Source organism: Bradyrhizobium dasycarpum, assembly GCF_042019905.1.
Lineage (GTDB): Bacteria > Pseudomonadota > Alphaproteobacteria > Rhizobiales > Xanthobacteraceae > Bradyrhizobium > Bradyrhizobium japonicum_B.
In genome coordinates this window covers 3585583-3698045 of the sequence record NZ_CP169574.1, presented here as the reverse complement: position 1 = coordinate 3698045, position 112463 = coordinate 3585583, and the positions used below count along the sequence as shown (strand labels likewise).

At 65.4% G+C, this 112463-nt stretch carries 96 protein-coding genes, 3 tRNA genes and 11 pseudogenes (1 of these 110 running past the window's edge); 64 read left to right on the top strand and 46 right to left on the bottom strand.

What is annotated here, in order from left to right:
- The 10 genes and pseudogenes from glmM to ACETMP_RS17775 all read left to right on the top strand — a co-directional run.
- A protein-coding gene (glmM, locus tag ACETMP_RS17820) for a phosphoglucosamine mutase (RefSeq protein ID WP_375157208.1) crosses the window boundary here: on the top strand, positions 1-765 show its 3' portion. It extends 579 nt beyond the left edge of the window; the window shows 765 of its 1344 coding nt (coding positions 580-1344); its start codon lies off the left edge, out of view; its stop codon occupies positions 763-765.
- A gap of 158 nt (positions 766-923) precedes the next feature.
- Positions 924-2171 (top strand): MFS transporter, encoded by a 1248-nt coding sequence (locus tag ACETMP_RS17815; RefSeq protein WP_375157207.1) that lies wholly within the window; start codon positions 924-926, stop codon positions 2169-2171.
- Between the two features lie 237 nt (positions 2172-2408).
- Positions 2409-3239: an outer membrane protein gene (locus ACETMP_RS17810; protein ID WP_375157206.1), complete on the top strand. Its 831-nt coding sequence runs from the start codon at positions 2409-2411 to the stop codon at positions 3237-3239.
- A gap of 167 nt (positions 3240-3406) precedes the next feature.
- A complete protein-coding gene (locus tag ACETMP_RS17805; RefSeq protein ID WP_375157205.1) occupies positions 3407-4174 on the top strand; it encodes an outer membrane protein in 768 nt (255 codons plus the stop codon).
- Between the two features lie 75 nt (positions 4175-4249).
- Positions 4250-4840, top strand: a complete 591-nt coding sequence (locus ACETMP_RS17800) for a glutathione S-transferase family protein (RefSeq protein WP_375157204.1) — start codon at positions 4250-4252, stop codon at positions 4838-4840.
- A gap of 16 nt (positions 4841-4856) precedes the next feature.
- A complete protein-coding gene (locus ACETMP_RS17795) occupies positions 4857-5315 on the top strand; it encodes a GNAT family N-acetyltransferase (RefSeq protein WP_375157203.1) in 459 nt (152 codons plus the stop codon).
- Positions 5316-5472: 157 nt separating this feature from the next.
- On the top strand, positions 5473-5679 hold the full coding sequence (locus ACETMP_RS17790; RefSeq protein WP_257182512.1) for a hypothetical protein: 207 nt from the start codon (positions 5473-5475) through the stop codon (positions 5677-5679).
- 79 nt (positions 5680-5758) lie between these two features.
- Positions 5759-6931, top strand: a complete 1173-nt coding sequence (locus ACETMP_RS17785) for a phosphoserine transaminase (protein WP_375157202.1) — start codon at positions 5759-5761, stop codon at positions 6929-6931.
- A 122-nt stretch (positions 6932-7053) separates the two neighbouring features.
- Positions 7054-8643, top strand: coding sequence for a phosphoglycerate dehydrogenase (serA, locus tag ACETMP_RS17780; RefSeq protein WP_375157201.1), 1590 nt, complete (start codon positions 7054-7056; stop codon positions 8641-8643).
- 187 nt (positions 8644-8830) lie between these two features.
- Positions 8831-10004 (top strand): annotated as a pseudogene (locus tag ACETMP_RS17775) (thiolase family protein).
- 65 nt (positions 10005-10069) lie between these two features.
- Here ACETMP_RS17775 and ACETMP_RS17770 read toward each other — a convergent pair.
- Entirely contained in the window at positions 10070-11050 is a 981-nt protein-coding gene (locus ACETMP_RS17770; protein WP_375157200.1) for a LysR family transcriptional regulator, read from the bottom strand.
- Positions 11051-11222: 172 nt separating this feature from the next.
- Between ACETMP_RS17770 and ACETMP_RS17765 the strand changes: the two genes are divergently transcribed.
- Positions 11223-11702, top strand: coding sequence for a YybH family protein (locus ACETMP_RS17765; protein WP_375157199.1), 480 nt, complete (start codon positions 11223-11225; stop codon positions 11700-11702).
- 5 nt (positions 11703-11707) lie between these two features.
- On the opposite strand, the pseudogene ACETMP_RS17760 reads toward ACETMP_RS17765, so the two are convergent.
- A pseudogene (locus ACETMP_RS17760) lies at positions 11708-15183 on the bottom strand (PAS domain-containing protein).
- 643 nt (positions 15184-15826) lie between these two features.
- On the opposite strand from ACETMP_RS17760, the gene ACETMP_RS17755 reads away from it, so the two are divergent.
- Both ACETMP_RS17755 and ACETMP_RS17750 read left to right on the top strand, forming a co-directional pair.
- On the top strand, positions 15827-16261 hold the full coding sequence (locus ACETMP_RS17755; protein ID WP_375157198.1) for a phasin: 435 nt from the start codon (positions 15827-15829) through the stop codon (positions 16259-16261).
- Between the two features lie 333 nt (positions 16262-16594).
- A tRNA-His gene (locus ACETMP_RS17750) sits at positions 16595-16671 on the top strand.
- Between the two features lie 448 nt (positions 16672-17119).
- Here the strand turns inward: ACETMP_RS17750 and ACETMP_RS17745 are convergent.
- Entirely contained in the window at positions 17120-18280 is a 1161-nt protein-coding gene (locus ACETMP_RS17745; RefSeq protein ID WP_375157197.1) for a hypothetical protein, read from the bottom strand.
- Between the two features lie 537 nt (positions 18281-18817).
- Here ACETMP_RS17745 and ACETMP_RS17740 point away from each other — a divergent pair.
- Positions 18818-19315 carry a DinB family protein gene (locus tag ACETMP_RS17740; RefSeq protein ID WP_375157196.1) on the top strand — a complete coding sequence of 166 codons (498 nt, stop codon included), beginning with the start codon at positions 18818-18820 and terminating at the stop codon, positions 19313-19315.
- 32 nt (positions 19316-19347) lie between these two features.
- Here the strand turns inward: ACETMP_RS17740 and ACETMP_RS17735 are convergent, their stop codons facing one another.
- Both ACETMP_RS17735 and ACETMP_RS17730 read right to left on the bottom strand, forming a co-directional pair.
- Positions 19348-19752 carry a nuclear transport factor 2 family protein gene (locus ACETMP_RS17735; protein ID WP_375157195.1) on the bottom strand — a complete coding sequence of 135 codons (405 nt, stop codon included), beginning with the start codon at positions 19750-19752 and terminating at the stop codon, positions 19348-19350.
- A 32-nt stretch (positions 19753-19784) separates the two neighbouring features.
- Positions 19785-20288 carry a hypothetical protein gene (locus ACETMP_RS17730; RefSeq protein WP_375157194.1) on the bottom strand — a complete coding sequence of 168 codons (504 nt, stop codon included), beginning with the start codon at positions 20286-20288 and terminating at the stop codon, positions 19785-19787.
- A 174-nt stretch (positions 20289-20462) separates the two neighbouring features.
- Here ACETMP_RS17730 and tenA point away from each other — a divergent pair, with 174 nt between their 5' ends.
- A complete protein-coding gene (gene tenA / locus ACETMP_RS17725) occupies positions 20463-21137 on the top strand; it encodes a thiaminase II (RefSeq protein ID WP_375157193.1) in 675 nt (224 codons plus the stop codon).
- 24 nt (positions 21138-21161) lie between these two features.
- On the opposite strand, the gene ACETMP_RS17720 is transcribed toward tenA, so the two are convergent.
- From ACETMP_RS17720 to ACETMP_RS17705, 4 genes and pseudogenes are all read right to left on the bottom strand, one after another.
- Positions 21162-22058: an AEC family transporter gene (locus ACETMP_RS17720; protein WP_375157192.1), complete on the bottom strand. Its 897-nt coding sequence runs from the start codon at positions 22056-22058 to the stop codon at positions 21162-21164.
- Positions 22009-22110 (bottom strand): annotated as a pseudogene (locus tag ACETMP_RS17715) (AEC family transporter); the annotation flags it as partial. The gene ACETMP_RS17720 and the pseudogene ACETMP_RS17715, both read right to left, overlap by 50 nt.
- Before the next feature lie 226 nt (positions 22111-22336).
- Entirely contained in the window at positions 22337-23266 is a 930-nt protein-coding gene (locus ACETMP_RS17710; RefSeq protein ID WP_375157191.1) for an HpcH/HpaI aldolase/citrate lyase family protein, read from the bottom strand.
- Positions 23263-24429: a CaiB/BaiF CoA transferase family protein gene (locus ACETMP_RS17705; RefSeq protein WP_375157190.1), complete on the bottom strand. Its 1167-nt coding sequence runs from the start codon at positions 24427-24429 to the stop codon at positions 23263-23265. The genes ACETMP_RS17710 and ACETMP_RS17705 overlap by 4 nt, the downstream gene beginning before the upstream one ends.
- Before the next feature lie 480 nt (positions 24430-24909).
- On the opposite strand from ACETMP_RS17705, the gene ACETMP_RS17700 reads away from it, so the two are divergent.
- Together ACETMP_RS17700 and ACETMP_RS17695 are read left to right on the top strand one after the other, a co-directional pair.
- Positions 24910-25251, top strand: a complete 342-nt coding sequence (locus tag ACETMP_RS17700) for a hypothetical protein (RefSeq protein WP_375157189.1) — start codon at positions 24910-24912, stop codon at positions 25249-25251.
- A gap of 353 nt (positions 25252-25604) precedes the next feature.
- Positions 25605-26282, top strand: coding sequence for a ParA family protein (locus ACETMP_RS17695; RefSeq protein ID WP_025032179.1), 678 nt, complete (start codon positions 25605-25607; stop codon positions 26280-26282).
- Between the two features lie 159 nt (positions 26283-26441).
- On the opposite strand, the gene ACETMP_RS17690 is transcribed toward ACETMP_RS17695, so the two are convergent.
- The 5 genes from ACETMP_RS17690 to trxB all read right to left on the bottom strand — a co-directional run bounded on the left by ACETMP_RS17690 (position 26442) and on the right by trxB (position 30419).
- The gene (locus ACETMP_RS17690) at positions 26442-26588 is read right to left on the bottom strand and encodes a hypothetical protein (protein ID WP_155253294.1); all 147 of its coding nucleotides are present in this window, start codon (positions 26586-26588) and stop codon (positions 26442-26444) included.
- A 151-nt stretch (positions 26589-26739) separates the two neighbouring features.
- Complete coding sequence (locus tag ACETMP_RS17685) at positions 26740-26886, bottom strand: hypothetical protein (protein ID WP_375157188.1); 147 nt, start codon at positions 26884-26886, stop codon at positions 26740-26742.
- Positions 26887-27151: 265 nt separating this feature from the next.
- Positions 27152-28060 (bottom strand): 4-hydroxy-tetrahydrodipicolinate synthase, encoded by a 909-nt coding sequence (gene dapA, locus ACETMP_RS17680; RefSeq protein WP_375157187.1) that lies wholly within the window; start codon positions 28058-28060, stop codon positions 27152-27154.
- A 464-nt stretch (positions 28061-28524) separates the two neighbouring features.
- On the bottom strand, positions 28525-29448 hold the full coding sequence (locus tag ACETMP_RS17675; RefSeq protein WP_028134465.1) for a LysR family transcriptional regulator: 924 nt from the start codon (positions 29446-29448) through the stop codon (positions 28525-28527).
- Between the two features lie 5 nt (positions 29449-29453).
- Positions 29454-30419: a thioredoxin-disulfide reductase gene (gene trxB / locus ACETMP_RS17670; RefSeq protein WP_375157186.1), complete on the bottom strand. Its 966-nt coding sequence runs from the start codon at positions 30417-30419 to the stop codon at positions 29454-29456.
- Positions 30420-30683: 264 nt separating this feature from the next.
- On the opposite strand from trxB, the gene ACETMP_RS17665 reads away from it, so the two are divergent.
- Entirely contained in the window at positions 30684-31163 is a 480-nt protein-coding gene (locus tag ACETMP_RS17665; protein ID WP_028178740.1) for an Lrp/AsnC family transcriptional regulator, read from the top strand.
- A 307-nt stretch (positions 31164-31470) separates the two neighbouring features.
- Here the strand turns inward: ACETMP_RS17665 and greA are convergent, their stop codons facing one another.
- The 4 genes from greA to ACETMP_RS17645 form a co-directional block, all read right to left on the bottom strand.
- A complete protein-coding gene (greA, locus tag ACETMP_RS17660; protein ID WP_018643807.1) occupies positions 31471-31944 on the bottom strand; it encodes a transcription elongation factor GreA in 474 nt (157 codons plus the stop codon).
- A 206-nt stretch (positions 31945-32150) separates the two neighbouring features.
- Positions 32151-35615 carry a carbamoyl-phosphate synthase large subunit gene (gene carB, locus ACETMP_RS17655; RefSeq protein WP_375157185.1) on the bottom strand — a complete coding sequence of 1155 codons (3465 nt, stop codon included), beginning with the start codon at positions 35613-35615 and terminating at the stop codon, positions 32151-32153.
- 269 nt (positions 35616-35884) lie between these two features.
- Positions 35885-35960, bottom strand: a tRNA-OTHER gene (locus ACETMP_RS17650).
- Positions 35961-36014: 54 nt separating this feature from the next.
- Entirely contained in the window at positions 36015-36716 is a 702-nt protein-coding gene (locus ACETMP_RS17645; RefSeq protein WP_375157184.1) for a class I SAM-dependent methyltransferase, read from the bottom strand.
- A gap of 114 nt (positions 36717-36830) precedes the next feature.
- Between ACETMP_RS17645 and ACETMP_RS17640 the strand changes: the two genes are divergently transcribed.
- Positions 36831-37355, top strand: coding sequence for a Dps family protein (locus ACETMP_RS17640; RefSeq protein WP_375157183.1), 525 nt, complete (start codon positions 36831-36833; stop codon positions 37353-37355).
- A 109-nt stretch (positions 37356-37464) separates the two neighbouring features.
- Here the strand turns inward: ACETMP_RS17640 and ACETMP_RS17635 are convergent, their stop codons facing one another.
- Positions 37465-37986 carry a hypothetical protein gene (locus ACETMP_RS17635; RefSeq protein ID WP_375157182.1) on the bottom strand — a complete coding sequence of 174 codons (522 nt, stop codon included), beginning with the start codon at positions 37984-37986 and terminating at the stop codon, positions 37465-37467.
- 145 nt (positions 37987-38131) lie between these two features.
- Between ACETMP_RS17635 and ACETMP_RS17630 the strand changes: the two genes are divergently transcribed.
- Complete coding sequence (locus ACETMP_RS17630; RefSeq protein ID WP_375157181.1) at positions 38132-38347, top strand: hypothetical protein; 216 nt, start codon at positions 38132-38134, stop codon at positions 38345-38347.
- A 46-nt stretch (positions 38348-38393) separates the two neighbouring features.
- On the opposite strand, the gene carA is transcribed toward ACETMP_RS17630, so the two are convergent.
- Entirely contained in the window at positions 38394-39584 is a 1191-nt protein-coding gene (gene carA / locus ACETMP_RS17625; RefSeq protein WP_375157180.1) for a glutamine-hydrolyzing carbamoyl-phosphate synthase small subunit, read from the bottom strand.
- A gap of 146 nt (positions 39585-39730) precedes the next feature.
- Between carA and ACETMP_RS17620 the strand changes: the two genes are divergently transcribed.
- From ACETMP_RS17620 to ACETMP_RS17590, 7 genes are all read left to right on the top strand, one after another.
- The gene (locus tag ACETMP_RS17620; protein ID WP_375157179.1) at positions 39731-40441 is read left to right on the top strand and encodes an alpha/beta fold hydrolase; all 711 of its coding nucleotides are present in this window, start codon (positions 39731-39733) and stop codon (positions 40439-40441) included.
- 50 nt (positions 40442-40491) lie between these two features.
- Positions 40492-40947: a GatB/YqeY domain-containing protein gene (locus ACETMP_RS17615; protein WP_375157178.1), complete on the top strand. Its 456-nt coding sequence runs from the start codon at positions 40492-40494 to the stop codon at positions 40945-40947.
- A 129-nt stretch (positions 40948-41076) separates the two neighbouring features.
- Positions 41077-42213 carry an epoxide hydrolase family protein gene (locus ACETMP_RS17610; RefSeq protein WP_375157177.1) on the top strand — a complete coding sequence of 379 codons (1137 nt, stop codon included), beginning with the start codon at positions 41077-41079 and terminating at the stop codon, positions 42211-42213.
- Positions 42214-42423: 210 nt separating this feature from the next.
- The gene (locus ACETMP_RS17605) at positions 42424-44034 is read left to right on the top strand and encodes an acyl-CoA synthetase (protein ID WP_375157176.1); all 1611 of its coding nucleotides are present in this window, start codon (positions 42424-42426) and stop codon (positions 44032-44034) included.
- An 8-nt stretch (positions 44035-44042) separates the two neighbouring features.
- The gene (locus tag ACETMP_RS17600; RefSeq protein ID WP_257196549.1) at positions 44043-44510 is read left to right on the top strand and encodes a MarR family winged helix-turn-helix transcriptional regulator; all 468 of its coding nucleotides are present in this window, start codon (positions 44043-44045) and stop codon (positions 44508-44510) included.
- Between the two features lie 81 nt (positions 44511-44591).
- Positions 44592-44960, top strand: a complete 369-nt coding sequence (locus ACETMP_RS17595; RefSeq protein ID WP_375157175.1) for a nuclear transport factor 2 family protein — start codon at positions 44592-44594, stop codon at positions 44958-44960.
- 2 nt (positions 44961-44962) lie between these two features.
- Positions 44963-45406, top strand: coding sequence for a hypothetical protein (locus tag ACETMP_RS17590; protein WP_375157174.1), 444 nt, complete (start codon positions 44963-44965; stop codon positions 45404-45406).
- Positions 45407-45506: 100 nt separating this feature from the next.
- Here the strand turns inward: ACETMP_RS17590 and ACETMP_RS17585 are convergent.
- A pseudogene (locus ACETMP_RS17585) lies at positions 45507-47736 on the bottom strand (ATP-binding protein).
- 245 nt (positions 47737-47981) lie between these two features.
- Here ACETMP_RS17585 and ACETMP_RS17580 point away from each other — a divergent pair.
- Positions 47982-48752: a DUF2189 domain-containing protein gene (locus ACETMP_RS17580; protein WP_375157173.1), complete on the top strand. Its 771-nt coding sequence runs from the start codon at positions 47982-47984 to the stop codon at positions 48750-48752.
- 58 nt (positions 48753-48810) lie between these two features.
- Here ACETMP_RS17580 and ACETMP_RS17575 read toward each other — a convergent pair whose 3' ends face one another.
- Both ACETMP_RS17575 and ACETMP_RS17570 read right to left on the bottom strand, forming a co-directional pair.
- Positions 48811-49323, bottom strand: coding sequence for an SRPBCC family protein (locus ACETMP_RS17575; RefSeq protein WP_375157172.1), 513 nt, complete (start codon positions 49321-49323; stop codon positions 48811-48813).
- A gap of 87 nt (positions 49324-49410) precedes the next feature.
- Complete coding sequence (locus tag ACETMP_RS17570) at positions 49411-49725, bottom strand: ArsR/SmtB family transcription factor (RefSeq protein WP_375161931.1); 315 nt, start codon at positions 49723-49725, stop codon at positions 49411-49413.
- A gap of 206 nt (positions 49726-49931) precedes the next feature.
- Between ACETMP_RS17570 and ACETMP_RS17565 the strand changes: the two genes are divergently transcribed.
- From ACETMP_RS17565 to ACETMP_RS17555, 3 genes are all read left to right on the top strand, one after another.
- Positions 49932-50381 (top strand): hypothetical protein, encoded by a 450-nt coding sequence (locus tag ACETMP_RS17565; RefSeq protein ID WP_375157171.1) that lies wholly within the window; start codon positions 49932-49934, stop codon positions 50379-50381.
- Between the two features lie 620 nt (positions 50382-51001).
- On the top strand, positions 51002-51379 hold the full coding sequence (locus ACETMP_RS17560) for a hypothetical protein (RefSeq protein ID WP_375157170.1): 378 nt from the start codon (positions 51002-51004) through the stop codon (positions 51377-51379).
- 166 nt (positions 51380-51545) lie between these two features.
- The gene (locus ACETMP_RS17555; RefSeq protein WP_375157169.1) at positions 51546-52166 is read left to right on the top strand and encodes a LysE family translocator; all 621 of its coding nucleotides are present in this window, start codon (positions 51546-51548) and stop codon (positions 52164-52166) included.
- A gap of 3 nt (positions 52167-52169) precedes the next feature.
- On the opposite strand, the pseudogene ACETMP_RS17550 reads toward ACETMP_RS17555, so the two are convergent.
- Positions 52170-52984 (bottom strand): annotated as a pseudogene (locus tag ACETMP_RS17550) (N-formylglutamate amidohydrolase).
- A 75-nt stretch (positions 52985-53059) separates the two neighbouring features.
- Between ACETMP_RS17550 and ACETMP_RS17545 the strand changes: the two are divergent.
- Positions 53060-53458 (top strand): gamma-glutamylcyclotransferase, encoded by a 399-nt coding sequence (locus ACETMP_RS17545; RefSeq protein ID WP_375157168.1) that lies wholly within the window; start codon positions 53060-53062, stop codon positions 53456-53458.
- On the opposite strand, the gene ACETMP_RS17540 is transcribed toward ACETMP_RS17545, so the two are convergent.
- Entirely contained in the window at positions 53455-54018 is a 564-nt protein-coding gene (locus ACETMP_RS17540) for a chlorite dismutase family protein (protein ID WP_375157167.1), read from the bottom strand. The genes ACETMP_RS17545 and ACETMP_RS17540 overlap by 4 nt on opposite strands.
- A 252-nt stretch (positions 54019-54270) precedes the next feature.
- Between ACETMP_RS17540 and dnaG the strand changes: the two are divergent.
- Positions 54271-56287 (top strand): annotated as a pseudogene (gene dnaG, locus ACETMP_RS17535) (DNA primase).
- 377 nt (positions 56288-56664) lie between these two features.
- Positions 56665-58800, top strand: coding sequence for an RNA polymerase sigma factor RpoD (gene rpoD / locus ACETMP_RS17530; protein ID WP_028134488.1), 2136 nt, complete (start codon positions 56665-56667; stop codon positions 58798-58800).
- Positions 58801-58982: 182 nt separating this feature from the next.
- On the opposite strand, the gene ACETMP_RS17525 is transcribed toward rpoD, so the two are convergent.
- The 3 genes from ACETMP_RS17525 to ACETMP_RS17515 all read right to left on the bottom strand — a co-directional run bounded on the left by ACETMP_RS17525 (position 58983) and on the right by ACETMP_RS17515 (position 60834).
- Entirely contained in the window at positions 58983-59219 is a 237-nt protein-coding gene (locus tag ACETMP_RS17525; RefSeq protein ID WP_028134491.1) for a hypothetical protein, read from the bottom strand.
- 510 nt (positions 59220-59729) lie between these two features.
- Positions 59730-60071: a hypothetical protein gene (locus ACETMP_RS17520; protein ID WP_375157166.1), complete on the bottom strand. Its 342-nt coding sequence runs from the start codon at positions 60069-60071 to the stop codon at positions 59730-59732.
- A 184-nt stretch (positions 60072-60255) separates the two neighbouring features.
- Complete coding sequence (locus tag ACETMP_RS17515; protein WP_375157165.1) at positions 60256-60834, bottom strand: hypothetical protein; 579 nt, start codon at positions 60832-60834, stop codon at positions 60256-60258.
- Positions 60835-61032: 198 nt separating this feature from the next.
- Here ACETMP_RS17515 and ACETMP_RS17510 point away from each other — a divergent pair, with 198 nt between their 5' ends.
- On the top strand, positions 61033-61839 hold the full coding sequence (locus tag ACETMP_RS17510) for a lytic transglycosylase domain-containing protein (RefSeq protein WP_375157164.1): 807 nt from the start codon (positions 61033-61035) through the stop codon (positions 61837-61839).
- A 199-nt stretch (positions 61840-62038) separates the two neighbouring features.
- On the opposite strand, the gene ACETMP_RS17505 is transcribed toward ACETMP_RS17510, so the two are convergent.
- Positions 62039-62869, bottom strand: coding sequence for an SDR family NAD(P)-dependent oxidoreductase (locus ACETMP_RS17505; protein WP_375157163.1), 831 nt, complete (start codon positions 62867-62869; stop codon positions 62039-62041).
- Between the two features lie 121 nt (positions 62870-62990).
- Here ACETMP_RS17505 and ACETMP_RS17500 point away from each other — a divergent pair, with 121 nt between their 5' ends.
- From ACETMP_RS17500 to ACETMP_RS17485, 4 genes are all read left to right on the top strand, one after another.
- Entirely contained in the window at positions 62991-63365 is a 375-nt protein-coding gene (locus ACETMP_RS17500) for a response regulator (protein WP_375157162.1), read from the top strand.
- 259 nt (positions 63366-63624) lie between these two features.
- Positions 63625-64236, top strand: a complete 612-nt coding sequence (locus ACETMP_RS17495; RefSeq protein WP_257178213.1) for a LysE family translocator — start codon at positions 63625-63627, stop codon at positions 64234-64236.
- A gap of 583 nt (positions 64237-64819) precedes the next feature.
- Positions 64820-66031 carry a GGDEF domain-containing protein gene (locus ACETMP_RS17490; RefSeq protein WP_375157161.1) on the top strand — a complete coding sequence of 404 codons (1212 nt, stop codon included), beginning with the start codon at positions 64820-64822 and terminating at the stop codon, positions 66029-66031.
- Positions 66032-66066: 35 nt separating this feature from the next.
- Entirely contained in the window at positions 66067-66693 is a 627-nt protein-coding gene (locus ACETMP_RS17485; RefSeq protein ID WP_375157160.1) for an N-acetylmuramoyl-L-alanine amidase, read from the top strand.
- 116 nt (positions 66694-66809) lie between these two features.
- On the opposite strand, the gene ACETMP_RS17480 is transcribed toward ACETMP_RS17485, so the two are convergent.
- The 3 genes from ACETMP_RS17480 to ACETMP_RS17470 all read right to left on the bottom strand — a co-directional run bounded on the left by ACETMP_RS17480 (position 66810) and on the right by ACETMP_RS17470 (position 69542).
- Positions 66810-67151, bottom strand: a complete 342-nt coding sequence (locus ACETMP_RS17480; protein WP_375157159.1) for a hypothetical protein — start codon at positions 67149-67151, stop codon at positions 66810-66812.
- 267 nt (positions 67152-67418) lie between these two features.
- Positions 67419-68318, bottom strand: coding sequence for an RNA polymerase sigma factor RpoH (rpoH, locus tag ACETMP_RS17475; protein ID WP_375157158.1), 900 nt, complete (start codon positions 68316-68318; stop codon positions 67419-67421).
- A gap of 216 nt (positions 68319-68534) precedes the next feature.
- On the bottom strand, positions 68535-69542 hold the full coding sequence (locus tag ACETMP_RS17470; RefSeq protein ID WP_375161930.1) for an RluA family pseudouridine synthase: 1008 nt from the start codon (positions 69540-69542) through the stop codon (positions 68535-68537).
- On the opposite strand from ACETMP_RS17470, the gene ACETMP_RS17465 reads away from it, so the two are divergent.
- The 3 genes from ACETMP_RS17465 to ACETMP_RS17455 all read left to right on the top strand — a co-directional run bounded on the left by ACETMP_RS17465 (position 69541) and on the right by ACETMP_RS17455 (position 70613).
- Positions 69541-69885 carry a hypothetical protein gene (locus ACETMP_RS17465; RefSeq protein ID WP_028134502.1) on the top strand — a complete coding sequence of 115 codons (345 nt, stop codon included), beginning with the start codon at positions 69541-69543 and terminating at the stop codon, positions 69883-69885. The genes ACETMP_RS17470 and ACETMP_RS17465 overlap by 2 nt on opposite strands.
- 57 nt (positions 69886-69942) lie before the next feature.
- Positions 69943-70017: transfer RNA gene (locus ACETMP_RS17460), tRNA-Glu, on the top strand.
- Between the two features lie 38 nt (positions 70018-70055).
- Positions 70056-70613: a 2'-5' RNA ligase family protein gene (locus ACETMP_RS17455; protein WP_375157157.1), complete on the top strand. Its 558-nt coding sequence runs from the start codon at positions 70056-70058 to the stop codon at positions 70611-70613.
- A 62-nt stretch (positions 70614-70675) separates the two neighbouring features.
- Here ACETMP_RS17455 and ACETMP_RS17450 read toward each other — a convergent pair whose 3' ends face one another.
- The 4 genes and pseudogenes from ACETMP_RS17450 to ACETMP_RS17435 all read right to left on the bottom strand — a co-directional run bounded on the left by ACETMP_RS17450 (position 70676) and on the right by ACETMP_RS17435 (position 72908).
- A complete protein-coding gene (locus ACETMP_RS17450; RefSeq protein ID WP_375161929.1) occupies positions 70676-71611 on the bottom strand; it encodes an alpha/beta hydrolase in 936 nt (311 codons plus the stop codon).
- Between the two features lie 207 nt (positions 71612-71818).
- The gene (locus ACETMP_RS17445) at positions 71819-72253 is read right to left on the bottom strand and encodes a hypothetical protein (RefSeq protein ID WP_375157156.1); all 435 of its coding nucleotides are present in this window, start codon (positions 72251-72253) and stop codon (positions 71819-71821) included.
- Between the two features lie 35 nt (positions 72254-72288).
- Positions 72289-72583 (bottom strand): annotated as a pseudogene (locus ACETMP_RS17440) (HigA family addiction module antitoxin).
- A gap of 40 nt (positions 72584-72623) precedes the next feature.
- Entirely contained in the window at positions 72624-72908 is a 285-nt protein-coding gene (locus ACETMP_RS17435; RefSeq protein ID WP_375161928.1) for a type II toxin-antitoxin system RelE/ParE family toxin, read from the bottom strand.
- Positions 72909-73792: 884 nt separating this feature from the next.
- On the opposite strand from ACETMP_RS17435, the gene ACETMP_RS17430 reads away from it, so the two are divergent.
- The 3 genes from ACETMP_RS17430 (at position 73793) to ACETMP_RS17420 (ending at position 77501) form a co-directional block, all read left to right on the top strand.
- Entirely contained in the window at positions 73793-74911 is a 1119-nt protein-coding gene (locus ACETMP_RS17430; protein WP_375161927.1) for an alpha/beta hydrolase family protein, read from the top strand.
- Positions 74912-75077: 166 nt separating this feature from the next.
- Complete coding sequence (locus ACETMP_RS17425) at positions 75078-76568, top strand: amidohydrolase family protein (protein ID WP_375157155.1); 1491 nt, start codon at positions 75078-75080, stop codon at positions 76566-76568.
- A gap of 3 nt (positions 76569-76571) precedes the next feature.
- The gene (locus ACETMP_RS17420; protein WP_375157154.1) at positions 76572-77501 is read left to right on the top strand and encodes a CobW family GTP-binding protein; all 930 of its coding nucleotides are present in this window, start codon (positions 76572-76574) and stop codon (positions 77499-77501) included.
- 52 nt (positions 77502-77553) lie between these two features.
- On the opposite strand, the gene ACETMP_RS17415 is transcribed toward ACETMP_RS17420, so the two are convergent.
- Genes ACETMP_RS17415 through ACETMP_RS17405 form a run of 3 tightly spaced genes read right to left on the bottom strand, consistent with a single transcriptional unit; the run spans position 77554 to position 79115 of the window.
- Positions 77554-78096: a GFA family protein gene (locus ACETMP_RS17415; protein ID WP_375157153.1), complete on the bottom strand. Its 543-nt coding sequence runs from the start codon at positions 78094-78096 to the stop codon at positions 77554-77556.
- 33 nt (positions 78097-78129) lie between these two features.
- Positions 78130-78603, bottom strand: a complete 474-nt coding sequence (locus ACETMP_RS17410) for a hypothetical protein (RefSeq protein ID WP_028134509.1) — start codon at positions 78601-78603, stop codon at positions 78130-78132.
- An 11-nt stretch (positions 78604-78614) separates the two neighbouring features.
- A complete protein-coding gene (locus tag ACETMP_RS17405) occupies positions 78615-79115 on the bottom strand; it encodes a hypothetical protein (protein ID WP_375157152.1) in 501 nt (166 codons plus the stop codon).
- 282 nt (positions 79116-79397) lie between these two features.
- Here ACETMP_RS17405 and ACETMP_RS17400 point away from each other — a divergent pair, with 282 nt between their 5' ends.
- From ACETMP_RS17400 to ACETMP_RS17355, 10 genes and pseudogenes are all read left to right on the top strand, one after another.
- Positions 79398-81080: a methyl-accepting chemotaxis protein gene (locus ACETMP_RS17400; protein WP_375157151.1), complete on the top strand. Its 1683-nt coding sequence runs from the start codon at positions 79398-79400 to the stop codon at positions 81078-81080.
- A gap of 286 nt (positions 81081-81366) precedes the next feature.
- Positions 81367-84673, top strand: a pseudogene (locus tag ACETMP_RS17395) (carboxyl transferase domain-containing protein).
- Positions 84674-84882: 209 nt separating this feature from the next.
- Entirely contained in the window at positions 84883-86742 is a 1860-nt protein-coding gene (locus tag ACETMP_RS17390) for a sigma-54-dependent Fis family transcriptional regulator (protein WP_375157150.1), read from the top strand.
- Between the two features lie 393 nt (positions 86743-87135).
- On the top strand, positions 87136-90225 hold the full coding sequence (locus ACETMP_RS17385; RefSeq protein WP_375157149.1) for a hypothetical protein: 3090 nt from the start codon (positions 87136-87138) through the stop codon (positions 90223-90225).
- A 167-nt stretch (positions 90226-90392) separates the two neighbouring features.
- Positions 90393-90626, top strand: coding sequence for a hypothetical protein (locus ACETMP_RS17380; protein ID WP_375157148.1), 234 nt, complete (start codon positions 90393-90395; stop codon positions 90624-90626).
- A 36-nt stretch (positions 90627-90662) separates the two neighbouring features.
- Entirely contained in the window at positions 90663-91013 is a 351-nt protein-coding gene (locus tag ACETMP_RS17375; protein ID WP_375157147.1) for a hypothetical protein, read from the top strand.
- Between the two features lie 48 nt (positions 91014-91061).
- Positions 91062-91370 carry a hypothetical protein gene (locus ACETMP_RS17370; protein ID WP_375157146.1) on the top strand — a complete coding sequence of 103 codons (309 nt, stop codon included), beginning with the start codon at positions 91062-91064 and terminating at the stop codon, positions 91368-91370.
- 12 nt (positions 91371-91382) lie between these two features.
- Positions 91383-91799 carry a hypothetical protein gene (locus ACETMP_RS17365; RefSeq protein ID WP_375157145.1) on the top strand — a complete coding sequence of 139 codons (417 nt, stop codon included), beginning with the start codon at positions 91383-91385 and terminating at the stop codon, positions 91797-91799.
- A gap of 222 nt (positions 91800-92021) precedes the next feature.
- Positions 92022-92909, top strand: a complete 888-nt coding sequence (locus ACETMP_RS17360) for a LysR family transcriptional regulator (RefSeq protein WP_375157144.1) — start codon at positions 92022-92024, stop codon at positions 92907-92909.
- Positions 92910-93258: 349 nt separating this feature from the next.
- Entirely contained in the window at positions 93259-94461 is a 1203-nt protein-coding gene (locus tag ACETMP_RS17355) for an FAD-binding protein (protein WP_375157143.1), read from the top strand.
- A 30-nt stretch (positions 94462-94491) separates the two neighbouring features.
- On the opposite strand, the gene ACETMP_RS17350 is transcribed toward ACETMP_RS17355, so the two are convergent.
- Positions 94492-95046 carry a flavin reductase family protein gene (locus ACETMP_RS17350; RefSeq protein ID WP_375157142.1) on the bottom strand — a complete coding sequence of 185 codons (555 nt, stop codon included), beginning with the start codon at positions 95044-95046 and terminating at the stop codon, positions 94492-94494.
- Positions 95047-95103: 57 nt separating this feature from the next.
- A pseudogene (locus tag ACETMP_RS17345) lies at positions 95104-96202 on the bottom strand (LLM class flavin-dependent oxidoreductase).
- A 233-nt stretch (positions 96203-96435) separates the two neighbouring features.
- On the opposite strand from ACETMP_RS17345, the gene ACETMP_RS17340 reads away from it, so the two are divergent.
- From ACETMP_RS17340 to poxB, 3 genes and pseudogenes are all read left to right on the top strand, one after another.
- On the top strand, positions 96436-97350 hold the full coding sequence (locus tag ACETMP_RS17340; protein WP_375157141.1) for a 2-dehydro-3-deoxygalactonokinase: 915 nt from the start codon (positions 96436-96438) through the stop codon (positions 97348-97350).
- A gap of 13 nt (positions 97351-97363) precedes the next feature.
- Positions 97364-97996: a 2-dehydro-3-deoxy-6-phosphogalactonate aldolase gene (locus tag ACETMP_RS17335; RefSeq protein WP_375157140.1), complete on the top strand. Its 633-nt coding sequence runs from the start codon at positions 97364-97366 to the stop codon at positions 97994-97996.
- Positions 97997-98103: 107 nt separating this feature from the next.
- Positions 98104-99836: pseudogene (gene poxB / locus ACETMP_RS17330) on the top strand (ubiquinone-dependent pyruvate dehydrogenase); the annotation flags it as partial.
- 103 nt (positions 99837-99939) lie between these two features.
- Here poxB and ACETMP_RS17325 read toward each other — a convergent pair.
- Both ACETMP_RS17325 and ACETMP_RS17320 read right to left on the bottom strand, forming a co-directional pair.
- On the bottom strand, positions 99940-100305 hold the full coding sequence (locus ACETMP_RS17325; RefSeq protein ID WP_375157139.1) for a hypothetical protein: 366 nt from the start codon (positions 100303-100305) through the stop codon (positions 99940-99942).
- 68 nt (positions 100306-100373) lie between these two features.
- A complete protein-coding gene (locus ACETMP_RS17320) occupies positions 100374-101282 on the bottom strand; it encodes a PaaI family thioesterase (RefSeq protein WP_375157138.1) in 909 nt (302 codons plus the stop codon).
- Positions 101283-101422: 140 nt separating this feature from the next.
- On the opposite strand from ACETMP_RS17320, the gene ACETMP_RS17315 reads away from it, so the two are divergent.
- Positions 101423-101743 carry a hypothetical protein gene (locus ACETMP_RS17315; protein WP_028134520.1) on the top strand — a complete coding sequence of 107 codons (321 nt, stop codon included), beginning with the start codon at positions 101423-101425 and terminating at the stop codon, positions 101741-101743.
- A 39-nt stretch (positions 101744-101782) separates the two neighbouring features.
- Here the strand turns inward: ACETMP_RS17315 and ACETMP_RS17310 are convergent, their stop codons facing one another.
- Positions 101783-103252, bottom strand: coding sequence for an amidase (locus ACETMP_RS17310; RefSeq protein WP_375157137.1), 1470 nt, complete (start codon positions 103250-103252; stop codon positions 101783-101785).
- A 654-nt stretch (positions 103253-103906) separates the two neighbouring features.
- Between ACETMP_RS17310 and ACETMP_RS17305 the strand changes: the two genes are divergently transcribed.
- From ACETMP_RS17305 to ACETMP_RS17285, 5 genes and pseudogenes are all read left to right on the top strand, one after another.
- Complete coding sequence (locus ACETMP_RS17305; RefSeq protein WP_375157136.1) at positions 103907-106243, top strand: Tex family protein; 2337 nt, start codon at positions 103907-103909, stop codon at positions 106241-106243.
- 60 nt (positions 106244-106303) lie between these two features.
- Positions 106304-106438 (top strand): annotated as a pseudogene (locus ACETMP_RS17300) (ATPase); the annotation flags it as partial.
- Positions 106439-106560: 122 nt separating this feature from the next.
- Entirely contained in the window at positions 106561-107742 is a 1182-nt protein-coding gene (locus ACETMP_RS17295) for a hypothetical protein (protein WP_375157135.1), read from the top strand.
- A gap of 12 nt (positions 107743-107754) precedes the next feature.
- Complete coding sequence (locus tag ACETMP_RS17290; protein WP_375157134.1) at positions 107755-110259, top strand: hypothetical protein; 2505 nt, start codon at positions 107755-107757, stop codon at positions 110257-110259.
- Positions 110260-110292: 33 nt separating this feature from the next.
- Entirely contained in the window at positions 110293-111135 is an 843-nt protein-coding gene (locus ACETMP_RS17285; RefSeq protein ID WP_375157133.1) for a DsbA family protein, read from the top strand.
- A gap of 21 nt (positions 111136-111156) precedes the next feature.
- Here ACETMP_RS17285 and ACETMP_RS17280 read toward each other — a convergent pair whose 3' ends face one another.
- Both ACETMP_RS17280 and ACETMP_RS17275 read right to left on the bottom strand, forming a co-directional pair.
- Positions 111157-111528 (bottom strand): response regulator transcription factor, encoded by a 372-nt coding sequence (locus ACETMP_RS17280; RefSeq protein ID WP_375157132.1) that lies wholly within the window; start codon positions 111526-111528, stop codon positions 111157-111159.
- A complete protein-coding gene (locus ACETMP_RS17275; RefSeq protein WP_375157131.1) occupies positions 111525-112391 on the bottom strand; it encodes a S1C family serine protease in 867 nt (288 codons plus the stop codon). Before ACETMP_RS17275 ends, ACETMP_RS17280 begins: the two co-directional genes overlap by 4 nt.
- Positions 112392-112463 lie beyond the last annotated feature (72 nt).

The following is a 112463-nucleotide window of genomic DNA, read 5'->3' as shown; positions in this document are numbered from 1 at the left end:
GCGCTGTGGGAGCTCGGTGCCGACGTCGTGCCGATCGGTGTCGAGCCCGACGGCTTCAACATCAACAAGGATTGCGGCTCGACCTCGCCGGAAGCGCTGTCGAAGAAGGTGCGCGAGATGCGCGCCGACATCGGCATCGCGCTCGACGGCGATGCCGATCGCGTCATCCTGGTCGACGAGCGCGGCCATGTCGTCGACGGCGACCAGCTGCTCGCGGTGATCGCGCAGAGCTGGAAGGAAGACGGCCGGCTGTCGCGGCCGGGCATCGTCGCCACCGTGATGTCCAATCTCGGGCTCGAGCGCTTCCTGAACGGGCAGGGGCTCGATCTCGTCCGCACGCCGGTCGGCGACCGCTACGTGCTCGAGCAGATGCTGAGCGGCGGCTACAATCTCGGCGGCGAGCAGTCCGGGCACATCATCCTGTCCGACTACGCCACCACCGGCGACGGCTTCGTGGCGGCATTGCAGGTGCTGGCGGTGGTGCAGAAGCTGCGCCGTCCCGTGTCCGAGGTCTGCCATCGCTTCGATCCGCTGCCGCAGATTCTCAAGAACGTCCGCCACAAGGGCGGCAAGCCGCTCGACGATTCCGACGTCAAGTCGGCGATCTCCGACGGCGAGAAGCGGCTCAACGGCCACGGCCGCCTCTTGATCCGCTCCTCCGGCACCGAGCCGGTGATCCGCGTCATGGGCGAGGGCGAGGACCGCATCCTGGTCGAGGACGTCGTCGACACCATCGTCTCCGCGCTGGGCCAGGCCGCGGCGTGAGATCGTTCTTATTACCCTCCCCCTCCAGGGGAGGGTAAAGCAGTCCCGGATCGGTCAGAAACCCGCGCATCCCAGCCATTTGCGATTGACGGTGGATCGGCCGCCGCCAGCATCGTACCTAGCAGGTCGCGGCGGTACGCCGCGCCGGGATCGCTGCATTGAACAAGCCTGTCGTCGTCTCAGAGGAAACGCTGACCGAGCCCGTCGTCGTCGCTGACGTGGCACCCGCCGCCAAGGCGGCGGGGCCGGCTTATATCGTGCTCGCCGGCATCAGCTTCTCGCACTTCCTCAACGACACCATGCAGTCGCTGATCGCCTCGGTGTATCCGATCCTGAAGGACACCTACGCGCTCGATTTCGCGCAGATCGGCATGATCACGCTGGCCTTCCAGTTCACGGCCTCGCTGCTGCAGCCCGTGGTCGGGCACTACACCGACAAGAAGGCGCAGCCTTACTCGCTGGCGATCGGCATGGCCTCGACCTTCTTCGGCCTGCTGCTGCTCAGCGCCGCGCAGCAATACCTCGTCATCCTCGTCGCCGCCGCGCTGGTTGGCCTCGGCTCGGCGGTGTTTCACCCGGAGTCCGCGCGCATCGCGCGGCTCGCCTCCGGCGGCCGCTACGGCTTTGCGCAATCGGTGTTCCAGCTCGGCGGCAGCTTCGGCACCTCGATGGGGCCGGTGCTGGCGGCGCTGATCGTGGTGCCGTTCGGGCAGGGCAGCATCGCCTGGTTCTCCTCGATCGCGTTCCTGGCGATCCTCATCCTGTGGCGTATCGGCCGCTGGTACGCGCCGCAGATCAAGGCGAAGAAAACGGCTGCGGTTCAGGCGCATCCCGAGGCGCCGAGCTCGCGCCGCGTCGCCGTCGCGCTGCTCGTGCTGGTGGCGCTGCTGTTCTCGAAGCAGCTCTACGTCTCGAGCCTGTCGAGCTACTACATCTTCTATCTGATGGACCGCTTCGGTGTGTCGACGCAGGCAGCCCAGATCTATCTCTTCATCTTTCTCGCGGCGAACGCGGTCGGCGCGTTTCTCGGTGGCCCGCTCGGCGATCGCTTCGGCCGCAAGATCGTGATCTGGATTTCGATCCTCGGCGCGCTGCCGTTCACGCTGGCGCTGCCCTATGCCGGGCTCGTTGGCAGCGCGGTGCTCAGCATCGTCATCGGCCTGATCATCTCCTCGACGACGTCCTCGATCATCGTGTTCGCGCAGGAGCTGGTGCCGCATCGTTTCGGCATGATCTCCGGCGTGTTCTTCGGCGTCGCCTTCGGCATCGGAGGCCTCGGGGCCGCCGTGCTCGGCAAGCTCGCCGACCACACTTCGATCGAGTTCGTCTACCAGGTCTGCGCCTATCTGCCGGCGATCGGCCTGCTTGCGGTGTTCCTGCCCAAGCTGCCGCGGCACACCCGTTAACGCTTCCTCTCCCGCTGCAGAGCACTTTCACCGATCGTTAGCAATTGCGCTCGAGCCGCCGCACGTGATGCGGCATTCCTGCAACGCTCAGGCGCCGTGCGCGCGAGAGTAGAGAAAAAATCAACCTTAAAAATTAGGGTTAAGTGGCGCTTAAACATTTGCTGGCATCGTCCGCTCCGTGAGTTTCCAGAACGTGAGGCCTGCGTATTTGCCTCACCGGCCAAAAGGACGAAGCCAATGCGTAGCGTTAAGTCTCTCCTTGCCGCGGGTGCGGCAACCCTGATCTCGTCGATGGCTTTCGCCGCCGATATGCCGATCGCGGCGCCCCCTCCCATGTACGCTCCGCCCGCTCCGCCCGCCGATTTCGGCGGCTGGTATCTGCGCGGCGACATCGGCATGACCAACCAGAGCGCCAAGCGCATCGAAAGCGCCCTGCCGGCCGGGTATTCGAAGACGACGGAAGGCCTCGGCTTCGACTCTTCGCCGCTGTTCGGTCTCGGCGCCGGCTATCGCTTCAACAGCTGGTTCCGCGCCGACGTGATCGGCCAGTATCGCGGCAAGGCCAATCTGCACGGCAGCGACAATGTCGTCGGACCCGGCTTCGTCGGCGTCAATAATTACAGCGGCAGCAAGTCCGAGTGGGTCGTCATGGCCAACGCCTATGTCGATCTCGGCACCTGGTGGTGCATCACCCTGTTCATCGGCGCCGGTGTTGGCGGCTCCTACAACAAGATCAGCGGCTTCCGCGACGACGGCGTCTCGTACAGCCCCGGTCTCAACAACAGCGTCGCCTACTTCGCCGACAACGGAAAGTGGAACCTGGCCTGGGCCGCTCACGCCGGTCTGGCCTACAAGGTCAATCCCGGCTTCACGGTCGAACTGGCCTACAGCTACATGAACCTCGGCGACGGCGCGCCCGGCAATTATCGCTTGTTCGACAACAGCGCCTCCGGTGCGACCTCGATCAAGATCAAGGACATCACCTCGCACGACGTCAAGCTCGGCGTGCGCTGGGATCTCAACAGCCCGCCGGCCTACATGCCGCCGCCGCTCGTCACCAAGGGCTGATCGGCAGCTCAATCGCTTAACGTCTCTTAACGGCGCGGGATCATCCCGCGCCGTTTTGCTGTGCGCATTTTTCATGGTCCGACGGCGACGAGCGCGCCTGACGCAACCATTGGTTAAGGTTAACAGGCGATGATCATCGCAACTGTTCGAGTCGGATGGAGCGTTCTATGCGTAGGCTGATGGTGGCGGCAGCGATGTTGGGGACGGTGTCTGCCGCGCACGCGGCCGATATGCCTGACCTGCCGATCCTGCGCGGCAGCTTCACCGACGGCCTGACCAATGTCCGGCCGAACTGGCAGGGCTATTATGTCGGCGGCCAGGGCGAGTACGGCACGGTCACATCAAAGATCGCCTCGAGCATCAACAGCGACCTTCAGGCAACCTGGAGGCCGACCGGGAATTACCCCTGGTTGGGTCTCGCCAGCGCGCAAAGCAGCAGCGCCGGCTGGGGCGTCTTCGCCGGCAACAACGGACAATGGGACGATGTCGTTCTCAGCGTCGAGGCGAACTACATTCATGGCGGCTTCAAGTCGACGTCAAGATCGGTCGGCCAGAGATTCGACTCCACCACGGGCGCGCTGCTTGCCACCACCGATTCATCGGCGGTCGTCGGCATCTCCGATTTCGGCTCGTTGCGCATGCGCGCCGGCTACGCCTGGGGATGCTTCCTGCCCTACGCCTTCTTCGGTGGCGGCCTCGGCAGCCAGACCGTCGAGCGCACCGTCTCGGCTTCGCCGGTACCGACCCTGCCGCCAGCGCCGACGTCGTTCGCAACCAAGACCAAGCTGGTCTACGGTTACTCCGCCGGCGCCGGCGTCGACGTCATGCTGGTCGGCGGACTGTTCGCCCGTGCCGAATATGAATATCAGCGCGTGACGTCCGACATCGAATCGAACATCCACTCCGTCCGCGCCGGCCTCGGCTACAAGTTCTGACGCGAGGTCGCCGCGCCGCGGTTGACAGTTTCGCCCCGTCCTGATGCTCTGTCGCTCCATAACGGGGCGGCGGCGATGAAGGTCTACGGCGACAGCAATTCCGGAAACTGTCTGAAGGTGAAGTGGGTCTGCGATCATCTCGCATTGCCCTACCAATGGGTCGAGATCGACACGCGCAAGGGCGAGACGCGCACGCCGCAATTCCTTGAGATGAACGGCGCCGGCCAGGTGCCCACGGTCGCGTTCGACGACGGCCGCACGCTGGCGCAGTCCAATGCCATCATCCGCTATCTCGCCCGCGACAGCGCGCTCGTTCCGCGCGACGTCTTTACGGCCGCGAAGATGGACGAATGGCTGTTCTGGGAGCAGTACAGCCACGAGCCCTATATCGCGGTGTGCCGCTTCCTGCTCGTCTATCTCGGCAAGGACGCATCCGAGCTCGACCCCGAGAAGGTCAAGCGCGGCTATGCGGCGCTCGACCGCATGCAGCGGCATCTGGCGGCCAGCCGCTTCTTCGCCGGCGAAGCGGTTTCGCTCGCCGACGTCTCGCTGCTCGCCTATACCCGCGTGGCGCACGAAGGCGGCTTCGACCTCGGCAAGTATGCCTCCGTCCGCCGCTGGATCGGCGACGTCGAGGCGTTTCTCGGCCTTCCGCCGGCGCGCTGAGCTTGGAGTTTTCGACATGAGCACCGTCTCCATTCGCGGCGCACGCCGCGACGACGTTCCCGCGATCGTGGCGATGCTGGCCGACGATCATCTCGGCCGCGCGCGAGAGCGCGTCGAGGATCCGCTGCCCGCCGCCTATTACGACGCGTTCGCGCGGGTCGAGCGCGATCCGAATCTCGCGCTGGTGGTGGCCGAGGCCGAGGGCAGGGTGGTCGGCTGCCTGCAACTCGCGATCCTGCCGGGCATCAGCTCGCAAGGCGGCCGTCGCGGCCTGCTCGAAGACGTGCGCGTTGCCACCGATTGTCGCAGCCGCGGCATCGGCGAGCAGTTGGTGCAATGGGCCGTGGCGGAGGCCAAGGCACGCGGCTGCAATCTGGTCGAATTGCTGACGCACGAGACGCGAACCGACGCGCAGCGCTTCTACAAGCGGCTTGGATTCACGGCGAGTCACGTCGGTATGACCGTCCGCTTTTGAGCCAGCAGCGCGCGAGCGTTGCACGATCAGCAAATTCAGAGCGCGCATTCGTTCGTGTTAAGAGGCGGTAAACTACCCGCCGGTCGTTCACGTTGATGAAGGAACGAACGGTGCTACGCAGCGTCAGAAACCGGGCTCGGTCGGTTCGGGGATTTCGATGACAAGCTATTCCATGATCAAGGTCGGCAACGACTATGTCGTGCAGGCCAACGACAAATGCATTTTGAAGGTCGGCAGCCGCCGCCGCGCCGCGCAATTGATCAGCGAGGCCACGGACTTGCTGAATGCGCTCGCGGTCGTGGAATCCCCCGATATCGCACCGGACGCGCCCTCACTCCAGCGTGAGACGCCGGAACTTCCTTGACTGCTCTGCCCGATTCCCGTATCAGCCGCGGCGGGACACCTCCCCCCAACGGGAGGCTTACTATCTGGAAGGGTAGACGATGACTGTAGCGAAGCCCGCTTCGCGGCCGAACGTGCCGCACTTCTCCTCCGGCCCCTGTGCCAAGCGCCCCGGCTGGAACGCCCAAAATCTCAAGGACGCAGCGCTTGGCCGCTCGCATCGCGCGAAGGTCGGCAAGACCAAGCTCAAGCTCGCGATCGATCTGACCCGCGAAGTGCTCGAGGTGCCCGCCGATTACCGCATCGGCATTGTGCCTGCCTCGGATACCGGCGCGGTCGAGATGGCGTTGTGGTCGCTGCTCGGAGCAAGGCCCGTCACCACGCTCGCCTGGGAATCCTTCGGTGAAGGTTGGGTCAGCGACATCGTCAAGGAATTGAAGCTCAAGGACGTCACCAAACTCAACGCAGCCTATGGTGAAATCCCCGATCTCTCCAAGGTCGATCCCAACAGCGACGTCGTCTTCACCTGGAACGGCACCACCTCCGGCGTACGCGTGCCGAATGCCGACTGGATCAGCGCGAGCCGCGAAGGCCTGACCATCTGCGACGCGACGTCCGCAGCCTTTGCCCAGCCGCTCGACTGGGCCAAGCTCGACGTCGTCACCTTCTCCTGGCAGAAGGCGCTCGGCGGCGAAGCCGCACACGGCATGCTGATTCTGTCGCCCCGCGCGGTGCAACGGCTCGAGACCTACAAGCCGGCCTGGCCGCTGCCGAAGATCTTCCGCATGACCAAGGGCGGCAAGATCAACGAGGGCATCTTCGTCGGCGAGACCATCAACACGCCCTCGATGCTCTGCGTCGAGGATTATCTTGATGCGCTGAACTGGGCCAAGTCGATCGGCGGCCTCAAGGCGCTGATCGCGCGTGCCGACGCCAACACCAAGGTGCTGGCCGACTGGAAGGCGAAGACGCCCTGGATCGACTTCCTGGCCAAGGACGCTTCGATCCGCTCCAACACCTCGGTGTGTCTCAAGTTCACCGATCCCGCGATCACCTCGCTGTCCGAGGACGCGCAAGCCGAGTTCTCCAAGAAGCTGGTTGCGCTGGTCGAGAAGGAAGGCGCCGGCTACGACTTCGCCTATTACCGCGATGCGCCTGCGGGCCTGCGCATCTGGTGCGGCGCCACCGTCGAAGCCAGGGACGTTGAGCTCTTGACGCAGTGGATCGACTGGGCCTTCGCCGAGACCAAGGCCGCTCTGCCCAAGGCGGCGTAAGCAAACCCAATCCTCGTCATGGCCGGGCTTGACCCGGCCATCCATCAATCAAGAGAGATGGATCCGCGGGTCGAGCCCGCGGATGACGTGCCGTAAATGCAGCACGCACCACGGATCATCCCATGACCAAACCCAAAGTTCTCATTTCCGACGCGCTCTCGCCCGCCGCCGTACAGATCTTCAAGGATCGCGGCATCGAGGTCGACTTCCAGCCGAACCTCGGCAAGGACAAGGACAAGCTGGCCGAGATCATCGGCAATTACGACGGCCTTGCGATCCGCTCGGCGACCAAGGCAACCGCCAAGATCCTGGAGAAGGCGGCGAAGCTGAAGGTGATCGGCCGCGCCGGCATCGGCGTCGACAACGTCGAGATCCCCGCCGCCACGGCCAAGGGCATCATCGTGATGAACACGCCGTTCGGCAATTCGATCACGACCGCCGAGCACGCCATCACCCTGATGCTGGCGCTCGCCCGCGAGATCCCGCAGGCCGATGCCTCGACCCAGGCCGGCAAGTGGGAGAAGAACCGCTTCATGGGCGTCGAGATCACCGGCAAGGTGCTCGGCGTCGTCGGCTGCGGCAATATCGGCTCGATCGTCGCCGACCGCGCGCTCGGCCTGCGCATGAAGGTGATCGCCTTCGACCCGTTCCTGTCGCCGGAGCGCGCCAGGGACATCGGCGTCGAGAAGGTCGAGCTCGACGACCTGCTCAAGCGGGCCGACTTCATCACGCTGCACACCCCGCTGACCGAGAAGACCAGGAACATCATCGACGCGGCCGCGATCGCCAAGATGAAGAAGGGCGTGCGCCTGATCAATTGCGCCCGCGGCGGTCTCGTCGACGAGCAGGCGGTGGTCGATGCGCTCAACTCCAAGCACATCGCCGGCGCCGCCTTCGACGTCTTCGTCGAGGAGCCCGCGACCAAGAACGTGCTGTTCGGCCATCCCAACGTGATCTGCACGCCGCATCTCGGCGCCTCCACCACCGAAGCGCAGGAGAACGTCGCGCTCCAGGTCGCCGAGCAGATGTCGGATTATCTGCTCACCGGCGCGATCTCGAACGCGGTCAACTTCCCCTCGATCACGGCGGAGGAAGCGCCGAAGCTGAAGCCGTTCATCTCGCTCGCCGAGAAGCTCGGCTCGTTCGCCGGCCAGCTCACCGAGAGCGGCATCCTCAAGGTCGAGATCACCTACGAGGGCCACGTCGCCGAGATGAAGATCAAGGCGATCACCTCGGCCGTGCTGTCCGGCCTGCTGCGCCCGATGCTGGGCGAGGTCAACGTCGTGTCGGCGCCCGTCGTCGCCAAGGAGCGCGGCATGGTCGTGGACGAGATCGTGCGCGCCGCCCAGAGCGACTATGAGAGCCTGATCACCGTCACCGTCACCACCGAGCGGCAGGAGCGGTCGGTCTCGGGCACCGTCTATGCCGACGGCAAGCCCCGCCTCGTCGACATCAAGGGCATCCGGGTCGACGCCGAGTTCGGCAAGTCGATGATCTACGTGACCAACGAGGACAAGCCGGGCTTCATCGGCCGCTTCGCGAGCCTGCTCGGCGACGCCAAGCTCAACATCGCCACCTTCCATCTCGGCCGCGTCGCGCCCGGCAGCGATGCCATCGCCCTGGTCGAGGTCGACGGCGCGGTGCCAGCGGACCTACTCGCCAAGGTGCAGGCGCTGCCGCAGGTCAAGCAGGCCAAGGCGCTGACGTTTTGATCAATCGTCATTTCGGGTTCGGCTCTTCGAGCCGTCCCGGAATGACGAACAGCATATATTCCGACCCGCGGAACAACGCCGCCTCCTTCGCCGGAGGCGGCGTTTTATTTTCCCCGCGATCTCCCGACTTTGTGTACCAATGGGATCAGGACGCTCCGTTCAAAATCGTTCGACAAGGGAGAAACACATGCGTGAAGCCGTCATCGTTTCCTATGCGCGCACGGGCCTCGCAAAATCCGGCCGCGGCGGGTTCAACATCACGCCGCCGATGTCGCTGGCGGCCCACGCCATCAAGCACGCGGTCGAGCGCGCCGGCGTCGACAAGGACTATGTCGAGGATTGCTATCTCGGCAATTGCGCCCATGGCGCGCCGAACATCGGCCGCCAGGCCGCGCTGCTCGCCGGCCTGCCGAAGACCACCGCCGGCGTCTCGGTCAACCGCTTCTGCTCCTCGGGGCTGCAGACCATCGCGATGGCCGCCAACTCGATCCGCTCCGACGGTGCCGACTGCATCGTCGCCGGCGGGGTCGAAAGCATCTCGATTCCCGGCGGCGGCACGCCGAAGGAATCGGTCGATCCGGAACTGCTCAAGGTCGCCCCCGACATCTTCATGGCGATGATCGACACCGCCGACATCGTCGCCGAGCGCTACAAGCTCAGCCGCGAATACCAGGACGAGTTCTCGCTGGAATCGCAGCGCCGCATGGCGGCGGCCCAGCAGGCGAACAAGTTCAAGGACGAGATCGTCCCGATGAAGACCAGGATGAAGGTGGTCGACAAGCAGACCAAGGCCGAGAGCATCGTCGACTATGTCGTCGACCGCGACGAGTGCAACCGGCCCGAGACCACGATGGAAGGTCTCGCCAAGCTCGAGGCCGGTGAAGGGGCCCGGCAAGTTCGTCACCGCCGGCAATGCCAGCCAGCTCTCCGACGGCGCCGCGGCCGTGGTGCTGATGGAAGCCAAGGACGCCGAGAAGCGCGGCCTCAAGCCGCTCGGCCGCTTCGTCGCCTGGGCCACCGCCGGCTGCGAGCCCGACGAGATGGGCATCGGCCCGGTGTTCGCGATTCCGAAGCTCTTGAAGCGCACCGGCCTGAAGATCGACGACATCGATCTGTGGGAGCTCAACGAGGCCTTCGCCAGCCAGTGCCTGTACTGCCGCGACCAGCTCGGCATCGATCCCGCCAAGTACAACGTCAACGGCGGCTCGATCGCGATCGGCCATCCCTTCGGCATGACCGGCGCCCGTCTCACCGGCCACCTCTTGCAGGAAGGCGCCCGCCGCAAGGCCAAGTGGGGCGTGGTGACGATGTGCATCGGCGGCGGCCAGGGCGGCGCCGGCCTGTTCGAGATCTACAGCTGAGACAAGGCGCCTTGATCAACGCAAAGGGGCAGGGCGCAAGCCGTGCCCCTTTTTGTTATCCGGCATCAGGCGAAGGCGCGACGCTTGGGCGCTGCATGCGACACTGCACCTATGCAGCGCGCCACCGTCTCGAACAGCCAGGCGACACCGGCATCCGCGATCGCGGCTTGGGAGGTGACCACACGCACCGGGTCCGGCGTCCACGGAAACGGCACGGGACGCATCACGAGATCGAAGCGCGCGGCATGGCGTTCGACCAGATGACGCGGCAAGGTCGCAATGAAATCGCTCTCGGCGAGTTGCGCCAGCGCCATCATGAAATTGGGCACGGTCAGCGCAACGCGGCGGGAACGGCCGCGCTCGGCAAGCCTGACATCGACGATGCCGAGCGCATCGCCGATCGCTGAGACCAGCATATGCGGTGCCGCCAGATAGGCAGCGAGCGTGACCTTGCGGGCCATGCGGTGGCCCTTGCGCATGGCGACGACGAAGTCCTCCTCGAACAATAGTCGTTCGGCGTAACGCGACGGCAGCGGACCGGTCGGTAGCACGGCGAGGTCGAGCCGGTGCAGATCGAGCTCAGACAGCGTGTCCTGCCAGACCTCACTCGACGACTTGCCCTGACGTTGCGGCATCAATTGCAGCAGCCGGATGTCGATCCCCGGTGCTTCCCGGGCCAGGATCTCGAGGAGTGAGCCGAGAAAGACGGCGGCCAGCGCATCCGGTGCGCCGATCGCGAACGAACGCCTCGCCGTTCTTGCGTCAAAGGGTGCGGCCGACGATACGATCGCGTCGAGGCGCGACAGGAGCTCGGCGACGGGACCGGCAAGCGCGAGCGCACGCTCCGTCGGCTTCACGCCATTCGGCGTCTTCAGGAACAGAGGGTCGTGGAAGATGCGCCGCAGCCGCCGCAGTCCGTGGCTCACTGCCGACGGCGTGAGATTGAGCCTGTCGGCCGCGCGCAGGACCTGGCGCTCCTCCAGCACGGTGCTGAACACCACGAGCAGGCTGACGTCGACACGGGCAAGCTGAGCAGGATTCAGCATAGTGCTGAGATCTTATCACTGGCTTCATCACGATCAAAGCGGCATTCACGCCTCGTGCAACCGCATGAACCGTCAACACCGGAGCCCTCGCATGAAGAACCGTCAAGATCCGCATCGCGCAGCCGCGTCCGCTGCCATGTCCAGGCGTCACACGCTCGCAGGGATGGCGTGCATGCCGCTCGTCGTTGCCGAGGCGGCGACGGCCGACGACGTGATCGCAAAGCTGCTTGCTCATACGCAGCAGTCGAACGCGGCGCTGATGCGCGGCGACGTCGCGGCTTATCGGCAGATGATCTCCATCACCGACGATTTCGTGCTGATGTCGCCGTTCGGCGGGGTGCCGTCAAAGGCCGCTGAGTACACGCCCGAAAGGTGGGAGCGGATGGGCCGGTTCTTCCGCAACGGCACGCACAGGCAGGAGGTCGTCCAGACCTATGGCTCGCAGGACATGGTCGTTCTGGCGCTGATCGAGCGGGACAGCGTCGAGGTCGGAGGGCTGCCCGCGCAGGAATGGGCCTTGCGCGTGACGCTCGTCTACCGGCGCGTGGGAAGCGAGTGGCACCTGGCGCACCGCCACGCCGATCCGCTCGCCAATGGCGTCAGCCTGCAGCAGGCGGCGGTACTGGCGCGCGGTCTGCCCGCAAGCCAGTGAGCGCCTCACGCCTTCGCCGGCACCGGTGCGAACACCACCTCGATCAGCGTGCCGTGGCCGGCGCTCTTGATGTTGAAGCGGGCGCGGTTGGCTTCGACCAGGGCCTTGGTCAGCGACAGGTTCAGCGCCGCGCTGTCCGCGGCGTCGCCCGGCGGCGGGGTGCGGAACGGCTCCATCGCCGCCGCGACCTCGCGCTCGGACAGGCCGTGGCCGGTGTCGCGGATGCGAAGTGCGATCTCGCCGCGGTCGGTCGTGGCGGTGGAGACGATGACCTGGCCGCCGGCGCTGGCGAGCCGGATCGAGTTCGAGATCAGGTTCATGGTGATCTGCCGCATCGCGCGCGCATCGGCCGTCACCTGCGGCAGCGCATGCGCGAGCGAGGTGCGGATGATGATGCGCTCCCGATTGGCCTGCGGCTGCATCACCGTCACGCAGGCTTCGACGAGGTCGTTGAGGTTGAGGTCGGCGAAGGTGAGGTCGAGCTTGCCGGTCTCGATCCGCGACAGCTCGAGCAGATCGTCGATGATGGCGATGACGCGCTCGCCGGAGGCGCGGATGTCCTTCATGTACTCGCCGTAGCGCTCGTTGCCGAGCGCGCCGAAGCGCTCCGAGATCATCACCTCGGCAAAGCCGATGATGGCGTTGAGCGGCGTGCGGATCTCGTGGCTGATCCGCGCCAGCATGTCGGCCTTGGCGTTGGCCGCGCTGTGGACGAGCCGGCGGGCCTGCGCCAGCTCGCTCTCGCCCGCCTTGCTCTGGGAGAGGTCGCGGAACACGGCGAAGAAGTTCGGACCGTCGGGCCGCGTGCGGCCCATGATCATCGCGAGCGGAATGACGCCGCCCTTCTTCTCGCGCCCCAGCACCTCGCGGCCGTGGTCGAGCAGGCTCGCAATGTCCTGGCTCTTGAGGCTTTCGAGATAGTCGACGACGATCTGCTGGCTCTCGGGCGCGAACAGCGTCAGCAAATTCTGCTCCAGCAGCGCCGTGCCGTCATAGCCGAACAGCGCTTCTGCGCTGCGGTTGCAGGCGTGGATGTTGCCTTCGGCATCGAACATCACGATGCCCTCGGCCGTGGTGTCGAGGATCGCGGCGAGATCTTCCGCCTCGGCTTCGCCGACCGCGGGCTCGGGTTCGGGAGCGTAAGCGAAGGGATCCGGGACAATGGTTTCGGCGACGACCGTCTCTGCGACAACCATCTCCGCGATGACAGGCTCAGCGACGGCGGGTGCCGGCTGCGGCAGCGCGCAGATCAGCGCATGCGCGCTCTCGCCGTCCCAGTCGATCGTGTGCAAATGCGCATTCGTGGTCGGAAGCGGCGTGTCGCCGTTGGCGACGGTCGCGCTGATCGTGACGGGCGTGCCGCCTTGCGAGGTGCTGCTCGCCGCGGACACGCCGGGCTCGACATAGAGCGCGTCCAGCCCGCCGGCATCCTCCAGCGCATGGATGTCGGCATAGCCCATGCGCGCCAGGAACGCAGGGTTGGCGTAGAGCAGGCGGTCGAGCCGGTAGATCAGGATGCCCGTCGGCAGCAGGTCGAGCAGCGCGCGGTCGCGCGCGCTCATCCCGCGCGGCGGCGGCGCCGGCTCGGTCAGCCATTCGGCTGCAGCCTGCGGCGGCGTAGGCTCCGGCGCCGGCGGCTCGGTCGTGATCTCCGTCACGGGCTCGGATGCGTCCGCGATCGTCTCGCGCTCGCGCTCGAGGCCGTTCGGACAATTGCCGGGCGAGCTCGTTGAACGCGCTGTTCTCGACCGGCGTCAGCGTCGGCGACCTCTGATCGCTGGCTGATCTGACATCGCCGGCCGGGCGGAACGGAACGACATTGGGCGGGGTTTCGACGGGCGTTTCCACTGGGATGTCCGGATCTTTTGGCTGTGAAGTCGCGTCGCTGCTGGGTTCGGGTCGTTCGGCTTCGGCTTCGGCGGTCGGCTCGGGTCCGGGCGGCTCGATCGGCGGAGGCGGCACCTCCGCCACCGGCTCGGGCTCTTCCGCCGGCTCGGCGTCGGGCTGGACCACATCGGCGGCCGGGCCGTGCTGCGCCGGCGGCTCGGCGATCAGCTCGAAGCGCCGGAGCGCATCGAGCCGGTTGAGGGCGTCGAGATCGCGGCAGACGCCAAAGCCCTTGAAGCCGGCGAAATTGCGCGCGGCATCGTAAGTCGGCAGGCCGGCGAGCTCGACCGGCAGCTGCGCGCCGCCGTCGGTCGGCCAGTTCACATTGATGCCGGCCCAGGTGTCGTGGCTTGCCAGCGCCTGCGCGATGCGCCCCTCCGGATCGAGCGACAACGCCTCGGCGATCTCGCGCCAGGGACGGCCGAAGCCGCCAGCCGTGCGCGCGCCGATCAGGCGGATGAACTCGTCGGAGAGCAGCACAAAGCGGCCCTCCGCATCCGTCTGCCAGAGAAAGCGCAGCGGATGCTGACGCGGTGCGGGCGGCTGTTGGCCCGACGGCGGCTCGACCATGCCGGACGTGATCGGCGCGGCTTGCGGCGGCACGATGGCTTCCGGCGGGTTTTCAACCAGGAGTCTTTGCCGCGATGTCGGCGGCCTGGCCGGCCAGCTCATGCGCCGGATCCCGCTCGGTCGGTTCGACCGCGCGCTCGACCGTCTCCTGCACGTCGGGCGCGATCGTCTCGGCTGCGGACGTCTCGGCCGGCTCGGCGAACGCATCGAACAAGGAGATCCCGGCCGAGGCGTCCTGCGGCGATGGCGGCTCGCTCGGTGTGGTCGCGGCGGCTTGCGGCGCGGATTCAACCGGCGCCTCGCTCGCGCTATCTGCTTTGCTCTCAGGCACGGGCTCGGCCGGCATATGCCGGGCAGGCCCGGACTGCGCGGCGGCCGCCGGCTCGATCAGCGCGACCAGGCCGACATCGGCGCCTCGGCCGACCCGTTGCAGCACCATCTGGCCGATCCCGATCGGCGTCTCGGCGCGGCCGTCGCGCAGTGCGTCGCTGCGCGCCTGCTCGAGCCCGGCCGCGCCGATATCGCGGAAGCCGAGCAGGGCGCGGGCGGCGTCGCTGGCGCCGACGAACAGGCCGTCGGGCGCGAACGCCGCCATCGGCATTTTCGCGCCTTCCACCAGGCGATGCAGCCGCTCGATCAGCGGCATGCCGCGCAGGCTCGGATCCATCGCGGTGACGAGCACGGCATGGCTGCCGTCGGCAAAGTCGAGCCGGCTGCAGGCGCAGGTCATCAGCGTGCCGAGCCTTGCGCCGAAGCCGCGCAGCCGTTCGAGCCGCACGCTGCCGTTCGCCGGCAGCTGGCGCGCGAGCCGGGCGACCTGGCGGCGATGCGGGTCCGCCGGGCCGAACACCTTGCCCGCCAGTGCCGCGCTATGCGCCGCACCGAACAGCCTTGCGCCGACCGGATTGGCCCATAGCACGCGCGCGCCGTCGATCGACCACAGCCAGGCCGGCAAAGCGGAGGTCGCATGCACGGCCAGCCGCGGATCGCCCACCCCTCGCAACTGGAAATCCGAACTTGTCATCCGACCGGCTTGAGTCTCACGCTGGACGCTGGCGGCTGCCGGGAATGACAGCCTTAAGAAAGGGTTAGTATCGCCCGCGCCCGCGCGCAGGTCCACGGCTCGCCCCTCCGCCGGTATCCCAAAGCCGCGATAACCTTAATCCCGCCACCCCCGCAAGCCGCCGGCCGAGTGCATCCAAGGGATTCGAGAGGGGCAGGGCCTCCAGAGCATCGGTTGTAGCGCTGGCTGCCAGCCTCCCCACAGCTCGTCATTCCGGGGCGCGCGCAGCGCGAACCTGGAACATCCATCCTCCGGCTCTGCCGCCCGATGGATTCTCAGGTGCGCAATTGCGCACCATGGCTCCCTCGCTTTCGCTCGGGGCCCCGGAATGACGGCGGCGGCCACTTTCCCCACCTCAACCCCCGGTTCCCCCTGACCGGGACCTCGCCCTCCCCGAGATTAAATTATCGCAACGCACCCTCCTGACGCGTTGCGCTGCACAATATTGACATGATAGGGAGCCATAGTGCTGGGCGCTGGGCGAGCCATCTCATTCGTTTCGCGTTTCCAGTCTTCGTACCCGCTGAATGCGAGGGCCCGATGAGGGGCCGGCGGGCGCGCCAGAAGGCTCACTCCATTTTTTCAATTAGCGTGAGGGACAACCATGACAGGTGCGACTGATCCGTTTTCTGCCTCGATCATTCCGTTCGAGGTTCCCGAGCAGATGCGTGCGTTCGCCGAGAAGGGCGTGTCGCAGGCCCGCGAAAGCTACGCCAAGTTCAAGGACGCCGCCGAGACCCACAACGGCACCGTCGAGGCCGTGTTCACCTCGGCCTCCAAGGGCGCGAGCGAGTACACCGCCAAGCTGGTCGAGTTCATGAAGGCCAACAGCAACGCCCAGCTCGACTTCGCCCAGCAGCTGTTCGGCGCCAAGTCGCCGTCGGAAGCGCTGGAGCTGTGGACCGGCCACACCCGCAAGCAGTTCGAGACCTTGCAGTCCCAGGCCAAGGAGCTGGTCGAGCTGACCCAGCGCGTCGCCGCCGAGACTGCCGAGCCGATCAAGGCCTCGGCCTCCAAGTACATTCCGTCCGCCGCCTGAGCGGTGAGGCAGGTTTGAACTTCAGGAAACCCGGGCCGAAAGGCCCGGTTTTTTTCGCCTCTCCCGCGCGCGGGAGAGGCCGGCGCCAGGCGATGCGAAGCATCGCAGGGCGGCGGGTGAGGGTTCTCTCCGCCCGGGGAGTAGGCGGCAGGGCAGCGCAGCCCTCGATGCCCGCCATCGCGCCCGATTCCATCGCACCGAACGTGATCTCAGCCGGTTTTTCACCCCATTGCGGCCTTGCCAAACCGGGCCGTTGCACCTAGTTTCCGCCCCGTCCAGCCCCCCTAGGTCGATGGCCTTTTCAGGCCCCCCTTGAGGGCGGCTCGCCAGGATGCAGTTGTAGCTCAGTTGGTTAGAGCGCCTGTCTGTGGAACAGGAGGTCGGTGGTTCGAGCCCACCCAACTGTACCAATCATCGAGCGATTTCTGATTGCCTGAAACTTTGGTCATCGGATCTCAACGGTTTCTAGGAGCGTGCGCAGGTAACACCTAAGGAGGCTTGCTATGGGCGAAACCGTTGCTGAAGCTTCGTCTTCACGATGGTGTCCAAGCTTCGTGGTGATGTTGCTAACGCCATTTGCAACTGCATGAAGAAGTGTGAAGACGTCAGCGAAAACCATAAAAGTCTCTTGGGCCCGGCGGTTCAACCGAAAACGAAGGCCTGAGTCCCGAACTTCCTACTCGCGGTTCGATGGCCAGTTGACGCGATATCGGAAAACCGCTTAGCGAACGGTGTTTCACGCACGATTTGGACATTGCTCTGGGCCGTTTCGGGGGTGGCGTCGGCCAAGCCAAGCAACCGGAAAAGTTGCTTATTAAGTGCACCGCCCTCGTAATCTTAGCGGAAGCGCGTTAAGGACTATGAGCGTCTTCCTAAGCGGGTGGGAGCTTGTCCTGCCTCTTCCATGAAGCGGAAGGGATGCGGTATCGATTTCTCCGGCTCTTTCATCGCATTGCGAAGGTAATCTGAAATGCTCTTACGGAGGCGAGGGGCCCACTCAGGTTCACGGATGTCGTAAATAATGACTCTGAGGTGCCTTAGGTCGAAAGGAACGTCATCCACTAGGCCCGATGTAAATACCACAGGTTTCTTTGCGGCATGCGAGAGCCCCAACTCATAGAACACGTTGGCGTTCTTTCCTGATAGATCGGCCAGCAACACTTTTGCTTTTTGAATCTGTTCCCAAATTTGCTCAACCACGCTGCCCGTCGTAAACAGCTCGTCAGCCCGGACGGGCTCAAATCCAGCTTCCTTAATGGCTGGCGTATAGATCTCCTGGTAGTAGCGATCGAACCACGATCCAAACGGCATCATCACGAAACAAGTATCGAGAAATTCGCGAATGCGTGGCTCGCGCGGCGGCGTCGACGAAGGAATTTTATCGGGCGGAGTCGTCCCCGGTATTACCTCGTCAGGGAGTGATTGCGTATCCGTGACATTCGATGGATTAAACGCGCGAAGAAACTTCAGATTCTCTACGAAAATTTTGGCGAACGTATCCACGCGATCACGCGGAATGCTGAATTCTCGCGTCAAAGTGTTCAAGAAAAACTCGTCTTCGGGAATGCGTTTTCCGCCGTAGAACTGTTCAACGGCTTGGAAATCCTTGACGCTCCGGAATGCGGAGAGCAGAGCCTCGGAGCGTTGGCTCGGCGAACTCGGCGCGACAACGTCTTGGCCCAGCTTTGTGAGGCTCACCGTACCTCCGGTGCGTTCAACGAGGCCGTACTGGTCAGCGGAGCGAAGCAAGTCTTGGAAGCGCCAATCGCTGACCAACCTAAAACCGACGGCAGTTACTAGATCATCGACGGGCATTGGGTTACCCGCATTTTTCTCCTCGATCTCCTTCGGAATACGGATAGCATCTTCAAGGCTATTCTTCGGGAAGGTCCAAGGCTTGCCCTTCGCACTATTTGGGTCAACGACCGCCTTTTTCGTTTTTTTCGTCTTCCTGACTCCCTTCTTCGCCGGCTTCTTTCCCTTAGCAGCCTTCGGCTCTGCTTCTGCTTCGTCGCTCATACCGCCCCCTCCGTTTCCCGCAGGGATTGTAGCCAAGCCTGGTTCAGGCGCATAGTGCTTTGAATCCTCAGCAAGAAGACCGTTTCCGGCTTGAGTTTGCCCTTCGGAAGTCGAGACTGCCACCTCGTCAACGCCCCACCATCACCCCCCGGGCACGTCATTTGTCCGTAGCCACCGTGGCTCCCCGCTTCTCATTGCGATATCGGTAGCGCACCCAGGACGTTCATCGACAACCAGCACGTAGGATGGGTTGAGCCCTTGGGAAACCCATCTCTTCTCGGCTTCAGCTCTCCGACGCGCGGCATGGTGCGTCGGTAGCTTCGGCTCCGCCAGATTGACGGTGAAAAAGCATCCGCCGGAATTGAAGTCGCGACGGTACGCTGTCGTGATGTGTCGCTATGACGAAGCAGGCTAGATGGGTTTCGGGAGGGCTCAACCCATCCTACGCGCTGGACTGTCACCGTAGCTGTAGCTGTCTCACGTCTAGGGCAACAACCCGAGATCAGCCAACATCGACAACCTTTGGAGCCTGAGAAAATGATCTCAGCCGAATACTGCCGGCTCATGGCCCGCTACAACACTTGGCAGAACGCCTCTTTGGTAGCGGCCGCCGACGGGCTGACGCACGAGGATCGCTGGAAGGATCGAGGGGCGTTCTTCCAGTCGATTGCAGCTACATTGAACCATCTCTATTGGGCTGATGCCCTGATACTGGAGCGACTGAAAGGGAACGCGCGTCCCGAGGAAACCATCAAGCACTCCCTCACAAGTCCCTCGGATTGGGAGGCCTTCAAGGCGCTCCGCTTGCAACGGAATGAAGAAATCGAAACGTGGGTGGCGCGATTGCGCGACGCGGACCTGAACGGGATGCTTGTTTGGTATCCTGGAGACGGTTCAACTCGGATCGAGAAGCCGAAGACCCTCGTTGTTGTTCAACTCTTCAACCACCAGGCCCACCATCGAGGTCAGGTCCACGCGATGTTGACGGCAGCGGGTGCAGAACCAGAGCCGACCGACATTCATCTTCTGGCGTAGCGCAAGGACGCTTCAATCCATCTCATCGCACGTCAGGAGACCATCGCCTTGATCTGCGCCGTATCCGCAAACTCGATCAGCTCGACGATCTTGCCGTCCTGGAATCTGAACAGGTCCAGGATCTCGGTGCCGACCGCCTTTCCGGTCGGGTTGTATCGCACGGTGACGCGGGAGTGGACGGCGACGCGATCGCCGTCGACCAGCTCGGCGAGGATCTCGCGGCCTTCGAAGCCGAAGCCTTCGGTGAACTGACGGAAAGCTTCGCGCAGGGTCGCGTGGCCCTGCTTTGTTCCTGTCAATTCGAGCGCGCTCTTGTTGCCCATCAGGGTGAATGCGCCCTCGGGATGAAAGGCCGACACCACGCTGTCGGTGTCACCACCGTCGCGCGCGGCGTAGGCGGCCCTGATCAATGCGAGCACATCTTCGCGGTTTGCCATCTGCCCCTCCCTGCAATGTGTATCGGGGCAGCTTAGCGACCTTTGCGTGCAAAGGCAAAACGGACTTGGACGACGGCGCGATGGCTCGGGGGCCGGGCGGGATCGCTCGTTTTCGTTCCGCGCTTTCGCCAGAAAACAGCGGCCGGACCCGGCGAACCTTTCCAGACCCTCGGGTGTTTGTAGCTGCGGCAGGACTGAAAAGCTGAGGGAGCTGAGCTATGAACGGTATCATCTATATTATCGGGCTGGTCGTGGTAATTGCTGCGGTGCTCTCGTTCTTCGGCCTGCGCTGATTGTTGTTTGGGCGCGGGGGAGGCCGTGCAGGGGCGCCGGCCAAACCTTCGACGCCTCACCGCGTCACCCAAGGCCACCACCGGCGTCACCGCCGCCAGCAGCGTGCCCAGCGCCACTGCGCCTGACGCCGGGTTCACCAGCCGCTGATGCTGTACCGCGAAGATGTCGGCGTTCGCACCGGTTGGCATGGCCGCCAGCTTGAGCGCGCACATCACCAGGATGCTCAGCTTCTCGCTCTTCACCGCGAAAGCGGGGCAGGTTGATGCCAAGCGATCAGTGCGGCTCGAAGCGGGGCCCATCCGCAACGTCGCTCAAAGCCGGCTTTGTCCGCCGCCACCGTAGCTCCTTCGTTCGCAATGCGCTATCGGTAGCGAGCCAATGACGTTTGATGGACAAGCAAGCAGGCGGAAAACATCGTGAGTTTCTTCGAGCGCCTCAAGACAGCCGCGTCCGCTGAGTGGCGGGCCTATACGGAGCATCCCTTCACGAACGGATTGGCGGACGGCTCGCTCCCCGAAACGGCGTTTCGTCACTACCTCGTTCAGGACTATTTGTTCCTCATCGAGTTTGCGCGCGCCTACGCGCTCGCGGTCTACAAGTCGCCCAGGCTTGCCGACATGCGTGAAGCAGCTTCCGGCCTCTCGGCCATCCTCGATGTCGAGATGAACCTGCATGTAAAACTCTGTGCCGAATGGGGCCTGTCCCCGGCCGATCTTGAACAGGCCCCTCCGGCGGCCGAGATGCTGGCCTATACGCGCTACGTGCTGGATGCGGGAATGCGCGGCGATCTGCTGGCGCTCAAGGTCGCGCTTGCTCCTTGCGTGATCGGGTACGCGGAGATCGCGACGCGGCTCGCCTCGCGGCCCGGTGCGGATGCTGCGACGAACGCCTATCGCGTCTGGATCGACGAATATGCCGGCGCGCCGTACCAGGAGGTCGCGGCCAAAGCGCGGGCGCATATGGAGCATCTCGCCGATCGCTACGCCACGCCGGCCCGCGAGGCCGAGCTGATCGCGATCTTCAGGGAAGCCACCCGCCTGGAGGCAGACTTTTGGGAGATGGCCTGGCGCGCCGGCCAGGCTGTCGCATAGCGGTGTCGGCAAACGACAAGCCGCCTACGTCCCTCCTGCCACCACCCACACCACCACCACCGGCAACGTCATCGCCGCCAGCAGCGTGCCCAGCGCCACCGCGCCCGAGACCGGGTTCACCAGCCGCTGATACTGCACCGCGAAGATGTAGGCATTCGCGCCGGTCGGCATCGCCGCGAACAACACGACGACGCCGGCGGCGATCGGCGGCAGGTCGAGCAGTCTTGCCAGCACGAACGCCGCGGCCGGCATGGCGGCGAGCTTCAGCGCGCACATCACCAAAATGCTCAGCTTCTCGCCCTTCACCTCGAAGCGAAACAGGTTGATGCCGAGCGCGATCAGCGCGGTCGGCGAGCCCGCTTGCGCGAGCAGCTCGATCGTCCTGTCGACGACGGGGGTGAGGCCGAGCCCGGCAAGGCGCCAGACCACGCCGAAGCCGATCGCCAGCATCAAGGGGTTGCGGGCGAGGTCGGCGAGCACGGGGCGGATCACCGAGAGCGGCGAGCCGGTGCGCTTGCGGCTGACCAGCTCCATCTGCAGGATGCCGCAGAGCCAGAGCAGCGGCGTGTTCACCGACAGGATCAGCGCCATCGGCCCTGCGGCCTCGTTGCCGAGCGCGGAGAGCACCAGCGGAATGCCGAGCATCACGATGTTGCCGTAGACCGAGCCGATCGCGAACACGACGCCGACCTCGCGGTCCTCGCGTCGCGCGCGGAGCAGGGCGGAGATCGCGAGCGCCGCGATCCAGGTCAGGGGCCAGCGCGCCGTAATAGGCGCCCCACATCCGGTAGGGGCTGACGTCGGGGAATTCCGAGACGACGATGGTGCGGAAGAGCAGGGCGGGGATCGCGATGCTGAAGGCGAATTCGCTGATGCCCTTGTGCGCGCTATCCGAGACGAAGCGAAACAGCACCGCGGCATAGCCGGCGGCGATCAGCGCAAACACCGGCGCGACGATCAGCAAGGTGGCCATGCGCAGCTATGCTCCCAGGACTATCGCATATGACTTGGCGCGGCGGCAGGTGCGCACGCCTCGTCCTTCGAGACGGCGCTGACGCGCCTCCTCAGGATGAGGCTAATAAGCGTAAGTGCCTTTTTGAACTGCAGCCACGCACTCCGTCCTCATCCTGAGGAGCCCGCTCAAAGCGGGCGTCTCGAAGGATGGCCGCAGGAATAGTTCTCAAATGCGAGATCCCTGACTACGATCCCAGCGCGATGATCCGGCGCGCCATGCGCACATTGGCATAGTCGATCATCTTGCCGTCCAGCGTCACCGCGCCCTGGCCGTTTGCCTCCGCCTGCTCCATGGCCTCGACGATCCGCCGGGCTTGCGTCAGCTCCGCGGCCGTCGGCGTGAACGCGCGCAGTGTCGGCTCGATCTGGTCGGGGTGAATGACCTGCTTGCCGTCGAATCCCATCACTGCTGCCTTCTGTGCGCTGCTTTCGGTCAGCCTCGCATCGCGGAACGCGCCGCAGGGGCCGTCGATGGCGATCAGCCCGCGCGCGCGGGCGGCGACCAAGAGGCGCATCATGGGATAGGCGAACAGGTCGAGCGGCGCTGTGGCATAGCCGCTTTGCGCCGATCCGACATGGCGGTAGCCGTCCGGCGACACGCCGATGTCGGAGGTGCGGGCGCCGATCGACGCTGCGAAATCGCCGACGCCGAGATGCAGCGCGGCGACGCTGTCGTGGCAGGCGGCGAGCGCGTCGACATTGACGAGACCGAGCGCGGTCTCGATCAGCAATTCCAGCGTCACAGGCGCGGCGCGATCCGGCGCGGCCGCGCGCAACTGCTCGGCAATCGAGACGATGTCGCTCATGCGCTCCGCCTTCGGCACGATCACGGCATCCAGCCGCGGCAGCGCCGCCAGCGCGCGGATCTCCTCCGTGATGAAGGGGCTGTCGACCGCGTTGATCCTGACCGTGACGCGCTTGTCGCCCCAGTCGAGCGCGGCGAGGGCTTGCACGGCCTCGCCAAGCGCAAGGCTCTTCTCCGACGGCGGCACCGCGTCCTCGAGGTCCATGAACACCGCATCCGCCATCGAGGCCGCCGCCTTGGCCACAAGGCGGGCGCGATGCGCGGGGACGGCGAGGTAGGCCCGCGTGGGCCGCTGCTGCGCCATCGTCATGGCTCCTTCACCAGGCCGAGTTCACTGATGATGGCCGCGTTGTGCTGCCCGACATCCGGCACCGGATCCATCCGCGGCTTCAGCCCGGGAATGGTCAGCGCGGGCAGGAAGCTCATCACCGGCCCGCACGGCGATCCCACGCTTTGCACGCGCGAGCGCGCATGCAGCTGCTCATGCTTCAGGAAGGCCTCGACCGAGTTCAGATGCGCGTTGGCGACCCCGGCCTCGTCCAGCAGCCGCAGCACCGCCTCGCCGGTCATGGCGGCAAAGCGCTGCTCGATATGCGCCTGCAGCTCGTCGCGGTTCTGCATGCGCAGCGGGTTGGTGCGGAAGCGCGGATCGTCCGCGAAGTCGGAATCGCCGAGCACGATGCGGCACAGCGAGCGCCATTCCCGGTCGTTCTGGATGCCGAAGAAGACGGTCGTGCCGTCGCCGACCCGGAACGGGCCGTAGGGCGCGATCGTGGCGTGCTTCGCTCCGGTGCGCGGCAGCGGCCGGCCGGTGCTGTGGGTGTAGAAGGCGGGATAGCTCATCCAGTCCGTGATGGAATCGAACAGCGAGGCCTGGAACGCCGTGCCCTTGCCGGTCCGCTCGCGGCGGTACAGCGCCATCAGCACGCCGTTGAGGATGTACATGCCGGTGGCGATATCGACCACGGACAGCCCGACCTTGGCCGGCTCCGCCTCGGTGCCGTTGATGGCGAGCACGCCGGCCTCGCACTGGACCAGGAGGTCATAGGCCTTCTTGTCGCTGTAGGGGCCGCCGGGGCCGTAGCCCGAGACGTCGCAGGCAATGATCCGGGGGTGTTTTCGCAGCAGCGATTCGGCATCGAGGCCGAGCCGCTCCGCCGCGCCCGGCGCGAGGTTCTGAATGAACACGTCGGCCTGCGGCAGCAGGGCGTCGAGCACCTTGCGGCCGTCCTCGCTCTTGATGTCGATGGCAAGGCTTTCCTTGGAGCGGTTGGTCCAGACGAATTGGCTCGATAGGCCGTTCATCACGTGGTCGTAGTCCCGGCAGAAATCCCCGGTGCCCGGCCGCTCGATCTTGATCACCCGCGCGCCCCAATCCGCCAGGTGGCGGCTCGCCAGCGGCGCCGCGATCGCCTGCTCCAGCGAGACCACCGTGACGCCCGACAGCGGCAGCTCCGCTTCGTTCCCTTCCATGCAACCTTCTCCTCGCGTGCGCTTTTCGACCGGCGCAGGAGACAAGCCGGCCGCCCCACGCGCATCTTCTTGATCCTGCCATGATGCCCCTGTTTTGCCCGACAAGTCAAACGGGGCTTCGCTTAATCCTAATAATTGCCGAGCGATTACCGTGACTTGCTACTGTGCATGGGGTTGTTTTCGCGATTTTTGTTTGGCGGGGTCGGCGCTCTTCCGCCGCGTACCGCTGTCATCCCCCGCGCAGGCGGGGGATCCAGTACGCCGCGGCTTCTCAGGGAACGTCCGGCGCCTCTGGAATCCTGGATCCCCGCCGTCGCGGGGATGACAGCTGTCGGTTGGCACGACTCCGCAAAGTGCACACAGGACCTTTAACCGCCCTGTTGCCGAGACCGCACAGCTCCGACCTTTCGCATCCGCCCTCGTTGCCAACGAACCACCGTTCACCCACTATCCCCTTCGACTCGACATGTGGGGGACTTAATGCCGGCGCTTCGCTTCAAGACATCCTTGGCTGCTGCAACACTCGCCATGGCCCTGGCCGTGCTGGTCCAGCCCGGCGCCGGCTTCGCCTACACCCAGGAGGAGCAGCAGGCCTGCACGCCGGATGCGATGCGGCTGTGCAGCGAGTTCGTTCCGAACGTCGATGCCATCACCGCCTGCATGATCCGGAAGAAGGCGCAGCTCTCGCCGCCATGCCGGGTGTTCTTCCGTCCCGGACCCGAGCCGGGCGAGCAGCGCGCCGGCAAGCCGACCAACATCGCGCCCAAAACCGTCAAGAAGACCGCCAAGCCGACGACCAAGAAGAAGACCAGCGACGGCTGAGTGTGCGGCGGCCTCGTCCTCTCTCGAAACCTCGTAAGGTAATGGACTCCTTTTGTTCGCGCAGGCTGGCGCCAGCTTGCGACATTGACGGAAAGGCGCGACGGAAAAGAGTCGGGAGCGGATATGCGCGGTGAAGTTGCATTCCGCTTTGGTGCCGAACGAATGCTCAAGAAACGCACACAACACAGTGTCTGACTGCGTCTGGTGTCGCGCCTCGCAAGTCGCAGTGTGACTCAAAAGCCAGCACGCCTTGTTATTTCGTGACCGCAGCGCAACTCTCGATAAATTTATCTTTCACGAATCAGCGCGGTGATTCATTTTCGCGGCCTGGGGTCAATCTGGAGGCCGAAGGTATGAACGTTATTGTTTTTGCATCGCGTAAAGGCGGCTCGGGCAAGAGTACCCTCGCCGCACATCTTGCCGCACAGATCAAGGCGAGCAAGCAGGTCATGCTCGTGGACGCGGACCCGCAGGGCTCGCTGACGCTGTGGCACAAGCTGCGCGGCACCAACGAACCGCCGATCAAGGCGGCCGTGAACTCCGTCAGCGGCATCGTCTCCGCTGCCAAGCGCGACGGTTATGAATGGGTGTTGATCGACACGCCGCCGAACCTCTCGGCCGTGGTCGACGACGCGATCAAGAACGCCACCATGGTGGTGATTCCCGCCCGTCCCGGCGTGTTCGACGTCAACGCGGTGCAGGAGACCATCCAGATGTGCCGCGCCGCGCGCAAGCCCTATGCGGTCGTGCTCAACGGTGCGCCGGCCAAGCGCGACGAAGCCGAGAGCCCGATCGTCACCATCGCCCGCGAAGCCCTGGCGAAATTCCGTGCGCCGGTGTGGGGCGGCCAGATCACCAACCGTTCGGATCTGCTGATGGCGTTGAGCCACGGCGAGGGCGCGCGGGAGTATCAGGCCGAGAGCCGTGCGGCCCAGGAAATCGCAAGGCTGTGGGCGGCGATCGAGCGTTCAGTGAAGGCCATTCGCGGCACGGCGTCGGCATCCGGCGCAATGCACAAGCAGGCAGCGTAATTTTTTATAAATCATTCCCCGGACGAAAAACGCGCGGTGTCCGCGCGTTTTGCGTTTTCAGGTCTCACTCGTAAATTCCGGAGCGCCCGAAGGGCGAATCCGAATCTCGAGTTCCGAGTCTGACGCTATCGCGCCATCCCGGAATGACGAATTGAAGGCCTACGCCACCATCAGCATGTAGAACACGATGACCGGCGACAGCGTGAGGATCACCGACCAGATGCCGACGGCCCAGAGAATGTCCTCGGTGGTAAAGCTCTGCTCGGTGGACAGCTTGCCGTATCCGGCGTCGAAATGCGACGCCATTTCATTCTGACTATTCACAATACGCCCCCGCGATTTCTTCGCTTATGGGCGTGAATGATACCCGGGATGTTTTAAGATTCCGGCTTGCAGGCTGCTGCGCATTTTGAACGCATTTGTGACGGCCGTTTAACCATCCGCGCGCGCTGCCGCCTTAGGCCAGCCAGATTCGAAACAGCAGCGCCGGCATCAGGCCGAGCATCACCGCCCAGAACCCGAACGACGAAACGACGAGAATTCCCTGCAAAAGATCGGCCGGCGCGAATTGCCGGGCGGCCGTCGGCCGGATGCGATGCCCCATTGTCATTCCCCCTGTCAGAAGCCTTGAGAGGACAACGATAGGAACAGATGCGTAAACGAGGCGTGGATGCGGCATGCGGCGTGCGCGAAGGCCGTTGGGATGATGTTAACCACAGGCGGCGCTCTGTCGCCCGACCGCCGTCATTCCGGGGCGCGACGAAGTTGCGAACCCGGAATCCATTGGGCGGCTGAGTTGGCGGATGAATGGATTCCGGGTTCGCGCTGCGCGCGCCCCGGAATGACACGGGGGTGGCGTGAGAAGTCCGCTACGCCGCGACCTTCGTCCGCCGCTCGATCTCGCGATCGATCGCGGCGGCGAGCTCGCTACTGACTTCCACCATGGGCAGGCGCACTTCGGGGCTGTCGATCAGGCCGCATCGCCACAGCCAGTACTTCGCCGGCGCCGGGCTCGGCTCGGTGAACAGCAGGCGCGTCAACTCGGCAACCTCTTGCCAGCGCGCCTGCGCCGCCTCGTGGTTGCCGCGCTTGTGCTCGGCATATACGGCCGCAAAGGTCGCGGTCTCGACATGGGCCGACAGCACGATGCCGCCGTCGGCGCCGTCGGTGAGCGCCTCGAAATAATTCGCATCCTCGCCGGTGAGCACGCGGAATTCCTTTGGGCGGTCGCGCAGCAGCGCGATGGATTGCTCGCGGCTCGCGCCGCAATCCTTCAGGCCCACGATGTTTCTGTGCTCGGCGAGCCGCAGCATGGTCTGGTTGGTGATGTTCACGGAGGTGCGATAGGGAATGTTGTAGAGCGCGAGCGGCCACGCCGCGTGATCGGCGAGCGCCTCGAAATGCGCCAGCAGGCCGCGCTGCGAGGGCCGCACGTAATAGGGGCTCGCGATCAGATAACCGTCGATCGGCCAGTCCGCGGTCTCGTCGAGACGTTCCTGCAGCCGCGCGGTGTCGGCGCCCGACAGGCCAAGGCAGACCGGTAAGGTGCGGTGGCTGGCCGCCATCTCCTCGCTCACGACCGCGACGAGACGTTCGAGCTCGGCCTCGCGCAGCGTCATGCCTTCGCCGGAGGTCGCGCCCAGGACGAAGCCGTCGATGCCTTGCGCGCTGTAGTGCCGCGTCAGCCGCCGCAGCGACCGCTCGTCGAGGGCGCCGTTGTGGAACGGCGTCACCAGCGGCAGCCACAGCCCGTGCAATTGTCCGTGTAGTCCAGTCATGTTTCCATCTCCTTCTCGGGAAAAAAACCTGAGACGGAGGGCACATGAAAAAAACCCCGTCCAGGCGGCGGGGTTTTCGAAGATTTGCGGCGATGACGAAGCTTGGCTAGCGCGCGCAAAAATCCGAGGCCCCGGGATGGGGGCCTTTTTCGAGGCGACGGCCTCGAACGAGATTGCGCACGACTTCGTGATCATTTGCGAATGATGCGGGGTATGCGTGGAACTGTCAATACACGCGGAGGGCGAAGGCCGATCCGAACGAAAAAAAAGCCGGACCCGAAGGGCCCGGCTTAGGTATTGGCCACGTGAGGCCGACACAATCACCTTCCAAGAGGGATTACTGAACTCCCGCGCCACTGGAGGAGGGGGACAAATGCGCAACGCGAAGGCTCAGCGTGCAAGCAGTATGGGCTTGACGAGCGGCCTCCAGCAACAGCCGAGGCCGCATGTCAGTCATGCGGAAATTAGGACGGCCAGCGCTGCGCCTTGCTGACCACGAAGTCGCGGAACACCTGCACGCGCGCCACCGTTTTCAGCTCCTCGGGATAGACGAAATAGGTATCGAGCTGAATCGAATCCGACTCGCCGAACAGCTGCACGAGTTTGCTCTGTTCCTCGACGAGGTAGTCGGGCAGGGCGGCGATGCCGAGGCCCTGCTGACAGGCGCGTACGAGACCGAGGATGTTGTTCACCCTGAAATAGGCCTCGCGCGGACCGGAGCCATTGCGCCCGGCTTCGACCAGCCAGTTGCGGTTCTGCAGATGCGGCGCGAAGTGGCCGTCGGCGAGCGTGATGATGCGGTGGGAGTCGAGCTCCTCCAGCGTGCGCGGCGTGCCGAAGCGCTTGATGTATTCCGGCGAGCAATAGGCGTGGAAGCCCATCGCGAACAGCTTGCGCTGGATCAGATCCGGTTGCGTCGGCTTGCGGGTGCGGATCGCGACATCCGCCTCGCGCATCGACAGATCGAGCTCCTCGTCGGTGACGATCAGCGAGATCCGGATCTCGGGATAGAGCGCGGTGAACTCGCCGAGCCGCGGGATCAGCCAGTTGATGCCGACGCCGGGCGTGGTGGTGATCTTGAGGTCGCCGCTCGGCCGCTCGCGGCTGTCGGTGAGTTTCGCGCGCGCCGCCTGCAGCTGCATGAACACGTCATGCGCGGTGCGGAACAGGAGGTCGCCCTGCTCGGTAAGGATCAGGCCGCGGGCGTGGCGGTGGAACAGCGAGACCGAAAGCTCCTGCTCCAGCGCCGAGACCTGGCGCGACACCGCCGATTGCGACAGGCCGAGCTGCTCGCCCGCATGCGTGAAGCTGCCCGCTTCCGCCGCTGCGTGAAACACCTTCAGCTTGTCCCAGTCCATATCCGTAAATCCGTCGCGTGTTCGAGGCATGATCGTTATTCCGCTGCCGCGCGCTCGCTGGCGCGCAGGGCCAAGAAACGTTCGGCCTCGAGCGCGGCCATGCAGCCGAGGCCTGCGGCCGTCACGGCCTGGCGATAGGTCTCGTCGGCGACGTCGCCGGCGGCGAACAGGCCGGGCACCGAGGTGGCGGTCGAGTTCGGGGCGACCTCGACATAGCCCGACGGTTTCAGCTTGATCTGGTCTTTCACGAGCTCGGTTGCCGGCGCGTGGCCGATGGCGATGAAGACGCCGTCGGTCTTCACGTCCGTCAGCGCGCCGGTCTTGACGTTCTTCAGGCGGACATGGGTGACCTTGTTCGGGTTCTCGGTGCCGCAGATCTCGTCCACGGCGGAGTCCCAGATCACCTTGATCTTCGGATGCTTGAACAGGCGCTCCTGCAGGATGCGCTCGGCGCGGAAATGATCGCGGCGATGCACGATGGTGACCTGCGAGGCATGGTTGGTGAGGTAGAGCGCTTCCTCGACCGCGGTATTGCCGCCGCCGACCACGACGACGTCCTTGTTGCGGTAAAAGAAGCCGTCGCAGGTGGCACAGGCCGACACACCGCCGCCCTGGAACTTGGCTTCAGACGGCAGCCCGAGCCAGCGGGCTTGCGCGCCGGTGGCGAGGATGACGGCATCGGCGAGATAGACGTCGCCCGAGTCGCAGGTGAGGCGGAACGGCCGCTGCGCCGTCTCCAGCTTGGTGACCAGGTCGGTGACGATCCGGGTGCCGACGTGGACCGCCTGCTTCTCCATCTGCTCCATCAGCCAGGGGCCCTGGATCACGTCGGCGAAGCCCGGATAGTTCTCGACATCGGTGGTGATGGTGAGCTGGCCGCCGGGCTGGATGCCCTGGATCAGGATCGGCTCAAGCATCGCCCGCGCGGCGTAGATCGCCGCCGTGTAGCCGGCGGGGCCGGAGCCGATAATGACGACCTTTGCATGAACGGGAGCGGACATTTCGATGGACGCCTTTCACGGGGGATTTGCAGCGCGGGCGCGGAACATGCCGGGAGGCGTTGCGGGGCGCTGAAATGTCAGAGCTAATCTAAGCCTTCTGGTGAGCTATGCAAGAATTGCATTCCCTATCGGCGGATTTTTCCAACAGGGAACAAAAGTCGATTGCGATGCACGCGCAATAAAATTGCGCTGGCGCCGCAGACTGGTTATGAGGATTACGACAAGCCACCCAATACCGCTGTAAAGGCCAGGAGTTCCAATCACGTGTCGCGGAACCTAGACGAGATCGACCTGAAAATTCTCACCGAGATTCAGGCCGACGGTCGAATCACGAATGTCGAGCTGGCCAAGCGCGTCGGCATCTCGCCGCCGCCCTGCCTGCGCCGCGTCCGGGCGCTGGAGGAGGAGGGCTATATCCACGGCTACCGCGGCCTGTTGGACGCCCGCAAGCTCGGCTTCGACGTGACCGTGTTCGCCGCCGTGCACCTGTCCAGCCAGGCCGAGGCGGATTTGCGTGCCTTCGAGGACTTCGTCCGCGCCGAGCCGCTGGTGCGCGAGTGCTGGATGCTGTCGGGCGAGGTCGATTTCATCCTTAAATGCGTCGCCCCCGACATGGCGACGTTCCAGGATTTCGTCACGCATCTGACGGCGGCGCCCCACGTCCGCAACGTGCGGACCTCGCTGGTGCTGCACAATTCGAAATACGAGGCGGCGGTGCCGCTGGACGTGAAGGGGCGGAGATAGGGGCGCCCGATCTCGTGCCCCGGACGCAGCGCAGCGCTGCAGAGCCGGGGCCCATGCAGCAACGATGTGCGCGCACGCTGGGTCCCGGCTCTGCGCCGCGCCGCTGAAGCGTTGCAGCCTGTCCGGAACACGAGAGTGGAGGGCGTTGCTGCGCCAAACTCCGTCATTGCGAGCAGAGGCAGTCTGGATTGCTTCGCTGCGCTCGCAATGACGCGTGGAGAGGGCTACCGCGCTCACGCCCCCGCAACAAAAAAGGCCGCGCAGATCGCGCGGCCTTTTTCGAACGTCACGGTGCAGCGACAAGTCCTTACCGCCACTCCACCTTGGTGATCTCATACGCCTTGGCGCCGCCGGGTGCGTTGACCTCGACGGTCGATCCCTTCTTCTTGCCGATCAGCGCGCGCGCCAGCGGCGAGGTGATGGAGATGCGGCCCTTCTTGGCGTCGGCCTCGACCTCGCCGACGATCTGCCACACCGTTTTCTTCTCGGTGTCCTCGTCGACCAAGGTCACGGTGGCGCCGAACTTGATGGTGTCGCCGGACAGCTTCGAGATGTCGATGATGTCGGCGCGCGCAAGCTTGTCCTCGAGCTCGGCGATACGGCCTTCATTATGCGACTGCTCTTCCTTCGCGGCGTGATATTCCGCGTTCTCCGACAGGTCTCCGTGCGAGCGCGCTTCCGCGATATGCTCGATGATGCGCGGACGATCTTCCGACTGGCGCTTCTTCAATTCTTCCCCGAGCGCGACAAAGCCGGCCTGGGTCATCGGAACCTTTTCCATCTCTTCTCTCGTCCTTCAGCTGCGCGCCCCACGAAGACCGGGGCGCGGCAACCTTGATTCGTCGGTATTCCCGGGGCTTAACCGCGCCCACCGGGAGCTATGTGGGTCTGGTGCCGGAACAGAACAACCCACATGGCCGGACAGTTCCTCCGGCCATTGTGGCTTCATTGCCAATCACTTAGCGGCGGTTTCACCGCCGCTAGCGATCAGGTTTCCGAAAAGTAGCTCTGCAGGGTACGAACCTCAAGGTCCCCGCCCAGATAGGCCCGGATGCCCTGCGCGGCCGCCACGGCCCCGGAAAGAGTGGTGTAATACGGCACTTTATGCAAGAGGGCCGCGCGCCGCAACGAACGGCTGTCGGCCAGCGCCTGCGGGCCTTCCGTGGTGTTGAAGACGAGCTGGACGTCGCCGTTGGTGATGGCATCGACAATGTGCGGCCGTCCTTCCAGCACCTTGTTCACCTTCTCGGTCGGGATGCCCTGGTCGGTCAGGAAGCGCTGCGTGCCGGAGGTCGCCAGCACCTTGAAGCCGAGCGAATGCAGTTCACGCACCGCTTCGGCGATCCGCGTCTTGTCGCTCTCGCGCACCGAGACGAATACGGTGCCCTTGCGCGGTACCCGCGTGCCGCCTCCGAGCTGGCTCTTGGCGAAGGCGACCTCGAAATTGCGGTCGATGCCCATGACCTCGCCGGTCGAGCGCATCTCCGGGCCGAGCACCGTGTCGACGCCGGGGAAGCGCGCGAAGGGGAAGACCGATTCCTTGACGCCGACGTGCTTGAGCTTCGCCTTCTTCAGCTTGAAATCGGCGAGCTTCTCGCCCGCCATGATGCGCGCGGCGATCTTGGCGACGGGGGTACCCACCACCTTGGCGACGAAGGGGACGGTGCGGGAGGCGCGCGGATTGACCTCGAGCACGTAGATCTCGCCGTCCTTGATCGCGTATTGCACGTTCATCAGGCCGACCACGTCGAGCCCGAGCGCGAGCTCGCGGGTCTGACGCTCCAGCTCCTCGATCATCTCGGGCTCGAGCGAGTGCGGCGGCAGCGAGCAGGCGCTATCGCCGGAATGGATGCCGGCTTCCTCGATGTGCTCCATGATGCCGACGATGAAGGTGTCCTTGCCGTCGCAGAGGCAGTCGACGTCGATCTCGGTGGCATCCGACAGATAGCGGTCGAATAGCAGCGGGTTCTTGCCGAGCACGGTGTTGATCTGCCCGGTCTTGTCGTTTGGATAGCGCGCCTTGACGTCGGCCGGCACCAGCTCCGGCAGGGTACCGAGCAGGTAGTCGTTGAGCTGATTCTCCTCGCGGATGATCTGCATCGCGCGGCCACCGAGCACGTAAGACGGCCGCACCACCAGCGGCAGGCCGAGATCGGCGGAGACGAGTCTGGCCTGCTCGACCGAATAGGCGATGCCGTTCTTCGGCTGCTTGAGGCGAAGCTTGTCGAGCACGCGCTTGAAGCGGTCACGATCCTCGGCAAGGTCGATGGCATCGGGCGAGGTGCCGAGGATCGGCACTTCGGCGGCTTCCAGCGCGCGTGCCAGCTTCAGCGGCGTCTGGCCGCCGAACTGCACGATCACGCCGTGCAGCGTGCCGTTGCTGCGCTCCTTGGCGATGATCTCCAGCACGTCCTCGGCGGTCAGCGGCTCGAAATAGAGCCGGTCGGCAGTGTCGTAGTCGGTCGACACCGTCTCCGGATTGCAGTTGACCATGATGGATTCGTAACCGGCATCATGCAGCGCGAAGCAGGCGTGACAGCAGCAATAGTCGAACTCGATGCCCTGGCCGATCCGGTTCGGCCCGCCGCCGAGAATGATGACCTTCTTCTTGTCGGACGGGGTGCTCTCGTCCGCCGGCGCGCCCGCGAACGGCGCCTCGTAGGTCGAATACATGTAGGCGGTGGGCGAGGCGAATTCGGCCGCGCAGGTGTCGATCCGCTTGTAGACGGGGCGAACGCCGAGTGCATGGCGCTTCGCGGTGACCTCGGCTTCCGTCGTCTCGGCCAGCACCGCGAGCCGCGCGTCGGAGAAGCCCATGGCCTTCAGCGTGCGCATGCCGAAGGCGTTGCCGGGCAGGCCGTGCTTCCTGACCTTCTCCTCCATGTCGACGATGCCGCGCATCTCGCCGAGGAACCAGGGATCGATCTTGCAGGACTTGAAGATGTCCTCGTTCGACCAGCCGAGCCGCATGGCCTGGGCGACCTGAAGGATGCGGTTCGGCGTCGGCGTGCCGAGCGCGGCGCGGATCGCGTTCTTGTCGTCGTCGCGGCCGAGGCCCTCGATCTCGATCTCGTCGAGGCCGGTGAGGCCGGTCTCGAGCCCGCGCAGAGCCTTCTGCAGGCTTTCCTGGAAGGTGCGGCCGATCGCCATGACTTCGCCGACCGATTTCATCGACGTGGTCAGCGTGGTGGAGGCGCCGGGGAATTTCTCGAAGGCGAAGCGCGGCACCTTGGTGACGACGTAGTCGATGGTCGGCTCGAACGAGGCCGGCGTGGCGCCGCCGGTGATGTCGTTGGCGATCTCGTCCAGGGTGTAGCCGACCGCGAGCTTGGCCGCGACCTTGGCGATCGGAAAACCGGTGGCTTTCGACGCCAGCGCCGAGGAGCGCGACACGCGCGGATTCATCTCGATGACGACCATGCGGCCGTCTTCCGGATTGACGCCGAACTGCACGTTGGAGCCGCCGGTCTCGACGCCGATCTCGCGCAGCACCGCCAGCGAGGCGTCGCGCATGATCTGGTATTCCTTGTCGGTCAGCGTCAGCGCCGGCGCCACCGTGATGGAATCGCCGGTGTGCACGCCCATCGGATCGAGGTTCTCGATCGAGCAGACGATGATGCAATTGTCCTTCTTGTCGCGCACCACCTCCATCTCGTACTCCTTCCAGCCGAGCACGGATTCTTCGATCAGCACTTCGTTGGTGGGAGACGCATCGAGGCCGCGCTCGATGATGTCGAGGAACTCTTCCTTGTTGTAGGCGATGCCGCCGCCGGTGCCGCCCATCGTGAAGGAGGGGCGGATGATCGCGGGCAGGCCGATCTCGGACAGCGCCATCATCGCCTGTCCGAGCGCGTACTCCTGGTAGCGCTTGCGGCGGTCGCTCTCGCCCAGCGTCCACTGCCGCTCATGTTCCTCGAGCGCGGCACCGGAGAGCTTTTCGCGCTCGGCGAGGTACTTGTCGCGGAACGACTTCTTCAAGGCCGACGCGTTGGCGAGCCGCGACTTCGGCGTCTCGAGCCCGATCTTGGTCATGGCCTCGCGGAACAGCTGGCGGTCCTCCGCCTTGTCGATGGCGTCGGCGGTGGCGCCGATCATTTCGACGTCGAACTTGTCCAGCGTGCCCTGGCGGCGCAGCGACAGCGCGCAGTTCAGCGCGGTCTGTCCGCCCATCGTCGGCAGCAGCGCAAAGCCGCCGGGAATGACATGACGTTCCTTCTCGATGATCTTGGCGACGATCTCGGGCGTGATCGGCTCGATATAGGTCGCATCGGCCAATTCCGGATCGGTCATGATAGTGGCCGGGTTGGAATTGACGAGGACGATGCGATAGCCCTCTTCCTTCAGCGTCTTCACCGCCTGGGTGCCCGAATAGTCGAACTCGCAGGCCTGGCCGATCACGATGGGGCCGGCGCCGATGATCAGGATGGTGGTGATGTCTGTACGTTTGGGCATCAACTCTCGCCGAAGTGGAATTTGGGCACAAAAAAGGGCGCGCTGCTGCGCGTCCCTGTGGCCGAGAGCGCGGTGGTCTCCCTCGCGCGCGGGTGGGTCTTAGACCAGTTTTCGGGGCGGCGAAACCCCGAAAAATGCCCATCAACCGGCAATTTTGGCGGGTTAGGGGAGGCTGCCGGGCGCGCCCGGCTTCGCCCTTCGGGCTTCGCCGCGGCAGCCTTCGCCACGATAGGGCTTGCCGAGCCGAAGCTGGCGGAGCCAGCGAAGGCTGGAGACCCGGCCTGGATTTGAACCAGGATGAAGAGCGTTGCACCGCCCTCGCGTAGACGCTTCCGCCACCGGGCCGCGGCGATCATGACCGATTGCAGTGCGACAAGCTACGACGGCTAATTGTTAAGCTTAACGAACCAGGGGCGGCCGGGCGATGAAGGTCATGCGCCAGCGGTTATGGCCGATATTGCCGTGGGCGCGCTGGACCGCGAACCCGGCGGCCCTCAGCTTGGCGGTGATCTCGTCCTCGCTGTAGCGCTGCAGCCCGATGCGCGTGCGCAGATGGCGGTAGTCCGACAGCGCGGTGCTGATCAGCCCGATCAGCGCGTCCTTCAGGAAGCCGTGGCGCAGGCCGAAGCCGAGCAGCGCCATGACATCCCTGAACATGCCGACATTGGGCTGCAGGATGTCCCCCAGCACCAGCTTGCCGGAGGGCTTCAGGATCCGGCGGATGGTGAGCAGCGCGGCGTCGAGCTCGTCCGGCGCCATGTATTGCGCGACCGAGTTCATCACCACGAGGTCGATCGACTGGTCCTGCATGTTGCGGACGTCATCGAGCGAGCGGACGCGGATCCTGGTGTTGGGGGCGAAGCGCGCAATCAGCCGGCCGCGCACCCCTGGCGCGGGCTCGGCCAGGATCAGCTGGCCGCAGGCGGCCGCCACCTGGTTGGCCGACAGCGCCTCGCCGCAGGCATAGTCGAGCACCACCGCGTCGGGCGAGGAGATGTAGCCGATGATGTCCCGCGCGATGATCTGGAAGTGCAAGTCGCGATGCAGCTTGCTGACATAGATCGTATGCGTGGAGTCGTAATAATCGATCCAATCGTCCATGGTATCCGAAGGTCCCGGCCAAACGGTTCCTGATCGGGAACCGGCGCTGCCCGCCTTGCGTTAGGGGTGCGACGGCGCGCCGTCAATGTCCGCGTCCTAACAGGAAGGTCTCCCGTGAGCAAAACCAACAACAAGGTCTCGCCCGATCTCGATACCCCCACCGATCTGTCGCCCGACGGGGTCAAGAAGGTCTCGGAGGCGCTCAACGTGCTTCTGGCCGACGCCTTCGCGCTGTATCTGAAGACCAAGAATTTCCACTGGCACATCAGCGGGCGGCACTTCCGGGACTACCATCTGCTGCTCGACGAGCAGTCCGACCAGATCTTCGCCACCACCGACCAGCTTGCCGAGCGCGTGCGCAAGATCGGCGGCACCACCCTGAAGTCGATCGGCCAGGTCGCAAAGCTCCAGACCATCAAGGACAACAACGAGGACTACGTCCCGCCGAGGGAAATGCTGCGCGAGCTGATGCAGGACAACAAGCACGTCGCGGCCGCGATGCGCAAGGCCCACGAGGTCTGCGACGAGGCCGGCGATGTCGCCAGCGCCAGCATCCTGGAAAATTTCATCGACGAGACCGAGCGCCGCACCTGGTTCCTGTTCGAGGCGACGCGGCAGGAGGGCAGCAACGCGGCGTAGGCACGCTGGGTGGGTTAGCCGAAGGCGTAACCCACCTCATCTGCTTCCGCCGATATTGACAGTGGTGGGTTACGCTTGGCTAACCCACCCTACGGCACCGTATTTGTAACTACCGCCACAGCCGCATCAACGCGCCATCCTTCCCCGTCACGGGATCGGCCGGCGGCAGCGCGACTTGGGGAATCGTCGTCAGCGCCTTGGCGTGGTTCTGCGGCGTCGCGCGGGTGATCTCCATCTTTGCGCCCGGCGGATAGGCCCCGATCACGCAGAAATCGTCGCTCGCCTTGATGCATTGATGCCCGGTGCCGGCGGGCAGGATCGCGACGTCGCCCGCCTTGATGTCTAGCTCCTGGCCGTGGTCGCCGCCGAAACGGACGCGCGCGCTGCCGCGCGCGACGCCGAGCACCTCATGCACCGTCGCGTGATAATGCAGATAATCGTAGACGCCATTGCGCCATGTGCCGCCCCAGCCATTGCCTTCGAACAGGTCTTCGATGGTCGCTTCCGGGTGCTTCGGATCGAGCTTCACCGCGCTTTGGTAGACCAGGAACGGGAGGATGTTGTTCGGCACGAGGCCATCGTCCTCGAACACGATGGCGAGCGGCTCGGCATGGTCGCGGACGACGGACATGGGGACTCCCACTGGCAACGGACCGGAATCAAGCGGGCGCAAGCCGTCTTGTTCCTGACGACACTCCATACGCCGGCTTGACCGAGATCAAGGCACTGGCGGCCGTTGGCGGGCACGCAAGTTCGAGCGAAGACGAGGGAACGCCATGTACGCATCCGACGTTGCGCAGCGTCATTTCTCAGCGGCCATCGACGAGGCGGAGACAGCCGGCCTCGGGCACGAGGCGGTCTGCCGGGCATTGCTCAATCTGGTGATCTCGAAATATCTGGAGACGAGGTCGGTCGCCGACATCCAGGCAGAGCTGCGCTTCATCGCCGAGAACTGCGATCCGGACACGGACTTCATGTTCATGCGTCCGTGAGGGAGCCGAGCCCCGGCGGACTTATCCGCCGGGCGGTGTTGTCGCCTTACGCGCTCTTCTTCTGCCGCATCAGGTCGGCGAAGCGCTGGAACAGATAGTGCGAGTCGCGCGGGCCGGGCGAGGCCTCGGGATGGTACTGCACCGAGAACACCGGTCTGCCGTCGAGCTGGATGCCGCAATTGGACCCATCAAACAAGGAAATGTGGGTCTGCGTCGCGCCCTTCGGCAGCGTCGTCTCGTCCACGGCAAAGCCGTGGTTCATCGAGGTGATCTCGACCTTGCCGGTGGTCTCGTCCTTGACGGGATGATTGGCACCGTGATGGCCCTGATGCATCTTCTTCGTCTTCGCGCCGACGGCAAGGCCCAGCATCTGGTGGCCGAGACAGATGCCGAAGGTCGGCGTGCCCGACTTGATGACGTCCTGGATCACAGGCACGGCATACTTGCCGGTCGCGGCCGGATCGCCCGGACCGTTGGACAGGAACACGCCGTCCGGCTTCATCGCCAAGATGTCTTCGGACGAGGTCGTCGCCGGCACCACCGTCACCTTGCAACCGACGCCGGCGAGCAGGCGCAGGATGTTGCGCTTGATGCCGTAGTCGATGGCGACGACGTTGAACTCCGGCTTGTCCTGGCGGCCAAAGCCCTTCTCCCAGGCCCAGGGCGTCTCGTCCCAGGTGAAGCGCTGGCCGCTCGTGACCATCGGCACGAGATCCATGCCCTCGAGGCCCGGCCATTCGCGCGCCTCTTCCTTCAGGCCATGCAGGTCGAACTCGCCGGTCCGGGAATGCGCGATCACGGCATTGGGCATGCCCTTGCTGCGGATCAGCGCGGTCAGCGCCCGGGTGTCGATGCCGGAGAGGCCGATGATGCCGCGCGCCTTCAGCCATTGGTCGAGATGCTTGGTGGCGCGGTAGTTCGAGGGATCGGTGATCGCGGTGCGCAGGATCACGCCGCGCGCACCCGGCGTCGCCGCCATGTTCACCGTCTCGATATCCTCGTCGTTGGTGCCGACGTTGCCGATATGCGGGAAGGTGAAGGTGATGAGCTGGCCGGCATAGGAGGGATCGGTGAGGATCTCCTCATAGCCGGTCATCGCGGTGTTGAAGCAGACCTCGCCGACGGCGTGGCCTTCGGCACCGAGACCAAAGCCTTCGAGCACCGTGCCGTCGGCGAGCACGAGGAGCGCGGTCGGTTTGTGGTCCGGCCAGGCGGGATCGTTGTCATGTTGTGTCATGAGCGCGTTTCATAGTCCCCGCGGGCGCCGCCGTCAAAGCGCCAGAAGCTGGATTCACATGCGTTTTTGCATATTTGACAGGCCTCCTTGGGCCCTTAAGCTCGGCCGCATAATTTCCGGCAATTTGAAGGGCTTGCGAGGCAATAATGGACCAGATCACCCCGATTCTTCTGGTTCCGGGGCTGGCCTCCTCGGCCCGGATCTATGCTCCCGTTATCCCGGCGCTATGGCGGCTTGGCCCCGTGATGATCGCCAACCATATCCGCGACGACAATATGGCTGATATCGCCGCGCGGGTGCTGAGCGAGGCGCCGCCGCGCTTCGCGCTCGCCGGCCATTCGATGGGCGGTTACATCGCGCTCGAGATCATGCGCCGGGCGCCGGAGCGGGTGATGAAGCTCGCGCTGATCAACACCCAGGCCCGGCCCGATACACCGGAGGCGACCGCACGCCGCCGCGGCCTGATGGAGCGCGCCAGGCGCGGCGAGCTTCGCGCCATTCGCGAGGAGAGCTTTCCGGAGCTGGTCCATCCGTCGCGGCGCGACGATGCCGGGATCCTCGAGCTCGTACATGCGCAGGACGAGGATGTCGGCGTCGAAGGCTATCTGCGGCAGCAGGCCGCGATCATCGCGCGAGTGGACTCGCGCCCGTCGCTGTCCGCCATCAGCTGTCCGACATTGGTGCTGACGGGCGATGCCGACAACACGATTCCCAATGCGTTCTCCAAGGAGATGGCCGAGGCCATCGCCGGCGCAAGGCTCGTGATCCTCGATCGCTGCGGACACCTGCCGCAAGCCGAGCAGCCGGACGCGACAGCGCGCGCGCTCACCGAATGGCTCGGAACCGAGGTTGTCTAGGGGCCGCGAACCGCCTAGATCAGGCGTCAGATATCGAAGGGACCACGATCATGCTGCGCGACGACATCAACAATGCGGTCAAGGAGGCCATGAAGGCCAAGGACGAGCGCAAGCTGTCCACGCTGCGCATGGTCAACTCGACCATCAAGAACGCCGACATCGACGCTCGCGGCAACGGCAAGCCGCCGCTGTCGGACGCCGACCTGCTCGGTGTGCTCCAGAAGATGATCAAGCAACGCCAGGAGGCGGTCGAGCTCTACGACAAGGGCGGCCGCGCCGAGCTCGCAGCCCAGGAGCGCGAGGAGATCACGGTGATCTCGGCCTACCTGCCGAAGCAGATGGCCGACGACGAGGTGAAGAAGGCGATCGCGGATGCGATCGCCGAGACCGGTGCTGCCGGCATGAAGGACATGGGCAAGGTGATTGCCGTGCTGCGTGCGAAGTACGCGGGCCAGATGGATTTCGGCAAGGCCAGCGGTTTGGTGAAGGCGGCACTGTCGGGCTGAGCTGTCATTTCGGGGCGACGCGTCAGCGTCGAGCCCGGAATCCATCGCGCCGCCGACTCCGTTGCGAAATGGATTCCGGGCTCGCGCTACGCGCGCCCCGGAATGACAACAAGAACAAGAGGAGGCACGATGACCGCCATCAAGCCGTTTCGCATCGCCGTCGGCGACGACGTCCTCACGGACCTCAAGTCACGCCTCGCCCGCACGCGCTGGCCGGATGCCGAGCTGGTCGACGACTGGAGCCAGGGCGCGCCGCTGAAGTGGATCCAGGAAATCTGCGGCTATTGGGCAAACGGCTACGACTGGGGTGCGCGCGAGGCGAAGCTCAACCGCTTCGAGCAGTTCACCACCGAGATCGACGGGCTCGACATCCACTTCATCCACGCCCGTTCCAAGGAGCCGAACCCGCTGCCGCTGATCATCACCCACGGCTGGCCGGGCTCGATCGTCGAATTCCAGAAGGTGATCGCGCCGCTCATCGATCCCGCCGCGCATGGCGGCAATCCGGCCGATGCCTTTCACGTCATCTGTCCCTCGCTTCCCGGCTTCGGCTTCTCCGAGAAGCCGAAGACGACCGGCTGGGGCGTCGATCGCATCGCCGCGACCTGGGCGAAGCTGATGGAGCGGCTCGGCTATATCCGCTACGGCGCGCAAGGCGGCGATTGGGGCTCGGCGGTGACGAGCTCGCTCGGCGCGCAGGATGCGGCGCACTGCGCCGGCATCCACATCACGCTGTCCTTCAACTCACCGCCGCGCATCGAGGGCGAGCCGACGGCGGAAGAGAAGCGCGCGCTGGCCGGCCTCAAGCATTATGTCGATCTCGACTCCGGCTATTCCAAGCAGCAATCGACGCGTCCGCAGACGCTCGGCTATGGCCTCACGGATTCCCCGAGCGGGCAGGCGGCCTGGATCCTGGAAAAATTCTGGGCCTGGACCGATTGCGACGGACACCCCGAGAACATCTTCAGCAAGGACGAGCTGCTCGACAACGTCATGCTGTATTGGGCGACGGAGACGGCGACTTCCTCGGCGCGGCTCTACTGGGAAAGCTTTGGCAAGCGCCGCACCAGGCCTGTGGTCGAGGTGCCGACCGGCGTCGCCGCGTTCCCCAGGGAGATCATCACGCCGGTGCGGCACTGGATGCAGCCGAACTTTCCCAACATCACCCATTGGAGCGAGATGGAGAAGGGCGGCCATTTCGCCGCCTTCGAGCAGCCGGAGCTGTTCGTGCGCGATGTCAGGAAATTCTTCGCGACGGTGCGGTAGCCTCCACTGTCATTCCGGGGCGACGCGCCAGCGTCGAGCCCGGAATCTCATTCCGGGTTCGGTCCTGTGGGTTGCCCCGGAATGACGCTGCATCGTCATGCCCGGGCTTGTCCCGGGCATCCGCGGCCTTAAACTGACTGACCACGCAAGAAGAACGTGGATGGCCGGGACAAGCCCGGCCATGACGGAGTTGCCGGAAAACGCCAAGCCATGCTGACCGAAGCCGCGACCTATGACGAACTCGTCCGCAACTTCCGCTGGGATATCCCGGCGCGCTTCAACATGGCGCAGGCGTGCTGCGATCGCCATGCCGACGGCACCGGGCGGCTCGCGCTGATCTATGTCGACGAGAACGGCGGGACCAGCCGCACCTCCTTCGACGAGGTCGCCGAGATGTCGCGCCGCTTTGCCAATGTGCTGAAGGCGGACGGTCTGGCGCGCGGCGACCGCATCGCGGTCTTCCTGTCGCAGTCGCTGGAATTGCCGATCGCGCATATGGCGGCGTTTCGCTCCGGCCTGATCTCGATCCCGCTGTTCGCCCTGTTCGGCGAGGACGCGCTGGAATTTCGCCTGTCCAATTCCGAGGCCAAGGCCATCGTCACCGACGAGGGCGGCTGGGAGAAGCTTGCGAAGATCCGCGACCGCCTGCCGGAGCTGAAGAATGTCTATATCGTCGGCACGCGTGCACCGGCTGGCACGACATCGTTCTGGGATGCGGTGAAGGCCGCTTCGCCCGACTTCGCGCCGGTCGACACCTCGTGCGATGATCCCGCGCTGATCATCTACACCTCGGGCACGACAGGAAATCCCAAGGGCGCGCTGCATGCGCACCGCGTCGTGCTCGGCCACCTGCCCAACGTCGAGATGTGCCACAACTTCCTGCCCAGGCCCGGCGATCTCATGTGGACGCCGGCGGACTGGGCCTGGATCGGCGGCCTCGTCAACGGCCTGCTCGCGTTCTGGTATCACGGCATCCCCCTGGTCGGCCATCGTGCGCGCAAGTTCGAGCCGCAGGCGGCGATGCAGATGATGGCGGACCTTTCCGTGCGCAACGTCTTCCTGCCGCCGACCGCGCTCAAGCTGATGCGGCAGGCCGGCGTGAAGCATGCCGGCGTCAAGCTGCGCAGCATCTTCACCGGCGGGGAATCGCTCGGCGGCGAATTGCTTGGCTGGGTGCGCGAGACCTTCGGCATCGACGCGCACGAGGTGTTCGGCCAGACCGAGTGCAATCTCGTGATCGGCAGCAACTCCAACCTGTTTCCGATCCGCCCGGGTTCGATGGGCAAGGCGACGCCGGGCTTCGACGTCCGCATCGTCAACGACAAGGGCGAGGAATTGCCGCGCGGTCAGCGCGGCATCATCGGCGTGCGCCAGCCGTGCCCCGTCACCATGCTCGAATATTGGCGCAATCCGGAGGCGACGGCGAAGAAATATGCCGGCGAATTCCTGCTCACCGGCGATCTCGGCGTGCAGGACGAAGACGGCTATTTCTGGTACGTCAGCCGCGAGGACGACGTGATCACCACCGCAGGCTATCGCGTCGGTCCGTCCGAGATCGAGCACACGCTGATGAAGCATCCCTCGGTGGCGATGGCCGCGGTCGTGGGCATCCCCGATCCGATCCGCACCGAATCGATCAAGGCGTGGATCGTGCTGCGTCCCGGCTTTACCGGCACCGATGCGCTCGCCCGCGAAATCCAGGAGTTCGTCAAGGTGCAGCTCGCCGCGCACGAATATCCGCGCTTCGTCGCATTCGCCGAGACGCTGCCGATGACCGCCACCGGCAAGGTGCTGCGGCGCGAGCTGCGGGCCAAGGGCTGACGTTGATCATGGCAAAGGCGCCTCAAGCTGCGGGACTTCACCGCGCCTCGCTCGACAAGCTGCACGATCTCGATGCGGCGCTCGAGCTCATGTATTACGGCTGGCGCGGGATGACGCTTGAGGCGGACGCATATCTTGCCAAGCAGGGCCTGTCGCGTCCGCACCATCGCATCCTCTACGTGGTGGCGCGCCGGCCCGATATCGCGATCGGCGCGCTGCTCGAGGTTCTCGGCATTTCCAAGCAGGCGCTGAACCGGCCGCTCAATCTGCTGCTGGAGCGCAAGCTCGTGACCTCGAAGCGCGCGCCCGAGCAGCATCGCTCGAAGCTGCTGCGCCTGACCGCTGCCGGGCAGCGCATCGAGCAACGGGCCTCGGACCACGAGCGCAAGGTCATGCGCGAGGCGTTCGATCGCGTCGGGGCGCCCGGGGCCGCGGCCTGGATGGCCGTCATGGAGGCGATTGCCGACCACAATTGACGATTTCTCAAGTCAACATAATTGACATGAAAGGTCAGCTTTGCCACTCTCCTCGCTAACAAGCGAGGGGAGGGCCGTGTCATGACCGGGCGGACGATGAATCGCGCGGCCGCCGAGCCCTTCGTCGCGGCATGGTGCGCGAGCTGGCGCAAGGTCGATATCGACGCCGTCGTCGCGCATCTTGCCGCCGACGCGCAGATGCGCAGCCCTCTGGCGTTGACGCTGACCGGCTCTGCGGTCGTGGCGGGGGCCGAGAACATCCGCGCCTATTGGAAGAAGGCCTATGGCCACATCGAAAGCGCGGACCTGAAGATATTGAGCTGGAGCTGGGACGATACGATCGCGCGGCTGACAGTGTGGTGGCAGCTTGGCGACACTCGCGCCAGCGAGTTCATGGATTTCGACAATGCCGGCCGCGTCGTTCGCAGCGAAGCCTTCTACGGAAAATGACCATGCGTGTTTCGGATATGGTCCTGCTCCTCAACACGCTCTGGTTCGTCGGCGCCTTCATCCAGTTCAGCATCGCGCAAACCAACACGCTGAAGATATTGCTGCCGCGCGAAGAGCGCAGCAATCCGATCGCGCCGACCCTGGCGGCCAGCGTTGCGTTCCTCGGCGGAATGAACCTGCCGATCGGGCTGTTGTCGCTCTATCTTCTGGCGGCGCGTCCGTCCTTCTTCCAGCCGGCCGAAGCCCAGCTCGTGTTGTTCGTGTTCTTCGCCGCCTGCCATTTCAGCCAGTTCGCCTACAATGTTCCGGTGCTGATGCGCGGCGGCCGGGTCGGGGTCGCCTACTGGCCGGTGCTGAAGGGCCCGATGCTCAGGATCTTCGTCATCGACGCGGGCCTGTTCGCGGCCAATCTCGCAGTGACGCTTCTGCTCGCATCGCGCTTCTAAAGCGCGATGCGATCAGGATGAATCGTCATCGCGCTTTAGGTTGTTGTTTGAGCATGATCTTCTCGGAAAACCGCTGCGCACTTTTCCGGATCATGCTTAGCTATCGCGGCGGCGCTGCCAGGGCGGACCGCAGCATCGCGGCAAGATCTTGCCGCCGGAACGGTTTGGTCAGGATGCGGGCGGTGATCCCGTCCGGCGTCTTGACGGGATCCTGGCTGTAGCCTGAGGTGAACAGCACCTTGAGATCGGGCCGCAGCGCCGTTGCTTGTCTTGCGAGCTCCGGCCCGAACATGCCGCCGGGCATCACGACGTCGGTCAACAGCAATCGGATCTCCCCGCTTCGGTGCAGCAATTCCAGCGCCGCGGGCCCGTTCGAGGCGGTGATGACGCGGTAGCCGAGCGTCTTCAGCTCGTTCTCGACATAGGCGCGCACCATGTCGTCGTCCTCGACGAGGAGGATGGTCTCGCGCTCCGCCTGTGTGACGGTCCGCTCCGGGGGCGGCGGATCTTCGCTCGGCGGTGTTGCGAGACGGGGAAAGTACAGCCTGACGACACTGCCTTGTCCCGGCTCCGAGTGCATTTGCACGAGTCCGCCGGATTGTTGTGCAAACCCGTAGACCATGCTCAGGCCGAGGCCGGTCCCCTTGCCGACCTCCTTGGTTGTGAAGAACGGCTCGAACGCGCGGCTCGCCACTTCGGAACTCATGCCGCTGCCGGTATCCGTGACCGCCACCATGACGTAGTCGCCGGGCCGCGGCTCGCCGTTGACGTCGAGGTCGGACTGGCCGAGCGAGCTGTTGCGGACCTCGACGGTCAGCTTGCCGCCTTCCGGCATCGCGTCGCGCGCGTTGAGCACGAGGTTGAGAACGGCGGTTGCCAATTGGCCGGGATCGACGCTGGCCAGCCACAAATCCGGCGCGAACGTGAACTTGCACTCGATGTGCTCGCCCAGGGTCCGGCGCAGCAGCTGCTCCATGCCGAGGATCTTTTTCGGCGATGTCGACCTCCCTCGGCCGGAGCGGCTGCTTGCGCGCGAAGGCGAGCAGGCTGCGTGTCAGGTCGGAACCGCGCTCGGCGGCGGTCGCGATGTCGGCGGCGATCCGCTGCAATTCCCTGTTGCCCGCCAGCCTGTCGGCAAGATGCTCCGAATTGCCGAGGATGACGGTCAAAAGATTGTTGAAGTCATGCGCCACGCCGCCGGTGAGTTGGCCCATGGCTTCCATCTTCTGGGACTGGCTGAGCTTGTGGCTGAGGTCGGCGATGGCGGCGCGTTGCTGCTCGAGCGACTCGGCGGTGCCGTTGAGCAGGGTCATCAATCCGCCGAGCTCGCCGCGCGGATGGGGCGGCGGAATTCGTGCGCTGAGATCGCCGCGCCCGAGCCTTTTCGCCATGACGGCGAGCCGCCCGACCTGGCGCCCGATGCTCACCGTGGTGAGGATCCACAAGCCGGCAAGGAGCAGCAGCAAGGCCACCGCGAGAATCGCCATGTCCTCGTAAAGCCGGCGGTTTGCCGCCGCGACCAGTCCGTCCTTGGAACGTCCGACCAGGATGTAGAGGCCGGCCTTGCGGATCGAGGCATTGCGGGCAACGCCCCAGATCTGCGTGTGGCCCCCGCGGTCGGTGACCTCCCGAAATGGCTCGCCGTCGGGCGCTGCCGCGAAGCGAAACAGGTCGGAGCCCGCAATGGATCCGCCGACGGGCTCGCGCCAGCCGCCGCCCTTGGGCGCGGCCAGGACCGTACCCTTGGCATCGACGAAGAGGATATCCTTTTCGGCGAGCAGCCGCTTGTCGTGAAACTCCGCGAACTTGTTCAGGTTGAACGACGCGAGCAGCACGAACTTCAGCGCGCCGGTCTCTGATCGCACCGGATAGGCGATCTGGAGCACCGATAATCCGGTGAGGCGGCCGAACACCGGCTCTACCGCGACGACGCCTTGAAGAGTCTTGACCTCCTTGAAATAGCCGCGGTCGTTCAAGTCGAGCGTGCGGTTGGTGCGCAGCGAGTCGCAAAATAATCTGCCGTCAGGATCGATGGTCAGGATGCCCGTGAACTGCGGATATTCCTCGCGGACATCGGACAGAAACGCCGAGCACGCCGCCTTGTCGCGCGTATCGAGGTCGCGCGCACGGGCGAGACCATAGTGAAGCTGGGCGGTGCCCTGGATCTTCTCGTCCAGATCGCTCGCGATGTCGTCGGCGGACGCGGCCAGAATGGCCAGCGCCGCGTCGATCTCGCTGGCCCGGTTCTGCATGAACCGCAGCCCGACCAGAATCGCCGGTACCAGCATGGCCGCGATGACGAGGATCAGTAACCGGGTACGCAGGCTCATCTGTTGGGCGGTCCGTTCTGATCATCGCGCGTTGGTTCGAAGGTAAAATTTGCGGACCATTGTCGGCTCAGTCCATAGCAATCTGCTCGAAAATCACATGGAAGACTAAAGAATTCGAGGCGTGGCCCTGCTGGCCGCCGCTCCTTCCCGTCATCCGGCATTAAGTTGCACCTGCGCGCAGTGGCGCTAATATCGTGTTCAGGCCGCGCGCGACGCAAGATCGCGCCGATCTGTGGAGGATGCTGATGTCCGTCTCGGGCAAGGTCGATCCGGTGGTGCGTCCCGTCGCGGCGAACGACATCGCCGAAGCGCTGGTCGAGGGGCTGCGCGATTTCCAGGCACTGCCGCTTTACGGTCTGTGCTTCGGCGCGCTCTATGCCGCCGGCGGCATCGCCATCATGCTCTGCTTGACCGCCTTCGGCATGGTCTATCTGGTCTATCCCCTCGCGGCAGGCTTCGCGCTGATCGGACCGTTCGTGGCGATCGGCCTCTACGAGGTCAGCCGCCGCCGCGAGCGCGGCGAGCCGGTCTCCTTCGGCGCGATCTGGTCGGCGGTGCGCTCGCGCAGCGAGATCGGCTGGATGGCGTTCGTCACGCTGTTCGTGTTCGTGGTCTGGATGTACCAGGTGCGGCTCCTGATCGCGCTGCTGCTCGGCCTCAACGCCTCGTTCTCCAGCCTTCAGGAGTTCATGACCGTGGTGCTGACGACCAACGAGGGCCTGCTGTTCCTCGGCATCGGCAATGCGGTCGGTGCCGTGCTGTCGCTGATCCTGTTCTCGCTGACCGTGGTGTCGTTTCCGCTGCTGCTCGACCGCGAGGTCGATTTCGTCACGGCGATGGTGACGAGCGTGCGCGCCGTGGTGACGAGCCCGCTGCCGATGATCTCGTGGGCCGCCGTGATCGTGATGCTGCTGATCGTCTCGGCGCTGCCCTACTTTCTCGGGCTGATCGTGACGCTGCCGGTGCTCGGGCATGCGACCTGGCACCTCTACCGGCGCCTGGTGGCGCCGGTGTAGCTCGCCGCCTTCGTCCCTTGGGCAGTGCCGCAGGGTGGGCAAAGCGGAGCGCGCACGCCTACGGCGTCTTGATCCCCAACGCCTTCAACGCTTCCAGCATCTTCGCCGGCGGGGCCATCTTGATTTGCGGGGCCTTGCCTGTCTCCAGCAGGCTCTTCAATCCGGAGAGGATCGCCGGCCAGCCGGTGCGGCCGCCTTCGAGGATGTCGTCGCTGAGCGCGCGGTCGTGGCGTTCGCTCATGGTGAGGCGGACGGCTTCGCCGGCTGTCTCGATCTCGTAGGTGACGAGCGTGGTGCCGAGCTTTTCCACGAGGTCGGGCCAATTGACGTTCCAGCTCACCGTGAGCCGTTTAGGCGGATCGTATTCGAACACTTCGCCGCAGATGTGCTCGGAGCCGTCGGGCGCACGCACGATGAAGCTGCCGCCGAGCTTCGGCTCCATCTCCACCGCAAAGCCGGAGAAATACTTTCGGCTGAACTCGGCCGAGGTCAGCGCCTGCCACACCTGCTCCGGCGTGGAGGCGATGTAGATGGTGTAGACGGTCAGCGGCTTGAATTGATCGATATTCATCACCGAACCCCTTCGATACCGAGCGCGGCGGGCGGGATCGTCGGCGCCTTGCCGGTTTCCGATATGGTCACGTAGACGAAGTCCGGCTTACTCATCGCGCTTCTCCAACTGACGTTTCAACTCGCCGAGCGCGATGAGCTTGCCGCGCTCGAATTTCCTGATCCAGCGTTCGCCGATCTGGTGGATCGGCACCGGGTTGAGGTAGTGCAGCTTCTCCCGGCCATGCCTGATGGTCGTGACGAGATTGGCCTCCTCCAGAATCGCAAGGTGCTTGGTCACGGCCTGCCGCGTCATCGCAAGGCCCTCGCCAAGCTCGTTCAGCGTCTGGCCGTTCCTGGCGTGAAGCCGGTCCAGGAGCGAGCGTCGCGATGCATCGGCGAGCGCTTTGAAGACCTCGTCCATGGCAACGATAATAGGCAACCAAATGGTTGCATGTCAAGCAGAACGGCATTCCGGGGCGCGAAGCGCGAACCCGGAATCTCGAGATCCCGGATCATTGCTGCGCGGTTTCGGAATGACAACTCGAGGAGCCGAGCCTTTTGTGGCGTGCAATCGGCCGTGCTAGCTTCTCATCTCAGCCAGCGCAGACTGGTTCCGGGAGGACTTTCATGTTCCGTCGCGTTTCACTTGCTGCCGCCGTCGTCCTCTTTGCCTGCAGCAACGCGGTCCACGCCCAGATGCAGACCGTCGGCGCGCCGCCTGAAGCGTCCAACATGAAGCTCGTCGGCCATCACGACCTCCAGGCTCGCAGCGCCTATCAACCGACCATCCATCGCCAGGGCGACCGCTGGATCGCCTATATCGGCCATCACGGCGGCACGGAGGATGTGCCCGCGCCCGTCAACCCGATGACGGGCAAGGCCGAGCCGAACGGAACGTCCATTGTCGACGTCACCGATCCCGCGCGTCCGAAGTATCTGCGGCATTTGCCGGGGCAGGAGGGCAAGTACAGAATCCGGCGGCGCGCAGATGGTGCGGGTCTGCGACGGCAAGGCCTTGCCGAAGGGCGATCCCAATGCGGTCTACATGCTCAGGACCTTCGGCAGCGAGGCGCATGAGATCTGGAACGTCACCGATCCCGCCAGCCCGGTGCTCATCACGCGCCTCGGCGGCTTGAAGGACACGCACAAGAGCTGGTGGGAATGCGACACCGGCATTGCCTATCTCGTCTCGGGGCCGCCGGACTGGCGCACGCGGCGCATGACGCAAGTCTACGATCTCTCCGATCCCGCGCGGCCGCACAAGATCCGCGACTTTGGTCTGCCGGGCCAGGAGCCCGGTTCGAGCGGCGCGGTGCCGACCGCCTTGCACGGGCCGATCTCGACCGGGCCCAACGGCAATCGCGTCTATTTCGGCTACGGCACCAACAAGGGCGGGATTCTGCAGATCGTCGACCGCGGCAAGCTCCTGAGCGGGGCAAAGGAGCCGACGCCGGACAATCTGCGCTATCCCGAGATTGCGCGGCTGCCGATGTCCGCCTTCAACGGCGCCCACACCACGTTTCCGATGCTCGACATGCCGATCGCGGAATTTTCCGAGGACAAGGACGGCAAGACCCGCGACATCGTCATGATCGTGAATGAAGCGATCCTCAACGAATGCGGCGAGGCGCGGCAGATGGTGTGGTTCGCCGACGTCACCACCGAGACGCGGCCGATGATGATCTCGAGGCTACACCGTGCCGGAGGCGAGCGGGCAGTTCTGCCAGCGCGGCGGCCGCTTCGGCGCGCATTCCTCGAACGAGAGCATGGCGCCGGTCTATTACAAGAAGATGGCCTTCATCGCCTTCTTCAATGCCGGCGTGCGCGCGCTCGACATCCGCGATCCCTTTCATCCCAGGGAAGTCGGCCACTTCATTCCGTCGATCACCGCTGCGACCGACAAGCGCTGCATTCCGATCGAAGGCGGCGAGCGCTGCAAGGTGGCGATCCAGACCAACAATGTCGAGACCGACGACCGCGGCTACATCTACATCGTCGACCGCGCCAATACCGGCCTGCACATCCTCGAGCTGACCGGGGCAGCGCGCGCGGCCGCGGGCCTGCCGAAAAATTGACGATGCGGCGTGGCTGCACACGATCTTTCCCCCATTTCCGCTGTCATCACCCGCCTTCGCGGGTATGACACCAGCGGTGGGGCGCAAGCGTTGCGCTCATCCGGCTTCCGTTTCCGCCTCTCGCATGCATTAATGGCTCCAAACCGCTTTCAGCCGAGTCCATCCCATGATGTCCATGCAAGCCTATCTCGCCTTCGTCGCCGCCTGCATTGCGCTGGCGCTGCTGCCGGGGCCGATCGTGACCCTCGTCATCGCCAACGGCCTGCGCCACGGCACGCGCGCCGCGCTCACCAACGTGGCCGGCGCCCAGGCCGGACTTGCCATCGTCATCGGCATCGTCGCGATCGGCCTGACCTCGCTGATGGCGACCATGGGCTATTGGTTCGACTGGGTGCGCTTTGCCGGCGCCGCCTATCTGATCTGGCTCGGCATCAAGCTGATCTTGGCGCCGGTCGAGGGCGTCGACGTCGACACGCCGCCTCCGCCGCCGCGCGGCGGCTTCTTCCTGCAGGGATTCCTGGTGCTGCTGTCGAACCCGAAGGTGCTGGTGTTCTTCGGCGCCTTCATCCCGCAGTTCATGGACATGAACCAGCCGCACTTTCCGCAGGTCGCGCTGCTGGGCGCCACCTTCATGGTCACCGCCGTGATGACGGACGCGCTCTATGCCATCGCCGCCGGCCGTGCGCGAAAGTTCTTCTCGGCGCGCCGCACGCGGATGATGTCGCGCATCTCCGGCGGCTTCATGATTGGCGGCGGCATCTGGCTGGCGCTGACGCGGGCGAAGTAAGCCCTATGCCGGCCGCCCTGCGGTCGGCCGGACCGCAATCTCGCCAAGTATTGCTGCAAGTATCCCTGCCAGCCGTTCGGCCCATTGCCGCTGGCCCGTGTGGTCCGCGATCAGGTCCTGCCGGATCTCGATGCCGGTGTTGACGAGGCCGCGCCCTTCGCCGTGCACGGGGATGGTGTAGTCGGTGAGGTCGCTCACCGCATAAGGCTCGTTGTCGCCGACGACGAGGTCGCCGTCCGCGCGCAGATGCTTCAGCAGCAGCTGCGGCAGCACGGTGTCGCGATTGTAGAGCGCGGCGATGTGCCAGGGCCGCGCGACGCCGGCATAGACAGGCGTAAAGCTGTGCAGCGACACCAGCACGGTCGGCTGACCGGCGCGCACGCGGCGGTCGATCGCGGCATCGATGCGACGATGATAGGGCTCGAAGATCTCGCGTCGCCGCGCCGCGCGCTCCTCATCCGAAATGCCTTCGTTGCGCGGGATCGCGGTTGCTTCGGAGATGACCGGGATCGAGCTTGCCGCGGCAGGGGGCGGTTGCAGTCGATCACGAGCCGCGAATAGCGCTGCGCGATCAGATGGGCATCCAGCAGCGTTGCGAGGTGCTCGGCGACGCCGGCAATGCCGATGTCCCAGCCGATGTGCCGCGTCAGCTCGGCCTCGGTGACGCCGAGGTCGCCGAGCGCACGCGGTAGCACTCGTCCGTAATGATCCGAGGTGAGCAGGAAAGGCGACGTCCCTCGCGCATTCACCTCATGCACGGGCGGAATGTCGCCCTCGCCGAGCAGTTGATCGGCCGCCTCGGCCGTATGCAGGTCCATCCCGATTGCCTATGAAACGATTACGTGTCTAAACGGAGTAACGATATTGCCCCGGCGTCGCAACGTTAGAACAGCATGACTTCCGATCGCCTCTTCGTCTACGGCACCCTGATGCGCGGCTTCGACCATCCGATGGCGCGGCTGCTGGCGGGGCACGCCGATTTTCTCGGTGAGGCGACCTGCCGCGGCCGGCTCGTTCTGGTGAAGCATTATCCGGGATTGCTGCTGTCGGGCGCGGCCTCCGAGCTCGTCCATGGCGAGCTGTTTCGGATGCGCGTGCCGGACGAGCTGCTGCGCGAGCTCGACATGTACGAGGCCTGCGGCGAAGGCTTTCCCGAGCCGACCGAATATCTGCGCCAGCTCATCGAGGTGAGATTGCCCGACGGCACCGCGGAGAAGGCCTGGACCTATGTCTACAACTGGCCCGCCACCGATCTGCCGCGCATCGAGTCCGGACGTTTCCTGGAGCATTAGGCCGACAGCACTTCCTTCACCACGCGCACGTCGACCTCGCGCTCGACGTAAGCCCATTCCTCGGTCCGCCTCAGCATTGCGACCAGCTCCTCGAACAGCGAGGCATGCGCGGGGGCGAATTCGAACCAGGTGAGGAAATCGAAGGGCTCGCCGAGGTCGCGGCAATGATAGAGCTGGCGCGCGATCGCCGGCAGGAAGCGAAGACTGCTCGCGATGTGGTGCGATCTGTCCTCGAAGATCTTGCGCCGCTCCTCCTGCGTCAGCTCCCACCAGGCCTGCGACTTGCGGATCGGGATCAGTGCTGCGGAGGTTGCCTCGGGACGGCCGAGGCCGGCCTGCACGGCGACAAGCTTCTCCTTCTCGGCCCGCTCGGTGTAGCGCAGGCTGCTGGCAACGCCGACCAGCCGCCACGCATTGCGCGAGGGCACCAGCGGCAACGACACGGCCTCGCTGTCGGTCGCCGACAGCGCTGGCACGAAGGGCAGGGGCTCGCCCGTCACCGGTGCAATCGAGGTCACGCGCCAGCCCCCGCTCTGGCCGCCTCGAAACGTCCTGAACATGGCCTATGGAAGCGTGGAACCGGGGCGGGTTCAAGCTTTTCCCGTCATCCCGGGGCGATGCGGGGCATCGAACCCGGAATTTCGAGATTCTCAGGTGCGCAATTGCGCATCGTAGTTCGCCCTGCGGGGCCCCGGAATGAAGGGAGGGCTGTGAACAGCGCGTATAAGCCCGACAAACCTGACTTTTGCCCACCCCGCACCTATATCCCTGATCCCAGCCCACCTCACTCCGGATTGCGCTAGACACAGCCCATGCGCTTCACGCCTCAATTCCTCGACGAGCTTCGAGCCCGGCTTTCGGTCTCCGAAGTCGTGGGCAAGCGCGTCAAGCTGAAGAAGGCGGGGCGGGAGTGGAAGGGGCTGTCGCCGTTCCAGCAGGAGAAGACGCCGTCCTTCTACGTCAACGACCAGAAGGGTTTCTACCACGACTTCTCCTCCGGCAAGCACGGCGACATCATCAGCTTCGTGATGGAGACCGACGGCCTGCCGTTTGCCGAGGCCGTCGAGCGGCTCGCCGGCATGGCCGGCCTGGCGCTGCCGGCGGTGACGCCGGATGCGGCCCGGCAGGAGCAGCGGCGCCGCACGCTGCATGACGTCATGGACCTCGCCGCGACCTATTTCGCGGAGACGCTGGCCTCGCGCCTGGGTGCCAAGGCCCGCGGCTATCTCGCCGACCGCGCCATCTCGCCGGCAACGCAATTGCAGTTCCGCCTCGGCTATGCCTCGCCGGACCGCTTCGCGTTGAAGGAGCATCTCGGCAAGCTCGGCGTCTCCGTCGACGACATGGTCGAGACTGGCCTGCTGGTCGCCGGCAACGACATTCCCGTGCCTTACGACCGCTTCCGCGATCGCGTGATGTTTCCGATCACGGACCTACGCGGCCGCGTCATCGCCTTCGGCGGGCGCGCGCTGGAGAAGGACGTTCCGGCAAAATACCTGAACTCGCCGGAGACGCCGCTCTTCCACAAGGGCGACAATCTCTACAACCACCAGACCGCGCGCAAAGCCACCCATGACGGCGCATCGCTGATCGTGGTGGAGGGCTATGTCGACGTCATCGCCATGGTCACCGCGGGCTTTGCCGGCAGCGTCGCGCCGCTCGGCACGGCGCTCACCGAGAGCCAGCTCGCGCTGCTCTGGAAGATGGCGGACGAGCCGATCCTCTGCTTCGACGGCGACCGCGCCGGCCAGAAGGCGGCCTATCGCGCCGCGGATCTCGCCTTGCCCTTCCTCGCGCCCGGCAAGAGCCTGCGCTTCGCGTTGCTGCCGGAAGGACAGGACCCCGACGATCTCGCGCGCTCCGGCGGGCGCGGCGCGATCGAGGAGGTGATCGGCGCGGCCCGCCCGCTCGCCGACATGATCTGGTCGCGCGAGCTCGAAGGCGGCAACTTCGCCACGCCCGAGCGCCGTGCCGCGCTGGAGGCGCGCATCAGGGAGCTCACCAACGGCATCCGCGACGAGGTGGTGCGGCGCTATTACCGCGACGAGTTCGTCGAGCGGCTGCAGCGCACCTTTGCCCCCGAGGGCGGCCGCGGCGGCTTCAACGGCCGGGGCAATTTCCGCCAGGGCCAGGGCGGTGGCGGCCGCCAATTCCAGCCCAGGGGCGGAGCGGCAGAATCGATTCGGCGGTCAGGGATTCGGAGGAAGGGGCCGCGGTACGTTTGCCCCCACCCCGCTACCGTCAGGCCCCTATCAGGCCGCCAGCCCCCAACTGGCGGCAAGCCCGATCATGAAGGGCCAGCGCAGCGCCATCTCCCGCCGCGAGGCGCTGATCCTGCAATGCCTGATCAACCACCCCTGGCTGCTGCACGACCACCTCGAGGAGGTCGCGGCCCTGGAGCTGGCCCATCCCGAGGCTCACAAGCTCAGGGCCGGCATCATCGCCGCCTTCGCCAACGACCATCACCATTCGCCCGACCCCGAGGAGCAGGCCGAGAAGATGCGGTCGGACCTCGCAAAGGGTGGATTTTCGCAACTCCTTCAAAGGGTTGAGAACGGCATCACCACCGCGGCGGTGTGGGGCGCGCGCGAGGGCGCGGCGCGGGACGATGTTCTCGCCACCTGGCATCAACTGGTTGCCTTGCATCGGCAATGGCATTCACTACTTAGAGAGCTGAAGGACGCCGAGCTGGCCTTGGGGGAGGACCCCAGCGAGGCCAATTTGGCGTGGTTGCGTGACGTCAAGGCTCGGATCGGCGAGGTCGACGGCACCGAAGCTCTGATCGAGGGTTTTGGCGAGCTGTCGGGTCGGTTCCAGAAGAGCATGTGATGCAAAGAATCATGCGGACGGCCGCGGCCGGAACCGCTAAAAGACTCGCCAAATCTTGGGTTTGGCGGCAAAAACAGGGTTAATCGAGGCTTAACGGTCTTGTAGCACTTTGGCCCAGAGGCGGCCGCAGGCAGAACAGACGCGTCAGGAATGAATCCGCGCAATCGCTGTTGGCACTACACCTGCATCCGCTGCGACAAAGAGGCTGACGAAGCGTTAGGCAATTCCGGCGAGAGAAAGTTGGGGGTGGCGAGAGACATGTGCGCCGCCCTTTCCGTGTCGAGAGCTGCCGAAGCGAGAGCGTCGAGCAACAGGTTCATGTGAATTCAGGCAGGCGCTGCCAAGCGCCTCGCATGAAGCGCGTTTAGGAGCAATGGATGGCCACCAAGGCAAAGACGCTGCAGGCGAAGGACAAGGAAAAAGACGACAAGGCAGCGGACGCGCCGGAGAAGGACTCCCAGGACGCGCCGTCGCCCTTGCTCGACCTGTCCGACGCCGCCGTGAAGAAGATGATCAAGCAGGCCAAGAAGCGCGGCTTCGTGACCTTCGATCAGCTCAACGAAGTCTTGCCGTCGGACCAGACCTCGCCCGAACAGATCGAGGACATCATGTCGATGCTCTCGGACATGGGCATCAACGTCACCGAAGCCGACGACACTGAAGGCGAGGAAGAGAAGGACGAGGGCGAGGACGAGACCGACAACGAGCTCGTCGAAGTCACCCAGAAGGCCGTCACCGAGGTCAAGAAGAGCGAGCCGGGCGAGCGCACCGACGATCCCGTGCGCATGTATCTGCGCGAGATGGGCACGGTCGAACTGCTCTCCCGCGAAGGCGAAATCGCGATCGCCAAGCGCATCGAAGCCGGCCGCGAGGCGATGATCGCAGGGCTGTGCGAAAGCCCGCTGACCTTCCAGGCCATCATCATCTGGCGCGACGAGCTCAACGAGGGCAAGATCTTCCTCCGCGACATCATCGATCTCGAAGCCACCTATGCCGGCCCCGACGCCAAGGCCGGCATGAACACTGCGATGATATCAGGTCCCACCGGCGAGAACGGCGAAGCCACGGCCGAAGGTGGTGAGGCCGCCTCCGCGGCCGCGCCCGCCCATGTCGCCCCGCCGGCGGCGCCGCCGGCGCCGACCCCGTTCCGTGCCGCCGCTGCGCCCGGTGCCGCCGAAACCGAGGAGAAGGATCCGGCCGAGGCCGCCGCCGAATCCGACATGGACGACGACGAGTTCGAGAACCAGATGTCGCTCGCGGCCATCGAGGCCGAGCTCAAGCCGAAAGTGGTCGAGATCTTCGACAAGATCGCCGACAGCTACAAGAAGCTGCGCAAGCTTCAGGAGCAGGACATCCAGAACCAGCTCCAGAACGAGTCGCTCTCGCCGCACCAGGAGCGCAAGTACAAGAAGCTGAAGGACGAGATCATCGTCGAGGTGAAGTCGCTGCGCCTCAACCAGGCGCGTATCGACTCACTCGTCGAGCAGCTCTACGACATCAACAAGCGCCTCGTCTCGCACGAGGGCCGATTGATGCGCCTTGCCGACAGCCACGGCGTCGCGCGCGAGGATTTTCTGCGCAACTACACGGGTTCTGAATTGGACCCGCGCTGGCTCAACCGCGTCTCGAAATTGTCGGCAAAGGGCTGGAAGAACTTCGTCCACCACGAGAAGGACCGCATCAAGGACCTCCGTCACGAGGTGCATCAGCTCGCTGCCCTGACCGGCCTCGAGATCGTCGAGTTCCGCAAGATCGTGCACTCCGTGCAGAAGGGCGAGCGCGAGGCACGCCAGGCCAAGAAGGAGATGGTGGAGGCCAACCTCCGTCTCGTGATTTCGATCGCCAAGAAGTACACCAACCGCGGCCTGCAGTTCCTCGACCTGATCCAGGAAGGCAACATCGGCCTGATGAAGGCGGTCGACAAGTTCGAGTACCGCCGCGGCTACAAGTTCTCGACCTACGCCACGTGGTGGATCCGGCAGGCGATCACGCGCTCGATCGCCGACCAGGCCCGCACCATCCGCATCCCCGTGCACATGATCGAGACGATCAACAAGATCGTGCGCACCTCCCGCCAGATGCTCAACGAGATCGGCCGCGAGCCGACCCCGGAAGAGCTCGCCGAAAAGCTCGGCATGCCCCTGGAGAAGGTCCGCAAGGTCCTCAAGATCGCCAAGGAGCCGCTGTCGCTGGAGACGCCCGTCGGTGACGAGGAGGATTCGCATCTCGGTGATTTCATCGAGGACAAGAACGCGATCCTGCCCATCGACGCCGCGATCCAGTCCAATTTGCGCGAGACCACCACGCGCGTGCTGGCCTCGCTGACCCCGCGCGAAGAACGCGTCCTGCGCATGCGCTTCGGCATCGGCATGAACACCGACCACACGCTGGAAGAAGTGGGGCAGCAGTTCAGCGTGACCCGCGAGCGTATCCGCCAGATCGAAGCGAAGGCGCTGCGGAAGCTGAAGCATCCGTCGCGGTCAAGGAAGCTGCGGAGCTTCTTGGATAATTGATCGCAGGCAGCGATCCAAAGCAAAACGGCGGGCCTTGGCCCGCCGTTTTTGCTTTGCCGTCATTGCGAGCGTAGCGAAGCAATCCAGAGTCTTTCCGCGGAGACATTTCTGGTTTGCTTCCGCCTTCGCTAAGGCTTCGGCGGACAAGTCGCTGCGCTCGCAATGACGTGGGGCAGCCACCCCTACTTCTTCTTCGCCCCGACCCGCTCGAGCCGCTTGATCTCCAGCGCCGGGCGGCCGCTCTTTTCCGCGATCTCGCGGTCCTGCTCCATGATGAAGCCGCGGGCGGGTTCGTCGCCGTCGAGGCCGCCGAGCAGCTCGGCGGGGACGCGGCGGTTGGAGCGCTGGGAATCGTCCTCATAGACGACATTGAAGAAGGCGAATTCGCCTTTGGGATTGGTTCCGGGTTTTTTGGCCATGGCGGCTTGTCGTCGATTGGCGGGCCGCAGTCAAATGACTTTGGCGGCGATCAACCTCGGTTGCAGGCCGAGAACCACCCGATCTGATGCGGCTGATTGAAAATCTGCTGCGCGAGGGGGCTTGCGGCGTGAGCCGAGGCGGTGCCTGGATAACGCCTGCGTCCATAAACGGCGGGCCAAGGCCCGCCGTTTATTTTTTGGTCTTCAGTGTCGCCCGGGGCTGGCGGGGCGACAACTTAAGATAGAAGGTTATCGAAGGCGCCCTGCGATGGCAAGGCAAATCGTGGCGCGTCGGTGTCGCAGCGAGCGCATCAGATATGCGTCGGTTGCGATATCCGGTTCCTACACGCGTCGAAGCAATTGTTTGGATTATCGAACCACTTGGCGTCGCGGGGCCCGCAACGTAGCGCGTGACGTGCGGAAGGCGCATCAGCCTGCACGTCTTCCCGCCTGCGTGCAGATATTGTGATCCGACGGGCGCAAGACAGCTCCGTCGTCGCCGCGCATGTCTCAATGCGTGCGCGTGCGCCGCGCCACCTCCTGCACGGCGAGCCGCGATCCGTGCCCGCCGCTCTCGCCGCCGTCCTCCTTGCGCCCCTGCGCCATGATCGCGCTGCCCATCGCGGCCGAGCCGAAGGTGATGAGGAAGGACGCCAGCAGCAGCCCCAGCGCGACGCCGGGCGAAGCATCGGCGAAGATCAGCTCGCGCAGATGGCCGGGATTGAGCCAGAGCAGCCCGCCGACGAGCAGCGCCGCGGCGCAGGCGCCGATCGCAAGGTTGATGGCGAGCAGGCGGAACAGGGGAATGCGGAGCAGGGAGCGGGGAGGATGAGGCTGCTGATGGTTGCTCATGGCTGGTGGCTTTATGCTGGCTCAACGCGTCGCGCGGCGGTGCGGCGCAAGCAACGATATCATAGCGCCAACTCTCTCATCCATCATTCCGGGCGCCACGAAGTCGCGAGCTATGGTGCGCAATTGCGCACCTGAGAATCCATCGCGCCACCGTCTCTGCCGCTCGATGGATTCCGGGTTCGCGCTACGCGCGCCCCGGAATGACGACGGGAAAGTGCGGCGAGGTCATCCCCCTCACGCCGCCGGCGCAGCCCGGCCGGCGGATGCGTGCTGCTGCGCGGCCTGCTGGCGCTCCATCATGTTTTTGCCACAGCGTGGCGATGCTCGCTTGCGTCTGCGGTGCGATCAGGCAATGGCCTTCATTGTCGAAGCCGCAGAACCGCACCGACGGATCCTGCTTCACCTCGACCAGCGCCTGGTTGATCATCTCGAGGCAGGTGATGACCTCGCCGACGTTGTGCAGGCGGGCGTGGTGCAGGATGTCCATCAGGCGGAACGTCATCACCGCGGGCTGGCCGAAGCTGATGCCGGGACGGCCGAGCTCGAGCAGCACGTTGACCGCCGGCAGCACGCCCCTGATATGCTCGAGCACGCCGGCGACGTTCTCCACGCTGCAGGCGACGAGATGGGACGCCTGGGGCGGGATCGTCACGGGCGCGCGGGGGCTGAGGCCAAGCGAGCTGATCACCTCCTGCTCGATCCATTGCCGCACCGCTGCGGGCGCATTGCGGATCTGCTCGGTGGTCAGGGTAATTCCGGTCATGGACGCGTCTCCTGGGCGGCTGCTGTCGGTTGCAATCTAGGAAACGTCGCGTGAGACGGTTTGATGCGGATCAAGTCTTGCGGATCAAGTCTTGCGGTTCAAGATTTGTGCTTCGAGCGTTGCGCTTTGACCCTCGCGGCTTTCCCGGGCATGATCCGCGCGCTGCTTCGCGCCAGTTTTTTCAGGGGATTGCTCCATATGCTGAGACTGCTTCTCGCCGCCGCGTCGGTGCTGTGTCTGGCCGGCGGCTCGGCGCAGGCCGCGCGCTGCGGCGGCGACTTCAACACCTTCGTCGCCGCCATGGCCCAGGAGGCGCAGGCGGCCGGCGTCTCGGCGAGCGTCACCAATGCGGCGCTCAGCGGTGTCGCTCCCGACCCCGCGGTGCTCGCCTTCGACCGCCGCCAGCGCCACACCTTCAACAAGACCTTCGAGCAGTACGTCTCGACCCGCGTCGGCCCGGGCCGCATCAATGGCGGCCGCGCGATGCTGCAGCGCCACGCCGCGCTGCTCTCGCGCATCGAGCAGAAGTTCGGCGTGCCCAGGTACATCCTGGTCGCGATCTGGGGCCTGGAGAGCGATTTCGGCAAGGGCGACATCGGCAAGATGCCGGTGGTCCGTACGCTGGCGACGCTGGCGCATGATTGCCGCCGCACCGATCTGTTCCAGGGCGAGCTGCTCGCCGCGCTCAAGATCGTGCAGCGCGGCGACCTGCCGCTGCGCGACATGATCGGCGCCTTTGCCGGCGAGATCGGCCAGACCCAGTTCCTGCCCTCGTCCTACATCAAGTACGGCGTCGATTTCGACGGCGACGGCCATGTCGACCTCCGCCACAGCATCCCCGACGTGCTCGCCTCGACCGCGAACCTCTTGCACGTGAGCGGCTTCAAGATGGGCCAGCCCTACGGCGAAGGCACCGCCAATTTCGAGGCGATGCGCGAATGGAACAGGGCGGTGGTGTATCGCAAGACCATCGGTTATTTCGCGGATCGGCTGGCGGGGCAGTGAGGCATTGAACTCGTAGGTTGGGCAAAGCGAAGCGCGCCCACGCATTCTTCGTGATCGAAAGAGATGGTGGGCACGGCGCAAGTTCCTTTGCCCACCCTACGACAGCGCAGTTTGTAGGATGGGTAGAGCGAAGCGAAACCCATCGCCCCTCCTTGCGGAAACATGATGGGTTTCGCTTCGCTCTACCCATCCTACGACTTCACGTCCCCTTCGCCATCTTCTCCAGCTTCCGCTGCAACGGCGCCCAATACGTCGCCGGGCGGAAGCGCTGCAGCAGGTCCATGAAGCGGGCGTCGTTGCCGATCAGGATGCGCGGCTCGTTCTTTTCGATACCCTTGATGATGCGCAACGCAGCGTCCTTCGGCGAGGTCCTGGCCGCGTTCTCGAACCGCTCGATCGACTGCGCGCGGCGGGCATTGTCGGTGACGCCGATTCCGGTGCGGGAATTGCGCGCGATCGCGGTGGCGACGCCGCCGGGATGCACGACCGACAGCCGGACCGCGCTGCCCGCGACGCTGAGCTCGTGCCGCACGCTCTCGGAAAAGCCGCGCACAGCGAATTTCGCCGCCGCATAGGCCGATTGTCCGGGCGGGGCGATGATGCCGAAGATCGAGGACAGGTTGACGATATGCGCTTCGCTCCTCGTCTTCAGATGCGGCAGGAAGGCGCGCGTGCCGTGCACCACGCCCCAGAAATTGATGTCGAACAGCCAGTCCATCTGCGCCTGGTCGATCTCCTCGAACGAGCCCATCAGCGCCACGCCGGCATTGTTGACGAGGATGCCGAGCTCCGGATGCGCGGAAATCGCCTCGGCCGCGAATTGCACGATGTCGCCCGCTTCGCCGACGTCGACGCGATGCACGCTGACCTTGCGGGTCAAGCCAATCTCTGCCGCCAGCGTCTTCAGCCCGGCCTCGTCGCGATCGGCGAGCGCGAGATCGCAGCCGCGCCGCGCAAGCTCGATGGCCAGTGCCCGGCCGATGCCGCTGGCCGCTCCCGTGATGGCGGCGGCGCCGCGAATCGCTGTCATGATGTTCCCCCGTCCGATCCCCCCAGATGGAACTATGCTTTACATTTTTTCATGATGGAACCGAACTCCACGCGAATTTGCTCCTTAACATACGTTACGCAAGCGAGCATTGGAGACGCCGATGGGACAAGCGCAACCATTCCGAGCTACCGCGCTGATCGTGGAGGACGACGTCATGCAGCGCGAGATGCTATGTCTCCTGCTGGAAGAGAGCGGCTATCAGGTGATCCAGTGCGAGAGCGCCGAGGCCGCCGAGCGCGTGCTCGAGAAGAGCGCCGGCGCGCTCTGCCTGATGATGACCGACGTGCAGCTCGCCGGCCGCATGAACGGGGTCGAGCTCGCCCATGTCGCCAAGGATCGCAATCCCAGGCTCGACGTCGTCGTCACCTCCGGCCGCCCCTTGAAGCAGCCCTTGCCCCAGGGTGCGAAGTTCTGGGCAAAACCCTGGGCGCCGCTCGACGTGCTGCGCGAAGCCGAGCTCGCGCAGCTGTCTTGACCATCCTCGATCCGTCATCCTGAGGCGCGCGCGTCGCGGCGCGATAGAGTCGTGGCGCCAGCCTCGAAGGATGAGCGGCCGAGACGCAGCCGGGCCGTCGCCCTTTGATGCTTGCTCTGCAGCGCTGCGCTCAGCAGAGCGCGCACCTCAGGTGACGGTCTCAAGTTGTCTTGTTGGTGGGACAGGACGGCTCTCAGCTCGTGCTCTTGAGGTCGGGACCTCGCTTCCGCGTCGCGAGGCGGGATGGTATGGTCCGCCCATGTCCTGGTCCTTCCTGCTCACCTCGCTCATCGTCGTCGCCTCGCCCGGCACCGGCGTGCTCTACACGCTGGCTGTGGCGCTGACGCGCGGCTCGCACGCCAGCCTTGCCGCCGCCTTCGGTTGCACGCTCGGGATCGTGCCGCATATGTGTGCCGCGATGCTGGGGCTCGCCGCCGTGCTCCACACCAGCGCGCTCGCCTTCGCCGCGCTGAAATGGGGCGGCGTTGCCTATCTGCTCTACATGTCCTGGCAGGCGCTGCGCGAGAGCGGGGCGCTTTCGGTCGAGGGTGGGATCAGCGAGCGTTCGAGCGGCCGCGTCGTCGTCACCGGCTTTCTGATCAACATCCTCAATCCCAAGCTGTCGATCTTCTTCCTCGCCTTCCTGCCACAGTTCATCGCCGCGGACGAGGCCCATGTGCTGGCGCGCATGCTGGAATTGAGCGGCGCCTTCATGGCGATGACCTTCGCGGTGTTCGCCGTCTACGGCCTCTGCGCCGCCTCCGTGCGCGAGCGCGTCATCTCGCGCCCCCGCGTCATGGCCTGGCTGCGCCGCAGCTTCGCCGCCGGCTTTGCCGCACTCGGCGCCAAGCTGGCGTTTGCGGAGAGGTAGCCCTCCGGCCAATAAAAAAGCGGGCTCGCGCCCGCCACATCAAACCCTCGTCCCGACGCCCGGGCGGAGCGAGGCTCCACCCGGGCAAAGAACAAGCCTCGTTACTTCTTCTTCGCCTTCTTGGCCTTCTTCGCCTTCTTCTTCGTCGCCTTCTTCGCTTTCTTAGCCATAGGATCCTCTTAAGGGTTAATGGTGAAACGCGACACGAGGGATGCTCGGCGGAGGGCCAGCCTCGCAACATCCTCGACGACGAACTCAGCAGATTCGCAGGTCTCTGCCCCGCGCTGTCACATCCATGTCATCGCGTTATCCACAGCTCAGATGCATTTTCAGGTGATTTTGCCGCGCGAATCCGCTTCGCGCCGCCGCGGCGCGGCCCGCGCGTCAGCGGCAGGGCTTGATTAACGATGTCGGAGCCGCTCGCGGGATTCATCAATCCAAAACCAACGCCGGAGTTTGCGCGATTGCGGTGAGACTCCATTAAGCGCGCCGCGCGCATGATCCTCCGCAAGAACACGGGGGCGGGTATGTACGGACGTTTGTCAGGGACGGGGGGCGCGGCGCTGCGCGTGCTGCACGCGCCATGCTGAACGTAATGACATTGTGGACCGTCTTCGTCGTCAACTTCCTGGCACTCGGCGTGATCTGGGCTTACGTGACGCGGTCCTATCCGACATTCGCCGCCGCCCGGTTCTGGATGGCCTCGTGCTTCGTCGGCGCTATCGGGGCGATGACGGCTCTGATCCGCCTGTTCGTCTCCTCTCCCCTGCCGCTTCTGCTCGGCGCGGCCGGCGTCATCGCGGCGAGCTGCCTCGCCGCCATGGGCATTCAGCGCTTCTATGACCGGCCGGTCTCGTGGCGCCTGATGTTGGCGACGGGGGGCCTGAGCCTTGCCGGCGTCGTGGTCTTCATGATCGGCTTCGAGCACATGCAGCTGCGCATGCTCAGCTACACGCTCGGCCAGGCCCTGCCGCTGGTGCTGGCGCTGCGGCTGCTGCTGTGGCCGCCCGAGGGGCGCGTCAGCCCGGGCGCGCGGCTGTCCGGCATCGTCATCCTCGCCATCATCGCGATCCTCATGGTCCGCACGATCGGCAATCTGCTCGGCCACGATCTGTCGGCGAAGGCCGGCGGCCAGACCCATGCTGTCATGGTGCTGGGGCTGCTGTTCCTGTCGATGACGCTCAATTTCGGCTTCTTGCTGATGGCGATGGACCGCCTGCGCAACGAGGTCGCCGACCTCGCGCTGCTCGACGACCTCACCGGCGTCGCCAACCGGCGGCACCTGTTGCAGCGCCTGACCGAGGAATGCGCCCGCTCCGAGCGCAGCCATCAGCCGTTCTCGCTGCTGGTGATCGATCTCGACGGCTTCAAGACCATCAACGACACCCACGGCCATGCCGCCGGCGACGCCTGCCTGAAGCACTTCACCCTGATGGCGCAGACGCGGCTGCGGCCCGGCGACATGCTCGCCCGCACCGGCGGCGACGAATTCTGCGTCGTGCTGCCGTCCTCGTCCCTGCGCGAGGCCGCAATGATCGCCCGCCGCGTGCTCGAGGTCTGCCGCCAGGATGCCGAGGCCTGCACCGGCAACGACATCCCGATCGCGATCTCGATCGGCGTCGCGCAATGGGATCACGACATCGGCGCGTTCCCGGACCGCCTGATGGCCAATGCCGACCACGCCCTTTACGCCGCCAAGAAGAACGGCAAGAACGACTTCGCCGTCTACGATCCGGCGCCGCCGCTGTCGCCCGAGCCGAACGACTCGCGCGAGGCCTCGCACTATTTCGCCTGAGGCCATGCTAGATTGCGGCCCCCGTTGGACCCCGCATGATGATTGCCCGCCTGCTCGCGGCCGCTCTCGCCGCTCTCTGTCTGATCTTCCCCGCCGTCGCTGAGGACGCCGAACTGACAAGGCTCGCGCGCGCCTCCGGCACGCCCGAGCTTCCCGGCCTGAAGATGGTCTGGCTGGCGCCGTGGGGTGAGGTCCGCGACGCAAGGCCCTGGCGCAACATCATCGTGCACCAGACCGAAGGGCCGGCGGGCTCGGCGCGCGGCGGCGCGCTGGCGCAGGCCAAGGCCCCGGCCCGCCGCGGCGTCACGGTGTGGGTCGAGACCGACGGCACGGTCTATTGGGCGGTCGCCGAGAACCTGGTGCCGACCCATGGCGACGGCGCCAACCGCAACGACAACAAATACATCGACAACGGCCCGACCTACCGCCAGGTGGTGCGCGACAATTCGATCGGCGTCGAGTTCGCCGGCAATTATCCCGACGTCGCCGCAGGCCCGACCGAGGCGCAGGTCGCGGCGTGGAAGATCCTCGTGAAGGTGCTGCGCACGCGCTACGACATCCCCCTCGACCGCGTCTATGCCCACAACTGGATCGACTACAAGGACGCGCGCTATTGCGAAGGCTGCTGGCTCGCGACCCTGGCGCGGATGTGGGGGGAGTGAGAACCGTCATTCCGGGGCGCGCGCAGCGCGAACCCGAATCCACTCATCCACCAACTCTGCGGCCAGATGGATTCCGGGTTCGCGCCAAGAGGCGCGCCCCGGAATGACAACGGAGTTCACACCGGCTGCGACATCCAGCCGAACAGCCGCGTCATCAGTCCCGGCCGGCGCGGCAATTCCGGCGGCGCGTCCGCGGCCAGCACGCGCTTGAAGAAGTAGTCCAGGAAAACCATGTCGTTCGGCTCGGTGACGGTGAACTGATCCTCGCCGAAGAACACGCTGTAGCTGTAGAAGAACGGGCCCATCAGCGGGATCGTCGCCGTGCCGGCATAATCCTTCGAGATCACGAACTCCGACGGCTCGAGGCCGTGCTCGCGCATCGCCTGCTCGACCAGCGGCAGCTTGCGCAGGAACTCGGCCGAGAAGCCGCCGACGGTGGATTGCAGGATGATCGACACGGCGCTTGTCCACTCGCTGCTATCGGTCCGATCATTCTGGGTCGGGCGATCGGCAGCGCGGGTTCAAGGCGAGCCGGTTCTATGACGGCGGAGGGGTGTGGACTGCGGCGGTTTCACGCGCGGACGGATAACGCCCGGGGCATGACAGCGAGGGGTGGGCTGGCTTCGCATCCAAACGATGTTCACACCCACAAACAAAAAAGCCGGCGTCGCCGCCGGCTTTCTGTCTCTTTCGATCCGCCAATTTCTCTTCGCGCGGAGCTTCGCTTAGTGCGCGGCTTCCAGCGCGGCCTGTTCGGCCTTTGCGATCGTGCCCTTGACCGCGGACTGCACCTTCTCGAAGGCGCGGACCTCGATCTGGCGGACGCGCTCGCGCGACACGCCGAACTCGGCGGCAAGGTCTTCCAGCGTCATCGGCTCATCGGCGAGGCGGCGGGCCTCGAAGATGCGGCGTTCGCGCGGGTTGAGCACGCCCATGGCGCCGTTCAGCGCTTCACGGCGGTGATCATATTCCTCGTGCTCCGCCATCATGGCTTCCTGGTTGGGCGTGTTGTCGACCAGCCAGTCCTGCCATTCGCCGGCTTCGCCGTCGTCGCGGATCGGCGCGTTGAGCGACGCGTCGCCACCGAGGCGGCGGTTCATGTCGATCACGTCCTGATCGGTGACGCCGAGGCGCTTGGCAATGACCTTCACCTGGTCGGGGCGCAGATCGCCTTCGTCCAGCGCGTTGATCTTGCTCTTCGCCTTGCGCAGGTTGAAGAACAGCTTCTTCTGGTTCGCGGTGGTGCCCATCTTCACGAGCGACCAGGAACGCAGGATGTACTCTTGAATCGACGCCTTGATCCACCACATGGCGTAGGTGGCGAGACGGAACCCTTTCTCGGGTTCGAAACGCTTCACCGCCTGCATCAGGCCGACATTGCCTTCCGAGACGACCTCGGAGATCGGCAGGCCGTAGCCGCGATAGCCCATGGCGATCTTGGCGACGAGCCGGAGATGGCTGGTGACGAGTTGGTGCGCCGCGTCGCGATCGTCATGCTCGCGCCAACGCTTGGCGAGCATGTATTCCTGCTGGGGTTCCAGCATCGGGAATTTGCGGATCTCGGCGAGGTAGCGAGATAGGCCGGATTCTCCATTGAGGACCGGCAAAGCAGCGGTACGGGCCATGGTGCGCCCTCCAAAGGTTCAGGCCCCCGATAGCGGCGGGCCAGGCAGACGACCGCTGTGTCAAAGCCGGTCGGGCTGCGATGTTCCGCGTCGGTCATTCCAACGCAGGCGCAATATACTCCATCGGGGGGCAAAAAGGGAAGGATTGCTGACGTCACGTCCCCGTGTGGCCGCTATAACTTTTTGTAATGTAACGCCTTTCCTAAAGCGGCTGCGTCATAGCGCCGCTTTCAGGGTGCTTTGCAGGAGAAGCAAATCCTCTGGTAGAGCCGCCTCCCAGTGCAGTAATTCTCCGCTCCTCGGGTGCTCCAATACCAGAAGGTAAGCATGTAGGGCCTGCCGTCCGAGCGCGGCGAGGGCGGCTTGCGATTCGGGACCGAGCTGGTTCGCCTTGGTCTTGAAATGCGGGCCATAGACCGCATCGCCCATCAGGGGATGGCCGATATGGGCGAGGTGGACGCGGATCTGGTGGGTGCGCCCGGTTTCGAGCTCGCAGGCGAGCAGCGAGGCCACGGGCTTGCCGTCGCGCCCGGCAAAGCTCTCCAGGATCTCCCAATGTGTCACCGCCTCGCGCCCGCCCTGGCGCACCGCCATCTTCTCGCGCGCATGCGGATGGCGGTCGATCGGCGCATCGACCGTGCCGCGGTGCCGGCCGGGCACGCCCCAGGCAAAGGCCATGTAGCCGCGCCGCATCGCGCCGGTGCGGCCGTGATCGGCGAACTGGGCCGACAGCGAGGCGTGGGCCACGTCGTTCTTGGCGACCACCATCAGCCCGGTGGTGTCCTTGTCGAGCCGGTGCACGATGCCGGGCCGGCGCACTCCGCCGATGCCCGACAGCGAGGCGCCGCAATGGGCGATCAGGGCGTTGACGAGCGTGCCGGTCTCGTGGCCGGCGGCAGGATGCACCACCAGCCCCTTCGGCTTGTTGATCACCACGATGTCGTCGTCCTCGAACACGATGTCGAGGGCGATCTCCTCGCCCTTGGGCTCGGCCGGCGCCGCCTCCGGCACGTCGATTGTGATCGTATCGCCGGATGCGACGTGATAAGCGGGGTCGCGGACCGGGGCCGCCTTCAGGCTCACCGCGCCCGCCAGGATCAGGGTCTTGAGCCTTGACCGCGACAGCTCCGGCAGGCGCGCCGCCAGCACGCGGTCGAGCCGGGCCGAGCCCTCGTCGCCGGCGACCACGACCTCTAACCTCTGCGCTGAACCCGGGCTTTCCATGACGACGTCTGACACCGCTGTTCCCGAACCGACCCCCGAGCAGGCCGCGCTGTTCGCGCGGGTGCGGCGGATGATGCTGATCGCGGGGTTGACCACGGCGCTGGCGATCTGCGCCGTGCTGATCGCGGTGGGCTACCGCCTTTTCAAGTCGGAGGGAAGGGCACCCGAGGCGGCCGGCGACGTCACCGCCACCCTGCCCAAGGGCGCCAGGATCGTCTCCACCGGCGTTGCGGGCGACCGCCTCGTGGTCACGCTGGATCTCGGCGGGGTCATCGAGATCCGGACCTTCGACGCCCATACCCTGAAGCCGGCCGGACGGCTGAAATTCGCCAATGAGCCGTAAAAGGCCCGTCGGGGTCCTTGCGGCGGACAAATTTCGAGGCTATTGGCTAGCCCTCACGCTCCCTTCGTCTAGCGGTTAGGACGCGGCCCTCTCAAGGCTGAAACAGGGGTTCGATTCCCCTAGGGAGCGCCACTGTCTTCAAGCCAGTCCTTCCCTCTGATCTCGATTTGATGTTCCACCCCTTGGGTGAACTTGTGGCGTTGGCGATCAATATCCGGGCCGACAACGAGTCAGCCGGCGAGATCGAGCGGCTCTGGGATCAGGTTGCCGTATTCGAGGTTGAGCCCTCGATGCGCGCCCTCGGCTATCGGCCTCATTTTACATTTGCGATCTACGACTCGCCGGCGGTTGACGAGAAGGCCGCGTGGGATGCGATGCTGGCAGCTGTTGCCGGCCAGAGGCAACTGCGCATCGAGTTCAAACGAATTCGCTGGTTCGAGGGTCCGCCGCTCGTTCTCTGGGCGGAGCCGGAGGCCAACGAAATCCTGGCTCGTATCCACGCCGCCATCAGCGTGGCAATCGATCCAGCGCATTGTCGCCCTCATTACCGGCCCGGCGCCTGGACCCCCCATTGCACGCTCGGCACCGCCGTTGCCGATGAGCGGCGCGATGAGGTGATGGCCTTTGCATGTGCGTTTGATCGCAGCATCGAAGTGCTGTTCGACGTGGCGGACTGCGTCGTTTTTCCTCCGGTGCGGATCATCGCCGAACGGAGGTTGCCGCCGTAATTGCTGTCGCTTTTGGCGTCATCGATCACGCTGCGTCAACCTGATGCCCCACCGCCACCCCCTCACGCCGTCGTCCCGTCGATCGACCGCCGGATCACCTTCTGCACCTCCCCATTCGACAGGAACAAATCGTGGTTGATGATGCCCCAGCCTTCCGCGGACGCATCGATCACGCGCACGCCGAGCTGCGCGATGGCGGCCTTCTCGGCGGCGCCGACCCTGGTCATTCCGCCTGCGAGCTGTCCCGACAGCGCGAGAGCGCGATCGTTGGTCGAGGCGATCACCGTGATCTTGCCGGCCAGCGGGCCGATGCGCTGGACCGCCGACGAGAACACGTCCATGTCGATGTCGGGCGCGGCGAACACCACCGCGCCGATCTTGCTCGTCACCGTCTCGCCGTATCGCGCATGGAGCTGGCGCAGGCTTTCGAGCGTCAGCATGGTTCCCATGCTGTGCGCAACGATGTGCACGCGGCCCGTGCCAGGGGCCGACACCAGCGACGAAAGCACGCGCTCGAATTCGTCGCGCGACCACATCGCGCTGTCGCGATCATAGGCGTAGTCGAACAGTCCGGCCTTGGAGGGCCAGGCGAACACCATGGTGCGGCCACGGAACTTGACCGCATCGGAAAGATAGGCGCCGTCCAGCACCGCCGTCTCGAACGTCTGCTTGAAGCCGTGCACATAGATCAGCACGTCGCCTCCGCCGGCCTGCGCCGCGAGATCGCCGGCGTCGGCCGGCATCGGCTCGATCCGATCGAGACGCCAGCCGCCAAGTCCGACCGAGGCGAGCGACAGGCGGCTCTCGTCGGGCGCCGCCAGCTTGGCTCGCGCCACCGTCATGCTCGTCGCGCGCTCCGGACCGAACCAGGGTTTGGCGCGCGCCCCATTCACGGGCTTGCGCGTCGTGGCGACGAGCAATGTGGAGTCGACGGAGAGCGAGGAAGCATCGTAGCGCGCGCCGGTCGCACCGAGCCCGGCGCATCCGCCGAGCGCCAGGGCACTGCCCGCCGATAGAGTCCGCCGAGCAGAGCGCGGCGCGACATGGAATGATGGGAGTCTCGTTGCAGAAGAGGTCGGACGATCACACGGAACCCTCGGGAACTTGCCCACCGTAACGCCGCCCCGCCTCTCCCCTGAAGGACAATGGGGGCGAGAAGACGGCGGAGCCGCCTCGCCCGTCATGGCGTTCGAGTGAATTCCCGGTCAGTCCCTGATGTCGATCGAATGGACCTCGCACCAATCCCGCAAGGCCTGCTCCGTCGCCTTGTCCCGATAGTCATGCCAAGCATCGATCGCTCTCCGTCGGGAGAGCAGGGCCTTGAACTTCTGGTAGGCGCCGCGTCTGCTGAAGATGTAGCGAACCTCGTCCAAATCGTCAGGCAGGAACTCGCGGACGAAAGCCAGCACAAGCGGCTTGCCGAGGTCGAAGTCGCGGGAGTTCGGGATCCGCAAGTACTTGGTCTCGTCATCGATATCGTCAGGCAGTTCCTCTTCCTCCAGGTCCTGCAGACTGTCGTCGTCGAATTGGTAGTAGATCTTTCCCGTCTCCCTGCAGACGAAGGTGTGACACTCCCCCATGCCGCCGCTGACGTCGGCGAACTCGAAAGCCTGGAGGATGTCTTTGAATTCTACGGGCATTGGATACACGCGAGCCTATCGCCGCTGCAATTCTTTCAAACGCCCTCGCAAGATGCAATCTTGATCTGAGGTGCGAGCGCGTCTTCCGCCGTTTCGAGGTCGAAGCGGGTTTGAATATTCATCCAGAACGCCGCACCCGTCTTGAAGAATTTTCCCAGCCGCAGCGCGGTGTCGGCCGTGACAGTTTTTTCTTCGCGCGCGATGCGCTCGAGGCCGGGTGCGGGGCACGTTCAGCGCGGCGGCGACCGCGTAGGGCGTCAGCTTGAGCGGAACGAGAAATTCTTCGCGCAGGATTTCGCCGGGATGAATCGGCGGGAGTTTCCGTGCCATCTGCGAACTCTTTTCCGTTGGCCACACTTGACCTGTCGAACTAACGATAGTCCATGATCTCGACGTCTTCTGGGCCCGCGTTCGTCCATCTGAACACGATCCGCCACTGATCGTTGATGCGGATCGAGTGCTTGCCGGCCAACTTGCCCTTGAGAGCTTCGAGGCGGTTGCCGGGAGGCGACCTGAGGGCTTCGAGAAGATCGGCGGCGTCCACCATAATGAGCTTTCGGCGCGCGATCTTTGCGAGGTGTGACGGAAAACCCTTCGGGGTCGTTCGGCCCTGAAGAATCGCTTCGGCCAATTTCCCCCCGAAGCTCTTGGAGATACGTATTTCAAGACCTTCGTATCTTGCTGAGATACCAATTCGGCATCTCGTCAGGGCCTGGGCGCCGTCGGGCAAAACACCCCAATCTCTGTCAAGCCCTCCGTCCAAAAATATTCCACTTTACCGAAATTCGGATTTGTCGTATGTATCGACCATCCCAGCCCACCAAAGGGGCGGTCGTACGTCGTTTCGAGCGCGGGCTGGGAGTTGCGATGGACGCGGGCGGCGTTAAAGGCGGAGCTTGCGCGTGCAGGGCGAGATGAACCTCGTGAGCATGCGTGACCCGCAAGGACGAACGGCGCCCCTGCGTACGGCGAAACCGTGTGGTCCTGGCCGTCGTTGCTACGGTCAAGCCTGTCGCGGAGATGCCAGCGAGCCCGACCGGGCAGACTGCATCATCCAATTCGCGGGGCGAGGGAGGCCAGAAGGAAAGTTCGGCTCCCGGGAGAGCACGGCATAGGCCGTCAGACCATCGCGCAGGGAAGGCCTGGTTTCGGCTGCCCTGTGTCTCCCCTGTGCACTGCGTGTGCATCTGTTCAGCACGGGGGTCTTTACGGGTGCCGGCCGGCGCCCGGCCTTCCCTGCGCCCTTTCCTTCGAGAGGGTGTGAAGAGAAGCAAAGCTCGGGCAAATCATGCCGCGAGGGCGCGACCGCGTGCCCGATCGACCTGCGACAATCGTGCACGGTTCACGGGCCGGTTTCGGCTTGGCGCGAGGCCAGGCGCAACAGAATCTCAACCGTACCCGCGTAGGCCTCTCTTTTGTCATTTGCGGTCTCCTACCACGGGTCTCTTGCATGAAATCGGCTTGGCGTCTCTCTCTCCTGCTTGTCGTCCAATTCCTCATGGCGGTTTCCGCCCACGCGCAGGAGGGTCAGGTCGTCAAATTGTCGGCCGGCATCAATACCAGCGCATCGCGCGCTGGGATGCCGAGCAGCTCAACAAGATCCTGCAGGTCGATACGCCGGCTTTCGCCGGCATCACGACAGCCTACAGCCCGGCGCGCAACGCCGTTCGCCTCTATCGCGTGACCTATTCGTCCGTCGTGCCCGAGCGCGGCAACAAGCCGACGATCGCGTCCGGACTTCTCGCGATCCCCGAGGACAGCGGCACCTCGTTCCCATTGGTGTCGTATCAGCACGGCACGGTCTACGGGAAGCAGGAGGTCCCCTCCTTTCCGCAGCAGTCTCCGGAAACGCAATTGATGATCGCCCAGTTCGCAGGCCAGGGATACGCCGTGATCGGCGCCGATTATTTCGGGCTCGGAACGTCGTCGGAGCCGGGAGGCTACATGGTGAAGGCGAGCCACCAGCAGGCAACCTACGACATGCTGATGGCAAGCCGCGCCGTGCTCGATCATCTCAGGCTCGCCACGACCAAGCTGTATCTCGCGGGCTGGTCGCAAGGCGGGTTCGTGACCATGGCCATGCTCGAAAAGCTCGAGCAATCGGGCGTCAAGGTCGATGCGGCGGCGACCGCGAGCGCGCCGGTCGACGCGTTCGTGGCGCTGAACGGCTTTCTCAGCTTCCCGCGCAAGAACGATGCGAGTTGGGTGAATTCGCTGTTCATCCTGACGGCGTTCTCCTTCGAGAATTATTACGGTGTTCCCGGGCTCGCGCGCTCGCTGATCGCGGACGCCTATTATGACGCGTCGCGCAAGGCTTACATGCGCGAACCGTTCAACGCTGCGGACGTGCCGACCGATCTGCGCAAGCTGATCCGCGCCGATTATTTCGATCCGCAGTTCTTCGCGGCATCGGCTTATGGCCGGCTCGTCGCGCAGACACAGGCGTATCGCTGGATCGTCAAAAGCCCGGTCCGCAACTATTTTGGCGACACCGACGAAGCCATCACCGTGGGTCTCGGCCAGCTCGCCATGACCTACCAGCGCGCGATCGGCGCCGGCAATCCGGCAGTCGAAGCCGTCTCGACCGGCAGCACCAGTCATCGCGGCACCTTCGCGACGGCCGTGCCTAAGTGGAAATCCTGGTTTGACGGGCTCTGACGGCGCGCACGATTCCGCATGATGCGTCGGCATCGGCGGCGGTAGTCGTTACCCCGAAAATCTGCCTCTATACGCGCCGGGACGGTGCGCGATGCGGCCGGTCTCCGCCTCCAAAGCTGCTGCCGGGCCTTTGGCGGCTTTGGCAAAAGCTTTTCGGAGTGACGATATGAGCGGGTTGGTGATCTCTGGCGGCCGGGTGGTGGATCCCGCAAGCGGCATGGATGCCGTGGGGGATGTGGCGGTGGTGGACGGCAGGATCGCCGCGGTCGGCGCATCGCTCGGTGGCGCCGAGCGGGTGATTGACGCGACCGGGCTCGTGGTCGCGCCCGGCTTCATCGATCTGCACGCGCACGGCCAGTCGATCCCCGCCGACCGCATGCAGGCGTTCGACGGCGTCACGACCACGCTCGATCTCGAAGCCGGCGTGCTGCCGGTCGGGTCCTGGTATGAGCGGCAGGCCCGGAAGGGGCGCGTGCTGAACTACGGCGCCGCCACCAACTGGGCCTTCGCGCGGATCGGCGCGATGACCGGCTCCAATGCCGAGAGCTCGCTGGAGGCGTTCGGCAACGCCATGCGCGACCGCCGCTGGATGGACAATGTCGCGACCGAGGCGGAGGTCTCGGGCATTCTCGAGCGCCTCGGGCGAGGGCTCAACGAAGGCGGCATTGGTATCGGCATCCTCAATGCTTACGCGCCGGGCGCCGGCGTGCAGGAGCTGACCGCGGTCTGCCAGCTGGCCGCGGCCAGGAACGTGCCGACCTTCACCCACGTCGCCTTCATGTCGCGGATCGACCCCGAGAGCGCGGTGGAAGCCTATATCCGCCTGATCGGCTATGCCGGCGCCACCGGCGCGCACATGCACATCTGCCATTTCAACTCGTCGAGCAAGACCGACGTCGAGCGCTGCCGCGCGTTGATCGAAAAGGCGCAGGGACAGGGCCTGCCGATCACGGTCGAGGCCTATCCCTACGGCACCGGCTCGACCGTGCTGGCCGCCGCCTTCTTCAGCGACCCCGAATTCGTCGAGCGCAACGGCACCGGCTACGATTCCGTGCAGCGCGTCACCGACGGCTATCGCTTCCACGACCGCGAGGAGCTCCTGAAGGCGCAGGCGGAGGAGCCGTCCGCGCTGGTGCTCTGGCACATCCTCGACACCGAGCACAATGCGCATCACCGCGACCTGCTCGACATGTCGGTGCTCTATCCCGACGGCGCCATCGCCTCCGACGCGATGCCGTGGACGACCTCTGACGGCAAGACCTACACCGGCGATGCCTGGCCGCTGCCTGACGATGCCACCTCGCATCCGCGCTCGGCCGGCTGCTTCACGAAATTCATCCGCGAATGGGTGCGCGAGCGCAAGACGGTGTCGCTGCTGGAAGGCGTGCGCAAATGCGCGCTGATCCCGGCCGAGATCTTGTCGCAGAGCACGCCGGCGATGCGCAGCAAGGGCCGGCTTGCTAAAGATGCCGATGCCGACATCGTCGTGTTCGACTACGAAAAACTCTCGGACCGCGCCACCTTCACGGCGATGAACCGTCCCTCCGAAGGCGTGCGGCACCTGATCGTCAGCGGCGAGGTGCTGATCAATGACGGCATTCTCGACGTCGCGGCGCGGCCGGGAAAGCCGGTGCGCCGCCCCGTCGTCGAGGGCTGACCCATGCCGGTCCCCATTCTGCTGGTCACGGGCTTTCTGGGGGCGGGCAAGACGACTGTCGTGAACCATCTGCTGGCGCATGCGCAAGGACGGCGCATCGCCGCCGTCGTCAACGATTTCGGCGCCATCAACATCGATGCGGAGCTGGTTGCGGGCGCCAGCGACGGCGTGGTCAGCCTCGCCAATGGCTGCATCTGCTGCTCGCTCGAAGGCGATCTCCTGCGCACGCTCTCGACGCTGCTGCGGCGCGATCCGAAGCCCGACTATATCGTGATCGAGACCAGCGGCGTCGCCGATCCCGCCGATATCGTCCGCAATCTGATGGATCCGGTGATCCTGCGCGAAGCGCTGCTGGAGACGGTGCTGTGCGTGATCGACGCCGGTACACCGCCGGCCGCCCTCGACGATGCCCTCCAGCGTTCGCAATTGCGCGTCGCCGACATCGTGGCGCTCAGCAAGCTCGATCTGGCGGACGAGGGCGCGGGGGCGCGGATGCGCGCCGCCATTCGCGCTCAACGCGTTCCCGCCGTGGTCGTGGATGCGCCACACGGCGCAATCCCGTCCGCGCTGCTGTTTCCCGCGCATGTCGACCGCGCGCCCGCGCCGCGCAGCCCCGGGCCGAAACGGCCGGCGGAGGAGCGTTTCGAGACGCTGAGCTGGATCTCCGAGCATCCGCTCTCGCTGCCGCGCCTGCAGCAGGCGATCGCCACGCTGGCGCCGAAGCTGGCGCGCGCGAAAGGCCTGTTCGAGACGGTCGAGCAGCCCGGCCGCCGGATGGTGTTTCAATTCGCCGGCGGCCGCGCCACGCTCGCCCCTGCCGATGCGCCCGCGCCGGGCGTGCCGCGCGCGCAGATCGTCTTCATCGCCGAGCTCGGGGTGCTTTCGCGCGCCGAGCTCGACGGCATCATGGCGACGTGCGTTGTGGGCGAGTAGGCCGATGCGCGCCGATCGCGGGCGCGTCCGTCAGCTCAAATCGGGCGACGCCTCAATCCTCGACCGGCAGCGTATCGCCGTGCACATACCAATCGGCGCGCGACGTCCAGTGCACGTGGCGGTCGGGTCTCGCATCCAGTCTCTCGTCGAACGCGCCGGCATGGATGATCGCCTCGCGTCCGCTGCGCGTGAGGTGCGGCATCGGGCTGCCGCAGAACTTGCAGAATGCGGTGGCAAAGCTGCGCGCGTTGGGCAGGTCGAAGCGCGTGACGGACGCCTCGCCGCGCAGCCAGCGCAGCGCCTCGGCCTTGACGATCACCTCGCAGGAATGCGCCGTCCCGGTCGCCTTGCGACAGCGCGAGCAATGGCAATTGAGGAAGCGATCGAACGGACCCTCGACCTCGAACGCGATCTCGCCGCACAGGCAGCTCCCCCGGAATGCGGCCATCTCACTCCCCCTTCCGGCTCGGCAGGTGTCTTCCATATGGACCGGCGGCGCCTCGTGCACGCCGCGGAGCCGGATCATGGTGGCGATGATCACATCCACCTCGATCTGCAGCATGCCCATCAGACCCTTGCGGCCGAAAATTCTCAAGAGGGAGAGATGTGTCCAGAGCCCGTAGAGGCCTCAGCACAGGGCAAGCGCGTTGACCGCCCGTGTCGCCGCGTCTTCCTTGCCGGAGCCGACCAGCTGGCAGACGATGGATTCGAGCTCACCCGGCTGCTTGCGGCGCGCGACCGCCAGCAATTGCATCAATCCGGCCTCGTCCTTCGACAGCCGCCGGCAGGACGGCGGCATGAAGCACAGTTCGCATGGCCGGCCGCTGCGCAGGATGCGGACCAGCGCGGCGGCGCGTGCCACCAGCAGCGGACTGTCGGAGACGCCCGGCGCCTCGTCGGCAAAGCGATAGGCCGCTTCCCAGCAATCGGACGCGCCGGTCGTATAGGCCGCCCCGATGAACCGGAACAGCGACAGTGCGACCCGGCAGAACTCGTCGCAGCTTTCGACGCAAGGGTGTGCCGCAAGCGCGGCCCTGAGCGGACAGAGCCGCGGCTGACCGGCGTCCGGGGCCGTCGCGGAACCGCAAGTATCAGGGGGCATGAACGATCTCGTCAGTGCAGCGTCGGGCTTCCGACCAGCCAGCTCTTCATCGCCATGGTGCGGTCACGGTCGAAAGACTGCACCTGGCGGTCGGGCAGGATAAGGCCGGCCATGCGGAAGATCGTCGCGAGGCCCCGCACGGGCGCCAGCGCCCAATCGGCGCCGACCGGCGGCAGCCAGCTCTCGAACCGCTCGCGCACGAGGTCGATGCGTTCCTGTTGTGCCGCGGCGATGGCATGCAAGATTTCCCGCTCGCTGTCCGACACGCGCGGGCAGGTCGGGCAGTGCACCTCGATGGCCGTATGGGCCGTGCAGGCGAATATCTCGATGATGGATTCCAGCGAGGCCACGGCACCGCCCACGCGAAAATGGTCGTACACTTCCTGGATGTCGGTAGCGGTCGGAACGGCACCTCCGCTGCGTGCCTTGGCCCGGAATCCCCAGAGAAAGAGCCGTTCCGCCGCGCTCAGCGCGGGCAGGTCGAGAGACCTTGGTGATGTCGATGGATGCATGGAGCCTCGGGCCCTTGGCTGCTGTCACGCCACGGCTGGCGCTGGTTGTCTGCATCGATCGTTCTGCCAGGGCCCCCGCCAAGTCAACGCGCGGAAGGCCGATATCGAGGTGTTCTAGATTTGAAGAGGTTTACATTCGAATGCAGGGGCTAGGTCGTCGGACGACGAAAGCGATGGCGCGGCAGGCCCGCGGCGGCCGCCGGCGGAACCGGAATGCTTAAGCCTTTGCAAAGGGGGCCGGGATAAATTGGCATATCTGTACCGTCAAATTTGCGAGCTCCGATGATCCTCTCCCGTATCAGTTTCAAGCTGATCCTCATTGTCGGCATCAGCCTGCTCGGCATGATCGCGTTGGCGCCGATCGCGCTGTCGACGCTGCGCACCCAGATGGTGGCCGATCGCCAGGCCAAGACGGAGCAGATGGTCGACGTCGGCTACGGCATTCTCGCCCATTATCAGAAGCTCGAGAGCGAAGGAAAACTGTCGCGCGAGCAGGCCCAGGCCGCCGCAACGGCCGAGATCAAGAGCTTGCGTTACGACAAGGTCGAATACTTCTGGATCAACGACATGACCCCCAAGATGGTCATGCATCCGATCAAGCCGGAGCTCGACGGCAAGGATCTGTCCGGCATGAAGGATCCCGCCGGCAACGCCCTGTTCCTGGGTTTCGTCGACGTGGTCAAGAAGCAGGGCGCGGGCTTCTACAGCTATCTCTGGCCCAAGCCCGGCTTCGACCAGCCGGTCGGGAAAATCTCCTATGTGAAGGGCTTTGCGCCCTGGGGCTGGATCATCGGCACCGGCATCTATCTCGACGATGTCGACACGGCGTTCCGCCAGAACGCGATGACTTTCGCCTATGTCTGCCTGGCGGTGCTGGTCGTGGTCCTTGCAGCCTCCTTCCTGATCGGCCGCAGCGTCACCGGACCGCTGGCCCGGATCACCGCGCTGACCGAGCGCCTCGCCGCCGGCGACAGCGCCTTCGAGGTGCCCTACATCGATCGTCGCGACGAGGTCGGCGGCCTCGCCAAGGCACTCGCCGTGTTCAAGGACAATGCGTCGGCCGTTCGCCAGATGCATGCCGAACAAGAAGAGATGAAGCGGAAAGCCGATGACGAGAAGCGCAAGGCGATGACCGACCTCGCCGGCAGGTTCGAGGCGAGCGTCCAGGCCGTCGTCCGCGATGTCTTCAACGAGGCGCGCGCGATGCAGCAGGCCGCGCAGGGCATGTCGGAGACCGCGAACAAGGCGAGCGACCGCGCCAGCGTCGTCGCATCCGCCTGCCAGCAGGCATCGACGAACGTGCAGACCGTGGCCTCCGCCGCCGGTGAGCTGTCATCCTCGATCTCGGAGATCAGCCAGCGCGTCGCGCAGGCCGCGACCGTGGCCGACAAGGCCGCCGCCGACGGGCAGCGTACCAACGACACCGTGCAGGGGCTGGCTGCGGCCGCGCACAAGATCGGCGAGGTCATCGACCTCATCAACCAGATCGCCTCGCAGACCAATCTGCTCGCGCTCAACGCCACCATCGAGGCGGCACGGGCGGGCGAGGCCGGCAAGGGTTTTGCGGTGGTCGCGAGCGAAGTAAAATCGCTGGCGAGCCAGACCGCGAAGGCAACCGACGAGATCGGCGCGCAGATCACCGCGATCCAGGCCGAAACCAATCAGGTCGTCGGCAACATCGAAAGCATCCGCGCCACCATCATGGAGGTCAACGAGATCTCCTCGTCGATCGCCGCCGCCGTCGAGGAGCAGGGCGCCGCCACGCAGGCGATCGCCCACAGCGTGCAGGAAGCCGCGTCCGGTACCGACCAGGTCTCGCAGAACATCTCCGGCGTCACCGAGGCCACCGCAGCGACCGGCCAGGCCGCCGGGCTCGTGCTGCAATCGAGCGGGCGGCTGACGCAGAAGCTGCAATCCCTGGAAAACGAGGTCAGCACCTTCGTCGCGGGCGTACGCGCGGCGTAGCGAAACGTACTGCGTGACGCCTGATATTTCCGCGCCGCGGCATCGGCTGCGACGCCCGTGCTGTTTTTCTTGACATGACCTCTGGCGTGCTCGACGTGTAACGACGTCAATCGACGGCACCTGCGTGCCATCGCGAGAAGAAAAGCAACACGGGAAGAACGTCATGAACGCGGGCTGCGACGAGAAGGATGACCTCGCCACCTTTGCGCGGCCCGTGGGACAAGGCCTGGCCGAAGGGCACGATCTCGATCCCAATCGTTCTGCTGCCGTCTGAGTGAGAGATATCATGTCGTTCAAGAAGCTCCTGATCGCCAATCGCGGCGAGATCGCTATCCGCATCGCGCGTGCTGCGGCCGATGCCGGCATCGCGACGGTTGCGATCCATCCCGCCGACGATGCGCTGTCGCTGCATGTGCGTGTTGCGGACGAGGCGGTCGAAATTCCCGGTCGCGGCGCGCGGGCCTATCTCGACATCGACGCCGTGGTGACGGCGGCGAAAGGCGCCGGCTGCGACGCCGTGCATCCCGGCTATGGCTTCCTCAGCGAGAACGCGGCCTTTGCAAAGGCCTGCGCCGACGCAGGTCTCACCTTCGTCGGCCCGAAAGCCGGCGGCGCTCGAGCTGTTCGGCGACAAGGTCGCTGCACGGCAATTGGCAAAGCGCTATGGCGTGCCGATCATCGCCGGCACCAGCGGGCCGTCGAGCCTCGAGGAGATCACGGCGTTCTTCACCTCGCTGGGCAGCAACGCGGCGATCGTGATCAAGGCGATGGCGGGCGGCGGCGGGCGCGGCATGCGCGTGGTGGAGAACGCGTCCGACCTCGCGGAGGCCTATGCGCGCTGCCAGTCGGAGGCCAAGGCCGCGTTCGGCTTCGACGGCGTCTATGCCGAGCGCCTGATCCGGCAGGCGCGCCATATCGAGGTGCAGATCATCGGCGATCGCCACGGCGCCATCTCCCATCTCTGGGAACGCGAATGCACCATCCAGCGCCGGCATCAGAAGCTGGTCGAGGTGGCGCCGAGCCCTTCGCTCAGCGATCCCCTGCGCGGCCGCATCATCGATGCGGCGAGGCAGCTGGCAACGGCCGCAGCCTACGACAATCTCGGCACGTTCGAGTTCCTGATCGACGGCACCGCCGAGGACAGCTTTGCCTTCATCGAGGCCAATCCGCGGCTTCAGGTCGAGCACACCGTGACCGAAGAGGTGCTCGGCCTCGATCTCGTCCGCGCCCAGCTCGCCGTCGCCGCGGGGGCTTCGCTGGCTTCCCTCGGCCTCGCGCAGGAATCCATCCCGAGGCCCCGCGGCCATGCCATGCAGCTCCGTGTCAACATGGAGACGCTGGACGTGTCAGGCGCGACCCATCCGACCGGCGGCGTGCTCGGCGTGTTCGAGCCGCCCTCCGGGCCGGGCGTGCGCGTCGATAGTTTCGGTTATGCCGGCTACAAGACCAGCGCCGCCTTCGATTCGCTGCTGGCAAAAGTCATCGTGCATACGCCCGGCGAAGCCTGGCACGACGTGGTCGCCAAGGCGTCGCGTGCCTTGCGCGAGTTCCGCATCGACGGCGTCGTCACCAACATCGCCTTCCTCCAGGCGGTGCTGGCGCATCCCGATTTCAGGACCAACCGCATCGCGACCGATTTCATCGACCGCAACATCGCAGAGCTCGTCGAGGCCGCCGATGGCGCGGCGAAGCCGCTCTACTTCGCGGCGGCGGAACGAAGCGGCGCGCACGCTGCCGAGACGCATGTTGCGCAAGCGGTGCCTGAAGGCGCGGTGATGGTGGCGGCGCCCTTGCAGGGCACCATCGTCACCATTCAGGTGAAGGAAGGCGAGATCGTGCGCCCGGGCCAGCAGCTCGCGGTGATCGAGTCCATGAAGATGGAGCATCTCGTCATGGCCGAGCAGGGCGGCCGGGTCATGAAGCTTGTTGCTGGCGATGGCGTCACGCTGCTGCATGGTGAGCCGATCCTGTATCTGGAGCCGCTCGACGTTGCGGCTGATCGCGCAACGGCCGAAGCCGATATCGATCTCGATCACATCCGCCCGGATCTTGCCGAGCTGATCGCCCGCCAGGCCAACACGCTGGATGCGAACCGCCCGGGCGCGGTCGAGCGCCGCCGCAACACCAACCAGCGCACCGCGCGCGAGAACGTCGCCCAGCTCGTCGACGAAGGCTCCTTCATGGAATACGGCAGCCTCGCGATTGCGGCGCAGCGGCGCCGGCGCAAGCTCGACGACCTCATCAAGAACACGCCGGCCGACGGCCTCGTCATGGGCATTGCCACGGTGAATGGCGAGAAGTTCGGCCCCGAGGGCGCACGCTGCATCGTCGTGGCCTATGACTACACCGTGCTCGCGGGCACGCAGGGCCACATGAATCACAAGAAGATCGACCGCATGCTGACCCTTGCGGAAGACTGGCGGGTGCCGCTGGTGTTCTACGCCGAAGGCGGCGGCGGTCGGCCCGGCGACACCGACCGGCTCGGCATGACCGGGCTCGACGGCCCGTCCTTCGTGCAGTTCGCAAGGCTCTCCGGGCTCGTTCCTGTGGTCGGTGTCGTCTCCGGCTATTGCTTCGCCGGCAACGCTGCGATGCTCGGCTGCTGCGACGTCATCATCGCCACCAAGAACGCCTCGATCGGCATGGGCGGCCCCGCCATGATCGAGGGCGGCGGCCTCGGCGTCTATCATCCGGCCGAGGTCGGCCCTGTCTCGTTCCAGTCGCCGAACGGTGTCATCGACATCCTGGTTGAGGACGAGGAGGCGGCAACGCGTGTTGCGCAGAAATATCTGTCCTACTTCCAGGGCGCGGTGACGGAGTGGGAGGCCGCCGATCAGCGCCTGCTTCGGCGCGCCATCCCCGAGAACCGGCTGCGGGTCTACGACATTCGCAGCGTAATCGACCTCGTCGCCGACAAGGACAGCGTGCTGGAGCTGCGGCGCGACTACGGCGTCGGCATGATCACCGCGCTGATCCGTATCGAAGGCAAACCGTTCGGCCTGATCGCCAACAATCCGCGCCATCTCGGCGGTGCGATCGATGCCGATGCCGGCGACAAGGCCGCGCGCTTCCTACAGCTCTGCGACGCCTTCGATCTGCCGATCGTCTCGCTCTGCGACACGCCCGGCTTCATGGTCGGCCCGGAGGCCGAGAAGACCGCGATCGTGCGCCACGTCTCGCGCATGTTCGTGACCGGCGCGAGCCTCACTGTGCCCTTGTTCGGCATCGTGCTGCGCAAGGGCTATGGCCTCGGCGCGCAGTCGATGATCGGCGGCGGCTTCCATGCCTCGTTCTTCACCGCGGCGTGGCCGACCGGCGAGTTCGGCGGCATGGGGCTCGAAGGCTATGTCCGCCTCGGCTTCCGCAAGGAGATGGAGGCGATCGCCGATCCCGAGGAGCGCGAGACCTATTATCGCAACAAGGTCGCCGAGCTCTACGCCAACGGCAAAGCGGTCTCGATCGCCTCGGTGTTCGAGATCGACAACGTCATCGACCCCGCCGAGACGCGGCGCTGGATCATGGCCGGCTTGCGCACGGTGCCGAAGCCGCCGGCGCGGACGGGGAAGAAGCGGCCGTGCATCGACACGTGGTGAGGGCGGTGCAGCAAATTCGATGACCCCCGTCATTCCGGGGCGGCTCGAAGAGCCGAACCCGGAATCTCGAGATTCCGGGTTCGATGCTTCGCATCGCCCCGGAATGACGAGAAGAGACAGCACAAAGAGTCCCCATTCCCGGTTCCCGATTGACATCCCCGCCTGTGGTGCCAGACTTTGCACAATAATACAGGGTGGAGACGTCCGCGATGGCCAGCCTGTCGGCCTCGAACCATGTCGCCCGCGTCTTGTCCGTCGCCAATCATGTGGCCGACGTCGATGCCTCCTCGCGAATTGCCAGTTCCTGGCGACGGTGCCTCGTCAACCACAAGCTCGATCCGGCGCGGCAGGGACCGCCGCAGACCTTCACCGAGGCCGAGGTCCGGCATGCCGCCGAGCCGATGGAGGAGACGATCAGGCTCGTAACGCCCGAGCTCGATGATCTCGCCCGTGCGCTGCGCGACGCCGGCTATTGCGTCAATCTTGCTGATGCCAATGCAACCATGCTGTTCAGCCGCCTGCCGGGCGAAGCCGACGCACGGATGTTTCTGGACTGGAAGATCTACACGGGCTCGAATTTCGCCGAAACCTTCGAGGGCACCAATGGGCTCGGCACGGCGCTGGCCGAGGAGAAGCCGATCCTGGTGCATCGCGACGAACATTTCCGCGCGCAGTGGCACATGTTCTCCTGCGCCGTAGCGCCCCTGTTCGACCAGGCCGGCCGGCTTGCCGGCGCCGTCAACATCACCTCCTGCCGCGAGGATCTGGAGCGCACCGCGCATCAGCTCGCGCTCGCGGTGACGATGCAGGCGACCCGGCGGATGGAGGGCGCGATCTTCCGGGCCCATTTCCGCAGCGCCTGGATCGCCACCGTGCCGGGTGACGGTGGCAGCGGCCTCATCGCCTATGACGACGACCGCCGCGTCGTCGGCGCCTGCCGCTCCGCGCGCGCATTGCTGGGCCTCACCGACGGCATGATCGACTCCGGCATCGATGTGTCCCGCTACATCCATGTCGATCATCAGGCCGTGCGCGTCACCGACGAGCTCGTCGAGCTGCGTCGGGCGGACGGCAGTCCGTTGGGCCAGGGGCATGTGGCGCCGCCGATGCGCGCAAGGCCCATCACGCCGCGCCGTGATGCGCCCGTCGATCGCTTCGATGCGCTGCATCGGCTCGCGGGCTGCGATCCCGAACTGGTCAAGAGCGTGAAGCGGCTCGGGGCCGTCATCGATCGCGATCTGCCGGTGCTGCTGCAGGGTGAGACCGGCGTCGGCAAGGACGTGTTCGCGCGCGCTATTCACGCGGCGAGCAACCGGGCGCGCAGCAATTATGTCGCGCTGAATTGCGCGGCGATGCCGGAGAGCCTGATCGACGCCGAACTGTTCGGCTACGAGGCCGGCGCCTTCACCGGCGCGCGCCGCGACGGCTCGAAGGGCCTGATCGTGCAGGCCCATGGCGGCACCCTGTTCCTCGACGAGATCGGCGACATGCCGATCGCGCTGCAGACGCGGCTGCTGCGCGTCCTGGAAAACCGCGAGGTCTGGCCACTCGGCGCGCTCAAGCCGGTGGCGGTGGACATCCGCCTGATCAGCGCCACCCATCGCGACCTCGGAGGCATGGTGGAGGAGGGCGCCTTCCGCGCCGATCTCTACTTCCGTCTGCGCGGCATCGCGGTGCGCCTGCCGGCCCTGCGGGAGCGCGCGGACAGGGACGATATCATCCGCCAGATCGCGCGCGAGGAAGCGCCGGACTGCCGCCTCTCTGAGGAAGCATGGACGCAGCTTGCGGCCTATCCTTTCCCCGGCAATATGCGCCAGCTTCGCCACGTCCTGCGGCTCGCCGGTTGCACGGCGGAGAATGCCGTCATCACCGATGCGGACCTCGATCTGCCGCCGTTCGGCGGCACCACGGCTGAGCCGGATCTTGCGAATGCCGAACGCGCGACCATCGTTGCAGCCTTGCGTCAGCATGGCGGCCGTGTCACCGAAGCGGCGCGCGCGCTGAAACTCAGCCGCGCCACGCTGTACCGGAAGATCAAGCTCATGAGGATCGACGCGAGCTCGCGGTAGATCGACCGGTTGGAACCGCCGCGAATTCCATTGGCAGTCTCGCGCGGGGACGCGAGTATTTCTTCGGTATCAATCGGTTGATTGCTCCCTCGAAATAAAACTCGACCAAGCTCAAGCCTCGCGAAGGCTGTTCTGCAGCCATCCTTCGGCAGGATATTGCCGCGCGAAACCTTGCGTTGAGTCAATGTGCGACGTGAGCGTTCGAGCCTAGCCTGTCCTACGCTGCAGCGCATTTTTGGGGCATGGTCCGTGTCATCGCACGTCATTGTCGATCCCAGCGGTTCCCACTCTCAGGTCTGCAGCCGTTTGCTCCGGCTCGTCTGCCCTCTGATCGCAGCCGCATTGCTTGGAATATCATCCTTATCTGCTCCGGCGTTCGCTCAAGGCGGTCCCATGACGCCGGGAGATGCCGTCGTCACCGGCTTCTCCGGCTTCAAGCCGATCGACATGCAAGGCGCGCCGCCTGATCCCCTTGCGCGTTTCTTCATCGACGCCGAAGGCAGCTCCATGCAGGTGCTGCGGCTGCAGCCGGACGGAGCGCCGCAGGGGCAGTTGATCCCGGCGCAGCCGGTCATGCAGGTCAATGCAGGACAGATCGGGCAGGTCTTCGCCGTCACGCTGGCGCCGCCCGTCAACGCCGCGCCCGGCTCAACGCAGGCTGTGCCGGACATCTATCTCGGCGCCACCTCGGCCTTCGGCATCCAGATCGTGATGCCGGACCCGACCGGGCAACCGCAGCGGATTCGCTTCGGCGCCCCCTCTGCGCAGTGGATGGTCGGCCAGTTCGGCACCGCGCTCGGCGGCGGACCGGGCAGCATTTATCGGATCGACGGCCAGACCGGCGCAGCATCGCTGTTTGCCAATCTCGACAATTCCGGACCAGGTCTCGGCGACGTCGTCTACGATCCGGTCACGCAGCAGTTCTTCGTGTCCGATCTCGACACCGGCCTGATCCAGCGCGTCGACATCAACGGCCAGCTTCTCGACAGCTTCGATCACGGCCTCGCCGGACGGCCTGTTCGCGGTCTTCCGCCAGTGCCGGACGACGGCAAGCGGATGATGATCCAGGATCCCGCCTTCAACAGCGAGAGTACGGCGACATGGGGATTCACGCCGCGGCCGCGCATGGTCTATGGCATGGCGGTGTTCGCCGGCCGGTTGTATTACGCCGTCGCTGACAAGCCGGAGATCTGGTCGATCGGTATCCGTCTCGAAGGCGAGTTCGCCAACGATCCGCGCTGGGAGTTCGACGTGCCGGGCGTGCCGGCCGGGGCGCTGATCACCGATCTCGCCTTCGACAATCAGGGCCGGCTTCTCGTGGCGCTGCGCGGCGCACCGCGCGGCAGCTACGACTATTCCGTCTTCGCCGAAACGACCAAGCAGACCGACGTCAAGCGCTTCCGCCGCGAGGTGCCGAACGATCCGGCGACGCCGGGCTATTGGGTGTCTGCGCCGGAAGAATACGCGATCGGTTTCCCGGAGCCTTTCCGCAATGCCAATGGCGGCGTGGCGCTCGGCTATGGCCATGAGCCATCCGGTACGCTCAACAAGAGCTGTTCGTCGTTCGTATGGTCGACCGGTGAGAACCTGCGCAACAACCCGGCGCTCGCTGCCGGTGGACCGCTCGAGGTGCATGGTCTGCAAGGCAATCCGGTGACGCTGGTGCGGCCGCAGAACATGCCGCCCACCACCAGCTACTTCGTCGACTATGACGGCACGTTCGGCGATCCCGAGCGTGCCGGTCACCTCGGCGATGTCGAGATCTGGCAGGTCTGCGACCGCGGCGGTGCCGCGTTGCCCGAAGGCTTCGGCGACCTCGGCATGTTCGGCTTCTGGGGTGGCGCGATCTACTGGCCGGTGCTGCCACCGGATTGGACGCCGCCGCCACCGCCGCCACCGCCCTTCGACCTGCGGCTGGAGAAGAGTGCGCACTCAACGTCTTGCGTCCATCATATGGGACCGGGCTTGTGGTGCCTGTTCACCGTGCGCGTCACCAATCTCGGTCCGGGCGATTATTTCGGCCCGATTACGGTCGACGATACCCTTCCCGGCCTGCCTCCCGGTGCGACCGTGCATGGCCTGCCGCCGTGGGCCTGCGCGCCAGCCGGTCCGGGTATTCATTGCACGCATCCTCCGGTGCTGCTGCATCCGGGCGACAGCGTCGATCTGCTCGTATCGGTGCATCTGTCTCCCAACTTCACCGGCTGCTCGATCAACAACAATGCGGTCATCGCCTGGCCGCCCGGTGGGGGCGACATCAATCCCGGCAACGACGCCGACAGCGACAGCATGGTCGTGCCCGGTCCGAACTGTGGAGGTACGAACCTCCAGATGGAGAAGACGAAATCGGGAACGGACTGTACGTCCGCCGCTGGCATGCTCGATTGCCGCTTCGCCATCATCGTCCACAACACCGGGCCTGGTGCATATTCCGGCAACGTCACGGTGTCCGATACCGTGCCCGCAGGCACGATGGCCTACTTTGACGGCGCGCCGCCCTGGATTTGCGGCGGCGGGCCGCCGACCTACACCTGTACGCTCCCTGGCGCGAACATTCCGCCAGGCGGCGTGGTGCATCTCGTGATGCATGTTCGGCTGCCGCTCGCAGCAGCCGGTCATGTTCCGGGTTGTATGATCCCGAACGAGGCCAGGATCGTCTTCCCCGCCAGTGGGAGTGCGCAGAACAGCAATGCCGCTGACGACGTCGGATTGGCGACGCTCGCCGTGCCCTCCAGCATTTGTCCGATCCTGATCTCCCCGATTGCGCCGCCGCCACCGCCCCCGCCGCCGCCGGCGCCAAAGCCACCGCCGACATGTCCGCCCGGCTACGTGGCCAAGGGCGGGACGTGCGACCCACGGCAGCCGAGCTGCCCGGCGGGTTGGACGACGACGCCGATCGCCGGCGTGTGCTGTCCGCCCGGCCAGCCCTGGAATGGCCGGCAGTGCGGCGAGCGGCCGTCGCCGCCGCCGCCGGCGCGGTGTCAGCCTGGTTGGACTCCGACGCCGATCGCGGGGATGTGCTGTCCTCCCGGCCGGCCCTGGACGGGCAAGCGTTGCGGCCGGGAAGAGCCGCCGCCTGCCGAACGGTGCCGGCCTGGTTGGACACCGACGCCGATCGCGGGCATGTGCTGTCCTCCGGGCCAGCCCTGGACCGGCAAGCGTTGCGGTCGCGAAGAGCCGCCGCCTCAGCGCGTCTGTCCGGAAGGGACGGTCGGCACGCCGCCGAACTGCCGTCGCATCGAGCGGCAATGTCCCGCGGGGATGGTGGGCACGCCGCCGAACTGTCGCCGCATCGAGCGGCACTGTCCCGCGGGGATGGTGGGCACGCCGCCGAACTGTCGTCGCATCGAGCGGCGCTGTCCCACCGGGACTGTCGGTACGCCACCGAACTGCCGACGGATCCAGCGCCACTGCCCGAGCGGCATGCAGGGAACGCCGCCAAACTGTCGGCTGATCCCGACACATCGCACGCATATCGAATGAGTGCGTGGTGTGCCGGCCTTCGGGCCGGCACATTCCGTCTGGCGCTGAACTTCTGCAGGAGTCAAAAATGCGAAACTTGGCTTTCGGGCTATTTGCGACCTTGCTGGCAGTCATGACCGTTGCTGCGAGTCCAACGCCGGCGTCTGCCCGGCATTATGGTCGGAGCCATGAATACGATCGAATGTACCCAACGTCCGAGCTTTATCGGATGCATCGGGTGCACAGGGCTCGGCGGCCGCCGCCGCAAGTACCGCGATGGCCGTGCGATCCCGGACCCCGGGGTGAGTATTGTCGACAGTGGTATTCGCAACATCCGCCAGGAGGGCGCTGATCTGACCGCAGCCTTAGGCATCCGCCGCAGTCCACTCGGCGAAGGGCAAGATTCAGATCAGCATCCGTAGGCCGCGGTTGCGCCAGTTCTCTCAAGGAGGTGTGAAATGTCCATCACGCAGTCGCCTTTGACGGATTCATCGAGACCTTCAGGCCAAGACGAACGCGCGCGTCAGATCGATTCAGCCGCCTGGGCCGTGTTCTTCATCTGGGTCGGTGTTGTCATGCTCGCGAGCATGCCCTGGGCCTGGTTCCTCGTGGGCGTCGGCGTCCTCATTACGGGCGTACAGATCGTTCGACGGCAACAAGGTCTGAAGATCGAGATGTTTGGTGTGATCGTCGGACTCATCATGCTCGCGGCTGGCGTCTGGGATCTCGTTGCCCTGTCCCTGCCGTTGATGCCCATTATCTTAATCGTCCTTGGCGGCTACCTGCTCTGGAAAACTCTTCGTCAATAACGGAATTTCCGTAGCCAGCTGGTAACCCCACCGCACCGGGAGGTTAGGATGACCTGGGTGACAAAATTTGCCGTGCTTGGGTTGGCCGCAGTCGGCGGCACCATCGCACTCCGGTGTATTCCGGTCGAGACGCGCCATCCTGTGACGCGCGCAGCCGGCGATTGGGTGAACAAGAAAATGCTCGACCACATGGGGCGCGTATTGGCGAGCCTTCCCGAGGCGGCGCCTCCCAGACCGGTCATGTCGATCTTGCCGAAGCTCGAGGCACAGAACGAGAGGATACTTGCTCTGTTGCGCGAGCAAAACGCGCTTCTGCGTCGGCAGCACAGGACCAGCAACACAATCGCGGATGCTTGACGGTGAGCGGCAATGAACACTGGATTCCTCGCTCGACTGAGTTGTAGGGCTCTGTTGCGGATCATGCTCGTGGTGGCCGCTGCCAGCGTCGGTGCCGCGGAGGCGCGGCAGGCGCACCGGGCACCGACCTCCAGGTTGGGTGCCGGTTACGACGGATATTGGAATGTCCTCATCATCACCGAAGCCGGCGCATGCGATCGCACCTATGGTTTTCCTGTCCAGATCGCGGGTGGGCGTTTGCTGTCGGGAGGTATGGCCGAGGTCGCCGGCAGCGTCGGCCGCAACGGCGCGGTCGTCGTGCGGGTGTCATCCGGTGGTTCATACGCCAACGGTCGCGGCAAGCTCGGGGCTGGTTTCGGCAGCGGCCGCTGGAGCGGCCGCGGGTCTGCAGGCTTCTGCAGCGGCCGCTGGCAAGCGAGGCGGGGTTAGGTCCGTCTGACCTGCGATCTGACTTGGGCAGGCGGCGCCCCGCTGGGACCCGAGCACGAACCACCCGAGACGGCGCACTTGACTGATCGGCGCGGTGGATCGCCACGCTCCATGCGAGGTCCATGCGCGAGTTCCCGGCGTTTGCTGGCCGGCCGCCCTGCTGCCGCCTGCGGGCTTCCGACATACATGTCCCCGCATCGCAGGAGAATAGGAGACGGCTCGATGGAGGAGATCGAAGTCTTTCTGGCTGTCGTCGAGGCCGGCAGCCAGACCGCGGCTGCGCGGCGGTTAGGGCGCTCGCTCCAGTCGGTCAACCGGGCGCTGGCCGCGCTGGAACGCAGTGTCGGGGTCGAGCTGGTGCGGCGGACCACGCGGCAGTCGGTGGCGACGGAGGCGGGGCTTGCGTTCTATCGCCGCGTCAAGCCAGCCTTTGCCGAGATCGGCGAAGCGCGTCTGGAGGCGGCCAACCGGCGTATCGAGCCGTCGGGGTTGCTCAGGATCGCCGCGCCAATCCAGTTCGGGGCCACCCATGTCGTGCCGGCTATTGCCGAGTTCATGGCGCGCTTTCCGCAGATCGAGGCCGACGTCAACATGTCCGACCGGCCCGTCGACGTCGTCGGGGACGGCTTCGATCTCGCCGTCCGGATCAGGGAATTGCCGGACTCCTCGCTCAAGACTCGGCGGCTGGGAGAGTTGCGCACGGTTGTCTACGGCGCGCCCGATTATTTCAAACGCCACGGCCGCCCGCGTCAGCCCGGCGATCTTGCCGATCATCAATGCATCCTGCGCAGGACTGCCCAGGGCGAAACCGATATTTGGCGGTTTCGGATCGATGGCCGCTTGACCACCGTGCAGGTGAATGGTCGCTTTCGCACCGACAGCACCACGGCGGCGCATGCTGCCGCTCGTCATGGCATCGGTGTCGGATATGGTCCGTTCTGGCAGATCCGCGATCTCGTCGACCAGGAGGCTCTCGAAATCGTGCTCGCGGATTTCGAGGCACCGCGAACGCCCGTGCGTGCAGTGTTTCCACCCAGCGCGATACCGCCGGCCAAGACGCATCTCTTCGTCGATCTCCTGGCCGAGAGGCTGAAGCTCGAGCGGCTTTGAGCGACGTCCGGAACGCATTCTACCGCTTGGTGGGAATCTCTATCTCGCGCCGCGCCCGTTGTCCCGGCGCCGGGGCCATCGCAGCTTGACGCGCAAGGGCACTTTCGCCCTGCGAGAAGGACTGCGCCATGACTCCCAACAGACGGACACTGCTCCATGCGGGCGTCGGCGTCACCGCGACGCTGGCTTCCGCTGCTCTTGCCGGACAGCCGTCCGGCACGCGCGATTCGCAATCGCCCGGGCCCCTGCTCGCGAGCGATGCAGATCTCGCGCGGCGGCCGCGCAGGATTTCGGCCACATCGTGGATAGACGGCCTCGGGCCGTCTGCAAGCCGGCGACGAGCGGCGAGGTGGCTGACATCTTGCGCTGGGCCAAAGACCAGGGGCTGAAGGTTGCGGCGCGCGGGCAGGGTCACGCAACCTACGGCCGGGCCATGGCCGAGGACGGCATCGTGATGGATCTTGGCATGCTGGCCACGATCCATCGGATCGAGCCGGATCGCGTCGTGGTCGATGCCGGTGCGACCTGGCACAAGGTCGTGGATGCGACCCTGGCCAAAGGGCTCGTTCCGCCGGTCTTGACCAATTACCTCGAACTGTCCGTCGGCGGCACGCTTGCCGTCGGGGGAATCGGGGGATCCTCATCCCGGCACGGTCTCCAGACCGATCAGGTTCTGGAACTCGACGTCGTTACCGGCGAAGGCGTGGAACTGACCTGTTCGCCGAGCTCGCATCCCGAACTCTTCGATGCCGTTCGAGCCGGACTTGCGCAATGCGCGATCATCGTCAGAGCAACGCTTCGGTTGATGCGCGCACCCGAGCGGGTTCGCCGATTTCAGCTGTCTTATCCCGACCTTGCTTCACTCACGGCAGATCAACGGCGCGTTCTGGAAGAGGCGCGCTTCGATCAGTTGCAGGGGGCTGTCGTGCCTGGCGGCACCGGCGGCTGGCGCTATCAACTGGAGGCGGGCGTCTTCTACGACGGCAAGATGCCTCCTGATGACGGGGCCTTGCTCGCGGGCCTGGCAGACAAGCGCGAGACCGTCTCCGACCTGAGTTTCGGCGAGGACGCGAACGCGTTCGCCAAGCTCGAGAAGATCCTGCGGGCGAACGGCCAATGGCTCAATCCGCATCCCTGGCTCCTGACCTATCTGCCGGGCAGCAAGGCGCTGAAGATCGCGAGCGATGTCATTGCCGAGCTGAACAGCGATGATCTGGGCCCATTCGGGCGCATCACCTACTATCCGATGTTCACTGACCGATGCCGCACGCCTCTGCTTCGGCTTCCTGACGAAGACGTTGTGTTTCCGTTCAATCTGATCCGTATCCCGGCGTCGGCAGACAGAGCGAATGCGGAGCGGCTGGTCATGCGAAACCGCGAGCTCTATGCGCGTATTCGCAGCGCAGGTGGGGTGTTGTATCCAGTGAGCGCGTTTCCGATGTCGTCCAGCGATTGGACGGATCATTTCGGTGCGCGATGGTCGCTCTTGCGCGAAGCCAAGGAGAGGCATGACCCCGGCAAGCTTCTCACTCCGGGCTATGAGCTGTTCTAGGTCGCCGATCCGGCATCGACCACGGCATCGTCAGGAGAAATCCGTCCAGCTCAAATGCCGCGCGTCGAGGTCGCCGATCGTCACGCCCTCGCGCAGCTCCCGCGGCGTATGGAAGTTGCTGCGCAAGTACACGAGCGGCGTCGCCATGGCCGAATGCGAGACACCGCGCGCCTCGCCGACGAAGATCGAATGCGTGCTGGTCTCAAACTCCTGCGCCAGCACGCAGTCGAACGCGGCAACCGCGTCGGTCAGCACCGGGGCGCCGGTTGCGCCGCGCGTCCACTGCCCGAACGCGAAGCGGTCGTCGCCGTTGACGCCCTTCTGGCCGCTGAACGTGAGCGCGAGCAGCGCGTGATCCTCGTGCAGGAAGTTGATCGCAAACGCGCCTTCCTCGCGGATGCGCGCATGGGCGCTGGCATTGCGGTTGACGCAGACGATCAGCGAGGGCGGTGAGTCCGACAGCGAGCAGGCCGAGGTCACCGTCAGGCCCGTGCGCTTGCCGTGCTCGGCCCCCACCGTGACCAGCGCCACCGCGCCGGCGCATTGTCGCATCGCCTGCTTGAAGTCCTTGGCATCGACGGTCACGCGCAAATCTCCGAAATGAATGCGGGTGCAGCACGATCCTGCCGCACCCGCATTCGGTCAAGCCGCCTTCTTCGCGGAGCCGAGATGCGCAAGGCGCGGCATCACCTCGTTCTTCAGCAGCGAGAGCGAGTGATGCCAGGCCTCGGCCTTGTGCTTGTAGTCGAAGCCGAATACGAGCAGCACGCCGAAGCCGCCGACCTCGTCGTAGATCTTCTCGATCTTCTCGGCGACGGTCGCGGGCGAGCCGACGATCCAGTTCCGCTTGGCGCAATATTCGACGGTGACGTCGCTGTCGGGCACATCAGGCGCGTGCTTCAGATAGTCCTTGAAGCCGAAATGCCCGAGCAGCGGCAGGAAGTACTCGCTCATCATCCGGCCCATCATGTCGCCGGTCGAGAGCCTCCAGGCCTCTTCATCGGTGTCGGCGACGAACACCTCGCGCACCAGCCGCCAGTCCTGCCGGTTCGGTTTGCGCCCGGTCTTGGCGGCGCCGATCTCCACGGAATCCCAATGGCCTCGAGACATAGGCCGGGTTGAGGTTGAGGCTCATCGGGATGAAGCCGCGCTCGCCGGCGAGCTTGAGCGTGTCCGAGTTCTTGGAGAGCCCCGCAACGCCGATTGGCGGATGCGGCGCCTGCAGCGGCTTGATGTGCGGCTTGAGGAAGTCGAACATCGTGTCCGGCTTGGTCACGGTCCAGAACTTGCCTTTGTGGGTGAAGGGAGCCGGTTCGCTCCACAGTCTCAGGATGATCTCCAGCGCCTCGCGCGTCATGTCGCGGTTCTGCCCGCTCATGCCGTCGACGTTGAACATCGCCCAGTCGCTTGGCAGGCCCGAGGCCGCCACGCCGAAATTGAGCCGGCCCTCGGAGAGATGGTCGAGCATCGCGACGCGGTTGGCGAGCTCGGCCGGGTGGTGATAGGGCAGCAGGAAGCCGCCCGGTCCGATGCGAAGCTTCTTGGTCTGCAGCAGCGCCTGCGCGATCAACAGATCCGGCGTGGGATTGGGTTCCCACGGCGCGGTGTGGTGCTCGCCGACCCAGGCCTCCTGATAGCCGAGCTCGTCGAGCCAGCGCATGACCTGCAGGTCCCAGTCGTTCCCTTCCTTCAGGCCGCACTCCGGCGGATGCGAAGGCATCGTGAAATAGCCGATCTCCATGGGTTTCCTCATCTGATGTTGACGCGTCTTGTCGCGCGTTGACGGAGTTGAGCGGGGAGGCTTCAGCAAGCGCTGTGCCAGCGCCGTGGAGCCTCGAATTGGAGAGAAAGGGCTGGTTTGCCCGCGCAATAGCCGGTATCTCGACCAAGGCCCGCACGAGATCGTCTCATTGTCGCGAGACGTCGTCTTGCAGGTGAGACAAGAATTTCTAGGTGAGACAAGGGCAGCTTCGCATGACCGAACCCGCTTATGTCGCGGTGGACTGGGGCACCAGCAGCTTTCGCCTGTGGCTGGTCGATCGTGCCGGCCAGGTGCTGGCCGAACGCCGCAGCGATGAAGGCATGCTGGCCGCCGCCAAGACCGGCTTTCCCGCGGTGCTGCAATCGCATCTCGCGGCGGTCGAGGCGCCGGATCATCTGCCGGTTCTCGTCTGCGGCATGGCCGGCGCCAAGACCGGCTGGGTCGAGGCCGGCTATGTCGACACGCCGGCCCCGCTCCCGGCCATCCTGAACCAGGCCGTGCGTGTGCCCGGACAGGCGCGCGACATCCGCATCCTGCCTGGCATCGCCCAGCGCGATGCGGCCGCGCCCGATGTCATGCGCGGCGAGGAAACGCAGCTGCTCGGCGCGCTCGGCCTCGATGCGGCGGGCGAGGCGCTGGTCTGCATGCCCGGCACGCATTCGAAATGGGTGCGCGTCAGGGGCGGCATCGTCGAACGCTTCTCCACCTTCATGACCGGCGAGCTGTTCAGCGTCATTGCGCGGGAGACTATCCTGTCGCTTGCGGTCGCCGGCGCCGACGAGGCCGAGGATGTCGCGAGCTTCAATGCCGCGGTCAAGGCGGCGTACGCGGCGCCGGCCTTCGCCGCGAATCTTCTGTTCACGGTGCGCTCGCGCCAGCTGTTGTTCGGCGGCACGCCGGCCGCGGCGCGCGAGACGCTGTCGGGCACGCTGATCGGCGCCGAGCTGGCCGCCGGCCTCTCCGGCGCGGTGCCGCACGCCGGTGTCGTGCTGATTGCCTCGGGCCGGCTTGCGATGCTGTACCGGCAAGCCTTCGATGCACTGTCGGTCACGGTGCAGCCGGTCGATGCGGACGGAGCCGTCCGCCGCGGCCTGTCGATGGCGGCTGCTGCGATCTGGACGAAATAGAAGGATACCCAAGATGAGTGTTGCCTTTCCGTCGATGAAGCGGTCGCTGATCGCGATCCTGCGCGGCGTCAAGCCCGAGGAGACCGAGGCCATCGTCGGCGTGCTGATCGAAGCCGGCTTGACCGCGATCGAGATCCCGCTGAACTCGCCCGATCCGTTCCGCTCCATCGCAATGGCGGTGAAGCAGGCGCCATCAGGTGTGTTGATCGGCGCCGGCACGGTGCTGTCCACCGCGGATGTCGATCGCCTCAACGACGTCGGCGGCAGGCTGATGGTCTCGCCGAACGTGGACACGCAGGTGCTGGTGCGTGCACATCAATACGCCATGGTCACGCTGCCCGGCGTGTTTTCCCCGACTGAGGCGCTGCTTGCCGCGCGCTCCGGAGCATCGGGCCTGAAATTCTTTCCGGCGAGCGTGCTTGGTGCCGCCGGCATCGCCGCGATCCGCGCCGTGCTGCCCTCAGGCGTGATGATCGCCGCCGTCGGCGGCGTCTCCGACCAGAATTTTGCCGAATACATCAAGGGCGGCGTGACCGCGTTCGGGCTCGGCTCCAGCCTCTACAAGCCCGGCATGAGCGCCGCCGATGTCGCGGCGCGCGCCAAGGCGACGGTCGAAGCCTACGATCGGGCGATTGCGAAAGGCTGAGCCGCAATAAACCAGCTGTGAACCCGGCACCGCCTAATGTGCCTCATATTGCCGCAATGCCGATGTTGACGCATCGCGCAGTGTGACCGGCGCAGCAGGAGACCGACATGGCGATCAACAACGTGGCCGATCTGTTCGTGGCAACGCTCGAGCAGGCCGGTGTCAAGCGCATCTACGGCATCGTTGGCGACAGCCTGAATGCGCTGACCGAGGCGTTGCGCCGCCGCGGCACGATCGAATGGATCCATGTTCGCCACGAGGAGGTCGCAGCCTTCGCCGCCGCCGGCGAGGCCGAGATGACCGGCGGCCTCGCGGTGTGCGCGGGCTCCTGCGGTCCCGGCAATCTGCATCTGATCAACGGCCTGTTCGACGCGCATCGCAGCCGCGTGCCCGTGCTGGCGATCGCGGCGCAGATCCCGACCGCCGAGATCGGCGGCGGCTATTTCCAGGAGACGCATCCGCAGAACCTGTTCCGCGAATGCAGCCATTATTGCGAGCTGGTGTCCGACCCCAGCCAGCTTCCTTTGTGCTGGAGAACGCGATCCGCGCGGCGGTAGGCCTGCGCGGCGTCGCCGTGGTCGCCATGCCCGGCGACGTCGCGTTCCGCAGCCCGCCGAAGCGTGCGCTGTCGACGACGCGCGGCCTTGGCGTGGCGGCGCCGAAGGTGGTGCCGCAGGCCGGTGAGCTCGAGGCGCTCGCCGATCTTCTCAACAGTGCCGAGCGCGTCACCCTGTTCTGCGGCCGCGGCTGCGCCGGCGCGCATGCGCCCCTGATGCAGCTCGCCGAGGCGCTGAAGAGCCCGATCGTGCATGCGCTGGGCGGCAAGGAGCACGTCGAATACGACAACCCCTACGACGTCGGCATGACCGGGTTCATCGGCTTCTCCTCGGGCTATGCCGCCATGCACGCCTGCGACACCCTGGTGATGCTCGGCACCGATTTTCCCTACAAGCAGTTTTTCCCGACCGACTGCCGGATCGCGCAGATCGACATCCGCCCGGAGAACCTTGGCCGCCGCTGCAAGATCGATCTCGGTCTCGTCGGCGACGTCAGGCTCACCATCGAGGCCCTGCTGCCGCTCTTGAAATCGAAGACGCAGCGCAAGCACCTCGACGACTCCGTCGCGCACTACAAGAAGGCGCGTGAAGGCCTGGATCTGCTCGCCAGGGGCACGCCGGGAAGCAAGCCGATCCATCCGCAATATCTCGCCAAGGTCATCAGCGACCATGCCTCCGACGACGCGGTCTTCACCGCCGATGTCGGCACGCCGACGGTGTGGGCCGCGCGCTATCTCGACATGAACGGCCGCCGCCGGCTGATCGGCTCCTTCGTGCACGGCTCGATGGCCAATGCGATGCCGCAGGCGATTGGTGCGCAGGCGGCCCAGGCCGGCCGGCAGGTCATCTCGCTCTCCGGCGACGGCGGCTTCACCATGATGATGGGCGACCTGATCACGCTGACGCAGGAGAAGCTGCCGGTGAAGGTGGTTGTCTTCAACAACGGCGTGCTCGGTTTCGTCGCGCTGGAGATGAAGGCGGCCGGCTTCGTCGACACCAATGTCGACCTGGAGAATCCCGATTTCGCGGCGATGGCGCGTGCGATGGGAATTTTTGCCAAACGCGTCGAGGATCCGGGCGAGCTTCCCGGGGCGGTCAAGGAGATGCTGGCGCATGACGGGTCGGCCTTGCTCGACGTCGTCACCGCCAAGCAGGAACTGTCGATGCCGCCGACCATCACCGCCGAGCAGGTCAAGGGCTTCAGCCTCTGGGTCTTGCGCGCGGTGATGAACGGCCGCGGCGACGAGGTGCTGGATCTTGCGAAGACGAATCTGCTGCCGCGCCTAGCGCGCGATGAAATCAAGATTGACGCCACAGCGCCGGTGCGCTCCCTCTCCCGCAAGCTCGCGGCAGAGGGTTGGGGAGAGGTTAGCACCGCGCGCAATCTCAACTCCGCTTGACCGAGGGCGCAGGCAGCCGCTGCTCACGGCGCTGGAGGCGTTGCCAGTGCAGCACGGCGCCGACCGCCAGCGCCGGCAAGAAGCCGAGCACGATCAGGAAATGCGGCAGATCCTTCGATGAGACGAAAGCGATCGCGATGTCCGAGATCAGCCAGAGCGCCGCGAACATCACCGCGAAGTCCGTTCGCGGGCAGCGCAGGTAGTAGAACACGGCGGTGATGACAATCGCGGGACCGATCGCGACCGCGATCGTGATCGCGGTCAGCTCCTTCGGCGTCACCGCGTCGAGCATCATCGAGGCCAGCAGCCAGAGTGCGGCGAACATGGCGACGATGTCGAGCGGATGCCGCAATCCAATACCTCTCGCAAGGGACGCGCTATCGTTGTGGCCGCAGCCACGGCCGTCAAGTCAAAATGCGCTTATTCGTCTTCACTTCCCGGCGTGGGGCGCAGCATGAAATGACCGAAGGCGGTGGCGATCGGCCTCGTAGCATCGTGCTGCCAGGCGCGCGCCTCGAAGGCGACGATGCGCCGGCCCTGCTTCACGATCGAGACATTGGCAAACGTATCGATCGCGCGCCCCGACCGGAGGTAATTGACGGTGAGGCCGATTGGCTTCGGCGGTGCGGCGGCGCCGAGCTCGCGCGCGACGCCGATGATGGCGGTGGTCTCCAGGAAGGCGCCGGTCATGCCGCCGTGGATCGCAGGCAGGATCGGGTTGCCGATGATCTGCGGCGAGAACGGCATCGTCAGCGTGCCGTCGTCGTTGACGCGGATGCCGAGGGCGCGTGCGAACGGGCTGCGCGCGAACGGCCCGTCCGGATCGTCCGGCGCCTCCAGCGCCGGGATGCTGCGTGCATCCATCTGGCGATCGGCGAGCATGTTGGTGCGGTTGGCGCCGATCATGAAGCAGGCGGTCGCGGTCGCCACCGGATCGTCTTCCGAGTCCTGATAGGCGGTGGAGCGCACGAAGGCGATCGAGCGCGTGGTGCGGTAGCAGACCGAATGCGCCTTGATGTCGAGGCCCGGCGTCGCCGGCTTCTGGTAGTCGATGCGCAGGTCCAGCGTCGCGATCGCGCGCGTGCCGTCGAGCGCAAGCTGCACCGCCATGCCGCAACTCTCGTCCAGCATCGCGGTGACGACGCCGCCATGCAGCACCCCGGTCTCGGTGTCGCCGACGAAGACGGGCCGGTAGGGCAGGCTCGACCAGGCTTCGGCTGGCGCGAAGCGGTCGAGCTGGAGCCCGCTGATATGGCCGTAGTCGGAGCGGCGGCCCTTGATCGCCTCGGCGAGTTCCTCGAACGGGAGCGTGGTCGGTGTGGTGCTCATGGGGACGTTCTAGACCAGTGTCGGCCGCCGCGCAAAAGCCCCGGATGGATTCCCGCACCGGAGGCGGTTTGGCCTCGACAGAGCGGGCCGAAGCGCCGATGGTGGGCGCTTCGTACGCCAACGAACTGCAAGGAGCGCCCATGGCCGACCCCGAAACGCCCGCCGCCAATCAGGGGCCCGTCATCATTTCGAGCTCCAGCGCGGAGCGGGCGCCGATCGTCTATTTCGACGGCGCGTCCTGCTTCGGCCATCACAACGGCGCGATCCAGATCGAGCTCGCCGCGAACCTGTTGATGCCGGTCGGCGCCGCCGTCAGGGTCGACGTGGTCCAGACCGCGCACTTGCGTTGCAGTGTCGCCGCGGCGCTGGCGCTGCGCGAAGCGCTCGACAAGGCGCTGGCGATGTACCAGCAGGGCCAGAAGCAGCCGATGGCGGAGGAGATTCCGGCGGTGAAGAACTGAGGCAGGAGCGCGATCGCATGTTGCTGCGATCGCAGCCCGTCAGCTCACATGCACCTTCGGCTTCTTGCCGCCGTTCCACTTGCCGTCCAGCGCGCGCTCGATCTGAGCGGCGAGTTGCAGCAACAGGCCGTCATTGGCCTGCTTGGCGATGGCCTGGATGCCGAGCGGCAGGCCGTGGTCCTGGGCAGCCATCGGCATCGAGATCGCCGGTATGCCGCAGAGATTGGCAAGCGGCGTGAAGGCGAAGAAGCGCCAGAGATTCTCGAACCAGTCGCGCACATCAGGGTTGTCGGAGATGGTGAGATATTCCCTGGTGCCGACCTTCGGCGTCGGCAGCGCGGTGATCGGCGTCAGGATCACGTCCCACTGCTCGAAAAAGGCGCCGAAGCCGCGCGAGGTGGTGTTGAACACGCCTTGCATCTTCGCCCGCTCGGCGAAGGTCGTGTGGCGGCCGGCTTCCCAGATCCGGATGTTCATTGGCTCGATCAAATCCTCCGGCGGGCTCGTGAGCCCGCGCGCCGCAAGCATGTTGGAGATCACCACCGCAAAGTTCGAGATGTAGCAGGTGGTCTGCGCGTCGAATGCGGCGGGCAGATCGATCGCCGGCAGGGCATAATCGACGTGATGGCCGAGGCCTTCGAGGAAGCGGCCGGCCTTCTCCAGCTCGGCGGCGATCTCGGGCGTCGCGGTATAGTCGCCCCAGCTGTGCGACAGCGCGATGCGCAGCTTGCCCGGATCGCGCTTGATCATCTCGGAATAAGGCTGCGCCGTGGTCCAGAACGGCATGAACTCGCCGGGCGCAGGTCCCCTCGCATGATCGACGAAGGCGGCGGTGTCGCGCACGCTGCGCGACTGGCAGCCCTGGATCGAGACGAGGCCGGTCAGGTCCGACATGTGCGGCGCCAGCGAGAATACGCCGCGCGAGACTTTCAATCCGATATTGCCGTTGACCCCGGCGGGAATGCGGATCGAGCCGCCGCCGTCGGTCGCATGTGCGATCGGCACCACGCCGGCGGCAACCATGGCGGCGCTGCCCGCGGACGAGCCGCAGGTGGTGTAGTCGGTATTCCAGGGATTGCGCGTGACGTAGACGGCGGGATTGTCGGCGGAAGAGCAGACGCCGAATTCCGGCGTCGTGGTGCGTCCGATCAGGTTGAGGCCGGCCTGGCGGAATTTACCGGTGAGGAACGTATCGGCAGCGGCGCGATTGCCGCGCATCAGCAGCGAGCCCATTTCCTGCAGCCGGCCCTTCATGGTCGGCCCCAGATCCTTCATCAGGAAGGGCAGGCCGGCGAAGGGGCCCGCGAGATTGGCGCCGTCCTTGGCAGGATCGGCGATCACGTCCTCGAACAGCTCGACCACGCCCGAGAGCGCCGGATTGACCTTGGCGACGCCCGCGGCGGCCTGGCGCGCCAGATCCTTCGCCGTCAGCTCGCCTTTGCGGACGCGGCCCGCCAGCGCGACGCCATCGTGCTGCGCCCATTCATTCCAGCTCATCGGCAACGTCATGAAATCAAATCCCTTCAAGGTGCGGCGCCAGCTTTTTCGCAAGGAAGGGCCTTAATCAACTGAGCCGGCGCGAGGGGCAGGGTTGCGCGGGGCGGAGGGGTCGCGGGGGCCCGCCGTCTCAATCCGGCAGCGCTGTGACAATTGCAACCTCACATTCGCTGCCATCGCCCGCCGGGTTGCGACGAATGACGGCGGAAGTCGGAGAACCAAGTGTTGCCTCATACTCCGTCATTGCGAGGAGCCCTTGCGACGAAGCAATCCAGAATCTCTCCGTGGAAAGACTCTGGATTGCTTCGCTTCGCTCGCAATGACGTCGAGGAGAGAGCAGGCGCACGCTCCGACCGTACCCCGGACGCAGCGCAGCGTCGCTTCGGCGTGCGCTGCAGAGCTGGGGCCCATCTCGCTACAGCTGTGCCGCCTCCTGGGTCCTGGCTCTGCTGCAAAGCTATCCGCGTTGCAGCGCAGTCCGGGACGCGCGAAGCAGCAGCACGCGCCTCCCCACGAATGTGGCGAGATCGCATCGGTTCGAGAAAAAATCCCCTGTCGACGGTCGTCCGCCGTACCTTGATGAATCGGCCCCGGTTGGTCCATAAGCGGCGTCCCGTGGCCGGTGGTTCGCCGCCGCACGGCGTGTTTGGATAGAGGGAATCTCGCGTGGCAAATATCAACCAGAAAATTGCGCAGGAGCTTGGGGTCCGCAGCGAGCAGGTCGAGGCGGCGGTGACGCTGCTCGACGGCGGCGCCACGGTTCCCTTCATCGCGCGCTACCGCAAGGAAGCGACCGGTGCCCTCGACGACGCGCAATTGCGCACCCTGGAGGAGCGCCTGGGTTACCTGCGCGAGCTCGAGGACCGCCGCAAGGCCATCCTCGAATCGGTCCGCGAGCAGGGCAAGCTCGATGCCGCGCTCGAAGCCTCGATCATGGCTGCCGACAGCAAGGCGCGCCTCGAAGACATCTATCTGCCGTTCAAGCCGAAGCGCCGCACCAAGGCCGAGATCGCCAAGGAAGCCGGCCTCGAGCCGCTCGCCAACCAGCTGATGGCGGAGCCGACGAGCGATCCGAAGGTCGTGGCCGAAGCCTTCGTCAACGCCGAGAAGGGCGTCGCCGACGCTGCCGCTGCGCTCGACGGTGCCCGCGCCATTTTGGTCGAGCGGTTCGACGAGGACGCCGACCTGATCGGCGCACTGCGCGAAGACATGTGGACCAATGCGCGCATGGCCTCCAAGGTGCGCGACGGCAAGAAGACCGAGGGCGAAAAATTCGCCGACTATTTCGACTTCTCGGAGCCGCTGACCAAGCTGCCCTCGCATCGCATCCTCGCGATGTTCCGCGGCGAGAAGGAAGAGATTCTCGATCTCCAGATCCAGGCCGAGGAACCGCCGCCGGCCGGCGTGCCGGGCGCCTACGAACTGAAGATCATGAAGCGGTTCGGCATCGCCGACCTCAAGCGTCCCGGCGACCGCTGGCTGATCGACACCGTGCGCTGGGCCTGGCGCACCAAGATCCAGGTGCATCTGAACATCGACCTTCGCATGCGGCTGTGGAACGCGGCCGAGACCGAGGCGGTGCGCGTCTTCGCGTCCAACCTGCGCGACCTGCTGCTGGCCGCGCCCGCCGGCACCCGCGTCACCATGGGGCTCGATCCCGGCTACCGCACCGGCGTCAAGGTCGCGGTTGTCGATGCCACCGGCAAGGTGGTCGATACTGGCGTGATCTATCCGCACGAGCCGCAGCGGCAGTGGAACGAGTCGCTGGCGACGCTCGGCCGACTCGCGATGAAGCACAAGGTCGAGCTGATCGCGATCGGCAACGGCACCGCCTCGCGCGAGACCGACAAGCTCGCGACCGAGCTGGTCAAGGGTCTCGCCGAGCTGAAGATGTCCAAGATCGTGGTGTCCGAAGCCGGCGCGTCGGTCTATTCGGCCTCGGCGTTCGCTTCGGAAGAATTGCCTGGGCTCGACGTCACGCTGCGCGGTGCGGTCTCGATCGCACGGCGTCTGCAGGATCCGCTCGCCGAGCTGGTCAAGATCGAGCCTAAGGCGATCGGCGTCGGCCAATATCAGCACGACCTCGGCCAGGCCAAGCTCGCCAAGTCGCTCGATGCCGTGGTCGAGGATTGCGTGAACGCCGTCGGCGTCGACGTCAACACCGCGTCCGCCCCGCTGCTCGCCCGCGTGTCGGGCGTCGGCTCGGGCCTTGCGCAGAGCATCGTGGCGCACCGCGACGCCAACGGACCGTTCAAGTCGCGCAAGGCGCTGAAGGACGTGCCGCGGCTCGGGCCCAAGGCGTTCGAGCAGTGCGCGGGCTTCCTGCGTATCCTCGGCGGCGAGGACCCGCTCGATGCCTCCGGCGTGCATCCGGAGGCCTATCCGGTGGTGCGCCGCATCCTCGCGGCCACCAAGAGCGACATCAAGGCGCTGATCGGCTCCAGCGAGATCGTGCGCACCTTGAAGCCGAAGGACTTCGTCGACGAGACCTTCGGCCTGCCGACCGTCACCGATATCTTGAAGGAATTGGAAAAGCCCGGCCGCGACCCGCGCCCGGCGTTCAAGGCCGCGGTGTTCAAGGAGGGCGTCGAGGAAATCAAGCACCTCAAGAAGGGCATGATCCTCGAGGGCACCGTGACCAACGTCGCCGCGTTCGGCGCCTTCGTCGACATCGGCGTGCACCAGGACGGCCTCGTGCACATCTCGGCGATGTCGAAGACCTACATCAAGGATCCGCGCGAGGTGGTGAAGCCCGGCGACATCGTCAAGGTCAAGGTGCTGGACTTCGAGGTCGCGCGCAAGCGCATCTCCCTGACGCTGCGCCTCGACGACGAGGTCGGGGCCAAGAAGGATGCCCCCGGCATGCAGCGCGACACCGGCGCACGCAACCCTTCGCGCATGACTTCGTCGGCCCCGCGCAAGCAGGAGTCCTCTTCCGGCGGCGGCGCCCTCGCCGAAGCGCTGCGCCGCGCGGCCGAGAAGAACGGCGGCAAGCGGGTGTAGCAGCCGAGCGCCTGGCATAGGCCAGGCTCCATCCACGTCGTCATTGCAGGTCAGCGACAACGTCGCCCGCCTGGCAATGGACTTGGCCTCAGCCTCGTCGCGGCCGTCGCGCGCCTCCACGGTGCGGAGATCGCGCTGCGCGACAACGCGCCGGGACTTATGGTGCAACTGCGATGCCCGTCGCGCACAGGTTAGAGGTGCGCTGATGCCGATCAGCGTCTGCATATCGCGGATCATTGAGCCATCTCAATACGGGCCGAGGCGGATCGGCCTAGCCTTCGACCGCAATCTTGCTGCTTCAGCTTGCGGGAGGGCCGATGCGCATCGAAATTCCAACCGGCTGGCGAATGTATGGGGCGGCGGTCATCGCCGCGATGCTGCTGTTCGCGTCACCGGTGCGCGCCGGGTGCAGCCTCGAGGACCTCGGCAAGTCTTTCTACGGCACGCTCAAGGCAACATATGATTGCGAGTCGCTCTGTTCCGACAGCGAGACCAACTGCGACCTCGCGATCGCGCTGGATCTGGCCCTCGCCGGCGTGGCGATCCAGGGCTCGGACACGGGCAAGGGCCAAGACCTGGTCGATCAGTTTTGCGCACAGGCGACGGGCTCCGGCGACGTGATCGCCGACAAGCTGCAGGCGATATTCGGCAGCTCCATTCCGGCCGACATCTACAAGAAGCTGAAGGAGAACAGCTCGGCCCAAAAGATCGCGAAATGCTCCTGCGAAACCGAGCAGAGCACGAATTCCATTGGTTTCGACCTCGGCGAATGCGCTCAGGATTTGCTGTGCGGCGGGTTGGGGATTGGGTGCAACTGCACGCGGCCTCCGCCGCAGAAGGCTTATTGCGGGTCGGTTGACGTCAAGCATTGCCAACCCATGGGTCACTTCGACCAGATGAAGGATCCGGCCTGCATTCCGTACAGCTCCATCTCCAATTGCAATCCGAACTGGCAGAAGTGCGGATACGGCGACAACAGCCCGACGGTCGCGAAAGCGGAGACGCAGGACGGAACGCTGGCCATCTGGCTGCCGCCGACGCAGGAGAACACCGGCTGCGATCCCGTGCAATCCTGCTTCTGCCCCAAGCCGATGGTTCCGGCTTGGCACGAGGTGGCCAACCCAGGGACCGATGTGCATCGCTGGCTGTTCGCCTGCGACTGCCCGTATGAAGCCGATAATCCGGATCACCAGACGCACCCCGGCCCGATCCTGCCGAACGGGCTGTCACAGTGCCTCTGCGACAACACGAATCAGCCGGCAAATTTCGGCTTCGCGCCGTTCGGCATGTGCCCGCCGCCGGCATGTCCCACGGGACAGATACGCATCGGCAAGAGCGGCGAATGCGTGACGCCGTGCGCGGATCCGACCCAGGGCATGGCGTTCGACGGCAGCTGCTGCAACCCGGCGCAGATGACGACCTGCGGCCAATGCTGCCCGCCAGGGACGATGCCCGATTCGAACAGCGGCACCTGCGTGCCGAAGCCAATCGTGAAGTGAGGGGCTGCGATCATGAAGCCTCGCCGACACAAGTCGTTCGTCGTCTCAGCGATGCGCTGCATCGCCATCGCATCGAGCCTGGTTCTAGCGCTGGGCAGTGCGGCCTCGGCTCAGGCGCCGCGCGGCATCTATGCGCCCGGCCAGGCTGCGGTCACCGGCTTCTCCGGTGGGCTCCGGCCCTTCGAGATCGAGCCCGGTCAGGACGCCGATGCGCGCTCCTTCATCAATCCCGACGGACCGTCGCTGCGCGTCGTCGATCTCAGCCGCATGGGCGGTCCACCGGAGGCGCAGCTCGTCGGCGCGCCGAAGCCCTTCACGGTGAGCGCGAAATGGATCGGGCAGGTGTTCGGCGTCGCCCTGGACGACCAATCGCCCGCCAACATCTATGTCGCGGCGACTTCGGCCTACGGGCTGTCGATCGTTGCGCCCGGAAGCGATGGCAAGCCGCAGCACATCAGGTTCGGGACAAACGGTGCGGCTTTCATGCCGGCGCAGTGGGGACCCGGAGGCGGGCCCGGGTCGATCTGGAAGATCAACGGCCTTACCGGCGAAGTGAAGCTGTTTGCGAATGTCGTCACCGCCGGAAGGGCGAACTCGGGCGCAGCGCTCGGCGGACTGGCCTACGATCCCGCTACGAAGTCGCTGTTCGTCGCCGACCGCGAGACGGGTCTCATCCATCGCTTCGGCATGAATGGCGCTGATCTCGGCGTCTACGATCACGGCACAACCGGCACCGCCGCCGTCGGGATTGCGCCCTTGCCGGCAGCTGCCGGGTCCGGCATCGATCTCACCAGCCCGCAATTCGACAGTGCGCGGCCCGAGACCTGGGGCTACGCCGCGCCGGGACGTCGCGTGTTCGGCCTCGCCGTGCGCGATCATCGGCTCTATTACGCGGTCGCCGAGGGATTGCGGGTCTGGTCGGTCGGGCTCAACGCCGATGGCTCGTTCGGCCCGGATATCAGGATCGAGGTGGCCGCGCCGCCCGCGGCCGGCGCCACCGAGATATCGCGCATCACGTTCGACGACGCAGGACGGATGTATCTCGCCGAGCGGCCGGCGCCGACCGGCGCCCAGGATTTCGAAGCGCTGTCGGTGCCGTCGATCGGCCGCGTGCTGCGCTATACGGTGATCGGCGTCACGGAGGCAAAGCAGCCGATCTGGCAGGCCGTGCCGGACGAATATGCGGTGGGCTTTCCCGAGACCTTCCGCAACGACAATGGCGGCGTCGCCATCGGTTACAGCTACGACGGGCACGGCAACATCAATCCGCGCTCCTGCGGCGGCTTCGTCTGGACCACCGGGGAGCAGTTGCGACACGCCACCGATCCCAAGCTCGTCACACAGCTCGGTCAGAGCGATATGCTTGCAATCGACGGGCTGCAGGGCAATCCGGCCTGGCGCATCCGCCGTGACGACGCGCCGCCGCGGCTCAGCTATTTCATCGACTATGCCGACGCGCCGCCGGATCTGTCCGCACGGGGACATCTGGGAGACATCGTCATCCTGCGCACCTGCGCCGAACAGCCGGCGCAACTTCTGCCGGGCATGCCCCCTGTCGGCGTGCCGCTGCCGCCGCCGAGTTTCCGGGCCTGTCAGACCCATGTGCGGCCCCGGGGCAAGCCCGTATGCCCGATCAATCAAGTGTGGAGCAAGGGCGCCTGTGCCTCGGACTGCGCAAAGTCCGAGACTCTGGTCAACGGCAAGTGCTGCTCAGCGGTCGATCTTCGGCCCGGCGGCGCTTGCGGCAATCCCTCGACCGACATCGGCAAGCCGATGTGCGGAACGACGCAAACGGCGATCGGTCCCAACCACGAGTGCTGCGAGAACGATCACATCTATACCGGCTCGGGCGGGGCGCAGCTTTGCTGCGCGGGTGCTCTGGTCAACGGCAAGTGTCAGCAATTCATTCCCAAGATTCCGGGCGGCTTATGCCTGGACTGCTGTTCGCCGGGTTACGTGAAGATCGCGGGCAAATGTTGCCTGAAGAGCCAGGCGACCTCGAAGGGTGTGTGCTGTCCGGTCGGCCAGACTCCGAGCGCCGACGGAACGCAATGCCAACCGACGTTCAAGATTCCGAAGATCTCGCTTTGTTGTGCCGCCGGCTACGTGCCAACCGCGGCGGGAAAGTGCTGCGCGGCCGGAAACCTGACGTCGAGCGGCGAGTGCTGTCCCGCCCCGGTCAATCCGAACGATCGCTCGCAATGTGTCGCACAGAGCGGCAAGAAGGCCTCCCCGCAGCAACCCTGCGCGGCGGGCGAAACGCGCGACGACAAGGGCACCTGCGTGGCGCGCACGCCGAAGCCTGTGCCGGTCACACCTTCGCGCGTTCCCGTGCCGCGTCCCCCGAAGCCGAAGGCTCCTGAAGCGCGTGAGCCTTCGACGATTCGTCCGATCAGCTGTCCGCCCGGAACCGTCCGCGGGCCGTTCGGCAAGCGCTGCTTGCCGGTCGGACCTCGCCGGGTTGCGCCGCTTCAGCCCGGCCGTGTTGTGCCGCCTGTGCGGCAACGGGAGCGCTAGGATGTTCTTGAGAGTAAGTGGAGGAATTCGGCAATGCCTACAATGATCGACAGACCAAGGCTTGCGTCAGGCCGGCTCCACGGAGCCGCGCTGGGCATATTCGTCGCTGCCGCAATTGCGGTGCCGAGCACGGCGCACGCGGAGATGCAACGCAAGGACGTCGACGAGGCCATCCAGCAATATCTCGCCGCGCACCCGGAAGCCCTCGGCCCGGCAATCGAAAAATACCTGGCCGATCACCCCGAGGCGGTCCGCACTGCGCTGATGGCCCTCATTGCCAAGCGCAACGCCGCCGCGCAGACCGCACCGACGGCTGCGGCAAGCAACATCAGGCAGGTGATCAGTGACAACGCCAAGGCGCTGTACACTGCGCCGCTGCAGACGACCCTCGGCGCCGCCGAAGGCGCCCGCACGGTGGTCGAGTTCTACGACTTCAACTGCGGCTATTGTCGCAAGGCCCTGGGCGACACGCTGGCGCTGATCGCCGAGGAACCGAACCTGCGCATCGTGCTCAAGGAGCTCCCGATCCTGGGCCCCGACTCCGTCGAAGCCGCCAAGGTCGCGATCGCGCTGCAGATGCATCATCCCAGCGCCGCCGAATCGCTCGAATTTCATCGCCGCCTGATGGCGACGCAGGGTCGGATCGATCGTGCCGCGGCGCTCGCGGTCGCGGCCGATCTCGGCTTCAACGCCGGGGAGATCGAGAAGAATGCGGCGAGCGCCGAGGTGAGCGAGGCCCTGCAACAGAACATGCGCCTCGCTTCGGCGCTCGGCATCAACGGCACGCCCGGCTATGTCGTCGGTGACAGCGTGATCCCCGGCGCGGTCGGCGCCGCAGCCCTGAAAGCGCGCCTTCAGGCCGCGAAGGCGCCCTGATCCCATCAGCGCGCGCTGACTCTACAGCTCGATCACGCCGCGGCGGGCGGCATGCGCCACCGCGTCGGTGCGGCCGGTGGCGTCGAGCTTGTCGAGCAGCGAGCCGACATGGAATTTGACGGTGTGCACGGAGATGCCGAGCCGGCGCGCGATCATCTTGTTGGAGGCACCCTCGGCCATCAGCGCCAGCACGTCGAGCTCGCGCTGCGTCAGTGCGATGTCATCAGGCATGATGCGCGGATCACGCGCGACGATCGTCGCCGCGGCAGATTCGCCGGGCGCGGCAAGGCGTAGCCCTGTGACGTTACCGAGCAGCTTCGCCAGGCGGTCGGCGAGCGCGGGATCGTCGATCTCCAGGGACAGCACGATCTCCGGGGAGCTGTCCTCACTCACGTCTCCGGCCTCTCGCCGACCGTGACCTTGAAGTCGGCCGGCTCGCCGCCGCGGCGCGCCGCGAGATCGATCACCGCGCCGACGCTCGAAGGTCCAAGCGTCCGCGACAGCGCGCGCACGCCGGACAGCTTCTGGCCGTTGACCGCGACGATCACGTCGCCCTGGCGGATGCCGGCCGCGGCCGACGGTCCGGCCTTGTCGACATGCATCACCATCGCGCCGACGCCATCGTCGTGCCGCACCGGCTGCAGCCCGAGGCCGAGATAGCCGCGCGCGATGCGGCCGCGCGCCTCCAGCTGCGCCGCGACCCGCTCGATCGTCGCGGCCGGGATCACCAGCACGCGCCGCGGGCCGAGCACCGCCATGCCGAAGGCTTGTCCCGAGGCATCAAGCGCAAGGCCGCCCTGCTGGCTGTCGCGCAAGCGGACATCGAGCTCGATCCGCGCATCGATCTCGCCGCCGCGCAGGGAGCGCCAGCTCTTGCCAGAGGCCGACACCATCCCGAGCGCCGCGCTCGGTGTGTCGCGGTTGGTGGCGACCACGACCGCCAATGCGCCCAGCGGCGGGACAATTGCGGCGAGCTTGGCCGGGGTCGACGCGATGTCGGCGCGCAGCAGCGCGATATCGGTGGTGTGGTCGCGGCCGGCGATCGTGGCTGGGCTCGTGCGGCCGTCCGGCAGGCCGATCTCGACCTCGCCCTCGTCGGCCAGCGACTCGTCCGCGGTGACGATCAGGCCGCTCTTCCAGACGAAGCCGGTCGAGCGAAAGCGATGCGAGCGCACGGAGACGATCGAGGGTGCGGTGCGCGCCACCACGTCCGCGAGGGCGGATGACAGTGACGACAGGGGGCTAGGATCGGTCATGGCGTGCTCCTGTGGTTACCCTCAATCTGGGATGTCGCGGGGAATTGCGAAACTGGCCGGGTGGCCAGGACA

What these genes read in the sequence shown, in the direction of transcription:
- ACETMP_RS17810 (WP_375157206.1), top strand. Translation starts at nt 2,409, where the DNA reads ATGCGTAGCGTTAAGTCTCTCCTTGCCGCGGGTGCGGCAACCCTGATC.
- ACETMP_RS17805 (WP_375157205.1), top strand. Translation starts at nt 3,407, where the DNA reads ATGCGTAGGCTGATGGTGGCGGCAGCGATGTTGGGGACGGTGTCTGCC.
- ACETMP_RS17800 (WP_375157204.1), top strand. Translation starts at nt 4,250, where the DNA reads ATGAAGGTCTACGGCGACAGCAATTCCGGAAACTGTCTGAAGGTGAAG.
- ACETMP_RS17795 (WP_375157203.1), top strand. Translation starts at nt 4,857, where the DNA reads ATGAGCACCGTCTCCATTCGCGGCGCACGCCGCGACGACGTTCCCGCG.
- ACETMP_RS17790 (WP_257182512.1), top strand. Translation starts at nt 5,473, where the DNA reads ATGACAAGCTATTCCATGATCAAGGTCGGCAACGACTATGTCGTGCAG.
- ACETMP_RS17785 (WP_375157202.1), top strand. Translation starts at nt 5,759, where the DNA reads ATGACTGTAGCGAAGCCCGCTTCGCGGCCGAACGTGCCGCACTTCTCC.
- serA (WP_375157201.1), top strand. Translation starts at nt 7,054, where the DNA reads ATGACCAAACCCAAAGTTCTCATTTCCGACGCGCTCTCGCCCGCCGCC.
- ACETMP_RS17770 (WP_375157200.1), bottom strand. Translation starts at nt 11,050, where the DNA reads ATGCTGAATCCTGCTCAGCTTGCCCGTGTCGACGTCAGCCTGCTCGTG.
- ACETMP_RS17765 (WP_375157199.1), top strand. Translation starts at nt 11,223, where the DNA reads ATGCCGCTCGTCGTTGCCGAGGCGGCGACGGCCGACGACGTGATCGCA.
- ACETMP_RS17755 (WP_375157198.1), top strand. Translation starts at nt 15,827, where the DNA reads ATGACAGGTGCGACTGATCCGTTTTCTGCCTCGATCATTCCGTTCGAG.
- ACETMP_RS17745 (WP_375157197.1), bottom strand. Translation starts at nt 18,280, where the DNA reads ATGAGCGACGAAGCAGAAGCAGAGCCGAAGGCTGCTAAGGGAAAGAAG.
- ACETMP_RS17740 (WP_375157196.1), top strand. Translation starts at nt 18,818, where the DNA reads ATGATCTCAGCCGAATACTGCCGGCTCATGGCCCGCTACAACACTTGG.
- ACETMP_RS17735 (WP_375157195.1), bottom strand. Translation starts at nt 19,752, where the DNA reads ATGGCAAACCGCGAAGATGTGCTCGCATTGATCAGGGCCGCCTACGCC.
- ACETMP_RS17720 (WP_375157192.1), bottom strand. Translation starts at nt 22,058, where the DNA reads ATGCCGCGGTGCTGTTTCGCTTCGTCTCGGATAGCGCGCACAAGGGCA.
- ACETMP_RS17710 (WP_375157191.1), bottom strand. Translation starts at nt 23,266, where the DNA reads ATGACGATGGCGCAGCAGCGGCCCACGCGGGCCTACCTCGCCGTCCCC.
- ACETMP_RS17705 (WP_375157190.1), bottom strand. Translation starts at nt 24,429, where the DNA reads ATGGAAGGGAACGAAGCGGAGCTGCCGCTGTCGGGCGTCACGGTGGTC.
- ACETMP_RS17700 (WP_375157189.1), top strand. Translation starts at nt 24,910, where the DNA reads ATGCCGGCGCTTCGCTTCAAGACATCCTTGGCTGCTGCAACACTCGCC.
- ACETMP_RS17695 (WP_025032179.1), top strand. Translation starts at nt 25,605, where the DNA reads ATGAACGTTATTGTTTTTGCATCGCGTAAAGGCGGCTCGGGCAAGAGT.
- ACETMP_RS17690 (WP_155253294.1), bottom strand. Translation starts at nt 26,588, where the DNA reads ATGGCGTCGCATTTCGACGCCGGATACGGCAAGCTGTCCACCGAGCAG.
- ACETMP_RS17685 (WP_375157188.1), bottom strand. Translation starts at nt 26,886, where the DNA reads ATGGGGCATCGCATCCGGCCGACGGCCGCCCGGCAATTCGCGCCGGCC.
- dapA (WP_375157187.1), bottom strand. Translation starts at nt 28,060, where the DNA reads ATGACTGGACTACACGGACAATTGCACGGGCTGTGGCTGCCGCTGGTG.
- ACETMP_RS17675 (WP_028134465.1), bottom strand. Translation starts at nt 29,448, where the DNA reads ATGCCTCGAACACGCGACGGATTTACGGATATGGACTGGGACAAGCTG.
- trxB (WP_375157186.1), bottom strand. Translation starts at nt 30,419, where the DNA reads ATGTCCGCTCCCGTTCATGCAAAGGTCGTCATTATCGGCTCCGGCCCC.
- greA (WP_018643807.1), bottom strand. Translation starts at nt 31,944, where the DNA reads ATGGAAAAGGTTCCGATGACCCAGGCCGGCTTTGTCGCGCTCGGGGAA.
- carB (WP_375157185.1), bottom strand. Translation starts at nt 35,615, where the DNA reads ATGCCCAAACGTACAGACATCACCACCATCCTGATCATCGGCGCCGGC.
- ACETMP_RS17645 (WP_375157184.1), bottom strand. Translation starts at nt 36,716, where the DNA reads ATGGACGATTGGATCGATTATTACGACTCCACGCATACGATCTATGTC.
- ACETMP_RS17635 (WP_375157182.1), bottom strand. Translation starts at nt 37,986, where the DNA reads ATGTCCGTCGTCCGCGACCATGCCGAGCCGCTCGCCATCGTGTTCGAG.
- ACETMP_RS17630 (WP_375157181.1), top strand. Translation starts at nt 38,132, where the DNA reads ATGTACGCATCCGACGTTGCGCAGCGTCATTTCTCAGCGGCCATCGAC.
- carA (WP_375157180.1), bottom strand. Translation starts at nt 39,584, where the DNA reads ATGACACAACATGACAACGATCCCGCCTGGCCGGACCACAAACCGACC.
- ACETMP_RS17620 (WP_375157179.1), top strand. Translation starts at nt 39,731, where the DNA reads ATGGACCAGATCACCCCGATTCTTCTGGTTCCGGGGCTGGCCTCCTCG.
- ACETMP_RS17615 (WP_375157178.1), top strand. Translation starts at nt 40,492, where the DNA reads ATGCTGCGCGACGACATCAACAATGCGGTCAAGGAGGCCATGAAGGCC.
- ACETMP_RS17610 (WP_375157177.1), top strand. Translation starts at nt 41,077, where the DNA reads ATGACCGCCATCAAGCCGTTTCGCATCGCCGTCGGCGACGACGTCCTC.
- ACETMP_RS17605 (WP_375157176.1), top strand. Translation starts at nt 42,424, where the DNA reads ATGCTGACCGAAGCCGCGACCTATGACGAACTCGTCCGCAACTTCCGC.
- ACETMP_RS17600 (WP_257196549.1), top strand. Translation starts at nt 44,043, where the DNA reads ATGGCAAAGGCGCCTCAAGCTGCGGGACTTCACCGCGCCTCGCTCGAC.
- ACETMP_RS17595 (WP_375157175.1), top strand. Translation starts at nt 44,592, where the DNA reads ATGACCGGGCGGACGATGAATCGCGCGGCCGCCGAGCCCTTCGTCGCG.
- ACETMP_RS17590 (WP_375157174.1), top strand. Translation starts at nt 44,963, where the DNA reads ATGCGTGTTTCGGATATGGTCCTGCTCCTCAACACGCTCTGGTTCGTC.
- ACETMP_RS17580 (WP_375157173.1), top strand. Translation starts at nt 47,982, where the DNA reads ATGTCCGTCTCGGGCAAGGTCGATCCGGTGGTGCGTCCCGTCGCGGCG.
- ACETMP_RS17575 (WP_375157172.1), bottom strand. Translation starts at nt 49,323, where the DNA reads ATGAATATCGATCAATTCAAGCCGCTGACCGTCTACACCATCTACATC.
- ACETMP_RS17570 (WP_375161931.1), bottom strand. Translation starts at nt 49,725, where the DNA reads ATGGACGAGGTCTTCAAAGCGCTCGCCGATGCATCGCGACGCTCGCTC.
- ACETMP_RS17565 (WP_375157171.1), top strand. Translation starts at nt 49,932, where the DNA reads ATGTTCCGTCGCGTTTCACTTGCTGCCGCCGTCGTCCTCTTTGCCTGC.
- ACETMP_RS17555 (WP_375157169.1), top strand. Translation starts at nt 51,546, where the DNA reads ATGATGTCCATGCAAGCCTATCTCGCCTTCGTCGCCGCCTGCATTGCG.
- ACETMP_RS17545 (WP_375157168.1), top strand. Translation starts at nt 53,060, where the DNA reads ATGACTTCCGATCGCCTCTTCGTCTACGGCACCCTGATGCGCGGCTTC.
- ACETMP_RS17540 (WP_375157167.1), bottom strand. Translation starts at nt 54,018, where the DNA reads ATGTTCAGGACGTTTCGAGGCGGCCAGAGCGGGGGCTGGCGCGTGACC.
- rpoD (WP_028134488.1), top strand. Translation starts at nt 56,665, where the DNA reads ATGGCCACCAAGGCAAAGACGCTGCAGGCGAAGGACAAGGAAAAAGAC.
- ACETMP_RS17525 (WP_028134491.1), bottom strand. Translation starts at nt 59,219, where the DNA reads ATGGCCAAAAAACCCGGAACCAATCCCAAAGGCGAATTCGCCTTCTTC.
- ACETMP_RS17520 (WP_375157166.1), bottom strand. Translation starts at nt 60,071, where the DNA reads ATGAGCAACCATCAGCAGCCTCATCCTCCCCGCTCCCTGCTCCGCATT.
- ACETMP_RS17515 (WP_375157165.1), bottom strand. Translation starts at nt 60,834, where the DNA reads ATGACCGGAATTACCCTGACCACCGAGCAGATCCGCAATGCGCCCGCA.
- ACETMP_RS17510 (WP_375157164.1), top strand. Translation starts at nt 61,033, where the DNA reads ATGCTGAGACTGCTTCTCGCCGCCGCGTCGGTGCTGTGTCTGGCCGGC.
- ACETMP_RS17505 (WP_375157163.1), bottom strand. Translation starts at nt 62,869, where the DNA reads ATGACAGCGATTCGCGGCGCCGCCGCCATCACGGGAGCGGCCAGCGGC.
- ACETMP_RS17500 (WP_375157162.1), top strand. Translation starts at nt 62,991, where the DNA reads ATGGGACAAGCGCAACCATTCCGAGCTACCGCGCTGATCGTGGAGGAC.
- ACETMP_RS17495 (WP_257178213.1), top strand. Translation starts at nt 63,625, where the DNA reads ATGTCCTGGTCCTTCCTGCTCACCTCGCTCATCGTCGTCGCCTCGCCC.
- ACETMP_RS17490 (WP_375157161.1), top strand. Translation starts at nt 64,820, where the DNA reads ATGCTGAACGTAATGACATTGTGGACCGTCTTCGTCGTCAACTTCCTG.
- ACETMP_RS17485 (WP_375157160.1), top strand. Translation starts at nt 66,067, where the DNA reads ATGATGATTGCCCGCCTGCTCGCGGCCGCTCTCGCCGCTCTCTGTCTG.
- rpoH (WP_375157158.1), bottom strand. Translation starts at nt 68,318, where the DNA reads ATGGCCCGTACCGCTGCTTTGCCGGTCCTCAATGGAGAATCCGGCCTA.
- ACETMP_RS17465 (WP_028134502.1), top strand. Translation starts at nt 69,541, where the DNA reads ATGACGACGTCTGACACCGCTGTTCCCGAACCGACCCCCGAGCAGGCC.
- ACETMP_RS17470 (WP_375161930.1), bottom strand. Translation starts at nt 69,542, where the DNA reads ATGGAAAGCCCGGGTTCAGCGCAGAGGTTAGAGGTCGTGGTCGCCGGC.
- ACETMP_RS17455 (WP_375157157.1), top strand. Translation starts at nt 70,056, where the DNA reads ATGTTCCACCCCTTGGGTGAACTTGTGGCGTTGGCGATCAATATCCGG.
- ACETMP_RS17445 (WP_375157156.1), bottom strand. Translation starts at nt 72,253, where the DNA reads ATGCCCGTAGAATTCAAAGACATCCTCCAGGCTTTCGAGTTCGCCGAC.
- ACETMP_RS17425 (WP_375157155.1), top strand. Translation starts at nt 75,078, where the DNA reads ATGAGCGGGTTGGTGATCTCTGGCGGCCGGGTGGTGGATCCCGCAAGC.
- ACETMP_RS17420 (WP_375157154.1), top strand. Translation starts at nt 76,572, where the DNA reads ATGCCGGTCCCCATTCTGCTGGTCACGGGCTTTCTGGGGGCGGGCAAG.
- ACETMP_RS17410 (WP_028134509.1), bottom strand. Translation starts at nt 78,603, where the DNA reads ATGCCCCCTGATACTTGCGGTTCCGCGACGGCCCCGGACGCCGGTCAG.
- ACETMP_RS17405 (WP_375157152.1), bottom strand. Translation starts at nt 79,115, where the DNA reads ATGCATCCATCGACATCACCAAGGTCTCTCGACCTGCCCGCGCTGAGC.
- ACETMP_RS17400 (WP_375157151.1), top strand. Translation starts at nt 79,398, where the DNA reads ATGATCCTCTCCCGTATCAGTTTCAAGCTGATCCTCATTGTCGGCATC.
- ACETMP_RS17390 (WP_375157150.1), top strand. Translation starts at nt 84,883, where the DNA reads ATGGCCAGCCTGTCGGCCTCGAACCATGTCGCCCGCGTCTTGTCCGTC.
- ACETMP_RS17385 (WP_375157149.1), top strand. Translation starts at nt 87,136, where the DNA reads ATGACGCCGGGAGATGCCGTCGTCACCGGCTTCTCCGGCTTCAAGCCG.
- ACETMP_RS17380 (WP_375157148.1), top strand. Translation starts at nt 90,393, where the DNA reads ATGAATACGATCGAATGTACCCAACGTCCGAGCTTTATCGGATGCATC.
- ACETMP_RS17375 (WP_375157147.1), top strand. Translation starts at nt 90,663, where the DNA reads ATGTCCATCACGCAGTCGCCTTTGACGGATTCATCGAGACCTTCAGGC.
- ACETMP_RS17370 (WP_375157146.1), top strand. Translation starts at nt 91,062, where the DNA reads ATGACCTGGGTGACAAAATTTGCCGTGCTTGGGTTGGCCGCAGTCGGC.
- ACETMP_RS17365 (WP_375157145.1), top strand. Translation starts at nt 91,383, where the DNA reads ATGAACACTGGATTCCTCGCTCGACTGAGTTGTAGGGCTCTGTTGCGG.
- ACETMP_RS17360 (WP_375157144.1), top strand. Translation starts at nt 92,022, where the DNA reads ATGGAGGAGATCGAAGTCTTTCTGGCTGTCGTCGAGGCCGGCAGCCAG.
- ACETMP_RS17340 (WP_375157141.1), top strand. Translation starts at nt 96,436, where the DNA reads ATGACCGAACCCGCTTATGTCGCGGTGGACTGGGGCACCAGCAGCTTT.
- ACETMP_RS17335 (WP_375157140.1), top strand. Translation starts at nt 97,364, where the DNA reads ATGAGTGTTGCCTTTCCGTCGATGAAGCGGTCGCTGATCGCGATCCTG.
- ACETMP_RS17320 (WP_375157138.1), bottom strand. Translation starts at nt 101,282, where the DNA reads ATGAGCACCACACCGACCACGCTCCCGTTCGAGGAACTCGCCGAGGCG.
- ACETMP_RS17315 (WP_028134520.1), top strand. Translation starts at nt 101,423, where the DNA reads ATGGCCGACCCCGAAACGCCCGCCGCCAATCAGGGGCCCGTCATCATT.
- ACETMP_RS17310 (WP_375157137.1), bottom strand. Translation starts at nt 103,252, where the DNA reads ATGACGTTGCCGATGAGCTGGAATGAATGGGCGCAGCACGATGGCGTC.
- ACETMP_RS17295 (WP_375157135.1), top strand. Translation starts at nt 106,561, where the DNA reads ATGCGCATCGAAATTCCAACCGGCTGGCGAATGTATGGGGCGGCGGTC.
- ACETMP_RS17290 (WP_375157134.1), top strand. Translation starts at nt 107,755, where the DNA reads ATGAAGCCTCGCCGACACAAGTCGTTCGTCGTCTCAGCGATGCGCTGC.
- ACETMP_RS17285 (WP_375157133.1), top strand. Translation starts at nt 110,293, where the DNA reads ATGCCTACAATGATCGACAGACCAAGGCTTGCGTCAGGCCGGCTCCAC.
- ACETMP_RS17275 (WP_375157131.1), bottom strand. Translation starts at nt 112,391, where the DNA reads ATGACCGATCCTAGCCCCCTGTCGTCACTGTCATCCGCCCTCGCGGAC.